Annotated in this window: 104 protein-coding genes (2 of these 104 only partly in view); 58 read left to right on the forward strand and 46 right to left on the reverse strand. The window is 68.5% G+C overall.

Annotated features, from left to right (window positions below; all coding sequences use genetic code 11):
• Together HW466_RS02740 and HW466_RS02745 are read left to right on the forward strand one after the other, a co-directional pair.
• On the forward strand, positions 1-31 hold the end of the coding sequence (locus HW466_RS02740; protein ID WP_174905387.1) for a PAS domain S-box protein. 2,081 nt of this gene lie to the left of the window's left edge; only the last 31 of its 2,112 coding nucleotides appear in the window; the start codon falls outside the window, past its left edge; its stop codon occupies positions 29-31.
• Positions 28-675, forward strand: coding sequence for a response regulator (locus tag HW466_RS02745; RefSeq protein WP_059450268.1), 648 nt, complete (start codon positions 28-30; stop codon positions 673-675). Before HW466_RS02740 ends, HW466_RS02745 begins: the two co-directional genes overlap by 4 nt.
• 50 nt (positions 676-725) lie before the next feature.
• Here the strand turns inward: HW466_RS02745 and HW466_RS02750 are convergent, their stop codons facing one another.
• The 7 genes from HW466_RS02750 to HW466_RS02780 form a co-directional block, all read right to left on the reverse strand.
• Positions 726-1,130, reverse strand: a complete 405-nt coding sequence (locus tag HW466_RS02750) for a lysozyme inhibitor LprI family protein (protein ID WP_059450267.1) — start codon at positions 1,128-1,130, stop codon at positions 726-728.
• A 265-nt stretch (positions 1,131-1,395) separates the two neighbouring features.
• Complete coding sequence (locus HW466_RS02755; protein ID WP_151007196.1) at positions 1,396-1,725, reverse strand: DUF4148 domain-containing protein; 330 nt, start codon at positions 1,723-1,725, stop codon at positions 1,396-1,398.
• 273 nt (positions 1,726-1,998) lie between these two features.
• Positions 1,999-2,874, reverse strand: coding sequence for a PilZ domain-containing protein (locus tag HW466_RS02760; RefSeq protein WP_174905388.1), 876 nt, complete (start codon positions 2,872-2,874; stop codon positions 1,999-2,001).
• A 78-nt stretch (positions 2,875-2,952) separates the two neighbouring features.
• The gene (locus HW466_RS02765) at positions 2,953-5,514 is read right to left on the reverse strand and encodes a penicillin-binding protein 1A (RefSeq protein WP_174905389.1); all 2,562 of its coding nucleotides are present in this window, start codon (positions 5,512-5,514) and stop codon (positions 2,953-2,955) included.
• Between the two features lie 186 nt (positions 5,515-5,700).
• Positions 5,701-6,708 (reverse strand): trans-3-hydroxy-L-proline dehydratase, encoded by a 1,008-nt coding sequence (lhpH, locus tag HW466_RS02770; protein ID WP_059507386.1) that lies wholly within the window; start codon positions 6,706-6,708, stop codon positions 5,701-5,703.
• A gap of 55 nt (positions 6,709-6,763) precedes the next feature.
• Positions 6,764-7,885: a branched-chain amino acid ABC transporter substrate-binding protein gene (locus HW466_RS02775; protein ID WP_069228698.1), complete on the reverse strand. Its 1,122-nt coding sequence runs from the start codon at positions 7,883-7,885 to the stop codon at positions 6,764-6,766.
• Between the two features lie 121 nt (positions 7,886-8,006).
• Positions 8,007-8,744: a FadR/GntR family transcriptional regulator gene (locus HW466_RS02780; RefSeq protein ID WP_059507385.1), complete on the reverse strand. Its 738-nt coding sequence runs from the start codon at positions 8,742-8,744 to the stop codon at positions 8,007-8,009.
• Between the two features lie 248 nt (positions 8,745-8,992).
• Here HW466_RS02780 and lhpI point away from each other — a divergent pair, with 248 nt between their 5' ends.
• From lhpI to HW466_RS02795, 3 genes are all read left to right on the forward strand, one after another.
• Positions 8,993-9,928: a bifunctional Delta(1)-pyrroline-2-carboxylate/Delta(1)-piperideine-2-carboxylate reductase gene (gene lhpI / locus HW466_RS02785; protein WP_059541149.1), complete on the forward strand. Its 936-nt coding sequence runs from the start codon at positions 8,993-8,995 to the stop codon at positions 9,926-9,928.
• A 179-nt stretch (positions 9,929-10,107) separates the two neighbouring features.
• Complete coding sequence (locus HW466_RS02790) at positions 10,108-10,515, forward strand: response regulator transcription factor (RefSeq protein WP_059450260.1); 408 nt, start codon at positions 10,108-10,110, stop codon at positions 10,513-10,515.
• Between the two features lie 17 nt (positions 10,516-10,532).
• Positions 10,533-11,312 (forward strand): helix-turn-helix domain-containing protein, encoded by a 780-nt coding sequence (locus HW466_RS02795; RefSeq protein WP_059869653.1) that lies wholly within the window; start codon positions 10,533-10,535, stop codon positions 11,310-11,312.
• Positions 11,313-11,330: 18 nt separating this feature from the next.
• On the opposite strand, the gene HW466_RS02800 is transcribed toward HW466_RS02795, so the two are convergent.
• From HW466_RS02800 to HW466_RS02825, 6 genes are all read right to left on the reverse strand, one after another.
• Entirely contained in the window at positions 11,331-11,684 is a 354-nt protein-coding gene (locus tag HW466_RS02800) for a metal ABC transporter ATPase (protein WP_151005910.1), read from the reverse strand.
• Between the two features lie 170 nt (positions 11,685-11,854).
• Complete coding sequence (locus HW466_RS02805; RefSeq protein ID WP_059450257.1) at positions 11,855-12,094, reverse strand: hypothetical protein; 240 nt, start codon at positions 12,092-12,094, stop codon at positions 11,855-11,857.
• Between the two features lie 16 nt (positions 12,095-12,110).
• Entirely contained in the window at positions 12,111-12,386 is a 276-nt protein-coding gene (locus HW466_RS02810; protein ID WP_059450256.1) for a DUF1488 family protein, read from the reverse strand.
• A 130-nt stretch (positions 12,387-12,516) separates the two neighbouring features.
• Entirely contained in the window at positions 12,517-12,915 is a 399-nt protein-coding gene (locus HW466_RS02815) for a DUF488 domain-containing protein (RefSeq protein ID WP_059541144.1), read from the reverse strand.
• Positions 12,916-13,045: 130 nt separating this feature from the next.
• The gene (locus tag HW466_RS02820) at positions 13,046-14,248 is read right to left on the reverse strand and encodes an amino acid aminotransferase (protein WP_151005908.1); all 1,203 of its coding nucleotides are present in this window, start codon (positions 14,246-14,248) and stop codon (positions 13,046-13,048) included.
• A gap of 43 nt (positions 14,249-14,291) precedes the next feature.
• Positions 14,292-15,677 carry an amino acid permease gene (locus HW466_RS02825; RefSeq protein ID WP_151005906.1) on the reverse strand — a complete coding sequence of 462 codons (1,386 nt, stop codon included), beginning with the start codon at positions 15,675-15,677 and terminating at the stop codon, positions 14,292-14,294.
• 319 nt (positions 15,678-15,996) lie between these two features.
• Between HW466_RS02825 and HW466_RS02830 the strand changes: the two genes are divergently transcribed.
• Positions 15,997-16,470 (forward strand): Lrp/AsnC family transcriptional regulator, encoded by a 474-nt coding sequence (locus HW466_RS02830; RefSeq protein WP_006479071.1) that lies wholly within the window; start codon positions 15,997-15,999, stop codon positions 16,468-16,470.
• 51 nt (positions 16,471-16,521) lie between these two features.
• On the opposite strand, the gene HW466_RS02835 is transcribed toward HW466_RS02830, so the two are convergent.
• Complete coding sequence (locus HW466_RS02835; RefSeq protein ID WP_151006576.1) at positions 16,522-17,433, reverse strand: EamA family transporter; 912 nt, start codon at positions 17,431-17,433, stop codon at positions 16,522-16,524.
• 346 nt (positions 17,434-17,779) lie between these two features.
• Here HW466_RS02835 and HW466_RS02840 point away from each other — a divergent pair, with 346 nt between their 5' ends.
• Both HW466_RS02840 and HW466_RS02845 read left to right on the forward strand, forming a co-directional pair.
• Positions 17,780-19,453: a phospholipase C gene (locus HW466_RS02840; RefSeq protein WP_151006575.1), complete on the forward strand. Its 1,674-nt coding sequence runs from the start codon at positions 17,780-17,782 to the stop codon at positions 19,451-19,453.
• A gap of 100 nt (positions 19,454-19,553) precedes the next feature.
• Positions 19,554-20,972: a cytochrome-c peroxidase gene (locus HW466_RS02845; protein ID WP_174905390.1), complete on the forward strand. Its 1,419-nt coding sequence runs from the start codon at positions 19,554-19,556 to the stop codon at positions 20,970-20,972.
• A 67-nt stretch (positions 20,973-21,039) separates the two neighbouring features.
• On the opposite strand, the gene HW466_RS02850 is transcribed toward HW466_RS02845, so the two are convergent.
• The 3 genes from HW466_RS02850 to HW466_RS02860 all read right to left on the reverse strand — a co-directional run bounded on the left by HW466_RS02850 (position 21,040) and on the right by HW466_RS02860 (position 24,333).
• A complete protein-coding gene (locus HW466_RS02850) occupies positions 21,040-22,374 on the reverse strand; it encodes a chloride channel protein (protein ID WP_174905391.1) in 1,335 nt (444 codons plus the stop codon).
• Positions 22,375-22,553: 179 nt separating this feature from the next.
• A complete protein-coding gene (gene codA / locus HW466_RS02855; protein ID WP_060117531.1) occupies positions 22,554-23,795 on the reverse strand; it encodes a cytosine deaminase in 1,242 nt (413 codons plus the stop codon).
• Positions 23,796-23,868: 73 nt separating this feature from the next.
• On the reverse strand, positions 23,869-24,333 hold the full coding sequence (locus HW466_RS02860; RefSeq protein WP_059773672.1) for a VOC family protein: 465 nt from the start codon (positions 24,331-24,333) through the stop codon (positions 23,869-23,871).
• 21 nt (positions 24,334-24,354) lie between these two features.
• Between HW466_RS02860 and HW466_RS02865 the strand changes: the two genes are divergently transcribed.
• The 3 genes from HW466_RS02865 (at position 24,355) to HW466_RS02875 (ending at position 26,311) form a co-directional block, all read left to right on the forward strand.
• Positions 24,355-24,525: a hypothetical protein gene (locus tag HW466_RS02865; protein ID WP_155628189.1), complete on the forward strand. Its 171-nt coding sequence runs from the start codon at positions 24,355-24,357 to the stop codon at positions 24,523-24,525.
• A 117-nt stretch (positions 24,526-24,642) separates the two neighbouring features.
• Positions 24,643-25,785: a porin gene (locus HW466_RS02870; RefSeq protein WP_151005320.1), complete on the forward strand. Its 1,143-nt coding sequence runs from the start codon at positions 24,643-24,645 to the stop codon at positions 25,783-25,785.
• A 223-nt stretch (positions 25,786-26,008) separates the two neighbouring features.
• Complete coding sequence (locus HW466_RS02875) at positions 26,009-26,311, forward strand: DUF4148 domain-containing protein (protein ID WP_151005318.1); 303 nt, start codon at positions 26,009-26,011, stop codon at positions 26,309-26,311.
• Positions 26,312-26,474: 163 nt separating this feature from the next.
• Here the strand turns inward: HW466_RS02875 and HW466_RS02880 are convergent, their stop codons facing one another.
• The gene (locus tag HW466_RS02880; protein WP_060346508.1) at positions 26,475-27,422 is read right to left on the reverse strand and encodes a LysR family transcriptional regulator; all 948 of its coding nucleotides are present in this window, start codon (positions 27,420-27,422) and stop codon (positions 26,475-26,477) included.
• 179 nt (positions 27,423-27,601) lie between these two features.
• Here HW466_RS02880 and HW466_RS02885 point away from each other — a divergent pair, with 179 nt between their 5' ends.
• Both HW466_RS02885 and HW466_RS02890 read left to right on the forward strand, forming a co-directional pair.
• On the forward strand, positions 27,602-29,785 hold the full coding sequence (locus HW466_RS02885; RefSeq protein ID WP_059450243.1) for an FUSC family protein: 2,184 nt from the start codon (positions 27,602-27,604) through the stop codon (positions 29,783-29,785).
• Between the two features lie 157 nt (positions 29,786-29,942).
• Positions 29,943-30,155, forward strand: a complete 213-nt coding sequence (locus HW466_RS02890; protein WP_059467910.1) for a hypothetical protein — start codon at positions 29,943-29,945, stop codon at positions 30,153-30,155.
• A gap of 138 nt (positions 30,156-30,293) precedes the next feature.
• On the opposite strand, the gene HW466_RS02895 is transcribed toward HW466_RS02890, so the two are convergent.
• Together HW466_RS02895 and HW466_RS02900 are read right to left on the reverse strand one after the other, a co-directional pair.
• Entirely contained in the window at positions 30,294-31,403 is a 1,110-nt protein-coding gene (locus tag HW466_RS02895) for a DmpA family aminopeptidase (protein ID WP_174905392.1), read from the reverse strand.
• Positions 31,404-31,447: 44 nt separating this feature from the next.
• Complete coding sequence (locus HW466_RS02900) at positions 31,448-32,854, reverse strand: APC family permease (protein ID WP_151006523.1); 1,407 nt, start codon at positions 32,852-32,854, stop codon at positions 31,448-31,450.
• A 132-nt stretch (positions 32,855-32,986) separates the two neighbouring features.
• On the opposite strand from HW466_RS02900, the gene HW466_RS02905 reads away from it, so the two are divergent.
• Positions 32,987-33,787, forward strand: a complete 801-nt coding sequence (locus tag HW466_RS02905) for a helix-turn-helix transcriptional regulator (RefSeq protein WP_059450239.1) — start codon at positions 32,987-32,989, stop codon at positions 33,785-33,787.
• Positions 33,788-33,803: 16 nt separating this feature from the next.
• On the opposite strand, the gene HW466_RS02910 is transcribed toward HW466_RS02905, so the two are convergent.
• Positions 33,804-35,243 (reverse strand): cytochrome P450, encoded by a 1,440-nt coding sequence (locus HW466_RS02910; protein ID WP_174905393.1) that lies wholly within the window; start codon positions 35,241-35,243, stop codon positions 33,804-33,806.
• 87 nt (positions 35,244-35,330) lie between these two features.
• Between HW466_RS02910 and HW466_RS02915 the strand changes: the two genes are divergently transcribed.
• A complete protein-coding gene (locus HW466_RS02915; protein WP_060117540.1) occupies positions 35,331-36,269 on the forward strand; it encodes a helix-turn-helix domain-containing protein in 939 nt (312 codons plus the stop codon).
• 21 nt (positions 36,270-36,290) lie between these two features.
• Here the strand turns inward: HW466_RS02915 and HW466_RS02920 are convergent, their stop codons facing one another.
• Positions 36,291-36,668, reverse strand: coding sequence for a nuclear transport factor 2 family protein (locus tag HW466_RS02920; protein ID WP_059450387.1), 378 nt, complete (start codon positions 36,666-36,668; stop codon positions 36,291-36,293).
• Between the two features lie 385 nt (positions 36,669-37,053).
• Between HW466_RS02920 and HW466_RS02925 the strand changes: the two genes are divergently transcribed.
• The 3 genes from HW466_RS02925 (at position 37,054) to HW466_RS02935 (ending at position 39,745) form a co-directional block, all read left to right on the forward strand.
• A complete protein-coding gene (locus HW466_RS02925; protein WP_059541444.1) occupies positions 37,054-37,938 on the forward strand; it encodes a LysR family transcriptional regulator in 885 nt (294 codons plus the stop codon).
• Positions 37,939-38,093: 155 nt separating this feature from the next.
• Complete coding sequence (locus tag HW466_RS02930; protein ID WP_151005407.1) at positions 38,094-39,026, forward strand: AEC family transporter; 933 nt, start codon at positions 38,094-38,096, stop codon at positions 39,024-39,026.
• A gap of 344 nt (positions 39,027-39,370) precedes the next feature.
• On the forward strand, positions 39,371-39,745 hold the full coding sequence (locus HW466_RS02935) for a COG4315 family predicted lipoprotein (RefSeq protein WP_059944510.1): 375 nt from the start codon (positions 39,371-39,373) through the stop codon (positions 39,743-39,745).
• Between the two features lie 157 nt (positions 39,746-39,902).
• On the opposite strand, the gene HW466_RS02940 is transcribed toward HW466_RS02935, so the two are convergent.
• Together HW466_RS02940 and aptA are read right to left on the reverse strand one after the other, a co-directional pair.
• Positions 39,903-41,420, reverse strand: coding sequence for a CoA-acylating methylmalonate-semialdehyde dehydrogenase (locus HW466_RS02940; protein ID WP_151005405.1), 1,518 nt, complete (start codon positions 41,418-41,420; stop codon positions 39,903-39,905).
• A 49-nt stretch (positions 41,421-41,469) separates the two neighbouring features.
• Positions 41,470-42,828: an omega-aminotransferase AptA gene (aptA, locus tag HW466_RS02945; protein ID WP_151005403.1), complete on the reverse strand. Its 1,359-nt coding sequence runs from the start codon at positions 42,826-42,828 to the stop codon at positions 41,470-41,472.
• 105 nt (positions 42,829-42,933) lie between these two features.
• Between aptA and HW466_RS02950 the strand changes: the two genes are divergently transcribed.
• Complete coding sequence (locus HW466_RS02950; RefSeq protein ID WP_059507367.1) at positions 42,934-43,908, forward strand: LysR family transcriptional regulator; 975 nt, start codon at positions 42,934-42,936, stop codon at positions 43,906-43,908.
• A 116-nt stretch (positions 43,909-44,024) separates the two neighbouring features.
• Positions 44,025-44,516, forward strand: coding sequence for a 2,4'-dihydroxyacetophenone dioxygenase family protein (locus tag HW466_RS02955; RefSeq protein WP_059450233.1), 492 nt, complete (start codon positions 44,025-44,027; stop codon positions 44,514-44,516).
• 122 nt (positions 44,517-44,638) lie between these two features.
• Here the strand turns inward: HW466_RS02955 and HW466_RS02960 are convergent, their stop codons facing one another.
• Together HW466_RS02960 and HW466_RS02965 are read right to left on the reverse strand one after the other, a co-directional pair.
• Entirely contained in the window at positions 44,639-45,787 is a 1,149-nt protein-coding gene (locus tag HW466_RS02960; protein WP_151006968.1) for an epoxide hydrolase family protein, read from the reverse strand.
• Between the two features lie 76 nt (positions 45,788-45,863).
• Positions 45,864-46,835: a GlxA family transcriptional regulator gene (locus HW466_RS02965; RefSeq protein WP_060257612.1), complete on the reverse strand. Its 972-nt coding sequence runs from the start codon at positions 46,833-46,835 to the stop codon at positions 45,864-45,866.
• Positions 46,836-46,975: 140 nt separating this feature from the next.
• Between HW466_RS02965 and HW466_RS02970 the strand changes: the two genes are divergently transcribed.
• The gene (locus HW466_RS02970; RefSeq protein ID WP_059450231.1) at positions 46,976-47,776 is read left to right on the forward strand and encodes an SDR family NAD(P)-dependent oxidoreductase; all 801 of its coding nucleotides are present in this window, start codon (positions 46,976-46,978) and stop codon (positions 47,774-47,776) included.
• A 221-nt stretch (positions 47,777-47,997) separates the two neighbouring features.
• Here the strand turns inward: HW466_RS02970 and HW466_RS02975 are convergent, their stop codons facing one another.
• The gene (locus HW466_RS02975) at positions 47,998-49,377 is read right to left on the reverse strand and encodes an MFS transporter (protein WP_151006551.1); all 1,380 of its coding nucleotides are present in this window, start codon (positions 49,375-49,377) and stop codon (positions 47,998-48,000) included.
• A gap of 182 nt (positions 49,378-49,559) precedes the next feature.
• A complete protein-coding gene (locus HW466_RS02980) occupies positions 49,560-50,519 on the reverse strand; it encodes an MBL fold metallo-hydrolase (RefSeq protein WP_059450229.1) in 960 nt (319 codons plus the stop codon).
• Between the two features lie 177 nt (positions 50,520-50,696).
• On the opposite strand from HW466_RS02980, the gene HW466_RS02985 reads away from it, so the two are divergent.
• On the forward strand, positions 50,697-52,349 hold the full coding sequence (locus HW466_RS02985; protein ID WP_174905394.1) for an IclR family transcriptional regulator: 1,653 nt from the start codon (positions 50,697-50,699) through the stop codon (positions 52,347-52,349).
• Positions 52,350-52,594: 245 nt separating this feature from the next.
• Positions 52,595-52,738, forward strand: a complete 144-nt coding sequence (locus HW466_RS02990; protein WP_230940481.1) for a hypothetical protein — start codon at positions 52,595-52,597, stop codon at positions 52,736-52,738.
• Between the two features lie 270 nt (positions 52,739-53,008).
• Here the strand turns inward: HW466_RS02990 and HW466_RS02995 are convergent, their stop codons facing one another.
• Complete coding sequence (locus tag HW466_RS02995; protein ID WP_006755380.1) at positions 53,009-53,491, reverse strand: Lrp/AsnC family transcriptional regulator; 483 nt, start codon at positions 53,489-53,491, stop codon at positions 53,009-53,011.
• A 283-nt stretch (positions 53,492-53,774) separates the two neighbouring features.
• On the opposite strand from HW466_RS02995, the gene HW466_RS03000 reads away from it, so the two are divergent.
• The 4 genes from HW466_RS03000 to HW466_RS03015 all read left to right on the forward strand — a co-directional run bounded on the left by HW466_RS03000 (position 53,775) and on the right by HW466_RS03015 (position 58,303).
• Positions 53,775-54,422: a LysE family translocator gene (locus HW466_RS03000; RefSeq protein ID WP_059450227.1), complete on the forward strand. Its 648-nt coding sequence runs from the start codon at positions 53,775-53,777 to the stop codon at positions 54,420-54,422.
• Between the two features lie 123 nt (positions 54,423-54,545).
• Complete coding sequence (kch, locus tag HW466_RS03005; protein WP_151006101.1) at positions 54,546-55,721, forward strand: voltage-gated potassium channel protein; 1,176 nt, start codon at positions 54,546-54,548, stop codon at positions 55,719-55,721.
• A 37-nt stretch (positions 55,722-55,758) separates the two neighbouring features.
• Positions 55,759-56,190 carry a YqaA family protein gene (locus tag HW466_RS03010; protein WP_151006100.1) on the forward strand — a complete coding sequence of 144 codons (432 nt, stop codon included), beginning with the start codon at positions 55,759-55,761 and terminating at the stop codon, positions 56,188-56,190.
• A 130-nt stretch (positions 56,191-56,320) separates the two neighbouring features.
• Positions 56,321-58,303, forward strand: a complete 1,983-nt coding sequence (locus HW466_RS03015) for a methyl-accepting chemotaxis protein (RefSeq protein ID WP_060346497.1) — start codon at positions 56,321-56,323, stop codon at positions 58,301-58,303.
• 46 nt (positions 58,304-58,349) lie between these two features.
• Here HW466_RS03015 and HW466_RS03020 read toward each other — a convergent pair whose 3' ends face one another.
• Entirely contained in the window at positions 58,350-60,002 is a 1,653-nt protein-coding gene (locus tag HW466_RS03020) for an acyl-CoA synthetase (RefSeq protein WP_059507357.1), read from the reverse strand.
• A 196-nt stretch (positions 60,003-60,198) separates the two neighbouring features.
• Here HW466_RS03020 and HW466_RS03025 point away from each other — a divergent pair, with 196 nt between their 5' ends.
• The 7 genes from HW466_RS03025 (at position 60,199) to HW466_RS03055 (ending at position 69,992) form a co-directional block, all read left to right on the forward strand.
• The gene (locus HW466_RS03025; protein ID WP_174905395.1) at positions 60,199-60,966 is read left to right on the forward strand and encodes a Crp/Fnr family transcriptional regulator; all 768 of its coding nucleotides are present in this window, start codon (positions 60,199-60,201) and stop codon (positions 60,964-60,966) included.
• 228 nt (positions 60,967-61,194) lie between these two features.
• On the forward strand, positions 61,195-64,362 hold the full coding sequence (locus tag HW466_RS03030) for an efflux RND transporter permease subunit (RefSeq protein WP_059450221.1): 3,168 nt from the start codon (positions 61,195-61,197) through the stop codon (positions 64,360-64,362).
• 22 nt (positions 64,363-64,384) lie between these two features.
• Positions 64,385-65,617 (forward strand): efflux RND transporter periplasmic adaptor subunit, encoded by a 1,233-nt coding sequence (locus HW466_RS03035; RefSeq protein ID WP_151006137.1) that lies wholly within the window; start codon positions 64,385-64,387, stop codon positions 65,615-65,617.
• Positions 65,618-65,622: 5 nt separating this feature from the next.
• Positions 65,623-67,137 (forward strand): efflux transporter outer membrane subunit, encoded by a 1,515-nt coding sequence (locus tag HW466_RS03040; RefSeq protein WP_174905418.1) that lies wholly within the window; start codon positions 65,623-65,625, stop codon positions 67,135-67,137.
• A gap of 20 nt (positions 67,138-67,157) precedes the next feature.
• Positions 67,158-67,853 carry a heavy metal response regulator transcription factor gene (locus HW466_RS03045; protein WP_059450219.1) on the forward strand — a complete coding sequence of 232 codons (696 nt, stop codon included), beginning with the start codon at positions 67,158-67,160 and terminating at the stop codon, positions 67,851-67,853.
• Entirely contained in the window at positions 67,850-69,301 is a 1,452-nt protein-coding gene (locus HW466_RS03050; RefSeq protein WP_059507353.1) for a heavy metal sensor histidine kinase, read from the forward strand. The genes HW466_RS03045 and HW466_RS03050 overlap by 4 nt, the downstream gene beginning before the upstream one ends.
• Positions 69,302-69,395: 94 nt before the next feature.
• Positions 69,396-69,992, forward strand: a complete 597-nt coding sequence (locus tag HW466_RS03055) for a LysE family translocator (RefSeq protein ID WP_059507723.1) — start codon at positions 69,396-69,398, stop codon at positions 69,990-69,992.
• A 113-nt stretch (positions 69,993-70,105) separates the two neighbouring features.
• Here the strand turns inward: HW466_RS03055 and HW466_RS03060 are convergent, their stop codons facing one another.
• Positions 70,106-70,954, reverse strand: a complete 849-nt coding sequence (locus HW466_RS03060) for an AraC family transcriptional regulator (protein WP_151005537.1) — start codon at positions 70,952-70,954, stop codon at positions 70,106-70,108.
• Between the two features lie 160 nt (positions 70,955-71,114).
• On the opposite strand from HW466_RS03060, the gene HW466_RS03065 reads away from it, so the two are divergent.
• Positions 71,115-71,909: an SDR family NAD(P)-dependent oxidoreductase gene (locus HW466_RS03065; RefSeq protein ID WP_059507351.1), complete on the forward strand. Its 795-nt coding sequence runs from the start codon at positions 71,115-71,117 to the stop codon at positions 71,907-71,909.
• A 39-nt stretch (positions 71,910-71,948) separates the two neighbouring features.
• Here the strand turns inward: HW466_RS03065 and HW466_RS03070 are convergent, their stop codons facing one another.
• From HW466_RS03070 to HW466_RS03090, 5 genes are all read right to left on the reverse strand, one after another.
• Positions 71,949-72,323: a hypothetical protein gene (locus tag HW466_RS03070; protein ID WP_059541430.1), complete on the reverse strand. Its 375-nt coding sequence runs from the start codon at positions 72,321-72,323 to the stop codon at positions 71,949-71,951.
• Between the two features lie 224 nt (positions 72,324-72,547).
• Entirely contained in the window at positions 72,548-73,618 is a 1,071-nt protein-coding gene (locus HW466_RS03075) for an AI-2E family transporter (RefSeq protein WP_151005539.1), read from the reverse strand.
• A 158-nt stretch (positions 73,619-73,776) separates the two neighbouring features.
• On the reverse strand, positions 73,777-74,886 hold the full coding sequence (locus HW466_RS03080) for an NADH:flavin oxidoreductase/NADH oxidase (protein WP_059541088.1): 1,110 nt from the start codon (positions 74,884-74,886) through the stop codon (positions 73,777-73,779).
• 144 nt (positions 74,887-75,030) lie between these two features.
• Entirely contained in the window at positions 75,031-75,717 is a 687-nt protein-coding gene (locus HW466_RS03085; RefSeq protein WP_059793608.1) for a type 1 glutamine amidotransferase domain-containing protein, read from the reverse strand.
• 410 nt (positions 75,718-76,127) lie between these two features.
• Positions 76,128-77,162, reverse strand: a complete 1,035-nt coding sequence (locus HW466_RS03090; RefSeq protein WP_151006109.1) for a substrate-binding domain-containing protein — start codon at positions 77,160-77,162, stop codon at positions 76,128-76,130.
• Between the two features lie 168 nt (positions 77,163-77,330).
• Here HW466_RS03090 and HW466_RS03095 point away from each other — a divergent pair, with 168 nt between their 5' ends.
• On the forward strand, positions 77,331-78,917 hold the full coding sequence (locus tag HW466_RS03095; RefSeq protein ID WP_151006110.1) for a glycoside hydrolase family 68 protein: 1,587 nt from the start codon (positions 77,331-77,333) through the stop codon (positions 78,915-78,917).
• 166 nt (positions 78,918-79,083) lie between these two features.
• The gene (locus tag HW466_RS03100; protein ID WP_174905396.1) at positions 79,084-80,739 is read left to right on the forward strand and encodes a glycoside hydrolase family 32 protein; all 1,656 of its coding nucleotides are present in this window, start codon (positions 79,084-79,086) and stop codon (positions 80,737-80,739) included.
• A 77-nt stretch (positions 80,740-80,816) separates the two neighbouring features.
• Here HW466_RS03100 and HW466_RS03105 read toward each other — a convergent pair whose 3' ends face one another.
• Together HW466_RS03105 and HW466_RS03110 are read right to left on the reverse strand one after the other, a co-directional pair.
• Positions 80,817-81,566, reverse strand: a complete 750-nt coding sequence (locus HW466_RS03105) for an SDR family oxidoreductase (RefSeq protein ID WP_059450205.1) — start codon at positions 81,564-81,566, stop codon at positions 80,817-80,819.
• Between the two features lie 145 nt (positions 81,567-81,711).
• Complete coding sequence (locus tag HW466_RS03110; RefSeq protein WP_174905397.1) at positions 81,712-82,629, reverse strand: LysR family transcriptional regulator; 918 nt, start codon at positions 82,627-82,629, stop codon at positions 81,712-81,714.
• Positions 82,630-82,788: 159 nt separating this feature from the next.
• Between HW466_RS03110 and pdxR the strand changes: the two genes are divergently transcribed.
• From pdxR to HW466_RS03125, 3 genes are all read left to right on the forward strand, one after another.
• Positions 82,789-84,270, forward strand: coding sequence for a MocR-like pyridoxine biosynthesis transcription factor PdxR (gene pdxR, locus HW466_RS03115; protein WP_174905398.1), 1,482 nt, complete (start codon positions 82,789-82,791; stop codon positions 84,268-84,270).
• Between the two features lie 95 nt (positions 84,271-84,365).
• Positions 84,366-84,803 carry a carboxymuconolactone decarboxylase family protein gene (locus HW466_RS03120; RefSeq protein WP_059507346.1) on the forward strand — a complete coding sequence of 146 codons (438 nt, stop codon included), beginning with the start codon at positions 84,366-84,368 and terminating at the stop codon, positions 84,801-84,803.
• Between the two features lie 13 nt (positions 84,804-84,816).
• Positions 84,817-85,239 (forward strand): cupin domain-containing protein, encoded by a 423-nt coding sequence (locus HW466_RS03125; protein WP_151006564.1) that lies wholly within the window; start codon positions 84,817-84,819, stop codon positions 85,237-85,239.
• A 143-nt stretch (positions 85,240-85,382) separates the two neighbouring features.
• On the opposite strand, the gene HW466_RS03130 is transcribed toward HW466_RS03125, so the two are convergent.
• Entirely contained in the window at positions 85,383-85,529 is a 147-nt protein-coding gene (locus tag HW466_RS03130; RefSeq protein WP_155627701.1) for a hypothetical protein, read from the reverse strand.
• Here HW466_RS03130 and HW466_RS03135 point away from each other — a divergent pair.
• From HW466_RS03135 to HW466_RS03155, 5 genes are read left to right on the forward strand one after another with little or no spacing between them, the layout of a single operon-like run.
• On the forward strand, positions 85,528-86,226 hold the full coding sequence (locus tag HW466_RS03135; RefSeq protein WP_151006563.1) for a TetR/AcrR family transcriptional regulator: 699 nt from the start codon (positions 85,528-85,530) through the stop codon (positions 86,224-86,226). The genes HW466_RS03130 and HW466_RS03135 overlap by 2 nt on opposite strands.
• Entirely contained in the window at positions 86,223-87,188 is a 966-nt protein-coding gene (locus HW466_RS03140; RefSeq protein ID WP_081071922.1) for an HlyD family secretion protein, read from the forward strand. Before HW466_RS03135 ends, HW466_RS03140 begins: the two co-directional genes overlap by 4 nt.
• Positions 87,185-88,156, forward strand: coding sequence for an ABC transporter ATP-binding protein (locus HW466_RS03145; protein WP_059793619.1), 972 nt, complete (start codon positions 87,185-87,187; stop codon positions 88,154-88,156). The genes HW466_RS03140 and HW466_RS03145 overlap by 4 nt, the downstream gene beginning before the upstream one ends.
• Positions 88,153-89,307: an ABC transporter permease gene (locus HW466_RS03150; RefSeq protein WP_151006740.1), complete on the forward strand. Its 1,155-nt coding sequence runs from the start codon at positions 88,153-88,155 to the stop codon at positions 89,305-89,307. The genes HW466_RS03145 and HW466_RS03150 overlap by 4 nt, the downstream gene beginning before the upstream one ends.
• 10 nt (positions 89,308-89,317) lie before the next feature.
• A complete protein-coding gene (locus HW466_RS03155; RefSeq protein ID WP_174905399.1) occupies positions 89,318-90,808 on the forward strand; it encodes an efflux transporter outer membrane subunit in 1,491 nt (496 codons plus the stop codon).
• Between the two features lie 171 nt (positions 90,809-90,979).
• Here the strand turns inward: HW466_RS03155 and HW466_RS03160 are convergent, their stop codons facing one another.
• Together HW466_RS03160 and HW466_RS03165 are read right to left on the reverse strand one after the other, a co-directional pair.
• A complete protein-coding gene (locus HW466_RS03160) occupies positions 90,980-92,200 on the reverse strand; it encodes a porin (RefSeq protein WP_059507340.1) in 1,221 nt (406 codons plus the stop codon).
• Between the two features lie 497 nt (positions 92,201-92,697).
• Positions 92,698-93,765 (reverse strand): phytoene/squalene synthase family protein, encoded by a 1,068-nt coding sequence (locus HW466_RS03165; RefSeq protein WP_059869594.1) that lies wholly within the window; start codon positions 93,763-93,765, stop codon positions 92,698-92,700.
• A 370-nt stretch (positions 93,766-94,135) separates the two neighbouring features.
• Between HW466_RS03165 and HW466_RS03170 the strand changes: the two genes are divergently transcribed.
• Entirely contained in the window at positions 94,136-95,281 is a 1,146-nt protein-coding gene (locus tag HW466_RS03170; protein WP_151007012.1) for a glycerophosphodiester phosphodiesterase, read from the forward strand.
• Positions 95,282-95,373: 92 nt separating this feature from the next.
• Here HW466_RS03170 and HW466_RS03175 read toward each other — a convergent pair whose 3' ends face one another.
• Positions 95,374-96,999: a rhodanese-related sulfurtransferase gene (locus HW466_RS03175; RefSeq protein ID WP_174905400.1), complete on the reverse strand. Its 1,626-nt coding sequence runs from the start codon at positions 96,997-96,999 to the stop codon at positions 95,374-95,376.
• A 109-nt stretch (positions 97,000-97,108) separates the two neighbouring features.
• On the reverse strand, positions 97,109-97,675 hold the full coding sequence (locus HW466_RS03180) for a cysteine dioxygenase family protein (RefSeq protein ID WP_151006966.1): 567 nt from the start codon (positions 97,673-97,675) through the stop codon (positions 97,109-97,111).
• A gap of 74 nt (positions 97,676-97,749) precedes the next feature.
• On the opposite strand from HW466_RS03180, the gene HW466_RS03185 reads away from it, so the two are divergent.
• Positions 97,750-98,673 carry a LysR family transcriptional regulator gene (locus tag HW466_RS03185; RefSeq protein ID WP_060346477.1) on the forward strand — a complete coding sequence of 308 codons (924 nt, stop codon included), beginning with the start codon at positions 97,750-97,752 and terminating at the stop codon, positions 98,671-98,673.
• A 64-nt stretch (positions 98,674-98,737) separates the two neighbouring features.
• Here the strand turns inward: HW466_RS03185 and HW466_RS03190 are convergent, their stop codons facing one another.
• Positions 98,738-100,066, reverse strand: a complete 1,329-nt coding sequence (locus HW466_RS03190; protein WP_174905401.1) for an acyl-CoA dehydrogenase family protein — start codon at positions 100,064-100,066, stop codon at positions 98,738-98,740.
• Positions 100,067-100,480: 414 nt separating this feature from the next.
• Between HW466_RS03190 and HW466_RS03195 the strand changes: the two genes are divergently transcribed.
• From HW466_RS03195 to HW466_RS03230, 8 genes are all read left to right on the forward strand, one after another.
• The gene (locus HW466_RS03195) at positions 100,481-101,566 is read left to right on the forward strand and encodes an LLM class flavin-dependent oxidoreductase (RefSeq protein WP_059450189.1); all 1,086 of its coding nucleotides are present in this window, start codon (positions 100,481-100,483) and stop codon (positions 101,564-101,566) included.
• A gap of 20 nt (positions 101,567-101,586) precedes the next feature.
• The gene (locus tag HW466_RS03200; protein ID WP_059507332.1) at positions 101,587-102,432 is read left to right on the forward strand and encodes a class II aldolase/adducin family protein; all 846 of its coding nucleotides are present in this window, start codon (positions 101,587-101,589) and stop codon (positions 102,430-102,432) included.
• A gap of 35 nt (positions 102,433-102,467) precedes the next feature.
• Positions 102,468-103,502, forward strand: a complete 1,035-nt coding sequence (locus HW466_RS03205) for an ABC transporter substrate-binding protein (RefSeq protein ID WP_060024578.1) — start codon at positions 102,468-102,470, stop codon at positions 103,500-103,502.
• A 4-nt stretch (positions 103,503-103,506) separates the two neighbouring features.
• On the forward strand, positions 103,507-104,613 hold the full coding sequence (locus HW466_RS03210) for an ABC transporter permease (RefSeq protein WP_060137151.1): 1,107 nt from the start codon (positions 103,507-103,509) through the stop codon (positions 104,611-104,613).
• Complete coding sequence (locus tag HW466_RS03215; protein WP_059541052.1) at positions 104,607-105,431, forward strand: ABC transporter ATP-binding protein; 825 nt, start codon at positions 104,607-104,609, stop codon at positions 105,429-105,431. The genes HW466_RS03210 and HW466_RS03215 overlap by 7 nt, the downstream gene beginning before the upstream one ends.
• Positions 105,432-105,481: 50 nt before the next feature.
• Positions 105,482-106,663 carry a c-type cytochrome gene (locus tag HW466_RS03220; protein ID WP_174905402.1) on the forward strand — a complete coding sequence of 394 codons (1,182 nt, stop codon included), beginning with the start codon at positions 105,482-105,484 and terminating at the stop codon, positions 106,661-106,663.
• 38 nt (positions 106,664-106,701) lie between these two features.
• Positions 106,702-107,661 (forward strand): ABC transporter substrate-binding protein, encoded by a 960-nt coding sequence (locus tag HW466_RS03225; protein WP_151004176.1) that lies wholly within the window; start codon positions 106,702-106,704, stop codon positions 107,659-107,661.
• A 105-nt stretch (positions 107,662-107,766) separates the two neighbouring features.
• Positions 107,767-108,633, forward strand: coding sequence for an MOSC domain-containing protein (locus HW466_RS03230; protein WP_151004178.1), 867 nt, complete (start codon positions 107,767-107,769; stop codon positions 108,631-108,633).
• A gap of 90 nt (positions 108,634-108,723) precedes the next feature.
• Here the strand turns inward: HW466_RS03230 and HW466_RS03235 are convergent, their stop codons facing one another.
• Together HW466_RS03235 and HW466_RS03240 are read right to left on the reverse strand one after the other, a co-directional pair.
• On the reverse strand, positions 108,724-110,118 hold the full coding sequence (locus HW466_RS03235; RefSeq protein WP_151004194.1) for a sensor histidine kinase: 1,395 nt from the start codon (positions 110,116-110,118) through the stop codon (positions 108,724-108,726).
• Positions 110,119-110,248: 130 nt separating this feature from the next.
• Positions 110,249-110,923 carry a response regulator gene (locus HW466_RS03240; RefSeq protein ID WP_151004180.1) on the reverse strand — a complete coding sequence of 225 codons (675 nt, stop codon included), beginning with the start codon at positions 110,921-110,923 and terminating at the stop codon, positions 110,249-110,251.
• Between the two features lie 125 nt (positions 110,924-111,048).
• On the opposite strand from HW466_RS03240, the gene HW466_RS03245 reads away from it, so the two are divergent.
• From HW466_RS03245 to HW466_RS03255, 3 genes are all read left to right on the forward strand, one after another.
• Positions 111,049-112,149, forward strand: a complete 1,101-nt coding sequence (locus HW466_RS03245; RefSeq protein WP_059507327.1) for an ABC transporter substrate-binding protein — start codon at positions 111,049-111,051, stop codon at positions 112,147-112,149.
• A 107-nt stretch (positions 112,150-112,256) separates the two neighbouring features.
• Positions 112,257-114,029 (forward strand): ABC transporter permease, encoded by a 1,773-nt coding sequence (locus HW466_RS03250; RefSeq protein ID WP_059773531.1) that lies wholly within the window; start codon positions 112,257-112,259, stop codon positions 114,027-114,029.
• Positions 114,022-114,283, forward strand: partial view of an ABC transporter ATP-binding protein gene (locus tag HW466_RS03255; protein WP_059450179.1) — the start only. 806 nt of this gene lie beyond the right edge of the window; only the first 262 of its 1,068 coding nucleotides appear in the window; it begins with the start codon at positions 114,022-114,024; its stop codon lies beyond the right edge, outside the window. Before HW466_RS03250 ends, HW466_RS03255 begins: the two co-directional genes overlap by 8 nt.

Raw genomic sequence — 114,283 nt, forward strand, 5'->3', positions numbered from 1 at the left:
CACCGTTCAACAGGAAACCACCCTCACATGATCAAGGTGCTCATCGCCGACGACCATACGCTCGTGCGCGACGGTCTGCGGCACATTCTCCAGAACACCACCGCATTCGAAGTGGCCGGCGAAGCGTGCGACGGGCCGTCGACGATCGCGCTGATTCGCTCGACGCCAGCCCAGGTGCTGGTGCTCGACCTGTCGATGCCGGGCCGCAACGGCGTCGAGCTGATCAAGCAGATCAAGGACGAGAAGCCCGCGCTACGCGTACTCGTGCTGACCATGCATGCGGAACAGCAGTACGCGGTGCGCGCGTTCCGCGCCGGCGCGTCGGGCTACCTGACCAAGGAAAGCGCGAGCGCCGAACTGGTCGGCGCGGTGACCAAGGTTGCATCGGGCGGCGTCTACGTGAGCCTCGCGATGGCCGAGCAATTCGCGCAAAGCCTGAACGAACCGGCCGAGACGCTGCCGCACCAGCGGCTGTCCGATCGCGAGTTCGACGTGTTCCGCCGGATCGCCGCCGGACAGACGCTGACCGAGATCGCGCAGGCGCTGTGCGTGAGCGCGAAGACGGTCAGCACCTACAAGACCCGGATCCTGGAAAAGATGCAGATGCCGCACGAAGCGGCGCTGGTCCGCTACGCGATGCGGCACAAGCTGCTCGACGAGACGGACGACGTCTAGGCGCACCGTGCCGGCCGCGCGACGCGCGGGCCGGCTGAAGGTCGCGCAGCCTACTTGCCCGGCACCGGGCAGGCCAGGTCGCCTTCCTCGCACGACAGATAACCCTTCAGCGTCTCGTTGCGCGTCTTGGTCAGATCGTCGAGGCAGGTCGATACGACCATCGGATACACGCTGCCGCCTTCGGCGTTCGCGCTGGAGAAGTTGCATTCGGCATCGCGGTACGCGATCCACGCGCGTTGCGCGTTCACGAGTTTTTCCGCGAGCGGCTTCGCGTCGCGCAGCCGTGCGGTGACGGCCTGGTAAGTGCGGTTCAGGTCCGCGTCGGATTTCTTGTACGCGCGATCGGCGCACGCCGTCATCGCTGCCTGATCCGTCGCGTCCGCACAATTCGCCTGTGCATGGGCAACGTTCGCCGCCAGCGCGAGCGCGCACAGCAGACCGGTCGAGACACGCATGGATGCTCCTGTTTGTTTTCGTTGAAGTCGTGGAACGTGATGCCGGGCTTGCCGCCGCGCCTCGGCGCGCGACCTCGCCGGCCGACGGTCGCGACCTCGGTCGCGGCCGCCGCAGCGTGGCAATGCCGACCGCGATGCTAGCGCACGCGCGATCGATTGTCAGCCCGCGCCCGCGTGCCGCGCACGCAAAAAAGCCCGCACTCGAGTGCGGGCCTTTCGGTACGGCATTGCGGGCGGCCTGGCGGCCGCGCGGCGAATGGCTTGCTTAGTGGCCGAAGTACACCGACGAACGATCGGCTGCGGCCGGCACGGCCACACGCTGGCCCGACTGCGACGTCGCGACCGGGTTCGAGCCATAGCCCGTTACGTCGGCCTGCGCACCGGTGTTCTGTGCGGCGGCGATCTTTGCCTGTGCGGCCTGGATGTTTTCCGGATAGTTCATCCAGTCGTTCGGGTTGTAGCCGGCCTTTTCGAGCTGAACCAGCTCGGCTCGCACTTGCGCGCGCGTCAGCGGCTGCTGGTTCGATTGGGCGAACGACACGACCGGGGCGGCCACCAGAGCGGCCAGTGCAACTGCCTTGATCAGCGATTTCATGATGCGTTACCTCCAGATTGTTTTGTCAGGCGCTTCCGACTCGGTAGTCGTTGCGCATGAGTGAAAGTCTAGGAGGCCACGCTATCAGGGTAAATACTTAAATCGCAAATTCACTGTTGACGGAATCCGTACAATCGCGATGCATGCGGCCGAATCATCGGAGGATTATGGCCACGCCTGAAACCAATGGGCGGCAGCATGCTTCGTCCGGCGTGGATTGGCCGAGCCGGAGGCCGCTGCGCCGCGGCTGCCACGTGTGCCCGGTTCACCGCATCAGCGGACCAGGTCCGTCTCGGCGGCGCCGACCGACAGGTCGAACAACAACGCCTTGAGGCGGGTCCGGTCGTCGGCGGCAGTCTCGTCGAACGCCGCATGGTGCAGCACCCAGCCCGGGAGCGCCGGATCGGCATGCACCGCGCGCACCGTGCCGTCGAGCGTGAGCAACCCGACACGATCGTCATCCATGTACGGCAACTGCACGCGCAACGGCTCGCCGGCCGCCGCGAGCGCCCGGTCGACCGCGATCGACAGTCCGTTCAGGCTGAGATCGCGCACGATCCCGATACCGTCCGCCTGCACTGTCCCGCCCGTGCAGCGGGCCGCGATCCGCACCTGGACGCGCGGCTCCGCGCGCGTGCGCAGCCGGTCGACGAAGCCCGGCGGCGACAGCACCAGGAACGGCGCCGCACCGGCCGCGTGCACGGCGTCGACCGTCGCACCGAAACGCGACACCGCCGACCGGCCGATCGCGACCGCCTCGACGTCGTCGCCACGGGCAAAATCGAGCACGACCGCCGGCTGCGGTTCGACGAACAGCGCCCCCGATGCGCCGATCCCGATCAACCGGCAGCGCTGCAGCACGCGGGTCGCGCCGACCCGCCGCCGGATGCCGATCGCCGCGCCGGCCGACAGCCCCATGCGCGCGGCCGCCGGCACGGTGTGGGGCGCAGGCGCGGCGGGCTCGGCGTCATCGCGCCGGCGAACCGGCCGGAAGTGATCGAACAGGAAAGCATGCTGCGCGGGATCGTGCAGCGTCGTGCCGGCGGGCAGCAGCGCGGCGCCGCCCGCGTCGAAGAGATCGAAGCCGAGCGGAGTGCCGGTTGAGAGGTCGTCGCGCGCGAGCGCGACGTGATCGGTGATGAGCCGCATCGGAAAGGCGCGGAGCAACCGCGCGTGCTGTCGTGACAACGTTATTACGGCAGCATCGCGCGAAATCTGAACGTCTCGTTACTCCGAACCGCTGGTCGCGCCGGGTGAAACCGGAGCCGGAGCCGGAGCCGGAGCCGCCGGCGGTGCCGGTACGGACGAAGGCACGGCCGGCGCGGAGGCGAGGCCCGGGCCGGAGGCGTTGCCCGCGTTGCCGCCCGCCGCCGGCGGCTGCGCGGCCTGCGATTGCGACGCGCCCGCCGACAGCGCGGCGGCCGATGCCGCCACCTCCGACGCCGGAATCCACTCCTCGACGATCCCGCCGGATGCCGCGTCGGGCGCCGACGCAGCCGATGCACCCGATGCCGCAGCGGCGTCCGCCTCCGGCTGCCGCTCGATACGCTGCGTCCTGACGGGCGCCGGCGCCTGCTTCGGCTCGGGCCCGAACCATCCGTCGAACAAGTCCGTCACGCGTTCGCGCACCGACGCGAACCAGCCGGGCGACGGTTCGGTATCGAATTTCAGCTTCGTGTCGACGATTCGGGCGCGTTGCGCGCGCTGGAAGAAGTCGCCGACGATCGGCAGCGCGCTGTGCGCGCCTTGCCCCCAATAGTCGCTGCGCAGCGTCACGCGGCCGTCGTCGAAACCGACCCATGCGCCGGCCACCAGCCCGGGCTGCATCAGGATGAACCAGCCGTCCGCGTTGTCCTGCGTGGTCCCGGTCTTGCCGGCCACGTCGCCGCGAATGCCGAAGCGCGCGCGGATGCTGCTGCCGGTGCCGCGTGTCACCACGTCGCGCATCACGCCGAGCAGCGTCTTGTCCGTCTCGGCATCGAGCGCGCGCTCGGGCGGCGCCGGCGCGTACTCGGCGAGCACGTCGCCCTGGCGGTTCTCGATGCGCGTCACCATCTGCGGCTCGACGTACAGCCCGCCGTTCGCGATCGTCGCGTACGACGCAACCATCTCCTTCAGCGTCACCGGGCTCGTGCCGAGCGCGAGCGACGGCACGCGCTCGAGCGGGCTTTCGCGCACGCCCATGTCGCGCGCGAGCCGCGCCACCGCCGCCGGCCCGACCTTCTCCATCACCTGCGCGGTGATCCGGTTGCGCGACAGCGCGACCGCGTCGCGCAGCGTCATCGGCTTGCCCGACGGCGGCACGTCGTCGTTCGGCCGCCAGATCTCCCCGCCCTTCAGCGGAATCTCGACCGCCTGGTCGATGAAGGTATCGTCCGGCTTCATCCCGTTTGCGAACGCGACGCCGTAGACGAACGGCTTGAAGGTCGAACCCGGCTGACGCCGCGCCTGCGCGACGTGATCGAACGGCTCGCTCGTGAAGTCGCGGCTGCCGACCCACGCGCGGATCTGCCCGTCGCGCGGGTCGATCGCGACGAAGCCGGCCTGCACGTCGGTCTTCGCCTTGCACAGCGCGCGCATGAAGCCGCGGTCGGCGGCGAGCTGCTTCATCGCGGCGGCATCGTTTTTGCCGGCATCCTGCGCGGCCTTGTACTCGGGCGACTCGCGCATGAACGTGCGGAACACCTCGTTGTCGGTGCCGCAGCCGTCGCGGCCGCTCCATGCGTTGTTCGCGATGCCCTGCAGCTGGTTCGCCTGCAGCGTCAATGCCGCCGTCGCCATCTGCTGCAGCCGCGAATCGATCGTGGTGCGCACGATCAGCCCGTCCGAATAGATGTTGTAGTCGTTGCGGTCGGCCCAGCCGATCAGCCATTTGCGCAGTTGCTGCGCGAAGTGCGGCGCGGGTCCCGGCGGCTCCTTCTGGCGCTCGAAATCGATGCGCAGCGGCCGGCGCTGCAACTGCGCGAACTGCGCCGGCGACAGCTTGCCGTACTTCACCATCTGGCCGAGGACGGTATTGCGCCGCTGCAGCGCGCGCTCGGGGTTCAGCACCGGGTTGTAGTAGCTGTTGCCCTTCAGCATCCCGACGAGCGTCGCGCTGTCCAGCACGTCGAGCTCGTCGGCGGACTTGTCGAAATAGGTGCGCGCGGCCATCTCGACGCCGTACGCGTTGTACAGGAACGGCACCGTGTTCAGGTAGGTCTCGAGGATCTGGTCCTTGCTGTAGACGGCCTCGATCTTCAGCGCGGTGATCGCCTCCTTCACCTTGCGCGTGAGCGTCGGCGCGCGGCCGATCTCGTCCGGATACAGGTTGCGCGCGAGCTGCTGCGTGATCGTCGAGCCGCCCTGGCGGCTGCCCGAGAACGTATGGAGCGCGGCCGACGCCGTGCGCTTCCAGTCGAGGCCGTGATGCTCGTAGAAGCGATGGTCTTCGGTCGCGATCAGCGCGTCGACCATGTGCGGCGAGATCTGCTTGAGCGACACCCATTCGCGGTTCGACGGCTTGAATTCGGCGAGCAGCTTGCCGTCGGCCGACAGCACTTGCGCGGGCTGGTCGACGCGCGCCTTGCGGATGTCGCCGATGCCCGGCGTGAACGGGATCAGCACCAGCACGTACAGCACGAACAGCGCCGGCACGGCGGCGGCCGCGCGCAGCACGCCGCGGCGTGTCGGATGACGGAGGTGGTGCCAGGCGCTGGCCCGGACACGCTTGACGAACACGGCGGCAGCGGCCGCGACGGGTTGGGCACGCGCGACCCATTTGGCACAGAGGTCACGCACTGACGACACGTTTCGGCGATTCACGCGGGTGGGGGATCTGCTGGAAAGGCTGCATCGTACCAAAACTCGCGCGGCCCGCCGGCCGGCGGCCGTCCGGCGCCCGCGCGAATGGCGCCGGTTCGCACATTTTTACAACAAAAAGGCGCGCGCCCCGCAGCGGGAACGCGCGCCCGACCGAGGGCGGTACGCCGACGCTCAGCGGACGAGAAAACCGTAGGTAAGCGGATCGCGCTCGTCGACGATCCAGTTCGCGAACCCGCAGATGTGCGCGCTGCCCTCCACTTCCGGAATCACGGCCGGGATATCGCCGACCGTCGTCTCGCGCAGCACGCGGCCCTTGAACACCGTGCCGACGATCGACTCGTTGACCAGCGTGTCGCCCGCCGCGAGCAGCCCGCGCTGGTACAGTTGCGCGACACGGCCGCCCGTGCCCGAGCCGGTCGGCGAGCGGTCGACCTCGCGATCCGCGAACACGCAACAGTTCGCCTGCGTCGAGCCCGGATGGCGCGGCGCGTTCGCGATGATCGTGCCGTAGATATGGTTGATTTCGGGGATCTCCGGATGCACGACCGGATATTTCGCGTTCGCGGCGGCCTTCACTTCGGCGCCGAAGCGAATCAGCTTTTCCACCGCCGCTTCGCGCACCGGCAGGTCGAACGGCGCGCCGTCCACGTAGAAATAGAACGCGCCGCCGTATGCGATGTCGCCGGTCACGGTGCCGAACGACGGCGTGTCGACCGACACGTCGCGCTGCCAGATGAACGACGGCACGTTGACGAAGCGCACCGGCCCGGCATGTTCGCCGTCCCATTTCACGAACGCCTCGATGAAGCCGCACGGCGCATCGATGCCCACGCGCGTCTCCGGCACCGTGCGCTGCACCCAGCCGAGCTCGACCGCGGCGGTCGACAGCGCGATGACGCCGTGCCCGCAATGGTCGCTGTAGCCTTCGTTGTGCACGAATATCACGCCGAAATCCGCGTTCGCCGACACCGGCTCGGTCAGGTAGCCGCCGTACATGTCGGCGTGGCCGCGCGGTTCGAACATCAGCGCGCGGCGAATTTCGTCGGCGTTCTCCTTGAGCCACGCGCGGCGCTGGACGATCGTGTCGCCGGGCAGGCGCGGCAGGCCGCTCGTGACGATGCGGAACGCTTCGCCGCCGGTATGGACTTCGACGGTGGAAAGGGATCGGGAAATTTTCATGGAGGATCGAAGGCGTGAAGACGAAGGACGGCGCCGCGGCGCCGTCCGGTCCGGGTTACTTGGCGTAAGGCTCGGGCAGCCCGTTGCGGATGACGTAGACGGTGGTCGGCGCGCCCTTCAGGTCGCCGCGCTCGTCAAACGAATAGGTGCCCGCGACGCCCGCATAGTTCGACTTCGCCAGCTGCGCGATCAGCTTCGCCTTGTCCGTGGTCGTGCCGGCCTTGACCATCGCGTCGGCCAACAGCTTCATGCCGTCGTAGTAATTGACGCCGTAAACCTGTGTGTCCGTGTGATAGGTATCGTGATACTTCTTCAGGAATTCGCGGCCGGCCGGCGTCTTCTCGAGCGCGACGCCGCCCTGCGCGCAGTAGACGATCGACGCGGCCTCGCCGGCGACCTTGCCCATGTCGGCCGAGCAGATGCCGTCGCCGCCGAGCAGCTTCGCGCGCAACCCGCGCTGCTTCATCTGCTTCGCCATCGGCGCGCCTTGCGCCGCATAGCCGCCGAGGAAGATCACGTCGGGATTGCTGGCCTTGATCTTGGTGAGAATGCCGAGGAAATCGGTCGCCGACGAATTCGTGTACTCCTGGTCGACGATCTTGATTCCGTTCGCTTTCGCGACGTTCATGAACTGCTCCGCGACGCCCTGCCCGTACGCGGTGCGATCGTCGATGACCGCGGCGGTTTTCGCGTTCAGCGTCTTCGCGGCGAAGGTCGCCATCGTGCCGCCGAGCTGTTCGTCGCTCGCGCCGATCCGGAAGATGTTCTTGAAGCCCTGCCGCGTGAGCGCCGGGTTCGACGCGACCGGCAGGATCGGCACGCCCGCGTTGCTGTACACGCGCGACGCCGGAATCGCGACACCCGAGTTGTACGGCCCGAGCACCGCGACGACGCCCTTGTCGACCAGGTTCTGCGCGACCTGCACGCCCGCCTTCGGGTCGGCCTGGTCGTCCTCGGACACCAGCTTGAACGTGACCGTCTTGCCCGCCACCTTCACGCCGGCCTTGTTGAGCTCTTCGACGGCGAGGCGCGCGCCGTTTTCATTGTCCTTGCCGTTCGCGGCCTGCGGGCCGGTCAGCGGTGCCGAATGGCCGATCATCACGACTTCCTGCGCGTGCGCGGAAGTCAGCGCGCCGGCGGCAACGGCCACCGAGAGCGCGATAACGAAGTGTCGCATGGTGTCTCCTGATTGGTTTTGTGTGAAACCAATGTAGGACACACGTGGTCACGACGCAAGCAATTTCAAAATGAATTTCGCGCTTCTGGTCGATTTTCAGACCAGAATGGCGTGGCGCATTTCATTTCGGCGCGATGTCCCGCCGCACGCGAAGGATGTGCTGTTCGACGTAGAAGGCGGCCGCATCGGCGTCGCCCGACACGATCGCCTCGTAGATCAGCCGGTGCTCGGACACGTAAAGGCGGATGCGGCCCGCATCGTAGATGCCGTCGTCCTTCAGCCGTTTCCACAGCGGCTGATCCATCGTCTTCGCGACTTCGTCCGCGATCTTCACGATCAGCGCGTCGCCGGTCATCAATGCAAGCTGCCGGTGGAACAGCCGGTCGCTCTCGTTCCACAACGCCCGCTGCTGCGGATCGTCGATGTCGGCGATGGTTTCCATCTGCGCAAGATAGCCCTCGGCGACGGGATCGGCGCGCCCGTGCGCGGCGGCGAGGCGCGCGATCGCCGGCTCGAGGATGAGTCGCACGCCCAGCGTCGACGTCGGACTGAAGTCGGCGTCGGGCACGCCGCGCGTGTCGCCGCGCTGCGCGAGCACGTCGAGCGGCGCCGCCACGACGTAGGTGCCCGAATTGCGCTTCGTGAACACCAGCCCCTCGTTCTGCAACGCGCCGAGCGCCTCGCGCACGGCCGGCCGGCCGACCTGGAACAGCGCCGCGAGTTCGCGCTCCGACGGCAACCGCGAATCGGCCGCATAGCGCCCCGCGCGGATCTCGTCGCGGATCTTCTCGGCGACCTGTTCGTAGATCTGCAGCGGCCGGAAACCGGCTTCGAGCGATTCAGGACGTGCGGACATCATCAGGGGCTCCTGCCCGGTCGGGTGGTGAATGGGGAAACAAGCGGGTTCGCACCATACCGGAGCGACGCCCATCTGGACGGATATTAGAACCAAAATCGGCAGCCTGCTGGCTTTTCCGGCTTGCCTGCCGCCAAGTGACTGGTATAGATTTGATCCAGAACGGCTGCCGTGTCGATCATCGACAGCCGCCATGGCGAGCGCGTGCTGCGCGGTCGTCCACGCCCACCGATGCAAAACCGACCGATACGATGACCGCTCTCTCCCGGATCCCCGCTTTCGATGCCGCCGAAACGGCAGCGCTGCTCGACTATCCCGCACTGCTCGCCACGCTCGCCCGCACCGTCGCCGAATACGCGGCAGGCGAGATCGTCAGCCCCGAACGGCTGGTCGTGCCGCTGCAGGCGGGCGGCGTGATGCTGTCGATGCCGTCGAGCGCACGCGACCTCGCGAGCCACAAGCTCGTGAACGTGTGCCCCGGCAACGGCGCGCGCGGACTGCCGACGATCCTCGGCCAGGTGAGCGCGTACGACGCGACGACGGGCGCGCTGCGCTTCGTGCTCGACGGCCCGACGGTCACCGGGCGCCGCACGGCGGCCGTTACCGCGCTCGGCATCCAGGCGCTGCACGGCGCCGCGCCGCGCGACATCCTGCTGATCGGCACCGGCAAGCAGGCGGCCAATCACGCGGAGGCGCTCGCGGCGATCTTTCCGGATGCACGGCTGCACGTGCGCGGCTCGCGCGCAGACAGCGCGGCCGCGTTCTGTGCCGCGCACCGCGCACAGGCGCCGCGGCTCGTGCCGCTCGACGGCGACGCGATTCCCGATGCGATCGACGTCGTCGTCACGCTGACGACGAGCCGCACGCCCGTCTATCGCGAAGCCGCGCGCGAAGGCCGCCTCGTGGTCGGCGTCGGCGCGTTCACCGCGGATGCCGCCGAAATCGACGCCGACACCGTGCGGCACAGCCGGCTCGTCGTCGACGATCCGGCCGGTGCGCGCCATGAGGCCGGCGACCTGATCGTCGCGCAGGTCGACTGGCAGCGGGTCGCGTCGCTCGCCGACGTGCTGCGCGGCACGTTCGAGCGCAGCGGGCCGCTGCTGTTCAAGACGGTCGGTTGCGCGGCCTGGGATCTGGCCGCATGCCGCACGGCCCGCGACGCGCTGGACGCGCGCGCGGCCGGCTGATTGCGCGGCGGCAACGGTCCGCCGCCATCTGAGCGGGGCTGCCCGGTATCGTCGGGCGCGCCACCTCGCCTCTTTCCCGTACGCGTTGTAGGAAACGCCCTACAACGCGTCGCCACGGCCTACACAAACTTCCAGTTCGGCCGATTTCATTTTCGGCGGCGCAACACGATACTGCCGGCATGAATGCCAGCCTGTCGCCCGCCGTCGCACTTCGGGTTTTTCTCGTCGATCACGCCATTGCCGTCCGGCAACGGATCGCGCTGCTCGTCGGCGCGATTCGCGGCGTCGTGGTCGTCGGCGAAGCGGAAGACGGCGAGGACGCATTGACGCATATCCGCGGCAGCCACGCGGACGTCGTGATCGTCGACCTGCGGCTCGCCGACGGCAGCGGCCTCGACCTGATCGGGATGCTGTCGAAGGCCGTGCCGCGGATCGTCACGATCGTGCTGACCAACCATTCGGCGCCGGCATTCAGGGAGGCATGCGCGACGGCAGGAGCGGACTACTTCTTCGACAAGACCGCCGAATTCGACGCCGCATGCCACGTCATCGAATCCCTGGTGCGCGCTCATGCGCATCACCCCTGACCGAGACGGAGTGACTCATGTCCACAGCCACCGCCTGCGCCGCCGCCCCATCCGTCGCGCCTCGGCCATCGATTCCGCTTCATTCGATCGCGCGTAACGACGGCGCGAAGCATCCCGCCGCGCGCTGCTCGGCTTGCCTGATGCGCTCGCTGTGCCTGCCGCCGGACCTGACCGCCGCCGAATACGGCCGACTCGACGCGATCATCTGTTCGACGCGCCAGGTTCGCCAGGGCGATGCGCTGTTCCGCAACGACGATCCGTTTCACAGCATCTACGCCGTGCGCGCCGGCTCGTTCAAGACGGTCATGATGCATCGCGACGGCCGCGAGCACGTGACCGGCTTCCAGATCGCCGGCGAAACGCTCGGCATGGACGGCATCGGCGGCGGCCAGCACTGCTGCGACGCGATCGCGCTCGAGGACAGCGTCGTATGCGTGATCCCGTTCGGCGCACTGGAGGCCGCGTGCCGCGAAATGAAGCCGATGCAGCATTTCATCTACCAGATGCTGAGCAGCGAGATCGTCCGCGAGTCGAGCCAGATGCTGCTGCTCGGCACGATGTCGGCCGAGCAGCGCGTCGCGCATTTCCTGCTGAACCTGTCGTCGCGCTTCGAGGCGCGCGGCTATTCGCCGTCGGAATTCAACCTGCGGATGACGCGTGAGGAAATCGGCTGCTATCTCGGCATGAAGCTCGAGACCGTCAGCCGGATGTTCTCGCGGTTCCATCGGGATGCGCTCGTCGAAACGCGCGGCAAGCGCGTGCGGATCATCGATGCCGAGGCGCTCGCGCAGGTGTGACGCACGGCGCGTCGCGCGTCATTGCAAGGTGGCGCCCGGCGGGACCGCATGCAGCGCGATCGCTTCGGATTCGCCGGCCTGCCCGGCGGACAATGCCTGCTCGGCCTGCGCGAACACGCGGCCGAGCACCTCGATCACGTCGTCGCCGGTGCCGCGCGGCGGCGCTATCGGCGAGCGGCCGCGCACGGCCAGCTCGAGCCGCACGTCGTAGATCGGGCGGCCATCCGCGCGCGGGCGCGATTCGATCACCAGGCGGCAATCTTCCAGCCGTGCGCGGAACCGTTCCAGCCGCACCAGCTGCACCGCCGCTTCCGCTTCCAGCGCGGCGGAACCCGCGAATCCGACGCAGACGATCTGCATGCCCACGCCCATGGCGCTCCTCCCGTCGGCGTCGCCGTTCGCCGACGGCGTTGCCTGTTCCTGTGTCGTCGTGCCACGGTGTCCCGCGCGCGGCACGATCCCGCGTCATGCAGCGCGATGACGGCCGCGGCGATTACTGCCCTGGCAGCCTTGCATCCACGCTTCGATCGGCACGATGCGGTTCATACGCTGAATGTCTGCGACGCCTTCATTTCGATCCACGTCATGCCGGCCCGCAACCCTTCGATCGCAGCCTCGTGCTCGGTCGGGTATGCATGGCTGTGCTCGAACGTGTGGTGAAAGCGCGCTGCGCCCGTGCCGTGCTCGACGGTCACGCGGCAGCGAAACTCGCCGGATTCGCACGGCCGCGTCTCGATCTCGACCGACCAGTCGCGCTCATGAATCGTGCCTTGCAGTGTCATGCGTCCTCCTGCGGTATCAGTCATCCATCCTGAAGTGACCGCTGTGCAGCAACACCGGCCGGCCGCCGATTTCGTCGAGCATCCGTCGCGCCATCGCCTCGATCGCCGGCCGGTGTGCGTCGAACGCATCCAGCAAATCCCGTTCGAGCAACGACGGCGCGCCGAAATGGTCTTCCAGCGCTTCGGCCGTAATCGCGCACTGCACGCAGCGTCCGTCGACCAGCGCCGAAAACGCGACGACCAGATCGCGTGCGCAATATTCGGGCGGTTCCGGTGGAAAGGCTATCTGCATCTATCCGCCTGTCATCGTCGGGACGATTCATGACGTGAGCATAACGGGCCGTGCCGCCGCACGCTTGACCCACGTCAACCGGTTCGCTGCACCGCGCGACGCGTGCACCGTCGTGCCGCCCGGCAGGCGTTCAGCGCGCGTCGGCGTCGAGCGCCGCACCGCGCTCGGCGAGCAGTTCGCGCAGCACGCTGCGATGGCAGCGGCGTTCGTCCTCGCAATAGCAGCCGATCGAAAACGCGCTCGTGGCCGACAGCGCGGCGAGCAGGTCCAGCACCTTCGGTGCGTCGCCATGCGCCATCTCGGCACGGAAGTGGCGCGTGAACGCGCGCCATTCGGCGTCGGTTTCGGCGGCCTGCGCCTGCGCGACCAGTTCGGGGCTCGGCGACAGCGTCGGCAGCCATACATCATAGTAGTCGCGCGATGCGAATTCCGCCTTGGGTACGCCGCGCGGCGGCCGCCGCACCGTGCCGATCCTCACGCCCTCGCCGGCCGCGCGCGGCGAGCCGAGCCGTACGATCCGAATAGCCATGCCGCTCCTTCATCATGCGTTCGATCCGACATCGTACCGCCGCGCCGCCGCCGCGCAACAAAAAACCGGCTGCCTCCGCGAAGGAGACAGCCGGTTTCGGCGATGCGCTCGTGCGCCCGAGGGCGCGCCGTCAGACGCCGCTCTTCAGCACCTTGCCGATCGCATCCGCGACGATGCCGACGTTCGAATCGTTCAGCCCCGCGACGCACATGCGCCCCGAACGCAGGATGTACACGCCGTGCACTTCGCGCAGCGCCTCGACCTGCGATTCGGTCAGGCCCGTGTACGTGAACATCCCGCGCTGCTTCACGTAGCGCGTCAGCGCTTCACCGCTGACGTGGTCGCGCAGGCCGTCGTGGATCGACTGGCGCATCCGCGCGATGCGGCGGCACATCGCGGCCAGCTCTTCCTCCCACTGCTTGCGCAGCGCGGGCGTGTTCAGCACGGTCGCCACGACCTTCGCGCCGTAGGTCTGCGGGTTGCTGTAGTTCGAGCGCACCGCGCCGGCCAACTGGCCCAGCACGCGCTCGGCCGCGGCCGCATCCTCGCAGACGACGCTCAGGCCGCCGACACGCTCGCCGTACAGCGAGAAATTCTTCGAGAACGAGTTCGCGACGAGCGCCGGCACGCCGCGGCGGGCCAGTTCGCGCACCGCGAACGCGTCCGCGTCGAGGCCCGCGCCGAAGCCCTGGTACGCCATGTCGACGAACGGCAGCAGCCCGCGCGCCTCGATCACGTCGATCAGCTTCTCCCACTGGCCTTCGTCGAGATCGACACCGGTCGGGTTATGGCAGCACGCGTGCAGCAGCACGACGCTGCGCGCCGGCAGCGCGTCGATCGCCGCGAGCATCGCGTCGAACTTCAAGCCGCCGGTCGCTTCGTCGTAGTACGGGTACGTGTTCACCGTGAAGCCCGCGCGCTCGAAGATGAAGCGGTGGTTTTCCCAGCTCGGGTCGCTCAGCCACACCTGCGCATCGGGGAAGTAGCGCTTCAGGAAATCGGCGCCCACCTTCAGCGCGCCCGAGCCGCCGAGCGTCTGCACGGTCGCGATGCGGCCGGCCGCGCGCGCCGGATGATCGGCGCCGAACACGAGCGCCTGCACGGCATCGCGATACGCGGCGAGGCCGACCATCGGCAGGTAGGGTTTCGGCCCGTGGTCGCGCTGCAGCGCGGTTTCGGCTTCGCGCACGGCACCCATCACGGGAATCCGGCCTTCGGCATCGAAATAGATGCCGATGCTCAGGTTGACCTTCTGCTCGCGCGGATCTTTCTGGAAGTTCTCGTTGAGCGTCAGGATCGGATCGCCCGGGTACGCGTCGATGTGTTCGAACATGGCTATGTCGGTCTCGTTTGGAAGAAGGGTCGTGTTGTCCGTGTCAGCCGGCGGACGCGCCGTCGCGGATCGCGTAGCCCGCATTCTTCTGACGGAAGCGATACCCGACCGCGAGCACCGCGAGCCATACGGGAATCAGGTACACCGACAGGCGGAGATCCGGCGTCAGGTACATCACGACGAGAATGCCGGCCATGAACGCCAGGCACAGGTAATTCGTGAAAGGATAGCCCAGACTGCGGAAGAAAGTCTGCTCTCCGGCGATGCGCTTGGCCTGGCGGAACTTCAGGTGGATCAGCGTGATCATCGCCCAGTTGATGATCAGCGCCGACACGACGAGGCCCATCAGCACCTCGAACGCCTTGCCCGGCATGAAGTAGTTGACCAGCACGCACACGCCGGTCGCGAGCGCCGACGCGCCGAGCGCGGCAAGCGGAATGCCGCGCTTGTTCACCGAGCACAGCACCCTCGGCGCATTGCCCTGCTTCGCGAGGCCGAACAGCATCCGGCTGTTGCTGTACACGCCGCTGTTGTAGACCGACAGCGCGGCCGTCAGCACGACGACGTTCAGCACGTTGGCGACCACGTTGCTGCTCAGCGCGTGAAAGATCAGCACGAACGGGCTGCCGCCGGTGACGACCTTCTCCCACGGATACAGCGACAGCAGCACGGCGAGCGCGCCGATGTAGAAAATCAGGATCCGGTAAATGACCTGGTTGGTCGCGCGCGGAATGCTGTGCTTCGGATCGTCGGCCTCGGCCGCGGTGATGCCGATCAGCTCCAGCCCGCCGAACGAGAACATGATCGCCGCCATCGACATCACGAGGCCCGACACGCCGTTCGGGAAGAAACCGCCGTGCTGCCACAGGTTCGCGATGCTCGCTTCCGGCCCTGCATGACCGCTCGCGAGCAGCCAGCCGCCGAAGCCGATCATCCCGATGATCGCGGCGACCTTGATGATCGAGAACCAGAATTCCGTTTCGCCGTACGATTTCACGCTCGCCAGGTTCAGCAGGTTGATCGCGACGAAGAACACGAGCGCCGACACCCAGGTCGGCACGCCGGGCCACCAGTACTGCACGTAGATCCCGACGGCCGACAGCTCGGCCATGCTGACGAGGATGTACAGCACCCAGTAGTTCCAGCCGGACAGGAAACCGGTGAAGTGGCCGACGTACTTGTCGGCGAAGTAGCTGAACGAGCCGGCGACGGGCTCGTCGACGACCATCTCGCCGAGCTGGCGCATGATGAAGAACGCGACGATGCCGGCCACCGCGTAGCCGAGCAGCACGGACGGGCCGGCCATCTTGATCGTCTGCGCGATGCCGAGGAACAGCCCCGTGCCGAGCGCGCCGCCGAGCGCGATCAGCTGGATGTGCCGGTTCTTCAGCCCCCGCTTGAGGCCGTCCTTCTCGTTTCCAGAAACCATGTCTTCTCCATTCTGCCCGCCTCCGCCGGAAGCGGTGCGGCGCGCCTCGGTGTGCCGGGCGCTGTTTTGCTGTGCCGGCGGCCGTTCGTGGAGCCGCCGGGTTGGGGACTGCAATCTTCGTGCGGCAACACCCGATTCCTGTCGGCAGGCCCGCCAGACCGGCCGCCGACCGTCGCCCTCGCCCGCATTGCTGCGGACGCACACGAAAATCCGGCGTCAGTTTAGCGTCGCGACAGCGAAATCGGGTTGCGTAACCCGCTCATGCAAACCCTACATTATGAGATAAGATTGCATCCGGGAGACAGATGAGGAAACAAAAATGCCTGAACCGGTTCTCGATCGCATCGATCGCCACTTGTTGTCGGTGCTGCAGGAGAACGGCCGCGCGTCGAACCTCGACTTGGCGAAGGCCGTCGGCCTGTCGCCCGCGCAGACGCTGCGGCGCCATCGGCGCCTGGAGGAAATCGGCGCGATCCGCCGTTACGAAACCCGTCTGTGTCCCGACACGCTCGGGTTCGGCGTCACCGCGTTCGTGCACGTGACGATGGAGCGCGGGCACATCCGAGACCTGTCGAAGTTCCAGAAACTCGTGTCGGATCTCGCGCAGATCCAGGAATGTTTCTCGGTGACGGGCGATATCGACTATGTGCTGAAGGTGGTCGCGCACGACCTGAAGGGGCTGTCCACGTTCCTGCTCGAAACGCTGATGCGGATTCCGGGCGTGAGCGGCGTGCATTCCAGCGTGTGCCTCGACGAAATCAAGTGCACAAGCGCGATGCCGGTGGAAAGCTGACGCCGCGCCGTGCGCGCGCCCGCGCGGCGCGCTACGTGCGTGCCGCCGCGCTCAGCGCACCGCCTCGAATGCGCTGATGAGCAGCGCGCCCCCGGCGATCACCGCGCATCCCGCCGCGCGGCGCGGCGTCAGCCGCTCGCCGAGATACACGCGGGCGATCAACGCCGCGAATACCACGCTCGTTTCGCGCAGCGCCGACACCGGGCCCATCGGCGCGCGATCCATCGCCCAGATCACGATCGCATACGCAAGCGCCGCGAACACGCCGCCGCATGCGGCCTTCGCCGTTTCGCCGACATCCTGCGCAAGCCGCAACCGCCCCGCGCGCAGCCGGTAGTACGCGGCCATCAGCAAGCCTGTCAGCACGAACATCCACGCCGTATAACCGACCGTGCTGCCGCTCTCCCGCACGCCGATTCCGTCGACCACGCTGTACGCGGCGATCGATACGCCGGTGGCGAACGCGGTGGGCAACACCTGCGTCATCCGGTGCCGTGCGCCACCGCCACGCTCCAGGCCGATCGCCATGATCCCCGCGCAGATCAGCACGAGCCCGCATTGGGCGCCCGCGTTCAGGCGCTCGCCCGCGAACGCCGCCGCGCCCAGCGTGACGAGCAGCGGCGCGGTACCGCGCGCGACCGGATATGCGACGCTCAGGTCGCCGTGCTCGTAAGCGCGCACCAGCAGCAGCGTATAGACGACGTGGAGCACCGCCGACGCGACGACGCAGGCCCAGCTCGCGGGCGTGATCGGCGCGGCAGCCGGCAGGAACAGCAGCGCGAACAGCCCGATCGCGATCTGCAGCACCGTGGCCGAGCGCAGGCGGTCGCCGCTGCTGCGCACGAGCGCATTCCACGACGCATGCAGGAAGGCTGCGCACAGCACGGCGAACAGAACGGGAATCGGCACGTTGAACACTCGCTGACGGCCGGCAACGCGAAATCGTCGCCGCAAGCCAACCATCGTATGAATGCGTCATCCGGTTGTCAAAAAAGCGTGCGGCCCGGCGTCCCGGACGAACGGGCCCGACGCGCGCGATCGCCCGTCCGGCGTGGCATTCGCGGCCGCGACCGCGCCGATCGCCGGATGTGTCGCGTGCATGGCATCCGCTCCGTCCCTTTCCGCCTTCTTTCGTGCGGCTTCGCGCCGTAATGAAATCGATACCGACGCGCAACCGCCGCGAAACCGCTCCGCCCCCATATCTTCATACCGAACTGTTTCAATGCCGGTGCCTATCGTGAGCGCCGCGCCGAACCGACACGGCAGCGGAGCCGCCGTCCACCATCGAAAACCTACCTGGAGCTTCCCGATGTTCCGTCAAGCCTTGCTCGTCACCGCGTGCGCCGGCGCGGCGCTTGCGCTGTTCGCCTGCGGCGGCAGCGACGACCCCACGTCGACGCCCGCCGTGTCGTCGCAGGATGCGCTGCAGACCGCCACGCCGATCAAGCACGTCGTCGTGATCTACGGCGAGAACGTGTCGTTCGACCACTACTTCGGCACCTACCCGAACGCGTCGAACCCGGCCGGCGAACCGGCGTTCACCGCGAAGCCCGGCACGCCGACGGTCAACGGGCTGACGGGCACGCTGCTCACCGCGAACCCGAACTTCACGAACACGGCCAACGGCACCGATGCCGCGAACCCGTTCCGCCTCGACCGCACGCAAGCCGCGACCGCCGACCAGAACCACGCGTACACGGCCGAGCAGCAGGCCGAGGACAACGGCCTCGCCGACCTGTTCCCGAAGTACACGGGCAAGGGCTCGTCCGGCGGCGCCGGCGCGTTCGGCACCAAGGGCCAGGTGATGGGCTACTTCGACGGCAATACCGTGACCGCGCTGTGGAACTACGCACAGCGCTTCGCGATGAGCGACAACGCGTACACGACGGTCTATGGCCCGTCGACGCCGGGCGCGCTGAACGTCGTGTCGGGCCAGACCAACGGCATGCAGATCGTCAAGACGTCGAAACAGCCGTCGACGCTCGCCGCCACGTCGTACTACATCAACGACGGCCAGGGCGGCTTCACGATGATCAACGACGTCGACCCGGGCTACGACGTGTGCTCGAGCACGACCGACCAGGCGATGATGGCCGGCAAGAACATCGGCGACCTGCTGAACGCCGCGAAGATCACGTGGGGCGGCTTCATGGGCGGCTTCAACCTGTCGACGACCAACAGCAACGGCACGACGGGTTGTGCGCGCAGCACGGTCGCCACCGCCGTGAACGCCGCGACGGCCGACTACATCCCGCACCACAACTGGTTCCAGTACTACGCGTCGACCGCGAACCCGCAGCACACGCGCCCGAGCTCGGTCGCGGCGATCGGCTCGAGCTTCGAAGCCGACGGCAAGACGGCTGAGCCGGCGAACCATCAGTACGACACCGACGACTTCTTCGCGGCCGTGAAGGCCGGCAACTTCCCGTCGGTCAGCTTCCTGAAGGCACCGGCCGCGCAGGACGCGCACGCTGGCTATTCGGATCCGCTCGACGAGCAGGCGTTCGTCACGAAGGTGGTCAACTTCCTGCAACAGCAGCCCGACTGGCAGAACACAGCCGTGATCGTCACCTATGACGACTCGGACGGCTGGTACGACCACGCGTACACGGCGCCGACCCGTGCATCGTCCGACGCGGTCGACCAGGTGAACGGCAACGGCCAGTGCGGCTCGGGCGGCACCACCGGCGTGAACGGCGGCACCGTGAACGGCCGCTGCGGCCCCGGTGTGCGCATTCCGCTGGTCGTGATCTCGCCGTATGCGAAGCAGAACTACGTCGACCACACGCTGATCGACCAGGCGTCCGTCGTGCGCTTCATCGAGGACAACTGGCTCGGCGGCCAGCGTATCGGCGGCGGTTCGTTCGATGCGACGGCAGGCGACCTGCGCGGGCTGTTCGATTTCGCGTCGAAGCCGAATACGGCGCCGCTGTATCTCGATCCGACGCAGGGCACCGTGCTGAGCGCGGCGCCGTCGATCTGACGGCAGCGCGTCACCGGCAGCAGCAGGCCGGCGCATCGTGCGCCGGCCGTTTCCATTCGATGCGCCGCCTTCACACGGCGACCGACTTTTCACCGACAGCATGACCGCTCGTCCCGCATTCCCGTCTCCCGACGCATCCGGCGCCGCCGCGCCGCGTTCTCCTGCCCGCGTGGTGCGCCGCGCGGCGTTCGTGCTCGGCGCGGCCGTGCTCGGCTATGGCGCGTTCGCCATCGCGTTTCCGGCCCGCACGCCGGCGGCGATCGCCGACGTCGTCTCCGACTGGACGGGCGCGAATCCGCATCCGGTCGTGCTGCAGCGCCCGGCCGTGCAGCCGCTGTCGGCGGTCGCGCAGCTCGGGCGCGCACTGTTCGCCGATCCGTCGCTGTCGGCATCCGGCAAGCAGTCGTGCGCGTCGTGCCACAGCCCCGATCATGCGTACGGGCCGCCGAACGGGCTCGACGTGCAGCCGGGCGGCCTGGCGATGACGCAGCAGGGCTACCGCCCGCCGCCGTCGCTGATGTACCTGTATCGTCAGCCCGCCTTCAGCATCGGCCCCGATGCCGGCGAGAACGACGCCGCGCCGAGCGTCGCGCAGCAGGCTGCTTCGGCGGCCGGCGTCGTCAAGGCGCAGAAGGTGGCCGGCACGTCGGCCGCGCCGCAGCTCGTGCCGCAGGGCGGGATGTTCTGGGACGGCCGCGCCGATACGCTGCAGCAGCAGGCGTTCGGGCCGCTGCTGAATCCGGTCGAGATGGCGAATGCGAGCATCGACGACGTCGCGCGCAAGCTCGCAGGCTCGCCGCATCGCGCGCAGTTCGAGCAGCTGTTCGGCGCGCGTGTGTTTTCCAGCCCGCAGTTGCTCGTGTCGGAGGCGATGTTCGCGATCGCGCGCTATCAGGTCGAGGATCCGTCGTTCCATCCGTACAACAGCAAGTACGACCGCTGGCTCGAAGGCCGTGCGCGCCTCACGCAGGCCGAATTGCGCGGGCTGCGGCTCTTCAACGATCCGGCCAGGGCCAATTGCGCGGGCTGCCACTTGTCGAAGCCCGGCAAGGACGGCTTGCCGCCGATGTTTACCGACTACCAGTACGAGGCGCTCGGCGCACCGCGCAACATGGCGCTCGCGCAGAACCGCAACCCGGCGTTTCACGATCTCGGCGTGTGCGGGCCGTTCCGCGAGGATCTGAAGGACCAGACGCAGTACTGCGCGATGTTCCTCACGCCGACGCTGCGCAACGCGGCCACGCGCCACGTGTTCTTTCACAACGGCGTGTTCCACACGCTCGACCAGGTGATGGCGTTCTACAACGAGCGCAGCATCTCGCCCGGGAAGTTCTATCCGCGCGGCGCGGACGGCAGGGTCGACGAATATGACGACATTCCGCCGAAGTACCGTGCAAACGTCGACGTGACCGATGCGCCGTTCGATCGCAAACCGGGCGACAAGCCCGCGATGACCGCGCAGGACATCAAGGATATTGAAGCGTTTCTCGGCACGCTGACCGACGAGCCGGCACGCTGAGCATCGGCGATCCGACGCGCTTCGTCAGTGTCGCGCGCGGACGCGGCGGCTCGCGGTGACAGGCTCGCTACCGCGCCGCCGTTGCCGGCGTGTCGACGGTTGCGGCTGCATCGATCCGCCGCGCCGCCAGTTGCTGCGCGAACCGGTACGCCACCAGCGAGCCGGCCACGGCCAGCAGCATCGGCACCAGGCTGTCGTGATCCACACGCGTGAACTCGAGCAGCAGCACGACGGCCGTGATCGGCATCTGCATCGACGCGGCAAGGAACGCGGTCGCGCCGATCAGCGCGCATCCGCCGATCGACGTGCCCGGCCACACGAGGTGCCACAGCCCGCCGAGCACGACGCCCAGCAACGCGCCGTTCGCGAGACCCGGCGTCAGGAGCCCGCCCTCCGCGCCCGCGCGCAGGCTTCCCGCCTCGATCAGCACCTTCAGCACGAGCAGCGTCGCCGCGAGACCGATCGTCAGCGTGCCGTCGAAACCCAATGCAGCCGGCCCCTTGCCGTTGCCGAGCAGTTGCGGAAACCACATCGCGAGCACGCCGATCACCGCGAAGTTGACCAGCGCGAGCACCGGGAGCAGGCGGCCCTTCGGCGCCTGCTCCCGCGCGCGCGTCGTGAGCCGCACGAACGCGTAGGCGGCAAAACCGAACAGCGGCCCGCAGACGGTCGACCACGCCACCAACGGCGCACTCAGCGCGAACGAAGGCACCGCGTACTGATGTTCGTTGCCGAGCCCGGTCCACGCGACGGCCGCCGCGATCGCCGACGTGACGACGGCCACCACCAGCGCGCGCAGTTCGAACGTGCCGAGCAGCACTTCGAGCACGAACACGGCGCCGCCGAGCGGCACGTTGTAGACCGCCGCGAGGCCGGCGCCCGCGCCGCACGCGACCATCAACCTGCAATCGGCGGGCGTGAGCCCCGCGCGATGCGCGAGCCGGCCGGCCAGCAGCGCGCCGATCTCGCGCGGCGCGACTTCGCGGCCGAGCGGCGAACCGAGCGCGACGGTGACGATCTGGAGCAACGCGTGCACCGTCGTGCTGACGACCGGCATTCGCGGATCGGCTGCGCGAACGGCCCGGCGGATGCTGACGAGCGGTCGGCCGAACCGGTAAAGCGCCCACCAGCCGCCGCCCGCGACCAGCCCGCAGACGACCAGCACGACGACCCGGCGCAGCGGCTCGGCGCCGGTCACGCCCGCGAGAAAGCTCTCGCTCCCGACCACGTGCGCGAGGCTGTAACCGTAGGCCACATGCTGAACCGCGTGAAGCAGCAGCGCGAGCAACATCCCGCCGACGCCCGCGCCGACGCCAGTCAGGACCGTGACGGCCGCCATCCGCGCGAACGGGCTGGCCAATGGCGAAGAAGAAGCGGGAGCGGACGGGAGATCGGGGCGCATGAGGTCGGCGAACGTGGATCGATACGACGGCGCGCACCATGCACGCCGCCGTCAGGACCGCATCGTAGGCTTCAGCCTTCCATGAGACAAACGTATTTTTCTGATCAACTCATGCATTTTGTGACTACATGCGTCGCGGCAGCCCATGGCGATGTGCGCCGCCGCCCCGCACGATCGCACTACGCCGGATACGTGACGCGCTCCGGCTCCCGCCGCATGATGACCTTCCCGTGCCGCACCGACAGCGTGGCTTTCGCCTGCCGGCGCACGGCTTCGTAGTCGCTGTCCGCGTCGAGCACGACCAGGTTCGCCGGCCGTCCGACCACGATCCCGTAGCGGTCGCCGAGGTGCATCGTCGTCGCCGCGTGGTCGGTCACGAAGTCGAGGCAGCGCTGCAGGTCCTGGTAGCCCATCATGTGGCAGATGTGCAGGCCGGCATCGAGCACGCGCAGGATGTTGCCGTTGCCGAGCGGATACCACGGATCCTTGATCGAATCCTGGCCGAAACACACGTTCAGCCCCGCGCGATCGAGTTCCGCGACGCGCGTGACGCCGCGCCGCTTCGGAAACGTATCGAAGCGCCCCTGCAAATGGATGCTCTCGGTCGGGCACGAGACGAAGTTCAGGCCCGCGCGCTTGAGCAGCCGAAACAGCTTCGAGCAGTACGCGTTGTCGTACGAACCCATCGCGGTCGTATGGCTCGCCGTCACGCGCGCGCCCATGCCGCGCACGCGCGCTTCTTCCGCGAGCACTTCCAGGAAACGCGAATGCGGATCGTCGGTCTCGTCGCAGTGCACATCGACGAGACAGCCGGTGCGCTCGGCCAGCTCCATCAGGAAGCGGATCGAGCTGACGCCCTGCTCGCGCGTGTTCTCGAAGTGCGGAATTCCGCCGACGACGTCCGCGCCGAGTTCGATCGCCTGCTCCATCAGCGCGCGGCCGCCGTCGAACGACTCGATGCCTTCCTGCGGAAACGCGACGATCTGCAGGTCGATCAGCCCGCGTGCTTCGTCCTTGACTTCGAGCATCGCCTTCAGCGCGGCCAGCGTCGGATCGGTGACGTCGACATGGGTGCGCACGTGCTGGATGCCGTGATCGCGCAGCATGCCGATTGCCGCATGCGCGCGCGTCTTGGTATCGGCATGCGTGATCGTCGCCTTGCGCTCGGACCAGCGTTCGATTCCCTCGAACAGCGTGCCGCTCATGTTCCAGGACGGCTCGCCGGCCGTGAGCACCGCATCGAGATGGATGTGCGGTTCCACCAGCGGCGCAATCGCGAGACGCCCGCCGGCATCGATATCGCTGCCGCCGACCGAGGCGACGGGCGCGGCTTGCGCGTCGATCCGCGCGATCGTGCCGCCGTCGATGCCGATCGTAAACAGCCCGTCGCGACCGCGCAGGCGTGCATTGAAAAGGTTCATGTGGATTCGGGCGTCATGCGGCGCCAGCGCGCCGCGTGGTGGGGAAAACCGGCTCCGGCGATGCGTGCCACGCTTAGTTGAAATCCTCGATCGTCAGGCCGGTGGCCGCGCTCATCTCGTCGTTCGTCACGTCGCGCACGTGCTTGCTGAAGGTCCACACGTGCCGGCCGGGATCGCGCGCGCGATACACGCGATCGCCGTAGAACTGGTCGGCCGGCGCCTGCAGGATCTCCGCGCCGGCCGCACGCGCGCGCTCGCAGTGCGCGTCGATGTCCGCATCGTCGGGAAGGTGCACGTGGACGTGCTGCGTGTTGCGATCGCCGGTGTCTTCCGGCGACGCGATGAACTCGGCCCACCCGCTGCCGATCATCACGAGGCCGTCGCCGAATTTCATTTCGGCATGCGCGATGTCGCCTTCCGGCGTGGTGACGACGATCGCGCGCTTGAAGCCGAATGCGCGCTCGAGCCATTCCAGCGCGGCTTTCGGGTTGCGGTAGCACAGCGCGGCACTGAACGACGGACGGCGACGCGTGGTCATCGGAGGTCTCCCGATCTCGGCATGGGTCTGCTCATTCTCCACGCGCGCGGCGCGGCAATCAACTCCCGCGCCGTCGGCACGCGTGTTGTCAATACGCGACACGATGTGCGCGGCCAGCCGGCATCTCGCGTCGCGCCGTCCGCGAAAACGCACGCCATCCGGGCTGCGCATCGCTTTGTGAAAACGATGTGACGCACTCTTGCGCAACTTGCAACGGTGCGCTCGCTCGCCCGCAGCCGGGATCGCGCGACCCTGCCCCTACACTTGCGCCGAACTTCAGTCATTCGTCCCACACGCAGGAGCAGTTACATGAACAAAACCCTGATTGCCGCCGCCACCGCCACCGCACTGTTCGCCCCGCTCGCGCAAGCGCAGAGCTCGGTGACGCTGTATGGCCTGATCGACGCCGGCATCGCGTACACCAACAACGCGGGCGGCGCATCGCTGTGGCGCATGACGAGCGGCACCGTCAACGGCAGCCGCTTCGGCCTGCGCGGCACGGAAGATCTCGGCGGCGGCGTGAAGGCGCTGTTCGTCCTCGAGAACGGCTTCAACGTGAACAACGGCGCGCTCGGCCAGGACGGCAAGCTGTTCGGCCGCCACGCATACGTCGGCCTGACCAGCAGCGGCTACGGCACGCTGACGCTCGGCCGCCAGTACGACACGATGGTCGACTTCGTCGCGCCGCTGTCCGCGACCGCCGGCGATTTCGGCGATGCGGGCTTCGCTCACCCGTTCGACAACGACAACCTGAACCACTCGGTGCGCATCAACAACGCGGTGAAGTACACGAGCGACACGATCGCCGGTTTCAAGGTCGGTGCGTTGTACGGCTTCTCGAACTCGACGAACTTCGCCGGCAACCGCGCGTACAGCGTCGCGGCGAGCTACTCGAACGGCCCGCTGAAGCTGGCCGGTGCTTACCTGCAGATGAACGGCACGAAGGGCTCGACGAGCGCGAGTCCCGGTGCGACCGACGTGGCCGAAGCGAAGAGCGTGAGCCAGGGCGGCTGGTCGGTGGGCGCGGACCGCATGCGCAGCTACGGCGGCGGCGTCAGCTACGTGTTCGGCCCGGCGACCGTCGGCTTCGTGTACACGCGTTCGCAATACGACAACACGGGCTCGTTCGGCTCGACCGGCCAGGTCGCGTTCAACAACTACGACGTGAACGTGCGCTATGCGGTGACGCCGGCCGTCAGCCTCGGCGCGGCTTATGTCTACACCGACGCCAGCGTGTCGAACCCGGACAGCAAGCACGGCACCGATCCGAAGTGGCACCAGGTCGACCTGCAGGCGGTGTACAAGCTGTCGCGCCGCACCGACCTGTACGCGGAAGCGATGTATCAGCACGCGTCGGGCCGCGGCTACCAGGCGTTCATCAACACGTCGGGCGGTGCATCGAGCACCGCGAACCAGATCGTCGGCACGATCGGCATGCGCACGCGCTTCTGAGTTCGGCGTCGCAGGACCGCACGTCGCCCGCGAACCGTGAACCTGCCCCGACGGACGGGTTCACGCAACGCGGGCGACGTGCGTCAGTGTTGTTCCATCTGGAAAGCTGCCTGCCTGGAATCGGGGTTTTTGTGCCCGCGTGCACTGCATAGACTGGCATCGATGGTTCGGATCGCATATCGATCGCCGAACCGGCCTCACACCCCGCCTACAGGAGAACATCGTGAAATCGCTCGTCGTTACCGCCACCGCTGCCGTCCTGCTTGCCGCACCGGCCCTGTCGTTCGCTCAGTCCGCCAAGTCGCCCGTCACGCGCGCGCAGGTGCTGCAGGAGCTCTACGATCTGGAATCGGTCGGCTACAACCCGTCGCTCGGCGATGCCGGCAACTATCCGGACGACATCATGGCCGCGCAGGAGCGCCTCGCGGCAAAACGGCTCGCCGAACACAAGGCCGCGCATGCCGCCTATGGCCCGACCGGTGCGGGCGCAACCGAATCGGGCGTGGCCGTCAAGCCCGCGCTGTGAATGCGGGGCGCCATGCCGCGCCCGCACGGCACGTTCGGTGCGGGCGCGGCGAACCTCGCGCGCATCGGTCCGTGACGATCGATGCGGCCGGGCCGCGTGCCATCCGGCACGCGGCCATCCTTTTCGCTGTTTGCGGTATTTGCGGTATTCGACGTATTCGCCGTCAGGCGGCCTGCGGTTCCCGCTCGATCGCGTTCAGCATCTCGACGTCGTGCGCGATCATTCCCGGCACCTGCGCACGCAGCATCTCGACCCAGGTACGCACCTTCGCATCGACGTAGCGGCGCGACGGATACAGCGCATACACGTTCATCTTCTGCAGGATGTGATCGGGCAGCACACGCACGAGCGTGCCGTCCTGAAGCGCATCGATCGCCGCGTACAGCGGCAGCATGCCGATCCCGATGCCGTCGCGAATCGCGAGCGCGAGCGACTCGGCCGTGTTGGTCTGCACGGGCCCCGCGACATGGATCTGCTCGACGCCGTCGGCGCCTTCGAGCACCCATTCGTGCGTGGGAAATGCCGGCGTGCAAAGCGTCAGGCACGCATGCGCGCCGAGATCCTGCGGGCGCGCCGGCGCGCCGTGACGCTTCACATACCCGGGCGACGCACAAAGAATGCTGAACGTCGAGCCGAGCAGATGCGACACGAGTTCCGAATCGGGCAGCGACGACGCGGTCACGACCGCCATGTCGCTCGTGCCGTCGAACAGGTCGGGCATGCGCTGCGACAGCGACAGTTCGATCGATACGTCCGGATATTGCGTGTGGTAGCGCGTAAGCGCGGGCATCACGTAGTGATGGCCGACGCTCGCGAAGCTGTGCATGCGCAGGACGCCGGCAGGCCGCTCGTGCGCGCAGCTCGCCTCTTCCTCGGCGCGATCGACGTCGGCGAGGATCTGGCGACAGCGCCGCAGATAATTTTCACCGGCCGACGTCAGCGCGAGGCGGCGCGTCGAGCGATTCATCAGACGGGTGCGCAGGCGCGCCTCGAGTTCCGACACCGCGCGCGACATCGCGCCCGTCGTCGAGTTCAGCGATTGCGCGGCGGCGGTGAAACTGCCCGTCTCGACGACGCGCGTAAACACCCGCATGTTTTGTAGGGTATCCATTCCTGTGAGCCACCTGTAGCGGAGCCGCTATTTTCCTCCAGCGCATGCGACAAATTGTTACGCGCGCTGCAACTATCGTTTCCCCGCAGCTGCGTTAATGCTGGCGCGCCGCGCTCCTACAATCGGCGCCTCATCAGTCGAACGGACGCGCCGCGTCACCGCGCGCCCCCTCTTTCTTCATGAAGCCACAACCCGCGATCGAGCAACCGTCCATCGAACCGGCACGGTGGAGAAGCTGGCTCGATCCGCTCGGCGGCGCCGCGCGCGACTGGGCCGCGAGCGACGGGCTGATCTGGCTCCATCTCGCCAAGACCGTGCTCGCCGCGCTGCTCGCGATGGGCATCGCGATGCGGCTGGAGATGTCGCAGCCGCGCACGGCGATGACGACCGTGTTCGTGCTGATGCAGCCGCTGTCGGGGATGGTGTTCGCGAAGAGCTTCTACCGGGTGCTCGGCACCGCGGCCGGCCTCGTCGCCGCGCTCGCGCTCGGCGGGCTGTTCGCGCAGCAGCCGGAGCTGTACATGGCCGGCATGACGCTGTGGGTCGGCGGCTGCATCGCGCTTGCGGTCCGCAACCGCCATTTCCGCTGGTACGGGTTCGTGCTCGCCGGCTACACGGCCGCGCTGATCGGCCTGCCCGCGGTGATGACGCCGCAGACGCTGTTCCAGTCCGCACTCACGCGCGCCGCGGAAGTCGCGCTCGGTATCGCATGCTCCGGCGCGGTCAGCGCGCTGATTCTTCCGCTCAGTTCCGCGAAGGCGCTGATGCGCTCGCTGGCCGCCCGTCACGTGAAGTTCGCGGCATTCGCGGCCGGCGCGCTGTCGGGCGAGCTCGCACGCGGCGATTTCGAGCGGCGCTTCGCCGATTTCGTCGACGAGATCGTCGGCTTCGAGGCCAACCGTGCGTTCGCGTCGTTCGAGGATCCGCACATTCGCGCGCGCAGCCGCCGGCTCGCGCGCCTGAACAGCGAATTCATGAACGCATGCACGCGCCTGCATGCGCTGCACCAGCTCGTCAAGCGTCTGCGCGCGAACCGGTCCGACGCGGTGCTCGCCGCGCTCGCGCCGCACATCGACGCGCTCGCGCAGCGGGTGAGCGCGTTGCGCGACGAGCGCCAGCGCGGGATCACGTCGACCACCGGCGCGCTGCTCGAACTGCGCCGCTTTCACGGCACGCTGCCGAAGGCCGCGCGCGCATCGCGTCGCGAGATCGAGGATCACGCAGCCGGCGGCCTGCTCGACTTCGATACCGCGATCGAGCTGATGTATCGCTTCATCGGCGAGTATCTCGGCTATGCCGACACCAACGCGTCGCTCGACCGCGACGATCACGCGTTCGAACGCTCGGTCACGCACTATGCGGTGAAGACCAATGCATTCTTCGTCGGATTCACGTTCCTGCGCACGCTCGTCGCCGTCGGCGCGATGAGCGCGTTCTGGATCGCATCCGAATGGCCGAGCGGCTCGCTCGCCGTCATCGCGACCGCGATCGCGTGCGCGCTGAGCTCGACGTCGCCTCGCGCACCGAAGTTCGTCGCGCAGATGGGCGTCGGCGCGGCGTTTGCAACGGCCGTCGGGTACGTGTTCCTGTGCTACGTCTATCCGAACATCGACGGTTTTCCGCTGCTGTGCGCGGCACTCGCGCCGGTGCTCGGCCTCGGCGCCTTTCTCGCAATGCGTCCGGGCCTGTCGGGCTACGGGATCGGCTTCGCGGTGTTCTTCTGCCTGCTCGCGGGCCCCGACAACGCGATCGCGTATACGCCCGAGGTGCTGATCAACAACGGCTTCGCCATCGTCGTCGCGATGCTTGCCTGCTCGATCGTGTTCGCCGTGGTGTTTCCGACCCACATGCCGTGGCTCACGTCGCGCATCGCGCACGACCTGCGCCGCCAGGTCACGCTCGCGTGCGAGGGCACGCGCGACGGGCTCGCCGCACGCTTCCAGTCGAGCACGCACGACCTGATGGCGCAGTTGCGCACGCTGCTCGTCAAGCGCACGCGGCAGCATCGCGACGCGCTGCGCTGGATGCTGTCGACGCTCGAAGTCGGCCATGCGGTGATCGACCTGCGCGACGAGCTGCACGGGTTCTGCGAATCGAAACCGCCGCAGACGCAGCGCTGGACCGCATCGATCGACGCGGTGCTGCACGCGCTGCCGCGCTTCTTCGACGATCCGACGCCGGCCCACCATGCGCGCACGCTGAAATCGGTGAATCTGGCGATCCGCGCCGCCCAGCACACGCTGCACGCGTGGTACGCGGTGCCGGACGAACGCCGCCGCATGCAGCGCATCGTCGGCTGCCTGCACTTCATCCGCAGCGCGCTGCTGGACAAGGATGCACCGTTCAATCGCCATCGTCATTGACCGTCGATGGCGGTCGGCGGCGATCGATGCGCGCGCAACGTCATCCTTGTTCCGTTTGGAAATAAGCTCTGCACCCGCGGTGATTAATTTATAAGCAGTGCGAGCCTATAGTTTCCTCACTGCCAGCGAGACTGGCACTGACCCAGGAGAAACTCAAATGAAGCCGCTGCACCTCGCCCTCGTTGCCCTGTCGTTCACCGCCGCTGTCGCGCATGCCCAGACCGCGCCGGCCGACGTCGCGCAGCAACCGGCGAACCGCGCCGAAGCCGTCCAGGCCGCCGGCCGCGTCGATCGTGCGCAATCGAAGCAGGAAGACCCGAACGCATGCGTCGGCCCGGTCAGCTTCTGCAACGTCTACTTCGGCAGCTGAGCATGACGCCGCGTCGCAACGGCCACGCGCGTCGCGCACGCATCGCTCGCATCACGTGCGTGCGCGCACGACGCGCCGGCCGATCGCCGCACCGGCACTGTCCGCCACGCCGCGTCGATTGAAGCGGCGCATGCGGTGTCAGGCGCCGCGCCCCGGCCGCCAGCCCACTTCGCGCAACGCATCCAGCAAACGCGCGTGCCCCAGCCCTTCGACCCGCGCGCCGCGCGATTCGACGTCGGTCCCCGCGACCAGCGCATTCACGATCGCCTCCTCCACCGCCTCCGCCGCCGCGACGAACAGCGCGGAGATGTGGTCGTTGTTCACCATCTTCACGGCCGTCGTCGGCGCGCCCTTGCTGCCGTAGTTCGCGGCCGGCAGCCCGTCGTTGCCCGTCGCGAACGCGAGGAAGATGTCGCCGCTCGAATCCTCGGTCCCGCCGCCGACGCGAGCCAGCCCGACGCTCGCCCGCTGCGCCAGGCGCGTGCACTGATGCGGCAGCAGCGGCGCGTCGGTCGCGATCGTGACGACGATCGAACCCATCCCGGCCTCGCCCTGTGCGTCGGGTGCGCGAAACGGCGAATGCACGTGCCGCAGCACCTCGCCGACCGGATAGCCGGCCACGCGCAGCATCTCGCGCACGCCGTAGTTCGCCTGCACGAGCGCGCCGACGGTCCAGCCGCCCGCGTCGGCCGCGACCACGCGCGACGCGGTGCCGATGCCGCCCTTGAACTCGTGGCAGATCATCCCGGTGCCGCCGCCCACGCCGCCCTCGGCGACGGGCCCCGACTGCGCGGCGGCCAGCGCGCGCAGCACGTGCGCGGCGCTCACGTGCTGCCCCCAGATGTCGTTTAGCAGGCCGTCGTAGGTTTCCATCACGACCGGCATGCACCAGTACACGCGGCCGGCCGCCGCTTCGCGTTCGTTCGCGACCAGCGCGTCGCGCACCGCGCCGACACTGTGCGTGTTCGTGTAGGCGACGGGCGTCGTCAACAGGCCGGCTTCGCGGATCCATTCGAGCCCGGTCGCGTCGCCGTTGCCGTTCAGCACGTGAACGCCCGCGAAGCACGGCGAATCGTGCGCGGCGCCCGCGCGCGGCTCGATGACGGTGACGCCGGTGCGGATCGACGCGTCGCCGTTCTCCACGTTCAGCGTGCAATGTCCGACCCGCACGCCCGGCACGTCCGTGATCGCGTTGAAGCGGCCCGGCGTGCCGAGTCCGATGCGGATGCCGAGATCCCTCGTGCGCATGATGCAATTCCTCCCGTCTTTCAGTGGTTCGGTGTGTCGATGGATCAAAGCGAGCGGAACGCCTCGCTGTGGCGCGCCCAGACCGCATACATCGCGAGCGCGGCCACCAGCAGCCCGCCGATGATGATCAGGTCGGTCGGCTTGGTCGCGGTCGCCAGTGTCGTGTAAAGCGTGTAAGTGGCGCCCGCGACCGCGACGAGCGGCGTCACGGGCCACAGGGGCATCCGGTAATGATGCTCGACGTCGCGACGCACGAGGCGGCTCGCCAGCGCGGCCAGCCCGACGACGAGGTAGATCAGCAGCAGCAGGTCGACCGTGAACGCGGTCAGCTCGTCGAGGCTCGACACGAACACGAGCCCCGACGACGGCACCGCGAGCGCGAGCGTCGCGAGCCACGGCGACTGGAAGCGCGGATGGATCGTGGAGAACGCGCGGTTGCAGCCGCGCGACCACAGCGCATGCCGGCCGCTGCTGTACAGCAGGCGTCCCATCGTGATCACGATCGCGATGATCGCGTTGAACACCGACAGGAAGATCCCGCCGCTGACCACGCGCGACACCGTCGGGCTGCTCAGCGAACGCACGACATAGCCGATCGGGTCCGCGCTCTTCGTCAGCTCCGTCAGCGACGGCGCACCGAGCACGATCGCGGTGAGCGGAATCAGTTCGACGACGAGAATCACCAGCAGCGAACAGATCACCGCCTTCGCGACGTTGCGGTTGCCGCCGCGCAGGTCTTCCGCGAGATAGGCGGCGGAGCCGAAGCCGTTGTAGCAGAAGATCGCCGTGCCGATCGCGGGCACGATCGCCGCGAGCGTGGCCGGCACCAGCGCATTGCCGCTCGCGACGACCGGTGCGATCAGCGCATCGGCGCCGCGATGCGGCGAGCCGAAGCCGAGCCCCGCGATCAGCATCAGCACGCCGATCTCGACGACGAGAAACGCGCCCGTGATCCACGCGTTGGTCTTGATGTTCAGCATCCCGAGCAGATAGCTGAGCAGCACGATCGTGAGCGCGACCGACTGGTTGCCGAAGTGCGTGCCGAGCGCGTTGTTCAGATACGGCGCGGCGCCGCTCGCGAGCACGGCCGGGATGAATACGCTGACGGACAGCACCGTGATGAACGTCAGGTAGCCGGGCAGCGTGCCGAACACGCGCTTGGCCATCACGTATTCGCCGCCCGCGCTGCGATGCGCGGCACTGAGCTCCGCGTAGCAAAGCGCGAACGCGAGTGCGAGCACGCCGCCGAGCACGAACGACAGCACCGCGCCGCTGCCTGCCTGCTGGATCGCGAAGGGCGCGATCACGAAGATCGAGCTTGCGGGCGTCACGCCCGACACGGTGATCATCACCGCGTCGCGCACGCTGAGCGTCTGCGACAGCGCGCGCGGCGCGTCTTCCGTGGCGGGCGTCGCTTGCAGCGTGCCCGTCGATTCCGACATCATCGCCATTTCGTTCTCCTGTTGCTCCTACCCTGCTCTTTTTTGAACACCCATACTCGGGCCCGATTGATTGCGTGGCAGTCTAGGAAGCCAAATTCAGGACCGCTATTCCCCCTTCGTGTTACACCCTTCGGTGGTGGTATGGATCGACTCTTCTCCGAAATCGCGATGCACCAGGCGCTCGGCCGCGCGATCGATCATCTGGGCCAGCCGCGCTTCTGGCGCTTCCTGGTGCTGCTGCTCAACGAAATGGTGCCGTTCGACAACGCGCTCGCGACCGCGATCGGCTCCGACGGCGTGCCGCTCGTGCTCGACGAATACGACACGGGCGGCTCCGACAGCGCGTCGCCGGTGCCGCTTTACCTCAATGGGTTATATCTGCTCGACCCGTTCCTGCAGGCCGCGCACGACGGGCTCGCCGACGGCTGCTATCGGCTCGAGGAAGTCGCGCCCGACCTGTTCCGGCAGAGCGAGTATTTTCTGAGCTACTTCCGGGACGCGGTCGGCGACGATGAAATCCAGATCCTGCTGCGCCCGAACCCCGACCTGCTGCTGTCGTTGTCGCTCGGCGCGTCCGCGCGCTTCGAGGTCGAACCGCTCGGCAAGCTGACGGCCGCGATGCCGTGGGTGCTCGCGACGATCCGGCAGCACTGGCGGCTGGTGGGCGATGCCGCGCGCGCAACGCCGGACGACGATCTCGGCGCGCGCGTCGAGCAGGCGCTCGCGCGCTTCGGCGCGGGCGTGCTGACCGATCGCGAGATGTCGATCGCAAGAATGGTGCTGCGCGGCAATTCGTCGAAGGCGATCGCGGAACGGCTGGCGATTTCACCGGAGACGGTGAAGGTGCATCGGCGGCATCTTTACGCGAAGCTCGGGATCTCGTCGCAGCCGGAGCTGTTCTCGCGGTTCATTCAGGCGTTGGGGGAGGATGCGGCAGGCTGAGCGCGGCTTCGCCGCGTCATGACGCTGCGGCGTTCGCCGCCGGCGACGTCGGCGCGATCGCCAGGTGCAGCGCACGCTCGGGCCGCAGCGTCACGTTCAGCGACGCGCGCGGCGGCGCCATGCCGGGCGGCACCGACAATGCATGGCGCTGCAGGATCATTGCCGCCGCCACCGTCATCTCCGTCATCGCCAGATGCTGGCCGAGGCACACGCGCGGCCCCGTGCCGAACGGCAGGTAAGCGCCGCGCGGAATCGCCGGCGCATCGTCGCCGAAGCGCTCGGGCCGGAAGGTCGCCGGCTCCGGAAACCAGCGCGCGTCGTGATGCATCAGCTGAATCGGCAGCATGAACAACGTTCGCGCCGGAAATTGCCATGCGCCCAGCGCGACCGGCCGCGATGCGCGACGGCTGATCAGGATCGGCGCGGCCGGATACATGCGCATCGTTTCCTCGAGCGTCTGCGTCAGATAGCGCAAAGCGGCGCGCGTGTCGGCAGTCGGCGCACGGCCGCCCAGCACGCGCACGACTTCGTCGCGCGCGGCGGCCTGCGCGGCCGGGTGCGCGGCCATGTTCCACGCCCACCAGGTCAGCGTGGCCGCGACCGTCTCGTGACCGGCCAGGAATGCCGTCATGCACTCGTCGTGCACGGCCTGCAGCGGCCATGTGCGCGGGTCGGCGCGGTGCAGCCGCAACAGGCGCGACAGCAGGTCGTCCGGCCAGCCGTGCTCCGGCACATCCAGACGCGCATGCAGTTGCCGGTCGATCAATCCGTTCAGCACCGCCAGTGCCCTCGCCTTGCCGCGCTTCCACGGCATCCAGTCCGGCGCGTTCGCGGGCTGGTAGAACTCGGCGTTCGCCGCCGCGCTGATCGTGCGCACGGCCGCCTCGGCCACGCGCGCATTCGCGCCGATCGCGTCCGAGAACATCGTTCGCATGATCACGTCCATCGCGAGCGACGTCAGCGCGCTTTCGATCGGCCAGTGCGCGTCGTGCGCGGGCCACTGCGCGAGCGCGTGGCCGGCCGTCGCGGCGATCGACGGCACGAATGCCTGCACCGGTTTCGGCATGAAATTCGGCTGCATCGCATGGCGCTTGTCGCGCCATGCGTGACCTTCGGCAATCAGCACGCTATGCCCGTGAACCTGCGAAAACACGCGGATGCCGCGCTCCCAGCGCACCAGCGCATCGTGCTGCGCGACCAGCAGCTCGCGCACGAGCGCCGGGTCGGTCACGACCACCGCGTGTTCGGGCCACATGCGCAGGTGCACGACGTCGCCATGCGCGCGCTGCCAGCCCGCGAGCGTGCCGAGCAGGTCGCGCGACATCGCGCGCAGCAGCGGCCACCCCGTCAGGCCGGCGCGCGGCCCCGGCGGCCATGCGCCGGGCGGGTGAAGCGCGGGCGCCGCACCGGCGGCGTCCGCATGGAACGGGCATCGGGAAGAGGATCGTGTGTTCATGCGCCGGATTGTCCGGATCGACACGCGGCCGGTCTTGAACGCAAACGACATCGACACGCGTGGCGCCGGTCCCTATACTCCGGCGTCATGCCCTTCGGTCCGTCTCCCGCTTTGCCGCCGTGTCCCGATCCGCTCGCGCGTGCGCCGCGCGTGCAGTGCGACGGCCGCTCGCCGCCCACCCGGCTGTATCCGTCGCCAGCCGCGCTGCAAGGCGCGGTCGTCGCGATCGTCACCCGCGACACGCGCGGCTTCGCGTTGAGCGACGCGCAGCGGCTCACGCATTTCCCGGCGTCGCCGATCGTCTGCCTGTCGTGGTATCGCGGCCTCGACGTCGGGCTCGTGCAACGCACCGGCGACGGGCCCGCATGGCGGCCGTTCGGCGCATCCGCGACGCTGTCGGGCAGCCAGTCGATGCCGGTCGCGAGCTGGGCGCCAACGACCGGGCAAGGCGGCATCGTCTGCCTGCATGCCGACGCCGCACGCGCGCTGTTCGGCGTCGCGCTGCCGGCGATCCACGACACCTTCGTCGACGCGCATGCATGCCTCGACGACAGCTGGCAGCCGCTGCTCGATGCGCTCGTTAATGCCGAACACGACGACGATGCACTGGCCGCGCTCGACCGTTACGTCGCGCCGCGCTGGCACGCGCTGCGCGGCAACGTGTCGCCGCTGACGTCACTGCGCGATGCCGGACGCGGCTGGGTCGGGCGTCTCGCGTCGAAAGCGCGCGAATGGCGGTACACCCACAGCCCGCGCCAGGTCGAACGGCGCATCAAGTCGTACAGCGGCCGCTCGTTGCGCGACTGGCAAACGCTGGTGCGCACCGAAGGCGTGTTCTTCGCCGCGCGCGACCGGCAGGAGGCCGGGCAGCCGGTCGACTGGGCCGCGCTCGCGCTGGACGAGGGATTCGCCGACCAGGCACACCTGAGCCGCGCGACGCGGCGCATCACCGGCTTCTCGCCGACCGAGTTCGTACGGCGCTTCGCCGAGGACGAATCGTTCTGGATGTACCGACTCTGGGTGTGACAAGCCGCTGGCCGTCGCGCATCAACCGGCCGATTCGATGAACCCGCCCTCGGGCGCCTGATGCGGCACATACCAGCCGAAATACACTTCGGCCTCGACGATCCGGCCATCGCGCACGCGCAACCGCTCTGCATTGCGAAACCGCCTGCCGGCGCTCGTGTCGGCTTCGTACACGACGAACACGTATTCGCCGTGCACGGCGACGTCGACGAACGCGAAACGGGCGAGCAACGCACTGTTCGGCCAGCAGCGCGCCAGATAGGCGTCGCGGTCGAGCCGGTTGTCGAGCGGGCTCGTGAAATGAAAGTCCGGCGCGATCAGTGCTTCGATCGCGTCGCGGTCCTTGTCGACGTACGCGCGATAGCTGGCGCGCGCAACGTCGCCGGGGTCGTCTGTCATCGTTGTTTCCTCCACGAAGGGCGGGGCCGGCGCGACAGCGCGCGCCGCCCTGACGCATCGATCGAATGCATGCGGGCAGCCCGACCGGCGACGACCGCCCACCGCGGGCAGCGATGCGTGCATGCGCGCCTCGATGCCATTCACGAAAACCCGCACCTGGCGATCGCTGCGACCATCTGCACACGGCGCGCCGCGTTTTCCGCCACGCGCGCCGATGGCGCGGTTGCCCGTTTTCGCACGCGCGGGCATGATGTCCGCCAGCGTGCCGGCCGAGCAGCCGGCTTGGGCGAGCATCGGCGCCGCGATCGACATGCCGTCGATGCGCCGTCTCCGGCATCATCGAGCAATCCGCGTGCCGGCACCGGCCGCCCACCTCACCGACTCCATGTCACTACGCGCATTCAGAACGCTGGTCGCGATCGCCCGATACCGGACCTTCGCACGCGCCGGCGAAGCGATCGGGCTCACGCAATCGGCCGTGAGCCTGCAGATCAAGACGCTCGAAAGCGAATACAACGTGCAGCTGTTCGACCGTTCGCGCCGCCATCCGGTACTGACCGAAGCCGGCAACATCCTCGTCGCGCAAGCCGAGCAGGTGCTGGCGATGGTCGACCGGATTCCCGATGCGCTCAGCGACGAGAAGAAGCTGGTCGGCCGCCTGCGAATCGGCGCGATCCAGACCGCGCTGTCCGGACCGCTGCCCGATGCGCTGCTCGCGCTGCGTGCCGCGCATCCGTCGTTGCGCGTGCACGTATCGGCCGGCATGTCGGCCGAACTGGCGAACCGCGTCGCGGCCGGCGAGCTCGATGCCGCGATCACGACGCGCCCGGTGCGCCCGCACCCGGCGCAACTGACGTGGACCACGCTGTACGAAGACCGCTTCTGGCTGCTCGCGCCACCGCAGTATGCGGAGCGCGACGCGCGCACGCTGCTCGAGGCGTTGCCGTTCATCCGCTTCGACGCGCAGGCATGGGCCGGCCGGATGATCGCCGCCGAGTTGCGCCGCATCGGCGTGCGCGTACGCGAGGAGATGGTGCTCGACAGCGCGGAGACGATCGCGCGGATGGTCGCGCGCGGGCTCGGCGCGGCGATCGTCGCACTCCCCGACTCGACGCTCGCGCGGCTGCCGCCCGTCACGCGCTTGCCGTTCGGCGAGCCGCAGATGGGCCGTGCGGTCGTGCTGCTCGAACACCAGTCGCGGCCGGCGGAACGTTTCGCGCGTGCGCTGGCCGCCGAAGTCACCGCATCATCGATGAGAATTTCTCATTGAATACCCGATAATTAACCATTATTCCTGCTGCATCCGCGTGTTAACTTGGCGGCATCGTCACTCTTTCGATTGCGTGCCGCCATGTTGCCCGCCGGATGGATTCCCGCTTCGTTCCGCTGCCGCGCCTGCCTGCCGTCTCGCCCGAAGGCGCGTCGATGATCGGCCCGATCCTGCTCGCGCTCGCGCCGGTCGCGCTGTTGGTGGCGCTCGGCCACGGCCTGCGCCGCACGGGCTTCATCGCCGATGCGTTCTGGCCGCATGCCGAGCGGCTCTGCTATTACGTGCTGCTGCCCGCGCTGTTCGCGAACGGCCTCGCGAACGCGCGGCTGCAGGCGTTGCCCGTCGTGCCGCTGGCGGCGGCGCTGGTCGGTTCGACCGTGCTCGTCGCGGCGCTTCTGCTGCTGGTCCGCCGTTTCGTTTCGGTCGACGGCGCCGGATTCACGTCGGTATTCCAGGGCGCGGTGCGCTTCAACAACTATGTCGGCACCGCGCTCGCCGCCGGACTCTTCGGCGCGCACGGAATCGCGCTCGCGGCAGTGTGCGTTGCGGTGATCGTGCCGACGGTGAACCTGATGTGCGTGCTGGTGTTCGCGCGCTACGGCATCACGCGGTTCGGCGCGTGGGCGCTCGTGCGCCAGATCCTGTCGAATCCGCTCGTCGTCGGCTGCGCGCTGGGGATCGCGATGCAGGCCGCGGGCGTCGCGTTTCCGGCTGCCGTCGAGCCGGCCGTCCGTGCGCTCGGCGCCGCGTCGATGCCGCTCGGCCTGCTGTGCGTGGGCGCGGCGCTGAAGTTCGACACGGCGCGCCAATGGCTGCAGCCGATGTGCATCGCGTCGGCGTTCAAGTTCATGGCGATGCCGCTCGCCACGCTCGCGGCAGGCCGCCTGTTCGGGCTCGGCGATGCCGCGCTGACCATCGCGCTGCTGTTCCAGGCGCTGCCGACCTCGTCCTCGTCGTACATCATGGCGCGCCAGCTCGGCGGCGATGCACCGCTGATGGCCGGCATCACCGCGTTCCAGACAGTCGCCGCCGCACTCGCGATGCCGGCCGTGCTGACTGCGCTCGCATCGGCGCCGGTATTTCGCTGACGGCCCGGCACCGCGCCGTGCCCGCGTCCGTCGCGCAAGCACAACCGCACGAGCCAGCCTGACTCGCGACGCTTCGGGGACGGATACCGAATCCCGCTGCACGCGCGCAACCGCCCCGCCCGTTGCGCGGCACGCACGCATCGCCGATATGCCCCCGGTTGTTCTCGCAGCCCCGCCAAAAAGCGCCTATGGTGAATGAAGCGGGTCCGTTGCCTCCGCCATTCGACTACACGTCGCTCGCACCGGCGGCCACGGCGCCGCGTTCCGGCACCATTCCCCGCAGCCGCGCGCATGCCCGGCCATGCGCGCGGCTGCGCCGCCCACCGGACTACCAGGAGGTAATCATGAAAGCCGCGCTGCTCGTCAGCTCCGCCGTGCTCGCCATGGCGTCCGTCTCGGCCTCGGCTCAAGGCTCGATCACCAAGGTCGAAAACGGCGCGCTCGTCGCTGCGAACGGCATGACCGTCTACGCATTCGACAAGGACAAGCCCAACGCAGGCACCAGCGCATGCACGGGCCAATGCGAAGCGATCTGGCCGCCGTACAAGGCCAGCGCGACCGATGTCCCGGTCGGCCCCTACACGATCGTCAAGCGCGACGACGGCAGCCCGCAATGGGCCTACAAGGGCAAGCCACTGTACTTCTTCGCGAAGGACATGAAACAGGGCGACCGAAACGGCGACAACTTCAAGAACATGTGGCACGTGGTCGCGCCGTAAGCGTGCCGTCCCGGTCTTCCGTGCCGGCACGGCCGCCGCGCAGATGAAAAGACTCGCCCCGGTCGGCGACCGGGGCGGGTCCTTGCGTCCTTCCTTCGCGCGCCGCCTCGCGTCACGCCACCGACGGGCGCGCGTCGCGTGACGGCCGGATCGCGCGTCAGCGGTTCGACGGGAAGCTGAACACCGTGCCTTCGCGCACGCCGGCCGACGGCCAGCGCTGCGTGATCGTCTTGCGCTTCGTGTAGAAGCGCACCGCATCCGGACCGTACGCGTGCAGGTCGCCGAACAGCGAGCGCTTCCAGCCGCCGAACGAGTGATAGGCGACGGGCACCGGCAGCGGCACGTTGATGCCGACCATGCCGATCTGGATGTTGTCGCTGAAATAGCGCGCCGCTTCGCCATCGCGCGTGAACAGGCACGTGCCGTTGCCGTATTCGTGCGCGTCGATCAGCGCCATCGCCTCGTCGAGCGACTTCAGGCGAATCACGCCGAGCACCGGCCCGAAGATCTCGTGCTGATAGATCGGCATGCCGGGCTTCACGTTGTCGAACAGGCACGGGCCGAGGTAGTAGCCGCCATCGTGGCCGTCGACCTTCACGCCGCGCCCGTCGACGACGAGCGTCGCGCCCGCTTCCACGCCCGCGTCGACGAAGCCCGTCACCTTCTCGAAATGCTGCTTCGTGACGAGCGGGCCCATGTCGACGCCGGCGCCGTTGCCCGGGCCGACCTTCATCTTCGCGATCTCGGCCTTCAGGCCCTCGACCACCTTGTCGCCCGTTTCATCGCCGATCGCGACAACCAGCGGAATCGCCATGCAGCGCTCGCCGCACGAGCCGTACGCGGCGCCCATCAGCGCGTTCACCGCGTTGCCGATGTCGGCGTCGGGCATCACGACCGCGAAGTTCTTCGCGCCGCCAAGCGCCTGCACGCGCTTGCCGTGCGCGCAGCCGGTCGAATAGATGTATTCGGCGATCGGTGTCGAGCCGACGAAGCTCACCGCCTTCACGCGCGGGTCGGTCAACAGCGTGTCGACTGCTTCCTTGTCGCCGTTCACGACGTTCAGCACGCCCGGAGGCAGGCCGGCCTCGAGCGCCAGTTCCGCCATGCGCAGCGTCGACGACGGCGTGCGCTCGGACGGCTTCAGCACGAACGTGTTGCCGCATGCGACGGCCATCGGCCACATCCACAGCGGCACCATCACCGGGAAGTTGAACGGCGTGATGCCGGCCGCGACGCCGAGCGCCTGGAATTCGCTCCACGAGTCGATCGCGGGGCCGACGTTCTTGGTGTGCTCGCCCTTCAGCAACTCGGGCACGTAGGTCGCGTATTCGACGTTCTCGATTCCGCGCTGCAGCTCGCCCATCGCGTCGGCGAGCACCTTGCCGTGTTCGGCGGTGATCAGCGCGCACAGCTCGTCCGCGTGCTCCTCGAGCAGCGTCTTGAAGCGGCTCATCACGCGCGCGCGCTTCAGCGGCGGCGTATTGCGCCACGCGGGGAACGCGGCCTGCGCGGACGCGATCGCGGCTTCGACGGTCAGCTTGTCGGCAAGCGCGACGCTCTTGCGCGATTCGCCGGTGGCCGGGTCGAACACCGGCTGCACGCGGCTGCCGCCGTCGACGCACTTGCCGTCGATCAGGTGGCCGACGGTGGAGGTCACATTGCTGTCGTGTTTCATGATTCTGGCTCGGTCGTGAATTCGGTTGTCGCAGGGAACGGATTGCGGATCAATCCACTTCGTTCAGCGCGTCGGACAGCGCGTTCACGAGGTTGTCGATCTCGCGCTTTTCCGAAATGAACGGCGGCGCGAGCTGGATCGTGTCGCCGCCGTAGCGCACGTAGAAGCCCTTCGCCCAGCAGCGCATCGCGATCTCGTACGGCCGCCGTGCCGGCTCGCCCGGCAGCGCCGCGATCGTCAGGCCGGCCGCCAGCCCGTAGTTACGGATGTCGGTGATATGGCGCTGCCCCTTCAGCCCGTGCACGGCCGCCTCGAAATGCGGCGCGAGATCGCGCACACGCGCCACCGCGTCTTCCTTCACCAGCAGGTCGAGCGCCGCGACGCCGGCCGCGCACGCGACCGGGTGCGCCGAGTACGTGTAGCCGTGCGGAAACTCGAGCATGTACTCGGGGCCGCCCGCGGCCATGAACGTGTCGTAGATTTCCTTCGTCGCGATCACGCCGCCGAGCGGCTGCACGCCGTTCGTCACCTGTTTCGCGAAGTTCATGATGTCCGGCACCACGCCGAACGCGTCGGCGCCCGTCATCGCGCCGGCACGGCCGAAGCCCGTGATGACTTCGTCGAAGATCAGCAGGATGTCGTGCGCGGTACAGATGTCGCGCAGGCGCTTCAGATAGCCCTTCGGCGGCACGACCACGCCCGCCGAACCCGAGAACGGCTCGACGATCACGGCCGCGATGTTCGATGCATCGTGCAGCGCGATCAGGTCGAGCAGACGGTCGGCCAGATCGGCGCCGTGCTCCGGCATTCCGCGCGAGAAGCGGTTTTCGGCGAGTTGCGTGTGCGGCAGGAAGTCGGCGTCGATCCCCTGGCCGAACAGCTTGCGGTTCGGCCCGATCCCGCCGACCGAGATGCCGCCGAAGTTCACGCCGTGATAACCCTTCTCGCGGCCGATCAGGCGCGTCTTCGTGCCCTTGCCCTTGGCGCGCCAGTAAGCACGGGCCATCTTCAGCGACGTGTCGGCCGCTTCCGAACCCGAGCCCGTGAAGAATACGTAGTCGAGGCCGGCCGGCGTCAGCTCCTTGATCTTGTTCGCCAGCTCGAACGACCTCGGATGGCCGAACTGGAACGCCGGCGCGTAGTCGAGCTGCGCGACCTGGCGGCTCACGGCTTCCGTGATTTCCGCGCGGCCGTGACCGAGGCCCGTGCACCACAGGCCCGACAGGCCGTCGAAGATCTTGCGGCCTTCCGCATCGGTGAAATACGCGTCCTTGGCCGACACGATCATGCGCGGATCGGACTTGAACTGACGGTTCGCCGTAAACGGCATCCAGTGGGCGTCGAGCCACGCGGCGTCGGTGCGGGTGCCGGTTTCGTCGTGCTGGCTGGCGGTGATCGTGTCGGTCATGTCGGTCGGCGCGGCGCGCCCCTCCTTCTTGTGATGATGTTGCGCATTGTCGGGAGGCCAATTAGTCTCTTCAATATCGCAATATCAATGTTCACTTGCGCAACTATGCAAGCAAAGAAACCGAAGAGCCGCGCGCTGCTCGGGCAGCTCAGCGACATGGATCTGCGGCTGCTGCGGGTCTTCAAGGGCGTCGTGCAGTGCGGCGGGATGGCGGCGGCCGAACTCGAGCTGAACATCGGCATCTCGACGATCAGCCGGCACGTGAAGGACCTGGAAACGCGCCTGGGCCTCGTGCTGTGCCGGCGCGGCCGCGCGGGCTTCACGCTGACCGCCGAGGGGCAGACGGTGTACGAGGAGACGCTGCGACTGCTTGCATCGATGGAAGCGTTTCGCAGCAGAATCGACGGCATTCACGACAAGATGGGCGGAGAACTGCATGTCGCCGTATTCGACAAGACGGCGACCAATCCGAACGCGCGGCTCGGCGACGCGATCCGCCAGTTCGCCGACGAAGCGCCCGACGTCGCACTGAACCTGCATGTCGCGTCGATCAACGAGGTCGAGCGCGGGATCATCGACGGCAGCTATCAGGTCGGGATCATCCCGGCGCACCGCAGCTCGGGCAGCCTCGTGTATTCGGAACTGTTCGACGAGCGGATGCTGCTGTACTGCGGCCGCCAGCACCCGCTGTTCGATGCGCCGCACGGCAAGCTCACATGGACGACGATTCGCGACCACGCGTTCGCCGGGCTCGGCTTCCACTCGCCGAACATGGAATTGAGCCATCGCGCGAAGCTCACGCGCAGCGCGACGGCATCGGACCAGGAATCGATCGCGACGCTGATCCTGTCGGGCCGCTACCTCGGGTTTCTGCCCGATCATTACGCGGAAAGCTTCGAAAACAAGGCGCTGATGCAGCCGATCGCGCCGCATCGCTTCAACTATCGGTGCCGGTTCGTGAGCCTGCTGCGGCGCTCGCCGCGGCCGACGCGCGCGGCGCTGCTGTTCCAGTCGTGCCTCGAGGCAGCGCATGCGGTGGCGCGGGAAGGCGAAGATGAGGCAGATGGCGGCGACGCCTAGCCGGGCCAGAGCTTCGCTCGCGCCGCCGTCCGACGCGGCGCTGCGGCGCTGCGGCGCTGCGGCGCGAGCGCGCTCTGCGATAATGCGCACTTCCCGTTTTCCGCTCCCCGCCCGCCATGACGCAGCCGTCCGCTCCGCTCCCCACCGACCTGCCGCCGATCTCGTGCCTGCCCGGCGATGCGCTGCCGTGGCTGCCGATGAGCGCGGACCTGCCGGGGCTCGCGATCAAGTATCTGCACATCAACGCGGCCGAGGACACACTCACCGCGCTGCTGAAGATGCCGGCCGGCGGCACGCTGCCGCGCCATCGCCACGACGGCGAGGTGTTCGTGCATACGCTGCAGGGCGCGTGGCGCTACCGCGAGTACGAGTGGATCGCGCAGGCCGGCTCGACGGTGCTCGAACCGGCCGGGTCGGTGCATACGCCGGAAACGCTCGGCGCGCCCGGCGACGACGTGATCACCCTCAACGTGATGCGCGGCGATCTGGTGCTGCTCGACGACGATGGCCGCGAAACCGCGCGCGAGAATTGCCGCGTCGCGCTGCTGCGCCAGCGCAAGCACGCGCGCACCGCGCCGCACGATGCGGCGCCGTTCGTCACCCGATGATCACCCGGTAATCGCGCGGCAAGACAGACGCGCTCGTCGTGTCGCGATCCGTGCGGCGCCGGCGCTCGCCAACACGCGCATGTCGGCCCGCCCACGTCGCCCGCCACGCCGCCCAAAGTGCATCACCGGAAACGCCGGAAAAACCGGCGAATATCGTCGGCCAGCAGGTCCGGTTCTTCCATCGCGGCAAAATGGCCGCCGCTCGGCATGTCGGTCCACTGCGCGACGTCGAACACCCGTTCGAGCCAGCTGCGCGGCGGGCGGCTGATTTCCTTCGGAAAGCGCGCGAACGCAAGCGGCACCGCCACGCGTTGCCCGGCCGCGAAGCGCATCGGCTGCAGCCGGTTTTCCCAATACATCTGCATTGAAGAACCGATGCAGCCGGTAAACCAGTAGAGCGAGATGCCCGTCAGCAGCGTGTCGTGCGAAAACCGCCGTGCGACGTCGCCATCGCAATCGCTCCACGCGCGAAACTTCTCGGCGATCCACGCGGCCAGCCCGGCCGGCGAATCGTTGAGCGCGACGGCCAGCGTCTGCGGCTTCGTCATGTGCACATGCGCGTATCCACCCTCCAGCGCAACCCACTCCGCGCGCTGCGTCGCGAAGGCCCGTTCGTTGTCGGTCAGCGGCGAAGCCGTGTCGGTCGGCGGCTCGTAGTTGCCCGGCAGGTAGTTCAGATGGATGCCGTCCACCACGTCGGCGTGCCGCGCGCCGAGCGCAATCGACACGCCTGCGCCCAGATCGCCACCTTGCGCGCCGAAGCGGCGATATCCGAGGCCGGACATCAACGCCGCCCAGCAGTCGGCGACCTGGAATGCCGACATGCCGGCTGCCGCGGGCGCGGGCGAGAACGCGAAGCCGGGCAGCGACGGCGCGACGACGTCGAACGCGTCACGCGGATCGCCGCCGAACGCCGCCGGATCGCACAGGCGATCGATCAACGCATCGAATTCGAATACGGACCCCGGCCAGCCGTGCGTGATGACCAGCGGATACGGCGTCGGCCCCGCCCCACGACGATGGATGAAATGCACGCGTTGCCCGCCCGCGTCCGCGACGAACTGCGGCTGCCGGTTCAGCGCACGCTCCGCCGCCCGCCAGTCGTAGCGCCCGGCCCAGTAGGCAACGAGTTCGCGCAGCCACGCGCCATCCACGCCCTGCTGCCACGGCGCGGCAGGCGTCAGCGCCGGCTCGCGCGTGTCGCGCAGGCGTCGCTGCAGGTCGTCCAGCGCATGATCGGGAATCGCAATGTTGAACGGGGCGGCGTGCATGGTGTCTCCTCGCGACGAATGCCGGAGATTCTGCGCGATTTTTCACGCCCGTGCTGGCGGCGCGCGGCCGCGAGCGTCAGCCCGTTTTGCGCTCGTCCGCGCGCTCGTCCGCCCGCGCGTCGCGCCGCACGGCCTGCGGCGGCACGCCGAAGCCGCGCACGAACGCGTCGCGCAGATGCCGCCGGTCGCGAAAGCCGTTCTCTCTCGCGATCACGTCGAGCGAATGCCGGCTCTGCTCGATCATCAGCCGCGCGGCCTCGAGCCGCAGCCGCTCGATCGCCTTCGCCGGCGACTGCCCGGTTTCGAGCGTGAACACCCGGCTGAACTGGCGCGGACTCAGGTGGACGGCCTCGGCCAGCGCCTCGACGGTCAGCGCGCGGGAGAGATTTTGCCGCGCATAGTTCAGCGCGTTCTGAATCCGGTCCGATTTCGGCGCGAGGTCCAGCATTTCCGAATGCTGCGACTGCCCGCCCGAGCGGCGCTGGTGCATCACGAGCTTGTGCGCGACCGAACGTGCGATGTCCGCGCCGAGATCCTTCTCCACCATCGCGAGGGCGAGATCGAGGCCGGCCGTCATCCCGGCGGACGTCCAGATCGGACCATCGACGATGTAGATCCGGTCGTCCTCGACACGAATGTCGGGAAAGTGCTTCTGCATGTCGCGGCCGTACGCCCAGTGCGTCGTCGCGCGGCGCTGCGCGAGCAGGCCGGCCTCGGCGAGCACGAACGCGCCGGTGCAGATGCCGGCGATCCGCCGCGCGCGCGCATTGACGCGCCTGAGGAACGCGACGACGCCGGCCGGCGCCGGCGACGCGAGCGGATCGTTGACACCCGCGACGATCCACGTATCGACGTCGATCCGCCCACGCAGCGCGCGCGTCGCGACCGGCAACCCGAGCGACGAGCGCACGTCGCCGCCGTCGACGGAGTAGTTGTCCATCGCGTAGAACGGCTCGCCCGCCGCCATGTTCGCGTACTCGAACACCGATTGCGCGGCCAGCGCCATGATCTGGAAGCCGTCGCTGATCAGAAAGCCGATTCGGTGCATGCGCATCTCCCGTCACGGGGCATGATCGTCGCGACCCGCCCGATGTCCGAAATCATACCCATCTACGTCATTTGTGTCGCGGCGATTCGCGGCCAGAATGGCTTCACGCACTCACCTTTTCCTCGAACTGGAGCGACATCATGACTGAAGCACATCGCGGTACCGCCGTCATCACCGGCGCATCGTCCGGCATCGGCGCGATCTATGCGGACCGGCTCGCGCGCCGCGGCTACGACCTGATCCTCGTCGCACGCAACCGCGACCGGCTGGCCACGCTCGCCGAACGCATCACCAACGACACGCAGCGCAGCGTCGAGATCCTCGGCGCGGACCTCAACGACCGCGCGGCGCTCGCCGCCGTCGAGGCGAAGCTGAAGCAGGACGCCAGCATCACGCTGCTCGTCAACAACGCGGGCATCGGCACGCACGCGCCGCTGCTCGACAGCGACGTCGACGCGATGACGCGGATGATCGAGCTGAACGTGACCGCGCTCACGCGCCTGACCTATGCGGCCGTGCCCGGCTTCGTCGCGCGCGGGCGCGGCGCCGTGATCAACATTTCGTCGATCGTGGCGCTGTCGCCGGAAACGCTCAATGGTGTATATGGCGGCAGCAAGGCGTTCGTGCTCGCGTTCAGCCAGTCGCTGCACCACGAACTCGCGGAGCACGGCGTGCAGGTGCAGGCCGTGCTGCCCGGCGCGACGGCCACCGACTTCTGGCAGACCGGCGGCCTGCCGCTCGAGCACCTGCCGAAGGAGATCGTGATGTCGGCCACCGACCTGGTCGACGCGGCGCTGGTCGGCTTCGATCGCGGCGAACTCGTGACGATTCCGTCGCTGCATGCGGCCGAAGAATGGGAAGCGTACGACACCGCGCGCCGCACGATGGCGCCGCACCTGTCGACGGATTCGCCCGCGCCGCGCTACGCGGCTGCCCGCTGACCGGCGTCGACCGGCGGCACATCCGGGATCGGCCGCGCGCTGGCGGATCGCACTGGACGCGCCGGATCGCCGGCTGATCAGCGCGACGCACACGCGCCCGGCCGCGCGGCGTCAGAATGAAGACGGGCTGACATCGATCGTCTCCTCGATGGAGGCGAATACGGGCCGACAGGACACGCAACGCCGATCGCCGCCGCCCGCGCGCGGCGACCGGCCGGGGCTCAGGCCCGCCGAGCGGGCTCGTCCTTCACGCCGAGCATCAGCGCGGCGCCGCTCAACGCCAGCAGCGCGGCCAGCAGGTAGACGGCAAGATCCATGCTGCCGGTGCGCGTGCGGATCAGCCCGATCACCCACGGGCTGACGATGCCGCTCGTGATCCCGATGCTGCTGATCAGCGCGATACCGGCCGCGGCCGCGTTGCCCGACAGATAGCGGGTCGGCACGGCCCAGAAGATCGGCAGCGCGGCGAAGATCAGCGTCGCCGCGATCGACAGGCACGCGAGCATCGCCGCGAAGCTGTGCAGGTGCAGCGTCAGCGCCGCAAGCGCGAGGCCGCCGCCGATCGTGCAGCACGCGAAGTGCCTGCGGCGCTCGCCGGTGCGGTCCGAGCGGCGCGCGATGAGGATCAGCCCGAGCGCGCCCACCGCGTTCGGCACCACCGTGTAGAGGCTCACGGCCACGACGTCGGTCACGCCGAAATCGCGGATCATCAGCGGCATCCAGAAATTGAGCGTCAGCGACGCGCAGGTCAGCGAGAAGTAGATGAACGCGAACAGGTAGACGCGCGGATTGGCGAGCGCGGCCGCGAGGCTGCGGGTATCGTGCGCGCCATGCGCGGCGCCGTGCGCACGGCCGTCGCCGCACAGCGCGGCCACGCGCGCCTTTTCGTCGGACGTGAGCCACGCGGCGTCGTGCGGCCGGTCGACCAGATACGTGAACGCGAAGCACGCGAGCACGATCGCCGGCGCGCCTTCGATCGCGAACATCCATTGCCAGCCGTGCAGCCCGAGCACGCCGCTCATGTCGCGCATGATCCAGCCCGACATCAGCCCGCCGAGCACGCCGGCCACCGCGACGCCCGCGAAGAACACCGAAATCGCCGCCGCGCGGCGGTTCGCGGGGAACCAGTAGGTCAGGTACAGCACGATGCCGGGAAAGAAGCCGGCCTCGAACACGCCGAGCAGAAAGCGCAGCACGTAGAAATGCGACGGCTGCGACACGAACATCATCGCGGTCGACGCGACGCCCCACAGCAGCATGATCCGCGTGAACGTGCGGCGCGCGCCGAAGCGCGCGAGCAGCATGTTGCTCGGCACCTCGCAGAATACGTAGCCCACGTAGAACACCGCGGCGCCGAGGCCGTACATCGCATCGCTGAAACCGAGGTCGTGCTTCATCTGCAACTGCGCGAAGCCGATGTTGATGCGATCGAGGAACGACACGACGTAGCAGAGGAACAGAAACGGCACGATCCGCCAGGCAATCTTGCGGAACAGCACGGCGTCGCCGGCGTCGGACGCCGGCGTGGATGCATGGGCGGAAGCAGACGCCGCGACACTCGCGTGCGCGATCGTCGCTTCGGCGGGAAGCGATTGGGGCATGTCTCTCTCCAAACGGGCCGCGCGATTCGAGCGCGCAGCAGTCTCCGAGGGCGTACGTGCGCCCTGCTTTCTTGCAAGACCGGAAGGCGGCGTCCCGAACCGCGGCTCGATGCCGCCGTCGTTCAGGCGCCGTCAGGAAAGCGGCGGAACGCGCGCGGGGACGCCGCGCCGCCGCGGGCCGTTCAATCCTGCAGCGCGGCCCACATTTCCTTGTCGCGCTGCGCGGTCCAGATGCGCGGATGCGTGATGCCGCTCGCTTCGTCGAACGCGCGCGACACGTCGAACGGCAGACAGTGCTCGTAGATGAACACGTGGCCGAACTTCGGATCCATCGCTTCGCGCGTGAGCGCCATCGCCGCCTTCAGGTCGAGCTTGCGCTCGACGGCCTTGCGGCCCTGCGCGAGCAGCGTCGTCACGAAATCCTTCGTGTAGTCGAGGCCCTTGTCGACTTCGGCCGGATTCAGCAGCGCGGGGCCGCGGCCGGGCACGAGCTTCTCCGCACCGAGCGCGCGCAGCGCCTCGAGCGTGGCCGGCCATTGTTCGAGCTGCGCGTCGCCGCAATAGCAGGCCGCGTCGTATTCCACCAGGTCGCCGGAGAACAGCACCTTCTGCGACGGCAGCCAGACGATCGTGTCGCCCTTCGTGTGGCCCGAGCCGACGTGCATGATCTTCACTTCGAGCTTGCCGAGGAACAGCGTGATCTCGCGCTCGAACACGAGCGTCGGCCAGGTCAGGCCCGGCACCGTCTCGACGCCCGCGAACAGGCGCGGAAAGCGCTCGATCTCCGACTTCATGTCGGCCTCGCCGCGCTCGACGATCATCTCGTACGTGCCGCGGCTCGCGATCACGTGCTGCGCGCCTTCGTCGAAATACGCGGATGCGCCGAGCACGCGCACCGCGTGGTAATGCGACAGCACGACGTGCTTGATCGGCTTGTCGGTCACGCTGCGGATCTTCGCGATCAGGTCCTGCGCCATCGCGGGCGTCGCGGTCGTGTCGACGATCAGCACGCTGTCGTCGCCGATGATCACGCCCGAGTTCGGGTCGCCTTCGGCGGTGTACGCGTACGCGTTCTCGGACAGCTGCGTCCAGGTGACTTTCTTTTCTTCCAGGTCGGCTTGGGAGGCGAATGCTTTGGCCATGTTGCGTTCCGTGGCTGCGAGCCATGTGTTGAGGGGAGTGAGCGGATCATCTGCCCGCGACGAATATTTGTCAATGACAAATCGACTTGCTATTGTCTAATACGGGTAAACCTGCGGGCTGGCGCGTCAAATGGCGTCGGATACCATGCGGGGTTTCGTCAACGGAAGAATCATCGCGTGCAGAACCACGAAGTCAGCGCGGACGACGTACCGCCCAAGGCGCAGCGCGGGATCCAGAGCGTCGAGGTCGGCGGCCGGCTGCTCGACGCGCTCGCGCGCCGGCGCAAGCCGCTCGGGCTGTCCGAGCTGGCGGCCGCGGCCGATCTGTCGACCGCGCAGGCACACACCTATCTCGTCAGCCTGACGCGGCTCGCGCTCGTGAAGCGCGATGCGCTCACCGGCAACTACGAGCCGGGGCCGCTGTCGCTGCGGCTCGGGTTGATGTCGATCGAACGCCAGCCCGCCTATCGCGCGGCGCTGCCGCACGCGGCGCGGCTCGCGGAAGCCGTCGGCCTGAGCGTCGCGCTGTCGGTGCCGGGCGTGCTCGGACCCACGATCGTGCGCATCGAGCACGGCGGCTATCCGCTGCACGTGAACCTGCACGTCGGATCGGTAATGTCGCTCGACACGACGGCGACCGGCCGCGTGTTCCGCGCGTTCGGCGACCCCGCGCAACTCGACGCGATGGCGGCCAGTCAGGCCGGCGCCGGCAGCACGCTCGCCGGCGCGGAAGGCGACCAGCCCACGTCCGACGCCGGCGCGTGGCAGGCCGAACTCGACGCGATCCGCGCACGCGGGATCGAGCGCGGCGTGGATCGGCCGAGCCCCGGCGTCAGCGCGATGTGCGTGCCGGTGCTCGACGCCGACGGATGCCTGCAACTGGCGTTGACGGTGATCGGTTCGAGCGGATCGATCGATGTCGGCTGGGACGGCCCGATCGCGACGGCGCTGCGCGATGCGGCACGGCAAGCGACCGCATCGCTCGGCGCGGGACGCGATGCGCCGCCGGTCGCAGCTGGCACGCAACCGGCCACGCAGCGCATGCCGCCCGCGCTCGCCGACGATACGAAAGCGCAACGCGGCATCAACGCGCTCGACAGCACGGGCGAGCTGCTGCTGGCACTCGTGTCGGCGGGCCGCGCGCTGCCGCTGCGCGACCTTGCGGCGGCGGCCGGCATGCCGCCCGCGAAGGCATTTCCGCATCTGGTGAGCCTGCAGAAGATCGGCCTGCTGAGCCGCGACGACGCCGGCTGCTTCGGCGGCGGGCCGCTCGCCCAGGCGCTCGGGCTGATCGCGATGCAGCGCGTGTCGCCGACGCGCGATGCCGAAGCCGAGATCGTCGCGCTGGCGGGCGCGACCGACATGAGCGTGGCTGCCGCGACGCTCGGTCCGCTCGGGCCGACGGTGATCCGCCTGGAGGAATCCGCGCGGCCGCAGCACGTGAGCCTGCAGGTCGGCACGGTGATGTCGCTCGTGAATACCGCGATCGGGCGGATCTTCGCGGCCGGCATGTCCGACGACGTGCTGGCCGGCCTGCTCGCCGATGAGCCGGTGCGCCTCGCCGGCCGCGCGACCCAGGTCGACGACGCATTCCGCGCGCGGCTCGCGACGATCCGTGCGGACGGGCTCGATTTCGCGTTCGATGCGCCGGTGCCTGGCATCGGGACGATCGCCGCGCCGGTGTTCGATCACACCGGCAGCATCCGGCTCGTGATCGCGATCATCGGTTCGTCGCGCGGCTTCCCGCGCGGGCCGGACAGCGCGCTCGCGCATGCGCTGCGCGCCGCGACGCGCCGCCTGTCGTGGCGCTTCGGATGGATCGACGGGTAATACCGCGCCGCGCTGCCGCGCCTGCTCTGCGCGTCCAACTTCTGCCTTCTGCCGTCAATGCGAGGCCGTGCTCGCCACGGCCTCGTCGCGCCTGTTCGGCGCACGCACGGCGTCCCCGTTCATGTTGCGTAGCAGCAACAGAAATTGTCAGCAATTCTCATATAACGAAATCGCATTTCACAAGACGGTGACGTTCCTCTATGATTAGGGTTATCCCTAACTCGCCACCTCCATGGGGCTTCGTCATGCAAACGTCTAATGTCTCCGATCGTTCCGCCCAATCCACCGGCTGGCTCGCACGTGTTGGCGAGCTGCTTGCGGAAGCATGGGCACTGCACCTCGAGAACTGCGAAATCATCGCTGAAGCGCACGCACGTCTGCCGCGCTGAGCGCCGCGTGAAGCCGCCGGCTGGCGGCACGCCCTTCATCCGCCCCTGCCGGGACGCGCGCCGCAAGGCCGCAGCGCCCGGCATCGGCGTGGCGGATGAACGTCGCCACAGGCGACGGAAGATTCATCCGTTTTCCTGCGCCGCAGGCACTGCATGCCTGTCTCCCGCTCCGGGCCGCGCCCACTGGCCGCGACAGCCTGATAACCGCTTTTGCGCGGTGCGACCGCGAATCTCGTCGTCACGACGATCCGCGGCACGTCTCTCCCTTCTTCACACCTGAATCGACGGCACGTCTTTCATGCACCGCAGCGCGAACATCGAGCGGCTGTGGCGGATGCTCGAAATCCTGTACAGCTTCTCGCGCAGGAAGCGCTCGTAGCCGGCCGTGCCGTCCACCGCGACCTTGATCCAATAGTCGTATTCGCCCGACACGAGGTAGGCCTCGAGCACTTCGGGCAGCGCCGCGAGCTCGGCGCCGAAACGCGCGAGCGCGTCGTCCTCGTGGCGATCGAGCGTGACTTCGAGGATCACGATGTCCGCGTAGCCGAGCATGCGCTGGTTGACCAGCGCAACGTAGCCGTCGATGTAGCCGTCGAGCTCGAGCTGTCGCGTGCGGTTCCAGCACGCAGTGGTCGACATGCCGATCTGTTCGGCGAGTTCGGCGTTCGACAGACGCGCATTTTTTTGCAGTGCACCGAGGATCTTGCGGTCCTGGTTGTCGAGGGTTTTCGGTGTGCGTTCGCGGGTGGCCATGGAGGAAGGAATCTTCTACTGAAAATCGGCATTCTATCTGAACGACATTCCGGTTTCGGGCGCGTTTTGCTGGAAAACAGGAAGCCTTTTAACCGGCGCGCTTGATACATTTTCTCCATGCCTGTCGTCCGGCACGCTCCCCGCGACAACCCTCTCGCAGCGGGACGCCCGGCCGCAATCACGAGTTGCGGCGCCGGACACGCAGGCATGCAATGTCCCGCCTCCCGCGCGCCTACCCGGCTGCACGGGCCGGCGCCTGTTCTCCGTTTCCGTACCTCCCGTCATGTCGTTCAGGCTTTATCTGTCGTTCCTCGCTGCGTCCGCCGTCCTCATCTACGCCCCCGGCCCCGTCAACCTCCTCACGATGAATCAGGCATTGCGCACCGGCTGGCGCCGCGCGCTGCCGTGCGTATGGGGCGGCACGCTCGCCGTGCTGCTGCAACTCGCGCTCACCGCGCTGTGCCTGAATTCGCTGGTCCATCTCGACGAGCATGCGCTGACCGTGCTGCGCTGGGCCGGCGCCGCCTATCTCGTGTGGCTCGGGTGCAAGCAATGGCTCGGCCGCGCGCCCGTCGCCGCGCCCGCCGCTTCTGCTCTACCCGGCAGCGCCGCACCCGACGACAGCGACAGCGGACGCGCGCTGTTCTGGCGCGGCGTCGCCACCTCCGGCCTGAATCCGAAGACGCTGCTGTTCTTTCCGTCGTTCTTTCCGCAGTTCATCGTTCCGAGCGCCGACTGGAGCCTGAACGCGCAATTCCTGCTGCTCGCGACGTCCTTCGCGCTGCTGTTCGCGGGCGGCGTCGCGTCGATGGCGCTCTTCTCGCACCGGCTGAGCCGTGCACTGCAACGTCCGGCGCGAATGCGCGCGATGAACCGCGTCACGGGCGGCCTGCTGGTCGGGATGGGCGCGATCATGGTCGGCTGGAACTGAGCGCGAGCAGTCGCGCGCACGGGTTTGCGGGCCGCCCGCGCCCCCTCGAAAAAGCAGCCGATCGCCGAATGCTTTAGGGTAGCGGCGGGTTCGTCGGACATGCCCGGCTCACCGGGCAATTGCATGAAGCACGTCACTACCCGCCTGCGGCGCCTGTTCGCGCCGATCGGCCTGCACTGGTATCTCGCTCTCCTCCTCGCACTCGATGCATTGATGGTGCTGCGTCCCGTCGTCGCGCACGCGAAGCTCGGCATGCATCACGCGTGGCTCACCGATGCGCTGAACCTCGTCGATAACGCCGGCCTCGTCGTGCTGCCGCAGGTGGTCGTCGCGACCGGCCTCGCGACGATGGCCATCGGCATCGTGCTGCGTGCCCGCGTCGCGTGGGTGCTGTCGATCCTGCTGCTGGTCGCCGCCGCCGCGATCAGCATCCTGGGCGGCTACCGCAGCAACGCCGTGTTCGTGTACACGGCCGTCCTCGCCGTCACGCTGATCTACTACTGGCGCCATTTCGACCGCGCGAGCGTTGCCGCGAGCAGCCTGTTCGCGCTGCTCAGCATCGTGTCGCTGCTGATCTACGCGACCTTCGGCGTGCTGTATCTCGGCGACGAATTCACGCCGCCGGTCCACGACCTCGCCACGGCCGTCTACTTCTCGATCGTGTCGATGTCGACGGTCGGCTACGGCGACATCGTTCCGCACGCGCCCACCGCGCGCCTGTTCACCGCGTCGGTGATCGTGCTCGGCATCACGGTGTTCGCGACGTCGATCAGCGCGGTCGTCGGGCCCGTGATCGGCGGCAACCTGAAACGGATCGTCAAGGGAGGCATTTCGAACGTGATCCGCAAGCATCATTTCCTGATCGTCGGCGCGACGCCGGTCGCGCATGCCGTGCACGACGGGCTGCGCAAGCGCGGCTACGCCGTGACCGTGATCGTACCGGCCGGCGTCGAGCACAACTATCCGGGCGCGACCGACCTGATCGTCGGCGACGCCACCGACCACGCGGTGCTGGAAAGCGCCGGCGCGGCCACGGCCCGCGCGGTGCTCGCGCTGCGCTCCGACGATGCCGAGAATGCGTTCATCATCCTCGCGATCCGCGAGATCGCGTCAACGGTGCGAACCGTCGCGCTCGTGAATCAGCAACGCAACCTCGAGCGGCTGCGGCTGCTGAAGCCGGACATGGTGTTCTCGCCGCAGCAGCTCGCGGGCGAACTGCTCGCCAGCACGCTCAACGACGAGCCCGTCGACAAGTCGGTGATCTCGCATCTGCTGTTCGGCACCGACGCCCCCGCGTGACCCGTGCCGGCCGGCGTGCGGCCGGTACAATCGCGCGATGTCCGAATTGCTTGCTTACGGCGGCCTGTTCGCCGTGTCGATGGTCGCCGCGACGCTGCTGCCGCTCCAGTCCGAAGCCGTGCTCGCCGGCCTGCTGCTCGCGGGACGCGAGCCCGTGTGGGTGCTGGTGCTGGTCGCGAGCGTCGGCAACGTGGCGGGCTCGATAATCAACTGGGCGCTCGGCCGCGGCATCGAGCACTTCCGCGAGCGCCGCTGGTTCCCCGTCAAGCCGGCCGCGCTCGCGCGCGCCGAACGCTGGTATGCACGCTACGGCCGCTGGTCGCTGCTGTTGAGCTGGGCACCGGTGATCGGCGATCCGCTGACGATGATCGCCGGCGTGCTGCGCGAGCCGCTGCCGACCTTCGTCGCGATCGTGACGATCGCGAAGGTCGGGCGGTATCTGGCCGTCGCGTGGCTCGTGTTGCACTGACACTGCCCCTGCGCGGGCAAATTTGCGCGCCGGGGCTTTTCCCCTAAAGAATTCGCCGAAGCTGCCGTATTCCTTACAGTATGCGGTGGCGCGTGCGTTCCGCCTCTCTCCCTCCCCACTCAGGATTGCCATGAGATTGACCCAATTGGGCCGGGCGAGCGTCGGCGCGCGCCTGGCCGCGCTGGCGTGTGTGCTGGTCGCGCTGCTGTTTACCGTCTTCGCGTGGGCGCTTGCCCATTTCGCCGGCCGGCAACTCGCCGACGAAGCGCATGCGCGCATCGCCGACAAGGAACAGTCGATCCGCGCGATGGTCGAGATGTTCGACAAGGCGCTGTCCGCCGAAGCCACCCGCTCGATGGCGCTGTTCGCGAGTTTCCTGCCCGCCGATTTCGCGCTCGATCCTGCCCGCACCGTCGACATCGGCGGTGTCGCCGCGCCGACACTGTCGGCGGGCGGCCAGGCGCTCGACCTCGATTACGCGATTCCCGACCAGTTCCTGAAGAAAAGCGGCGCAATCGCGACGATCTTCGCGCGCGACGGCGACGATTTCGTGCGCATCACCACGTCGCTGAAGAAGCAGGACGGCACGCGCGCGGTCGGCACGCGCCTCGATCGTGCGGGGCCCGCCTATGCGCCGCTCGTGGCCGGACGCAGCTATACGGGCCTCGCGAAACTGTTCGGCCGGCCGTACATCACGCAGTACAAGCCGGTCACCGACGCGACGGGCCGCGTGATCGGCGCGCTGTTCGTCGGCCTGGACGTCGGAGCCGAGCTGCAAGTCGTGCAGGACGGCATCCGCGCGCTGAAGATCGGCGAAAACGGCTATTACTTCGTGCTCGATGCGTCGTCGGGCACATCGCGCGGCACCTTCGTCGTCCATCCCGACGCGTCGGGCCAGCGCGCGGACGACGCGCGCGCGCCGTACACGCAGATGCTCGCCGCCGGCGAGGGCAGGCTCGCGTACACGTCGGCCGATCCGGCCGCACACGACACCGGGCCGACCGCGAAGTTCGTATCGTTCACGACGATTCCGCAATGGCAGTGGCTGGTCGGCGGCATCGCGCTCGACGACGAACTGCTCGCGGGCATGCGTACCGTCCGCAACCGTTTCCTGATGATCGCGGCCGCGCTCGTCGCGGCGTTCGCGGCGTTGTTCATCGTCGTCGTGCGACGCGTGGTGAGCCGGCCGCTCGATGCGGCGGCGCGTGCATCGGAACGCTTCGCGGCCGGCGATCTCAGCGTGCGCATCCGCGACGGCGCCGCCGCGCGCGATGCGACGGGCAACGATGAAATCGGCCGGCTCGTGCAGGCGGTCGACGGAATCGGCGACGGCCTCGCGCGGATCGTCGCGCAGGTGCGCAGCAGCGCGTCCGACATCGCGCGCGGCACGGTCGGCATCGCGGCCGGCAGCGGCGACATCGCCGCGCGGATCGCGACGCAGGCGAGCAGCGTCGAACAGACGGCAGCGAGCATGGAGCAGATCACGGCCGCCGTGCAGCAGAACGCCGAACACGCGGCGCAGGCCAACGCGCTGGTCGCCGACGCGTCGGCCGCCGCGACCGACGGCGACACGGCCGTGCAACGCGTGGTCGCGACGATGGACGACATCGGCCGCGCGACGCGCCGGATCGCCGAAATCACCGGCACGATCGAAGGCATCGCGTTCCAGACCAATATCCTGGCGCTGAACGCAGCCGTCGAGGCCGCGCGCGCGGGCGAGCACGGCAAGGGCTTCGCGGTGGTCGCGGCCGAAGTGCGCGCGCTCGCGCAACGCAGCGCGGCGGCGGTCAAGGAAATCGACGCACTGAGCGCCGAATCGTCGACGACCGTCGAACAGGGCTACCGGATCGCGGATGCCGCGCGCGGCACGATGCGCGACATCGTCCAGCGCGTCGACCAGGTCAGCACGCTGATCGGCGAGATCAGCGCCGCGTCGCGCGAGCAGTCGACCGGCATCGAACAGGTGAACCAGGCCATCACGCAGATCGGCGAGGCGACGCAGCAGAACGCGACGCTGATCTCGGATGCCGAACGCGCGGCCGTCGCGTTGCGCGATCAGGCCGCGCAATTGTCGGAAGCGGTCAGCGTGTTCCGGCTGGCCCGCGACGCGTGACGCATGACGCCTGACGAACGACCGGGCAACCGCCCGGTCGCGTCGCTTACTTCTTGTCTCCCGCCAGGTCGATCGCCTTGTCCGAGCCGACCGCATTGCGCAACTGGAATTTCTGGATCTTGCCGGTCGACGTCTTCGGCAGCTCGCCGAAGCGCACGACCTTCGGCACCTTGAAACCCGCGAGCAACTGCCGGCAGTGCGCGACGATCTCCTCCTCGGTCGCGCTCATTCCGTTGCGCAACTCGACGAACGCACACGGCACCTCGCCCCATTTCGGGTCGGGCATCGCGACCACCGCGGCAACCTCGACGGCCGGATGCCGGTACAGCGCATCCTCGACCTCGATGCTCGAGATGTTCTCGCCGCCGGAAATGATGATGTCCTTGCGTCGATCCTTGATGCGGATATAGCCGTCCGGCGTCAGCACGCCGAGATCGCCCGTGTGGAACCAGCCGCCGTGGAATGCCTCGTCCGTCGCGTGCGGGTTCTTCAGGTAGCCCTTCATGCAGATGTTGCCGCGGAACATGATCTCGCCGAGCGTCTCGCCGTCGGCCGGCACCGGTGCCATCGTGTCCGGGTCGAGCACCGTCGCGCCCGCTTCGAGGTGATAGCGCACGCCCTGGCGCGCATTGAGCCGCGCGCGCTCGTCGTCGGGCAGCGCGTCCCAGTGCGCCTGCTTCGCGCAGACGGTCGCCGGGCCGTAGACCTCGGTCAATCCGTACACGTGCAGCAGGTCGAAGCCGATCTCCTTCATCTTCGCGATCACGGCCGGCGCGGGCGCGGCACCGGCAACCATCGCGTGCACCGTGTGATCGATGCCCGCGCGGAGCTCGGCCGGCGCATTCGCGATCGCGCTCTGCACGATCGGCGCGCCGCAGTAATGGGTGACGCGTTCGCGGCGGATCAGGTCGAACACCGTCTTCGCGTCGAACTTGCGCAGGCACACGTTCACGCCCGCGCGCGCCGCGACGGCCCACGGGAAGCACCAGCCGTTGCAGTGGAACATCGGCAGCGTCCACAGATACACCGCATGCTTCGGCATGTCCCATTCGAGGATGTTGCTGATCGCCGCGAGATACGCGCCGCGATGGTGATAGACGACGCCCTTCGGGTCGCCGGTCGTGCCGGACGTGTAGTTCAGCGCGATCGCCTCCCACTCGTCGGCGGGCAGCGTCCATGCGTAGTCCGGGTCGCCGCCCGCGACGAACGCCTCGTAGTCGATCGCGCCGGCAAAGCGCGCGGGGTCGGCCGGCATCGCGTCGGCGACGCTGACGATCTTCAGGCCCGGCACTTCGAGCGCCGCGCGATGCGCGAGCTCCGCATATTCGGTATCGACGATCAGCACCTTCGCTTCGCCGTGACGCAGCATGAACAGCACCGACGCAATGTCGAGCCGCGTGTTGATCGTGTTGAGCACGGCGCCGGCCATCGGCACGCCGAAGTGCGCCTCGACCATCGCCGGGATGTTCGGCAGCAGCGCCGCGACCGTCTCGCCGCGGCCGACGCCGGCTCGCGCGAGCGCGCTGGCGAGCTGCTTCGCGCGCGTGTAGGTCTCACCCCACGTGCGCCGCACGTCGCCGTGCACGATCGCGAGACGCGCGCCGTAGACTTCGGCCGCGCGGACCAGAAAGTCGATCGGCGTGAGCGGCACGTAGTTGGCGTCGCGGCGGCCGAGTCCGGCCTCGAACATCTGCGTCATGATCCTGTCTCCCGTTTTCTGTCGACCGGCGCGCGCGTCGGTCTCGTATCCGGCCGGCGTGCATGCACCTCGACCGGTTTTGATGTGGTTCAATTGCCGATAGCCTAACGGGCGCTATTGTGAGCCGTCTGTCATCGAAACGACAGAGTGCCCGATGAACGCTGCGCGTTATCCCTATCCTCGCAAACCCGCATCCATGCACGACCACTCCGTTGCGCCGCCCGACGCGGCCGCCATGCCGGACCACACGCCGCCCGCCCCGCCGCTCGAGCCGGGCCCGTTGCCCGCGCTGTCCGTGCTGTTCGGCCAGTGCGCGTGGTTCCGCGCGCTGGCGCCGGAACACCAGGCGCTCGTGCTCGCGCAGTCCCGCGCCGAAACGCACGAAGCCGGCGACGTGATCGCGCGGCGGCTCGCGCCGTCCGAATACTGGATCGGCGTGCATCGCGGCTTGCTGAAGCTGGCGATCTTCAACGCGTCGGGGCGCGGCTGCACGTTTTCCGGCGTGCCGTCGGGCGGCTGGTTCGGCGAAGGCAGCGTGATCAAGCGCGAGTTGCGCAAGTACGAGGTCGTCGCCGTCCAGCGCTCGATCGTGCTGTTCGTCCCGGTCGACACGTTCCATGCGCTGCTCGACACGAGCCTGCCGTTCACGCGCTTCGTGATCCATCAATTGAACAACCGGATGGGCGAGTTCATCGCGTCGATCCAGAACAGCCGGCTGCTGGATGTCGACGCGCGCGTCGCGCAGGCGCTCGCGCAGTTGTTCAACCCCGCGCTGTACCCGGACACCTGCCCGTCGCTCGCGATTTCGCAGGAGGAACTGGGGATGCTCGTCGGCGTGTCGCGGCAGCGGATCAACCAGGCGTTGCAGCAGCTCGAGAAGCTCGGCGTGCTGCGGCTCGCGTACAACCAGATCGAGGTCGTCGATCTCGCGGCGCTCGCGCGGGTCGGGATCGAGCAGATCTGAACGGCGTACGATGAGCGGAACCCGTCGCCGATACGGCATGCGCCGCGCGGTGCTTCAACGGTTTCCGGGTGCCGGCGCCCGCGCCTTTCATCCGACGAAACGCCCTTTCGCTGCCGCACCCCAAACTGACAATTCCGCCAGTTTCGCGTCAGTGACCCGTTCCGCCGCGACGCCTATCATTCGGGTTCCCTTTACCGCCGCCTGAGCACCGCCCGTCCCGCTGCCTCCATGTGGATCGTCAATCTCGCGCTCAGGCGCCCCTACACGTTCATCGTGATGGCCATCATGATCGTGCTGGCCACCCCGCTTGCGCTGATGCGCACGCCAGTCGACGTCCTGCCGGCGGTCAACATTCCCGTCATCAGCGTGATCTGGAATTACACCGGCTTCTCCGCGAAGGAGATGACCAACCGGATCACGGCCGTCCATGAGCGGATCCTGACGACGACCGTCAACAACATCCAGCACATCGAGTCGACGTCGCTGCCCGGCATCGCGGTCGTGAAGGTGTTCCTGCAGCCCGGCGCGAACGTGCAGACCGCGATCGCGCAGACGGTTTCGTCCGCGCAGGCGATCGTGCGGCAGATGCCGCAGGGCGCGACGCCGCCGCTCGTGATCACCTATTCCGCGTCGAGCATCCCGGTGATCCAGCTCGGACTGTCCAGCAAGACGCTCAGCGAACAGTCGCTCGCCGACATCGCGCTGAACTTCCTGCGCCCGCAACTGATCACGATCCCGGGCGCGCAGATCCCGTTCCCGTATGGCGGCCGCACGCGCGTGGTCGCGATCGACCTCGATCCGCAGGCGCTGCTCGCGAAAGGCCTCACGCCCGCCGACATCGTGAACGCGGTCAACGCGCAGAATCTCGTGCTGCCGACCGGCACCGCGAAGATGGGCCAGACCGAATACCGGATCGACACGAACGCGTCGGCCGACACGGTCGCCGACATCAGCGGGCTGCCGGTCCAGACGGTCAATGGCGCGACGACCTACCTGCGCGAAGTCGCGTCGGTGCGCGACGGCTTCGCGCCGCAGACCAACGTGGTGCGCCAGAACGGCCAACGCGGCGTGCTGATGTCGATCCTGAAGACCGGCGACGCGTCGACGCTGAAGGTCGTGTCGGACCTGAAAGCGCTGCTGCCGAAGGTGATCCCGACGCTGCCCGAAGGCCTCACGATCACGCCGCTGTTCGACCAGTCGGTGTTCGTCAACGCCGCCGTGCAGGGTGTGATCCACGAGGCGCTGATCGCGGCCGTGCTGACGGCGATGATGATCCTGCTGTTCCTCGGCAACTGGCGCAGCACGCTGATCATCGCGATCTCGATTCCGTTGTCGATCTTCACGTCGCTGATCGCGCTCGCCGCGCTCGGCGAGACCATCAACATCATGACGCTCGGCGGCCTCGCGCTCGCGGTGGGGATCCTGGTCGACGACGCGACCGTCACGATCGAGAACATCGAGCGGCACCTGCATCTCGGTACCAATCTGCACGATGCGATTCTCGAAGGCGCGGGCGAGATCGCGGTGCCCGCGTTCGTGTCGACGCTGTGCATCTGCATCGTGTTCGTGCCGATGTTCTTCCTGACGGGCGTCGCGCGGTTCCTGTTCGTGCCGCTCGCCGAAGCCGTCGTGTTCGCGATGCTCGCGTCCTACGTGCTGTCGCGCACGCTCGTGCCGACGCTCGCGATGCTGCTGTTCCGCCCGCAGCAAGCGAGCACCGGCCCCGACCCGTCGACGTCGCGTTTCGCGCGCCTGCATCACGCGTTCAACGCCGCATTCGAGCGGCTGCGCGCGTGGTACATCGTGCTGCTCAGCATCCTGCTGGTGCGCCGCCGCTTCTACGCGACGTGCTTCCTCGGCTTCTGCGTGCTGTCGACCGGGCTCGTGTTCGTGCTCGGCCGCGACTTCTTCCCGAATGCCGACTCCGGCAACATCCGGCTGCACATGCGCGCGCCGACCGGCTACCGGATCGAGGAGACCGCCCGCCTCGCCGACCAGGTCGAGCGCGTGATCCGCGAAGCCGTTCCGCCCGACGAGCTCGGCGCGATCGTCGACAACCTCGGGCTGCCGGTGAGCGGCATCAACCTGTCGTACAGCAACAGCGGCACGATCGGCACGCTCGACGGCGAACTGATGATCGCGCTGAAGCCGGGCCACCGCTCGACCCAGCACTACGTGCAGACGCTGCGCACGCTGCTGCCGCAGCGCTTCCCCGGCGTCGAGTTCTTCTTCCAGCCGTCGGACATCATCACGCAGATCCTCAACTTCGGCCAGCCCGCCGCGATCGACGTGCAGGTGCTCGGCAACGATCTCGCGAGTAACATGGCTATCGCGAGCAGCCTGATGAAGAAGATCAGGCAAATCCCCGGCACCGTCGACGTGCACGTACTGCAGCGCAACGACGAACCGACCCTGGTGGCCGACATGGACCGTACGCGCATGCAGCAGCTCAGCCTTTCCGCGCAGAACGTCGCGCAGAACATGCTGATCTCGCTGTCCGGCAGTTCCCAGACGACCCCGTCGTTCTGGATCAATCCGCGCACCGGTGTCCAGTACCCGCTGCAGATCCAGACCCCGCAATACAACATCGCGTCGATCGACGACCTGCTCGGCACGCCGATTTCCGCGAGCGGGCGCACGGGCATGCCGCTGCAGCTGCTCGGCAACCTCGTGCGGATCCGTCCGGTCTCGAACCCGGCCGTGATCACGCATTACAACATCCGCCCGGCGATCGACCTGTACGTGAGCGTCGAGGGCCGCGACCTCGGCTCGGTCGCGGGCGCGATCGACCGGGTCGTGTCCGACGCGCGCGCGACGCTGCCGCGCGGCACCGACCTCACGGTGCGCGGCCAGGTCGAGACGATGCGCACGTCGTACATCGGTCTCGGCGCGGGCGTCGCGATGGCGATCGTGCTCGTCTACCTGCTGATCGTCGTGAACTTCCAGTCGTGGCTCGATCCGCTGATCATCATCAGCGCGATGCCGGCCGCGCTCGCCGGCATCGCGTGGATGCTGTTCATCACCGGCACGCACCTGAGCGTGCCCGCGCTGACGGGCGCGATCATGACGGTCGGCGTCGCGACCGCGAACAGCATCCTGGTCGTCTCGTTCGCGCGCCAACGCCTCGCCGCGGGTGCGCCGCCGCTCACCGCCGCGCTGGAGGCCGGCGCGACGCGCATCCGCCCGGTGCTGATGACGGCGCTCGCGATGATCATCGGGATGGTGCCGATGGCGCTCGGTCTCGGCGAAGGCGCCGAGCAGAACGCGCCGCTCGGCCGCGCGGTGATCGGCGGCCTGCTGTTCGCCACCGTTTCGACACTGCTGTTCGTGCCGCTGGTATTCGGCGGCGTGCATTCGCGGCTGGCCCGCCGGCGCGCGCGCCAGGCCGGACACTGACTTTCGCCCCCCAGGTCAATTCATGGAAGAGAAACATCACAGCGCCGTCGGCATCCAGGTGGACGAACACGGCATGCACCTGCCGACGCGCACGTCGGTGTCGCGGCGCGGGCGGCTCGTGCTGATCGTGATCGGCGTGCTGCTGGCCGCGGGCGCCGCGCGCACGATCGTCGTCGACGTGCTGAACCACCAGCGCCTCGATGCGGTCGCCGAACAGAACACGCGCCAGTACGTGAATGTCGTGCATCCGGTCGATGCGGAAACCGGCGGCAAGCTGACGCTGCCCGGCACGCTGCGCGGCTTCGTCGAGGCGCCGATCTATGCGCGCGCAAGCGGCTACGTGCTGCGCTGGCAGGCCGACATCGGCGCGCGCGTGAAGCAGGGGCAACTGCTCGCCGAGCTCGACACGCCCGAGCTGAACCAGGAGCTCGCGCAGGCCACCGCGCAGCGCCAGCAGGCGCAGGCGGCGCTCGCGCTCGCGAAGACGTCGTTCGACCGCGCGCAGCAACTGCGCCAGCGCGATGCGGTATCGCAGCAGGAACTCGACGACCGGCAAGGTGCGTTCAACCAGGGCAGCGCGAATCTCGCGGCGGCCGATGCGAACATGCGCCGGCTTACCGAACTGAAGGGCTTCCAGCGGATCGTCGCGCCGATCGACGGGATCGTCACGCAGCGCAACGTCGACGTCGGCGACCTCGTCAGTTCCGGCAACGGGGGCCGCGCGCTGTTCACGGTCGTGCAGGCCGACCGGCTGCGGCTATACGTGCAGGTGCCGCAAGCGTACGCGCAGCAGGTGAAAGTCGGCCAGCACGTGAGCGTCGCACAGGCCGAACTGCCCGGCCAGACCTTCGACGGCACGATCACGCGCACGTCGCAGGCGATCGACGTCGCGACGCGCTCGCTGCAGATCGAGATCACGCTGCCGAACCCGGACGGACGACTGCTGCCCGGCGCGTACGTGCAGGCGACGCTGCCGATGACGCCGGTCGGGCGCTTGCAGATTCCGGCCAATACGCTGTTGTTCCGCGCCGAAGGGCCGACCGTCGCGGCGGTCGATGCGAACGGCCACGTGCATCTGAAGGCCGTGACGATCGCGCGCACGATCGGACAAACGCTCGAGGTCGACGGCCCGCTCACGCCGAACGACCGCCTCGTCGCGAACCCGAGCGACGCGCTCGCGAACGGCGACACGGTCATCGTGCAGGCGCCGCCCGTCGCGAAGCCCGCGCCCTCCGCCAACGGAGCGAAGTCGTGAGCGCGCTGCGCGCCCGCCTGCGCCCTTCCGCAGTCCCGGCGGTGCTGGCCATCGTCGCGGTCGCGGCCCTTGCCGGCTGCACGGTCGGCCCCGACTACCGGCGCCCCGCCGTCGACACGCCGGCCGCGTGGCGGCTCGACCCGGCCGACGCATACTGGCACCCGGCCGCGCCCGCCCGCGCGCCGCTCGATCCGGCCTGGTGGACTGCCTTCGGCGACGCGCAGCTCGACGCGCTCGAAGCCGACGCCTTGCGCAACAACCAGAACCTGAAGGCCGTCGCCGCGCGCTACGACCAGGCAAAGGCGACGCTCGCATCGGTCTCGTCCGCGCAGTATCCGGCCGTCGGCCTGAACGTGAGCGGCCAGCGCTTCAAGATCTCCGGAGAGCGGCCGCAGACCAACTATGCGACGCGAAGCATGTCGACCGTGCAGAACGAAATACAGGTCGGCGCAAGCGTGAGCTACGAGCTCGACCTGTTCGGCCGCGTGCGGCGCAACGTCGAATCCGCGCAGGCGAGCTCCGAACAGGCGCGCGACGATTTCGCGAACGCGCGCCTCGTGCTGAGCGCCGATCTCGCGTCGAGCTACTTCGCGCTGCGCGAGCTCGACAGCGAGATCGACGTCGTCAAGCGTTCGATCGATCTGCAGCAGAAAGCGCTCGATTACGTGAGCGCGCGCCATGATCTCGGCGCGGTGTCCGGCCTCGACCTGCTGCAGCAACGCGCGCAGCTCGACGCGACGCGCACGCAGTCACAATTGCTGATCCAGCAGCGCGCGCAAGTCGAAACCGCGATCGCGACGCTGGTCGGCACGCCGGCTCCCGAATTCACGCTGCCGCCGCGCGTGGTGCCGATCACCGCGCCCGCGTTGCCGACCGGCATGCCGAGCGACCTGCTGCAGCGCCGGCCCGACGTCGCGTCGGCCGAGCGCGCGATGGCCGCCGCGAATGCGCAGATCGGCGTCGCGCGTGCCGCGTACTTCCCGCGCATCGCGCTGTCGCCCGACATCGGCTGGGACGCGACGCGCTTCTCCGGGCTCTTTACCGTGCCGGCGCTGCTGTGGTCGGTCGGCGCGTCCGTCAGCCAGCCGCTGTTCGAAGGTGGCAAGCTGAAGGCCGGCGTCGATTTCGCGCAGGCCGGCTACGTCGCCGCGCAGGCCAGTTACCGGCAGACCGTGCTCACCGCGTTCCAGGAGGTGCAGAATGCGGTGACGGGCCTGGCGGTGCTGGCCGAAGCCGCGCAGCAGGCAGCGGCGGCCGTCGACGACGCGCGCAAGCTCGTGTCGCTCGCGCAGGACCGCTACGCGGGCGGCCTCACGCCGTTCATCGACGTGCTCACCGCGCAGCAGCAGTTGCTGACGAGCGAACGCCAGGCCGTGCAGATCCAGGGCCAGCGCGCGGCGCTCGTCGTGTATCTCGCGAAGGCGCTCGGCGGCGGCTGGGACGGCGGTGCGACGAGCGGCGCCGCGCCAACCGGCGTCGCCACGGCAAACCTCGGGCCCGCCGCGAGCGTCGGCCCCTAACCGGTTACAAGGACACACCCATGAAAGTCCTGATCGTCGAAGACGAACCGAAAGTCGTCGAATACCTGAAGAGCGGCCTGACCGAGGAAGGCTGGGTCGTCGATACCGCGCTGGACGGCGAGGACGGCGCGTGGAAGGCCGTCGAATTCGAATACGACGTGGTCGTGCTCGACGTGATGCTGCCGAAACTCGACGGCTTCGGCGTGCTGCGCGCATTGCGCGCGCAGAAGCAGACGCCCGTGATCATGCTGACCGCGCGCGATCGCGTCGACGATCGCGTGCGCGGGCTGCGCGGCGGCGCCGACGATTACCTGACCAAGCCGTTCTCGTTCCTCGAATTGATCGAGCGGCTGCGCGCGCTCACGCGCCGTGCGCGCGTGCAGGAATCGACGCTGATTTCGATCGGCGACCTGCGCGTCGACCTGATCGGCCGGCGCGCGTCCCGCGACGGCACGCGGCTCGACCTGACCGCGCAGGAATTCCAGCTGCTCGGCGTGCTCGCGCGACGCAGCGGCGAGGTGCTGTCGAAAACGACGATCGCCGAACTCGTATGGGACGTGAACTTCGACAGCAACGCGAACGTCGTCGAGACGGCGATCAAGCGCCTGCGCGCGAAGCTCGACGGTCCGTTCGCGGAGAAGCTGCTGCACACGATCCGCGGCATGGGCTACGTACTCGAGGCGCGCGAGGACGCCGACAGCGAGAGGCACGCATGAAACGCTCGATCACCCTGCGTCTGTCGGCGATGTTCGGCATCGTGTCGCTGCTCGTGTTCACGCTGGTCGGCTGCGGGCTGTTCGTGATGATGGAGCGCCAGCTGTTCGCCGAGCTGCGCGCGACCATCGACACGCGCGCGAAGGTCGCGCAGATGATCGTGTCGCACGCGACCACGGCCGCGCGCGGCCGCGTGATGCAGGAAAAGCTCGCCGACCTCGAACCGCCCGACGGGTCGACGCGTTACCAGGTCGACAGCCCCGACGCCGACTTCCGCTTCGGCCATCCCGTCGACGGCGTGCCCGTCGGCAAACCGTTCGGTGCATTCCAGCAATACGCGCTCAATCACAGCAGCTACGACGTGATGACCAAGACCGTCCCGATCGCCGGCAGCGGCGAGCGCCCCGACGTGAAGCTGATCGTCGCGTCGTCGTGCGAGCGCACGCAGCGGATGTTGCGGCGGTTCGTGTGGACGCTCGCCGCGCTGATCGCGATCGCCACCGTCGTCACGCTGCTGCTGAGCCGTGCGGTCGCGCGCTTCGGGCTCGCGCCGCTCGAACGGTTGTCGCAGGACGCGGCGGCGATCAACGCCACCAACCGCCGCCAGCGGCTGCACACCGACGCGCTGCCGACCGAGCTGCGCGATCTGGCCGCGTCGTTCAACGGCGCGCTCGAACGCATCCAGCAGACCTACGCGCGGCTCGAGGCGTTCAACGCGGACGTCGCGCACGAGTTGCGCACGCCGATCAGCATCCTGATCGGCCAGACCCAGGTCGCGCTGACGAGCCGCGATCGTTCGGTCGACCGGATGCGCCAGACCTTGCAGTCGAACCTCGAGGAATTCGAGCGGCTGCGCGTGATCATCAACGACATGTTGTTCCTGTCGCGCAGCGATCGCGGCGAGCGCGCGACCGACCTGAAACACGTGTCGCTCGCGGACGAGGTGCGGCGCATGCTCGACTTCCTCGAGATTCCGCTCGACGAAGCGCAGTTGCGCGCCGAATTGCACGGCGATGCGCGCGCGGCCGTCGATCCTTCCCTGTTCCGCCGCGCGATGACCAACCTGCTGATCAACGCGATCCAGCATTCGGCGCCGGGCGCGACGCTGAACGTGACGATCACGCCGCGCGACACGCTCGTCGACGTGTCGGTCGCCAATCCCGGCGAGCCGATCGACCCCGTGCAGCGCTCGCACGTGTTCGAGCGCTTCTACCGGCTCGAGGAAGCGCGCGCGAACAGCAAGGAGAACCACGGGCTCGGGCTGTCGATCGTCAAGGCTGTCGCGGAGATGCACGGCGGCAGCGTGTTCGTCGCTTGCTCGGGCGGTGTCAATACGTTCGGCTTCTCAGTGTCGACGCAGCCGTGCAGCAGCGTCGGCCCGCTGCGCCCGACCGAGGCGGGCGGCCCGCACGCGCTGCGCACGACGCATGCGTCGCGCGCGATGCACTGACGACATCGCGCCGCCGAGGGCAGTTTTCTTCAATACGGACACGCGCGGCTTCCTTAGTCTCGATGCGACTTTCACCTTCGCATGGAGACACATGATGAGCATGCTGGTTTCGATGGCCGCGTTCGCGCTGGCGTCGTCGATCACGCCCGGTCCCGTCAACATCGTCGCGCTCGGCGCGGGCGCGCGCCACGGCCTCGGCGCGAGCCTGCGCTATGCGGCCGGCGCGACGCTCGGCTTCGTCGCGCTGTTCCTGCTGATCGGCCTCGGGCTGCACGCGGCGCTCGCGCGCTGGCCGATGCTGACCACGGCCACTCGATGGTCCGGGATCGCGTTCCTGCTTTACCTCGCGCTGCGGCTGGCGCTCGATGACGGGCGGCTGTCGGACGATCCGGACGCGTCGAACCTCGCAGGCCCGTCGGCGGCTGCGGGCGCGGCGATGCAATGGCTGAATCCGAAGGCATGGCTCGCATGCGTGGCCGCGATGGGTGCGTTTGCGGCCGATGGCGGCCGCGCGCAGGTGTGGCAATTCGCGGCGCTGTATCTGGTGATCTGCTTCGCGTCGATCTCGTGCTGGGGGTATGCGGGTGCGTCGCTGCGGCACTGGCTCGCGAATGCGCGGCGGATGCGGCTGTTCAACCGCGCGATGGCGGTGTTGCTCGCGGGCAGCGCGCTTTATCTGCTCGATGTCTAGCGGTGTCGCTTCGAACGGTGTTTTTGCGGTGGGTGGCGGGTAGCGGCAGCGCCGGCAGTCGTGGGCAGTCGTCGGCCGCTGCGGCACCGCCCCGGCGCCGGCCGGTCCCCCGCTCAGTTCGCGGCGCTTCGATATTGGCCCGGCGTGGCGGCCGCGATGCGCCGGAACGCGCGCTGGAAATGCGCCTGGTCCGCAAAACCCGCGTCGAGCGCGACCTCGGCAATCGGCCGGCCGCGGCGCAATTCCGCGCGGCCGTACTGCACGCGACGGTCGATCAGGAACGCATGCGGTGTCATCCCGTAGCGGGCGTTGAACGCGCGGATCAGGTACGACGGCGACAGGTCGGCGGCCGCGCAGATCGCATCGAGCGTGACGGCCTGACGGCAATGCGCGGCGATGTAGTCTGCCGCGCGCGCGAGCTTCGTGTTGTCGGCCCCGCGCCGCGGGTCGTCGGGCGACACGCGATCGAGCGCGCCGTGCAGCCGCGTGAAGAATTCGACCGCCGCGCTTTCCTTGCCGAGCGGATCGACGCCGGGTGCCACGAGCGTGCGGTAAAAGCCGCCGAATTGCGCGAACAGGTCACGCCGATCCGTCAACTTCTGCGAAAAGCCGCGAAAATCGCTGTTCGGATCGCGCCCGAGCGCATGCTGCAACCGTGCGAGCCACGGCACGTCGACATAGACCATCCGGTACGCCCACGCGGCGGGGCCATACGGATTGCATGCATGCACCTGCTCCGGATCGATGATCACGAGCACGCCGCGCCCGACGTGCTCCTTCGTCGCGCCGTTCAGGTACGTGCTCTTGCCGCCGACGATCGCGCCGACCGAAAACGTGTCGTGCGTGTGCTTCGCGTAACAGATCGTCCGACCGTCGTCGACGGTGCGCGCCTCGATGAACGGCAGCGCGGTATCGCGCCAGAACGGCGACGGCACGGCGAGGGAATTGGCGGAACGGCTCACGCGGCAGGCTCCCGGAACGGATGGCGAACGCACACCGTACAAGACTGCGCGGCGCGATGCAACCGCGACCCGACGCTTCGCGGCCGGATCGCCTAAGCTTTTAGTTCGGCCGCCGCGGTAGACGCGGCGGGTTCCGTTCCCTCTTTCAACCGGTACATTCATGCACATCGATCTGACAGGCAAGACCGCGGTCGTGACCGCTTCCACCGCCGGCATCGGGCTGGCGATTGCCGAAGGGCTCGCGCAGGCCGGCGCACGCGTCGTCGTCAACGGCCGCAGCGACAAGTCGGTTGATGCCGCGCTCGCGCTGCTGCGCAGCGCGGTGCCCGGCGCGGACATTGACGGCATCGCCGCCGACCTCTCCGACGCCGCGGGCGCCGCGCGCATCACGCAGCACACGCCGGACGCCGACATCCTCGTGAACAACGCGGGCATCTACGGGCTGAAGGCGTTCTTCGACATCGACGACGACGAATGGGCGCATTACTTCCAGATGAACGTGATGTCCGGCGTGCGTCTCGCGCGGCACTACCTGAAGGGAATGCTCGCGCGCAACACGGGCCGCATCGTGTTCATTTCGTCGGAATCGGGCTTGAACATCCCGGTCGACATGATTCACTACGGGTTCACGAAGACCGCACAGCTCGCGATCGCGCGCGGCCTGGCGAAACTCGCGGCCGGCACCAACGTGACCGTCAATTCCGTGCTGCCGGGGCCGACGATGTCGGAAGGCGTGCGCGCGCTGCTGAAGGAGACGGCCGACGCCACGGGCCGCAGCATCGACGACGTCGCGGTGGACTTCGTGCGCAGCCAGCGCGCGAGCTCGATCATCCAGCGGCCGGCAACGACGGAGGAAGTCGCGAATCTGGTGGTGTATGTGTGTTCGCCGCAGGCCTCGGCGACGACGGGTGCGGCGTTGCGCGTCGACGGCGGTGTGGTCGACACGATCGCGTGACGACTGCGTGACACGCTCGCGCGGCGCGTGGCGGCGGCGCTATCGCGAAGCCGCCTTGTCCGCCTGCAGCGCACCCTTGCGATCCGCATCCATGCAGGTATCGAAGCCATGTTGCGTGACAACACCTGCCTTGTCGAACACGACGAAGTACGCCCGGTGATCGTTGCCGTGCTCGATGAAGTAGTTGTAGCAGACGCCGCTGCCGTTACGGACCATCCACACGCTGCGCGGGTTGCCGGCCGCACGAACGACATCGGCGCGCGTCGCGCCATGCCGCGACGCTGCCCGCGCCAGCGGGGTGCGCGAATACGAGAACGGCAACCACGAGTCGAACCACGCGCAGCCGTGCAGCATCAGGCACGTGGCGGCTACGGAAAGCGTCTTTGCCGGACGGGACATCGGAATCAATCGCATGCTTGGGGAAAATCTGCTGCGCCATGCCGGCGTGATCGAAAGCCCCATGCTACTAGACCTTTGGGTCCGGATCGAAAAGAAATGTAGAGACTTGTGTCCGAAGCTGCATTCGACGCGCCCCGGCACACGCCCGATCGGCGCGAACCATGAACGCCTCGCGCGGGCGCGCACGCGCGTCCGTACCGTCGCGCCGATGGCCCGGATCGGCGCAACGAACCTCGTCTTCAAGCGACCCATTCGGCCCACAGCATCGTCAGCACCGTCATCAGCGCCGGGCCGACGAACAGCCCGATCAGCCCGAACGTCTCGGCACCGCCGAGGATACCGAACAGCACGAGCAGGAACGGCAGGCGGGTCGAGTTGCCGATCAGCACCGGCCGCACGAAATGCTCGGCGACGAACACGACCACGAAGCCGAGCACCAGCACCACGACGGCCCACACGGTCGCACCCTGCACGAACAGCCAGAGCGCCGCGCCGCAGAACACGATCGGCGCGCAGAACGGCAACATCGCCGCGACGGCCGTGACGAGGCCGAGCAGCGCCGCATGCGGAACACCCGCGAGTGCATACGCGACGCCGAGTATGGCACCCTCGCCCAGCCCGACGACGACCAGCCCCGTCACCGTGCCGTACACGGCCGCCACCATCCGTTCGATCAGGGCCGCGCCGCCGCGCCCGAACGCACGCTCCGCGCCCTGCAGCAACGCGCCCGACAACTTGTGGCCGGCCCTCATGATCACGAACAGCGTGACGAGCATGAAGCCGAACTCGAACAGCGCATGCACGAGCTTCGTGCCGAACTGCCGCCCGAACGCGATGAATTTCTCGCCGCTCGCGCCATGCATCGCGGTGGCCGCGTGCAGCGGATGGCCGAGATTGGCCTGCCACCACTCGGTGATCTGGGCGGCGCCGTACGGCAGCCGGCCGACGACGTCCGGCAGCGGAATGCCGTTGTCCTGGATCGAGTGCAGCCAGACGCGCAGGTCATGCGCCTGCGAGATCGCCTGGCCCAGTGCGATGACGACCGGCAGCACGACCAGCAGCGATACGCCCGCGGTGATCGCGGTCGCGATCAGCGTCGGCCGATCGCGAAACCAGCGGTCCGATTCGAAGCGTTTCAGCAACGGCCACAACGCGATCGCGATCACGCAGGCCCACGCGATGGCGGGAAGGAAATCGCGGATCACCCACAGCGCAAGCGCGAGCAGCGCCGCATACAGCACGGCGCGGGCGACCTGCTGCGCACGCGGCCGCGCGGCGGAATCCTGGGAAGGCGAGACATGTGCGCGCATGGCACCTCTGTCGAAATGAAAAATGGCGGTTCGTGCCGGCCGAGGGCCGGTGCGAACCGCCATTCTATCCATCGATACAGCTGCGGCATGCGTACGCGATGCCAAGCATTGTCAAATGCGCGCCGCACGTCGCGCGCGCGGCACGGTGCGTCGTGCGCTCAGGCCACCTTGTCGGCGACGCGATAGCGTTCGAGCCAGTGTGCGTACGGCGCAGGCAGTGTCCACGACGGACGCTCGACGCCGAGCTGCCTGGCTGCGTAGTACGGCCAGTGCGGATCGGCCAGATGCGCGCGGCCGACCATCACGAGGTCGAGCTGCCGTTCGGCGACGACACGCTCGGCCAGTTGCGGCGTGTCGATCCCCCACGCGGACGACACCGGCAGGCCGGCCTCGCGGCGCACGCGCTCCGCGATCGGCGCGAGGAATGCAGGCCCCCACGGAATGCGCGCGTCGGGCGTCGAGAAGCCGACCGACACGCTCAGCATGTCGAGGCCTTCCTGCTTCATCCGCTGCGTGAGCGCGATCGATTCGGCGAGCGTCTCTTCGTCGCGGCCGTCGTATTCGATCACGCCGAGACGCGCGGTCAGCGGCAGGTGCTCCGGCCAGACCTGGCGGACGGCCTTCAGCGTGTCGACGAGGAAACGGCCGCGGTTTTCGGCCGAGCCGCCGTACTCGTCGTCGCGCCGGTTCGAATGCACGGAGAAGAAGCTCTGGCCGAGATAGCCGTGCGCGAAGTGCAGCTCGAGCCATTCGAAGCCGAGGTCGCGGGCGCGCTTCGCGGATGCGACGAAGTCGGCCTGCACGCGTGCGATGTCGTCGTGCGTCATCGCGCGCGGCGTCTTCGGCAAATGCGCGCCGAACGGCACGGCCGACGGTGCGATGGTCTGCCAGCCACGCGGATCGCCGTCGGCGATGTGGTCGTCGCCTTCCCACGGACGGTTCGCGCTCGCCTTGCGGCCCGCATGCGCGATCTGGATGCCCGGCACCGCGCCGGCCGCCTTGATCGCCGCGACCGACGGCGCGAACGCCTCGGCCTGCGCATCGGTCCACAACCCGGCGCAGCCCGGCGTGATGCGGCCTTCCGGCGACACGGCGGTCGCCTCCGCGATCACGAGGCCCGCGCCGCCGCGCGCGATGCCGGCCAGATGCACGTGATGCCAGTCGTTGACGACGCCGTCTTCGGCGACGTACTGGCACATCGGCGGCACCGCGATACGGTTGCGCAGCGTGACATCCTTGAGTTTGAACGGTTCGAACAGGGCAGACATCCACCACTCCTTTGCTTGGTTCTACGAAACGACTGGATGAGCCGTCGTGCGGTGCGCACGGCGGAACGAGTCAGGCCGCCGCCGGGCCGGTCGCGCCCGACGACGGAAACGGCGCGGTGCCGGTCACGCCGGCAGCGCGCCGGCTTACTGGCGGCCGAGCTTCGCGAGCAGCGCCTCGGCAGCGGGCGCCGACGACGCGGGGTTCTGCCCGGTGATCAGCAGCCCGTCGGTGACGACATGCGGCGCCCAGTCGGCGCTGCGCTCGAACTGCGCACCGTTGGTCTTCAGCATGTCCTCGACGAGGAACGGCACCACTTCCGTCAGCTCGACGGCCGCTTCCTCGCTGTTGGTGAAGCCCGTCGCACGTTTGCCGCGCACGACCGATTCGCCGGTCTTCGGATCCTTCACGTGGCGCAGCACGCCCGGCGCGTGGCACACGGCGGCAACCGGCTTGCCCGCCGCCAGCGCGCGCTCGATGAGGCCGATCGAGTGCAGGTCTTCGGCAAGGTCCCACAACGGGCCGTGCCCGCCCGGATAGAACAGTGCGTCGTAATCGTCGGCGGACACGTCGGCCAGCTTGTGCGTGGCCGCGAGCACGGCCTTGGCGGCCGGATCAGCGTCGAAGCGGCGCGTCGCGTCGGTCTGCGCCGACGGATCGCTGCTCTTCGGGTCGAGCGGCGGCTGGCCGCCCTTCGGCGACGCGAGCGTCAGCTCGACGCCCGCATCCTTGAACGCGTAGTACGGCGCGGCCAGTTCCTCGAGCCAGAAGCCGGTCTTCTTGCCGGTGTCGCCGAGCGTATCGTGCGAGGTCAGGACAACCAGAATCTTCATGATCGGACACTCCTTCGAAATGGGGGAACGGGGCCGCGTCGCGACGGCAGCCAACGCGACGCACGCCGCGTGCCGGGCGCCGACGGCGCGCCTGCCGGTTAGGCCGCTAGCGCGCGTCAACGTGCCGGCTCCGTACCGAAAAAATCTTGCGCGAGCCTATTAGACCAGTCGTCTAGAGCAAGCGCGAAAAAAACGACGGCATCTCCTGCACCAGCATCGCAGCGCGATATGGCATTTTCGCGTCCGCTGGCAGGAGCGACGTCGCATTCATGAGGCCGGATGATAGCGCCGGATTAGACCGGTCGTCTAGAACACATGCATTCAGCCCTGTCACCGTCATGGCTTTTGCGCTGGAGCGCGTCCCGCGACGCTCATCGCCGATCGCGCTACAGTGCGTGCGGCCGCAGCGGTTAGCCGTTCAACGGCCCGTCGGTGTCGCCTGCGTCGATCGTCGGCATCTCGAGCCGATGCCCGCGAACGCCGTCGGCAAGCAGGCCCAGCATCAGGTCCGCCAGCGCACGCCCGGTCGCATGTCCGGTCGGCTGCACCACCGCCGTGACCCGATGCGGATGCGCGATATCCGGCGGCACGCCGTCATAGACGATCAGCGACATGTCGCGGCCCAGCCGCAAGCCGCTGTCGGCCAGCGCGCGGAACGCCCCGCCACCCGCGATATTGTTGTCCACGAGCAGCGCCGTCGGCCGTTCGGCCAGCGCAAGCAGGGTCTGCGCGGCCTCGTGCCCGCCGTCTCGCGTAAAAGCACACTCGACGAGCAATGCCGGATCGGCGTCGATGCCGGCCTCGCGCAGCGCCGCGAGATAGCCGGCGCGACGCTGCATCGCGAAATTCAGCGACAGCGGTGCACTGATCATCGCGATCCGTCGATGACCGAAGCCGATCAGGCGGCGCACCGCATCGCGCGCGCCCGCTTCGTTGTCGAAATCGAACCATGCGTAAGGGTCGGCAGCTTGCGTCCGACCGTACGCGACGTACGGAAACGCATTCGAGCGCAGGTACGCGATGCGCGGATCGTCGACCAGCGTGCGCGCGACGATCAGCCCGTCGACGAGCCTGCCGTCGACCAGCCGGCGATACGTGTCGAACTCCGCATTCGGGCGCGCGGCCGCGATGATGAAGTCGAGGTTGCGCTCGCCGAGCCGCTCGGTAATGCCCGCAACGACTTCGCCGAAGCGCGGATCGCCAAGATCGCCGGCGCCGAACGGATACACGATGCCGATCGCATCGGCGCGCCCCGTCGCCAGCCGCCGCGCGGTCGGATCCGCGACATAGCCGAGTTCGCGCGCCGCCTTCATCACGCGCTCGCGGGTCGCCTCGCTCACGTCGTCGTAGCCGTTCAGCGCCCGACTGACCGTCGTGCGCGACAGCCCGAGCGCATCCGACAGCGCCTTCAGATTCACCTTCACGTCGCTCCTCGCGTTGTGCATGCCATTCATCTATCCCGTCTCGGCCGGCAATTATTTCCGAATGGCAGTTATTACCGTCAAATATTTATCTTTTGACGTCCAAACCGGTTTGAAATAGCATCCAAACCGGTTTGGATTCGAATGCCATCTCAACAGTTCCCTTTCACCGTCAACGGAAACAACGCCGACATGACTTACTTTCCTTTTTGCCGCGCGACCGCAGCCAAACGTTTGCTCTTCGCTGGCGCGGCACTGGCCGCCTTCGCGTCCGCGTCATCCGTCGCGCATGCGCAAAGCACCGGCGCGCCCGCGCCCACGCCGCATACGCAGCAGGCCTACGATCCCGAAGGCACTTTCACGATGCGCTGGACCCGCGCGGACATCCGCCAGATCGTCGCGCAGTCGCACACGGCCGGCGCCGACAGGAACTCGCTGCCGCAGTCGCTGACGATGCCGGACATCCCGCAGGATTTCCCGCTGATCAACTCGAACGTATGGGTCTGGGATACCTGGCCGCTGGCCGACCTGCGCGCGAACCAGCTCAGCTACAAGGGCTGGGAAGTGATCTTCTCGCTCACGGCCGATCCGCACGCCGGCTACACGTTCGACGATCGTCACGTCCATGCGCGCATCGGCTTCTTCTATCGCCGTGCCGGCATCCCCGCGTCGCAGCGTCCCGCGAACGGCGGCTGGACCTGGGGCGGCCACCTGTTCCCGGACGGCGCGAGCGTCAAGGTGTTCGGCACGTCGCCGATGACCAATAACGCCGAATGGTCGGGCTCGGCGCGGCTCACGCACGGCGACAACGTCAGCCTCTACTACACCGCGACCTCGTTCAACCGCTCGGCGCCCGGCGGCGCCGACATCACGCCGCCGCAGGCGATCATCACGCGCGCCGACGGCCACATCCATGCCGACGACAAGCACGTGTGGTTCAGCGGCTTCGACGATCACAAGGCGCTGCTGCAACCGGACGGCAACTACTACCAGACCGGCCAGCAAAACACCTACTTCTCGTTCCGCGATCCGTTCGTGTTCACCGACCCCGCGCATCCGGGCAAGACCTACATGGTGTTCGAAGGCAACACCGGCGGCCCGCGCGGCGCCCGCACCTGCACCGAGGCCGACCTCGGCTACGCGCCGAACGATCCGCACCGGGAAGACCTCAACGCCGTGATGAACTCGGGCGCAGTGTATCAAAAGGCCAACGTCGGCCTCGCTGTCGCGACGAACCCGCAACTGACCGAATGGAAGTTCCTGCCGCCGATCCTGTCGGCGAACTGCGTCGACGACCAGACCGAGCGCCCGCAGATCTATCTAAAGGACGGCAAGTACTACCTGTTCACGATCAGCCACCGCACGACGATGGCCGCGGGCGTCGACGGGCCGGATGGTGTCTACGGCTTCGTCGGCAACGGCATCCGGAGCGACTTCCTGCCGCTGAACGGCGGCAGCGGCCTCGTGCTCGGCAACCCGACCGACTTCTCCGCGCCGGCCGGCGCGCCGTATTCGCAGGACCCGAACCAGAACCCGCGCGAGTTCCAGTCGTATTCGCACTACGTGATGCCGGGCGGTCTCGTCGAGTCGTTCATCGATGCGATCGGCCCGCGTCGCGGCGGCACCCTTGCGCCGACCGTGAAGGTCAACATCAGCGGCACGTCGACGGCGGTCGACCGTGCATACGGACGCGGCGGCCTCGGCGGTTACGGCGACATCCCGGCGAATCTGCCGGCGACCGGCGCCGACCACAACGGCGGCCCCGGCACCCGTCCGTAACGGGCGCGCACGAACGCTGCGGGCACCGCCCGCCAGCGTCGAGGCGGCGCATGTCGCGCGTGTCGCGTGTGCACCGCCTCCCTCCTTCGCAGAATCGCGCATGCCGCCGCTGCAAGCGGCATGCGCGCTCCTTCCCCGCTTCGCGCGCCGAAGCACGGAACCCCGCATGAGATCGACGTTTTTTCGCTTTTACTTCCGGATGACCGGGCTGCTGCTCGCGTGTGCGGCAAGCGCGACCTGCTCGCACGCCGCAGCCGCGCGCTGCGGCACACCGCCCGCCGACGGCACGCCGCAATGGCGACCGGCCGTGCATTACACGCCGCAACGCAACTGGATGAACGATCCGAACGGCCTCGTCTACGAGAACGGCCGCTATCACCTGTTCTACCAGTACAACCCGCTCGGCCATGACTGGGGCAACATGTCGTGGGGCCATGCGACCAGCACCGACCTCGTCCACTGGCGCGAGCAGCCGGTCGCGATGCGCGCGAACGCGACGGAGGAAATCTTCTCCGGCTCGATCGTCGCCGACACGCGCAACACTTCCGGCCTCGGCGCGCCGGGCGAGACGCCGCTGGTCGCGCTTTACACGAGCGTCTACAAGGACGGCTCGGGTCACGCGCCCGGCACGCAGGCGCAGTCGCTCGCTTACAGCGTCGACCACGGCGCGACGTGGCGGCCCTACGCGCACAACCCCGTGCTCACGCTCGATCCCGAGGCGAAGCAGTTCCGCGATCCGAAGGTGTCGTGGTATGCGCCGGGACGCTACTGGCTGATGACGACCGTGGTCGCGGACGCGCAGGTCGTGAAGCTCTATCGATCCGACGACCTGATTCACTGGTCGTTCCTGAGCGACTTCACGCTGCCGGACGTGCCGCATGCGGGCGCGCTGTGGGAAATGCCCGACCTGGTGCCGCTGCCCGTCGACGACGATCCGCGGCACATCAAGTGGGTGATGATCGTCAACGTCAACCCGTGGTCGATCGCCGGCGGCTCGGGCGCGATGTATTTCGTCGGCGACTTCGACGGTCGCACGTTTACGCCTGACCGCGTCGCGCCGGCCGGTTCCGATCCCGCGCGATTCCGCTGGGTCGATCACGGCGCCGATTTCTACGCCGCCGGCACGTTCTCCGGCGCGCCGGGCACACGGCCCGTCGCGATCGCGTGGATGAGCAACTGGGATTACGCGGCCAAAGTGCCGACGGCGCCGTGGCGCGGCGCGGCGACGTTGCCGCGCGAATTCGCGCTGAAGACGATCGGCGGCGAACCGACGCTCGTCGTGACGCCGGCCGCCGCGTTCGATGCGTGGGCCGACGGGCGGCCCGCCGTGCATGAAGGCGACCTGAACGTCGAGTCCGCGACGCGCGCGCTGTCGGACGCCACGCGCGGCGTCGCCCAGCGCATCACTGTGACGATCGCGCCGCGGCACGCGGCCCGCGCGGGCCTGATCGTTCGACGATCGGCGGATGGGTCGATCGGCACCCGGATCGTGTACGACACGGCGAAGCGCACGCTGACGCTCGACCGCTCGCGCGCCGGCGCAACGGCTTTCGCCGGCACGTTCAGCCGCGAGCACATCGTCGATCTGCCACTCGAGCATGGGCAGCTGCGGCTCGAAATCGTCGTCGATCGCGGATCGGTCGAGGTGTTCGCGAACGGCGGCCGCGTCGCGCTGACGGACCTGATCTTTCCGCCGCTCGATGCGGACCGCGTCGCCGTGTTCGCCGAACACGGCAGCGCGACGTTCTCGGGGCTGACGGTGACGCAGCTTCACGGCCCCGATCGCGCCGACGAGGTTCATGACGTCTGTGCATCGCGCTAGCGATGCGATCGCACGGCAAGGCTCGGCGGCCCGACATCGCGTCGGGCCGTGGCCGTGCAGCCCCGCCGGTCATGCGCTCAGAGCAGACCCATCCCGCCCGACGCGATGATTTCCGCGCCGACGATGAACGCGGACTCCGGCGCGCTCAGGTGCAGCACGGTCGACGCGATTTCGTCCGGCGTGCCGAACCGGCCGATCGGGACGAGGCCCTTGATCTTGTCCGCCGTCTCGTCGAGCGTCGCCGCGTCGAGCCCGAGCTTGCCGTACAGCGGCGTCTGGACCGGGCCGGGGCTGACCACGTTCACCCGCACGCCGTGCGGCAGCAGCTCCGTCGACAACGTCTTTGCGAACGAATTCACCGCCGCCTTGCTCGCCGCATACACCGACGAACCCGGCATCCCGATATGCGCGTTGATCGAGCCATTGATCACGATCGACGCACCGCGGTTCAGCAGCGGCACGAGCGCCTGGATCTGGAAATAGGCGCCCTTCACGTTCGTGTCGAATACGAGGTCCCACAACGCCTCGTCGATATCCGCGAACGGCGCGAGCTTCGCGACGCCCGCGTTGATGAACACGGCGTCGAGCCGCGCGCCGGAGGCCGCGATCGCGTCGGCCAGCGCCCGCGCCGACGCGACGCTGCCGGCCTCGTTGCGGATCGCGAGCGCACCGTCGCCGAGCGACTCGCGTGCGGCGGCGAGCGTCTGCTCGTCGCGACCGGTGATGATGACCCGCGCGCCTTCGGCCGCGAATGCGCGTGCGGCCGCCAGGCCGATGCCGCTGTTGCCGCCCGTGACGAGGACCGTTTTTCCTTCGAAGCGTTGCATGATGTTCTCCTGTGAACCGGTGAGTTGACCGTGAACACAGGATGCGCGCGGCGCGCGGCCTTGCCGTACGACCGCCGCGGCGGACATGTTCGAAATCTTCGAACGTGTTTGCGGCGCCGGTCCGTCGGCTGCGCGGCCGACGCACTCAGCCCGACACGTCGATCCCGTCGAGCAGGCGCTGCGCGAGCCGAGGTTCGCGCAGTTGCTCCAGCCACCATTGCAGCGCGCGACCGTCGCGCTCGCCGCGCCACGCGACGTACAGCACGTTCGGCTCGCGCGGATCGGCGGTTTCCTTCTCGACGAGCTCGCCGCGCGCAAGCAGCGACGCCACGCGCCGGCGCGGCACCCAGCCGACGCCCAGCCCGTCGCGCTGCGCAAGGATCTTCGCGCGCATCGACGGCACCGCGAGCACCGCCTGCCCGCCGAGCAGCCCGTATGCGCGGCCGACGGCCCGCCGCGACGAATCGGCGACGACGACCGCGCGATGCGCGCAAATGGCGTCGCGGGTCAACCGCTCGCTCGACGACGCCAATGGATGGCGCGGCGATACGGCGAACACCCATTCCATCGCGCCGAGCTCGAACCATTTGAAACCGGGAATCGCCGGCGGCTCGTTCGTCGCGCCGACGACCAGATCCGCGCGGCCGTCGCGCAGCGCTTCCCAGGTGCCGCCGAGCACTTCGTGCGTGAAGCGCAGCGACACGCCCGAATCGAGCGCATTGAACGCGCGCACGACCGGCAGCAGCGTGTCGAACTCCAGCACCTCGTCGCTGACGATCCACAGCCGGTCCTCCCAGCCGCTCGCCACCTGCCGCACGCGCTGCGTGAGCCGCGCGACGTCCAGCGCGAGGCGCGACGCCTCGTCGGTCAGCAACTGGCCGGCCGGCGTGAGCTGCAGCCGGTAGCCGCGCCGGTCGAACAGCAGCGCGTCGAAACGCGTTTCGAGCTGCCGTGCGGCGTGCGATACGGTCGACGGCGCCTTGCCGAGCCGCGCGGCCGCCCGCGACAGGCTGCCGGTGGCGCGGATCGCATCGAGCAGCGCGAGTTCGTCTTCGGACAGCATGGGTCACTCCGGTCGGGGGTTGGGATGGATCGTAAGGCACCGGCGGGCGGCGGTCCAATCGAATGGCATCGTGCCGCGTGCTCGGCGGATGCCGCGCCGGCCACGCACTTCCGGTATGCTCATCGGCATCAATTGGCCATATTCGAGGTAACCACTGCGATGGACATCGCGATCCGCATCGAAGGCCGCCACGACCTGACCGGGCAAATCTTCCGGCAGCTGCGCACCGCGATCGTCGACGGGCGGCTCGAAGGCGGCGCCCGGCTGCCGTCGACACGCGATCTCGCGAAGCAGCTCGGCGTGTCGCGCAAGACGACGCTCGACGCGTTCGAGCGTCTCGTCGCCGAGGGCTTCCTGAACACGCGCGCGGGCGACGGCACGTTCGTCGCCGACGGTCTCGCGCGGGTTCCGCATGCGGCGGCATCGGCGCCGTCGCTCGTCGAGGACACGCCGCCCGTCCATGCCGTCGACGTGCGCGCACCGTGGGACGACGTGCCCGACACCGTTGCGATGCCCGCGCCGCAGCGCACGCCCGCGTTCGACTTCCGCGGCGGCGTGACCGACAAGACGCTGTTCCCGTTCGACGCGTGGCGCCGCTGCCTGCATCACGCGCTGCGCCAGCAGGCGCGCGGGCCCGGCCAGTACCACGATCCGGCCGGCGATCCGCAGTTGCGCGGCGCGATCGCGCGCTACGTCGCGTTCAGCCGCGCGGTCGCGTGCGGCTGGGACGACGTGCTCGTCACGCAAGGCGCGCAACAGGCGCTCGATCTGATCGCGCGCGTGGTCGTGCGGCCGGGCGACGTCGTCGCGGTCGAGAATCCCGGCTATCCGCCCGCGCGCGCGGCCTTCGCGTCGCTCGGCGCGACGGTGATCGGCGTGCCGGTCGACGCGCACGGCCTCGTCGTCGAGCGGCTGCCCGACGACGCACGCCTCGTCTACGTGACACCGTCGCATCAGTTCCCGCTCGGGATGCCGATGACGCTGGACCGGCGCGTCGCGCTGCTCGAATGGGCGCAGCGTCGCCGCGCGGTGATCATCGAGGACGACTACGACGGCGAATTCCGCTTCGAGGGCCGGCCGGTGGAATCGCTGAAGAGCCTTGATCGAACGGGCCTCGTCGCGTACGTCGGCACGTTCTCGAAGACGATCTTTCCCGAACTGCGGATCGGCTACGCGATTCCGCCGCGCGCGCTGCGCGGCGCGCTCGCCAGGGCGAAGCAGATCGTCGACTGGCATACCTGCACGCTCACGCAGGCGGCGCTCGCGCGCTTCATGCACGAAGGCGACTTCGCGCGGCACCTGCGGCGCGTGCAGAAGCACTACGACGCGCGCCGCAAGATGCTGCTCGCGCACTTGCGCGGCAGCCTCGCGCGCTGGTTCGACCCGATCGTGCCGACCGCCGGCATCCATCTCGCCGCGCATCTGAAACCCGGGCTCGATGAAGCGGCGCTGATCCGTGCCGCCCGCAAGCACGACATCGGCCTGTACGGAATCTCCGCGTTCCACGTCGGCTCGGCGGCGCGCGCGGGGCTGCTGTTCGGCTATGGCGGAATCGACGCACTGCGCATCGACGCCGCGCTCGCGAAACTGGCCGCGCTGCTCGATTCGGCAAGTGCGGACGGTGCGGCACTGGTCACCTGATTTTTCCTGAAATTGGCCATTCAAGCAGGCCAGTCCCGCGCTTAAAGTGGGTCCTGTCGCGCCACCGTGCGCATTCAACCGAAGAGGGATCCGCCATGCAACCGCGCCTGAACTTCTATGCCGCCAGCCCGAACGCCATCAAGGTGATGCGCAATGCCGAGGAATTCATCGCGAAAAGCTCGATCGAGAAGCCGCTCGCCGAACTCGTCCGATTGCGCGCATCGCAGATCAACGGCTGTGCGTTCTGCGTCGACATGCACACCACCGATGCGCGCAAAGGCGGCGAGACCGACCGCCGCCTGGCCACGGTCGTCGCCTGGCGCGAAACGCCGTTCTTCACCGAGCGCGAACGCGCGGCGCTGGAGTGGACGGAAGCACTGACGCTGATCGCCGACAACCACGTGCCGGATGCCGTGTGGGAAGCCGTGAAGCCGCATTTCAGCGATACGGAGCTGTTCGAGCTGTCGATCCTGATCGGGACGATCAACACGTGGAACCGCCTCGCAATCGCGTTCCGCAAGATGCCCGAGTAAGGAGGCGACGATCATGCGCTCCCGCCTCATGCTCCGCCGCGCGATGCGCTCCATGTCGCTCGCGCTCGTCGTCGCGCTGCCGGCCGCGGCCGGCGCGCACGATGCCGGCGACAACGTGCACGCGATCATGCGACAGCCTGTGCCCGAAGCGCCCGGCAAGCTCGCCGTCGTCGCGACCGTCGACTACGCGCCGGGTCAGGCATCCGAAGCACACCGGCACCTCGGCTCGGTGTTCGCCGTCGTAGCGAAGGGCGAGGTGCTGTCGCAGGTAAACGACGGCCCGGTGCGCCGCTATCGCGCCGGCGAAGGCTGGTACGAGCCGCCCGGTTCGCGCCACCAGCTGTCGCGCAACGCGAGCGCGACCGAGCCCGCGCAACTCGTCGTTTTCGGCTTGACGGGCGAGGGCCAGCCGTTGAAGTCGCCGATCGATCAGTAACGACGTTTCCGGCGAGCGTGCCGTACCGGCACGCTCGCGTGTCGCGCGCGCCAGCCTGTGACGCACGGCTTCCTCGCCACCCTCGCGCGCCGCCGCTCCACCGTACGTGCGCCGTTCCACGTCGTTTCCCCATTAACTGCTTCCTACACTCCAACGCCGGCACACGCACCTTGCGCCGCGCCGCCGCCCCGCTCGCCCGCACCGCCGTTCGACACACGGCTGATCCCGATCAACGCGGGCGAAAACACTTTCTTGAAATTAACTAACGCGTCAATTAACGTCGTCTGCATGAACGCGAAATCCACCGTCGCCAAACCGCGCGGGCGCCGCCCGTCGGTGGACGACTTCGACTTGCGCGACCACATGCTCGATGTCGCGATGCAGCTGTTCGCCGAGCGCGGCATCGCGGCGACGACCGTCGCGCAGATCGCCGAGGCCGCCGGCGTCACGTCGGCGATGGTGCATTACTACTTCACGAATCGCGAGCAGTTGCTCGATGCGATCGTCGAGGAGCGGCTCGCGCAGGTCATCGCGTTCGTGTGGCGGCCGACTGCCCCGCAGATCGAAAACGATCCGTTCGCGCTCGTCACCGAACTCGTCGACCGCTTCTTCGACGTCACGCATCGCATGCCCTGGCTGCCGTCGATCTGGCTGCGCGAGATCATCCATGAAGGCGGCCTGCTGCGCGAGCGGATGATTCGCCGCATTCCGCTCGAGCATGTCGGGCGCTTTGCCGAGCGCATCCGCGCCGCGCAGCAGGCCGGCACGCTGAACCCCGCGCTCGAGCCCGCATTCCTGTTCCATTCGATCATCGCGCTCGTGATGCTGCCGCTCGCCACCGCGAAGCTGTGGCAGAGCGCGCGCGGCCTGCCGCCGATCGATCGCGACGTGCTGCATCGCCACGTGCGTGCGCTGCTCGGCTCCGGCTTGCAGCCGCCCGCCGCCACGCTCGATGGCGATGCACATTCGCGCCGGAGGCCGTCGTGAACGTGTGCCGCGCGCTGCCGTTCGCCCTCGCCGCCGCCGTCGCGCTGCTCGCCGGTTGCGGAAAGCCGGCGAACGACGTCGAAACCTACCAGGGCTATGTCGAAGGCGAATTCGTGTACCTGTCGTCGTCGCAAGCGGGCACGCTGACGCAGTTGTCGGTCGAACGCGGCCAGACCGTCGCGGCCGGCATGCCGGTGTTCTCGCTCGAAGCCGTCAACGAAACCGCTGCATTGCGGCAGGCCGAGCATCAGCTCGCGGCCGCACGCGCACAACTTGCCGACCTGCAGACCGGCAAGCGTCCGCCGGAAGTCGCGGTCACGCGCGCCCAGCTCGCGCAGGCCACCGCCCAGGCCGCACGGGCCGCCGCGCAACGCGCGCGCGACGAACGCCAGTACGCGGCAGGCGGGCTGTCGAAGCAGCAGCTCGACGATTCGCGCACGGCCGCGCAGACCACCGCCGCGCAGGTGCGCGAGTTGCAGAACCAGGTCGACGTCGCGCGCCTGCCCGGACGCACGCAGCAGGTGGCCGCGCAGGCCGCGCAAGTCGATGCCGCGCAGGCGGCGGTCGCCGAAGCGCAATGGAAGCTCGACCAGAAGCGCGTTGCCGCACCCGCCGCCGGGCGCGTGTACGACACGCTGTACCGCGTCGGCGAATGGGTGCAGGCCGGCAATCCGGTCGTGCAGATGCTGCCGCCGCAGAACCTGAAGGTGCGGTTCTTCGTGCCGGAGTCCGACGTTGCCTCGATCGCCACGGGGCGCACCGTCGCGATCCGCTGCGACGGCTGCCCGGCCGACGTGCCCGCGCGCGTCACCTACGTGTCGCGCGAGGCCGAATATACGCCGCCCGTGATCTACAGCAACGAGAGCCGCACCAAGCTCGTGTTCATGGTCGAAGCGCGCCCCGCCGTCGCCGACGCGCCGAAGCTGCACCCGGGCCAGCCGGTCGCCGTGAGGATGCGATGAACGCGCCACCCGCTCCTTATGCGATCGACGTCGACCGCCTGAACAAGCGCTTCGGCGACAAGCACGTCGTGAAGGACGTATCGCTGCGCGTCGCGCGCGGCGAGATCTTCGGTTTCCTCGGGCCGAACGGCAGCGGCAAGACGACATCGATCCGCATGATGTGCGGGCTGCTCACGCCCGATTCGGGCAGCGGCACCTGCCTCGGCTACGACATCGTGCGCGACAGCGCGCAGATCAAGCGGCGGGTCGGCTACATGACGCAGCGTTTCTCGTACTGGGAAGACCTGTCGATCCGCGAGAACCTCGATTTCGTCGCGCGCGTGTACGGGATGCCCGACCGCCGCGCGGCCGTGTCGCGCGCGCTCGACGGGCTCGGCCTCGCGAGCCGCGCGGACCAGCTCACGGGCGCGCTGTCCGGCGGCTGGAAGCAGCGTCTCGCACTCGCCGCGTGCATGCTGCACGAGCCGGACCTGCTGCTGCTCGACGAACCGACCGCCGGCGTCGATCCGGCCGCGCGCCGCGATTTCTGGGAAGAGCTGCACCGGCTGGCCGCGCAGGGCATCTCGGTACTCGTCAGCACGCACTACATGGACGAAGCCGAACGCTGCCACAAGCTCGCGTACATCGCGTCCGGCGAGTTGCTCGCGCAGGGCACGTCCGGCGAAATCGTCGCGTCGCAGCAGTTGTCGACGCGCTCGGTCACCGGCGGGCACCTGGCCGAATTGTCCGCGCGGCTGCGCACGATGCCGGGCGTCGACCAGACGGTCGTGTTCGGTTCGACGCTGCACGTGAGCGGCCGCGATCGCGCGCTGCTCGATGCGACGCTCGCGCAGGTCGCGTCGGAGGCGAACGCGCAGGCAAACGGCCACGCCCCGCTGCAGGTCGCGCCGATCGACACCGGGCTCGAGGACGTGTTCATCTACATGATGGGCCGCGCGTCCGCGCCGCCCGGCGGAGCGGCGACATGAACGCGTGGGCGCGCCTGCGCGAATCGTTCTCGGTCGCGCGCTGGTGGAGCATCGTGCTGAAGGAGTTCCTGCAACTGCGCCGCGACCGCGTGACGTTCGCGATGATCGTCGGCGTGCCGATCATCCAGCTCGCGCTGTTCGGCTTCGCGATCAACACCGACCCGAAGCATCTGCCGACCGCCGTGATCGTCGCCGACTCGAGCCCGTTCGCGCGCAGCTTCGTCGCCGCGATGCGCAATTCCGCGTACTTCGACATCGTCGCGACGCTGCCCGACGAAACGGCCGGACGGCACGCGCTCGCGCGGGGCGACGTGCAGTTCGTGCTGAGCGTGCCGGCCGATTTCTCGAAGCGGCTGCTGCGCGGCGAGCGCCCGTCGCTGCTGGTCGAGGCGGATGCGACCGATCCGGTCGCGACCGCGTCGGCAATCGGCGCGCTGCCCGGCCTCGTGCAACCCGTCGCCGACAAGGACCTGACCGGACCGCTCGCGCACCTGAACGGCCGCCCGGCCGCGTTCGACGTCGTGCTGCACCGCCTGTACAACCCCGAAGGCATCACGCAGTACAACGTCGTGCCGGGCCTGATGGGCGTGATCCTGACGATGACGATGGTGATGATGACGGGCCTCGCGATCACGCGCGAACGCGAGCGCGGCACGATGGAGAACCTGCTGGCGACGCCCGTGCGGCCGCTGGAGGTGATGACCGGCAAGATCGTCCCGTACGTGTTCATCGGGCTGATCCAGGTGTCGATCATCCTCGCCGCCGCGCGTTACGTGTTCGACGTGCCGTTCGTCGGCGGCGTGTTCGCGATCTATCTGTCGGCGCTGTTGTTCATCGCCGCGAACCTCACGGTCGGCATCACGCTGTCGTCGCTCGCGCAGAACCAGTTGCAGGCGATGCAGCTCGCGGTGTTCTACTTCCTGCCGAACATCCTGCTGTCGGGCTTCATGTTCCCGTTCGCCGGGATGCCGAAGTGGGCGCAGTTCGTCGGCAACCTGCTGCCGCTCACCTACTTCAACCGACTCGTGCGCGGCGTCCTGCTCAAAGGCAACGGCTGGGCCGACCTGTGGCCGTCCGTGTGGCCGGTCGCGGTCTTCACGCTCGTCGTGATGGGCATCGCACTGCGCTTCTACCGGCGCACGCTGGATTAGGGGCCGCGCGATGAAACCGGCTTCGCGTCGAGTCTTCCGCACCGTGCGCCGCAGCGCATTGGCAGTCGTTGCGCTGCTCGTCGCCGGATGCGCGGCCGGGCCGGATTTTCGCACGCCCGACGCGCCGTCGACGCAGCGTTACACCCGCGACGAAGCGCCATTGGCGACGGCCGCGGCCGACGGCCCGGCCCGCAACGCGCAGACGTTTACCCCGGCCGCGCACACGCTGCAACGCTGGTGGACCCGCTTCGATTCGGCGCCGCTGAACCGGCTCGTCGATACCGCGTGGCAAAACAGCCCGACGCTCGCCGAGGCCCGTGCACGGCTCGACGAAGCGCGGCAGAACCATGCGGCGCAAGCCGGTGCGACGATGCTGCCGCGTGTCGACGCGAACCTGTCCGCCACGCGCGAGAAAGTCGACATCGCCGCGTTCGGGCTGCCCGCCAACGTGCCGAATCCGGGGCCGTTCACGCTGTACGACGCGTCGGTGAGCGTGTCGTACGTGCTCGACGTGTTCGGCGGCAACCGGCGCGCGCTGGAAGCGCTGCGCGCCCAGGTCGACTATCAAGCGTACACGCTCGACGCCGCCCGCCTGACGCTTGCGGGCAACGTCGTCGCGACCGCGATCCTGCGCGCGTCGCTCGCGCAGCAGATTGCGCTCACGCGCCAGCTCGTCGACGCGCAGGCGCAGCAGTTGCGCATCGTCGAAGCGCGTTTCGCGGCGGGCGGCGTATCGCAGGCCGACGTGCATGCGCAGCGCACGCTGCTCGCGCAGACGCAGGCGTCGCTGCCGCCGCTTGCCACTCGCCATGCGCAGGCCGGCCACCAGCTCGCGATCCTGCTGGGCGCGCCGCCTTCCGACGCCGCGCTGCCCGATCTCGCGCTCGATTCTCTCGCGCTGCCGCACACGCTGCCGGTCGCGCTGCCGTCCACGCTCGCGCGCGAACGGCCCGACATCCGCGCGGCGGAGGCCGTGCTGCACCAGGCGAGCGCGAACGTCGGCGTGGCGAGCGCGAACCTGTATCCGCGTTTTTCGATTTCAGCGGGGATCGGTTCGGAACGCACGCGCATCGCGGATATCGTGAGCGGCCTCAATGTCTGGAATATCGGTCTCGGCCTGACGCAGCCGATCTTTCACGGCGGCGAACTGCGCGCGAATAAGCGCGCGGCCGAAGCCGCATACGACGCAGCGTTCGCAAGTTATCGGGAAACCGTGCTGCTGGCGCTCCAGCAGGTCGCCGATGCGATGCGCGCGGTCGAACACGACGCGGCGGAACTGGACGCACGAGACACGGCCGCGCGGGAAGCCACGGCAGAAAACGCGATTGCCGGCGAGCGTTACGCGGCAGGCGGGATCAGCACGTTCGCGCTGCTCGACGCGCAACGGCAGGCACTGCAGGCCGCGCTCGATCGCACGCGCGCGCAGGCCGACCGGCTTGCCGATACGGCGGCGCTATTTCAGTCGCTGGCGGGGAACTGGTCGGATGATTCGGCCCGGTGACGGCCGGGGCTGCCGGCGCTGCCGGCGCTGCCGGGGCATACATCGTCGGACGCTGCTCGGCCGACGACGGCGCCCGTGCCATGTGCGCGGCGCGCATCCACAAAAAAACCGGCCCGAAGGCCGGTTTTTTCATACCGCATGCCGTGAGCGGCGCTCGCGCGCCGCGCGACATCAGAAGCGGTGGATCAGGCCGACGCCTGCGGCGATCTGGTTCTGCTTCGAACCTGCGCCCACGCCGTCGCCGATCGACGTCGTTGCATTCACGATGCCGCCGGTCAGGCCGCTGATCGTGTTGCCGGTGGCGTGCTGGTACGCTTCAACCGCGTACAGGCCCGTGCGCTTCGACAGGCTGTAGTACTGCGACAGCGTGACCTGATGGTACTTGGCCGAGCTCGAGATGCCGTTCGATTCGGTCGCACGCGTGTACGAGTAGCCTGCGGCGAAGTCCCACTGCGGCGCTGCCTTCCAGTGCAGCACGGCGCCCGCCGTGTTGAAGATTGCCGTATTGTGGAATGCCGACAGCGTGCCCGGGATGTACTGGACATTCGAGTACGACACCGAGATGTCCCACGCCGGCGTGAACTGGTAACCGGCCGTCACGGCGACGCGTTGCTGCGACTGTGCCGTCTTGTAGCCGCCGTTGATCGACGACACGGCCTGCTCCGCACCGTTGCCGTTCGAATCCAGACCGTTTTGCGCGGTCGAGTTCGCGCCCCACACGCCGCCGCCAAGCGTCGCGTTGTTGATGCGCTGATAGCCGACCGCGATGCCTGCCGGGCCGTTCAGGTACTGGATCGCCGCGCTCCACGTCGAGCCGCGGTTGAAGCTGCCTGCGACGCCGCCGAGCGAGTACGAACCGCCGACCGTGAAGCCGTAGAACTTCGGCGACATGTAGACGAGCGAATTGTTCGCGCGGTAGCTGGTGTCGAGCGAATCGATATCACCCGGGTGCGCGCCGTAGTAACCGGTCAGCCAGGTCGTCGGGCTGTACGGCGACAGCAGCGTGTAGTACGCGGTGTACTGGCGGCCTGCCGTCAGCGTACCGTACGTCGGGTTGGTCAGACCGACCCACGCCTGACGCGTGAAGATGCCGTTCGTCCATTGCGACGAGCCGTTGTTCGCATTGAAGCCGGCTTCCAACTGGAAAATCGCCTTCGTGCCGCCGCCGAGATCTTCGCTGCCCTTCAGGCCGAAGCGGCTGCCTGCCCAGATACCGGTGGCCATCTGCACCTTCGAGTGACCGCCCGAAACCGCGCTGGTTGCCGACGAGTTGTTCTGCCAGGCGATAGCGTTATCGACGATACCGTACAGGGTCACGCTGCTCTGGGCGTGGGCGGCGGTAGCGGCTGCGAGACCCGCTGCCGTCATGGCGAAAGCGACGCGCTTTTTCATTGATTCTCCGTCCTCAAAGAATGATTTCTTTTCTGGTGTGGTTTTATGACTGACACATGTGCGAGTACATGCCGGAGCGATTCTGACGGATTACCAATCGTTTCCCAACATGTGCAGTCGGTCATCGTATGATCGACGCAACGCGGGGGTTCACCAAACGGTTACATAACACCTGAAAACGCTTGCACGGCGGGCCTCTCCGGCATTTCCCGGTGAAAACCCTAGCTTTACATTTTTACTGGTGCATCGCGACCGTTCAATGTCGTCAGACGCCTTCGGCGACAACCTTCTTACAAATACGCGAGCGCGGAACGTACCGCGCTTCACGTCGCCGCGCAGGATCGCTGACGTTCATGACACCCACGTTTCGGGAAACGAAATCATGAAAACGTTTCAGTGCGTGTGGCGAGAATCAGACGGGAAGACGGGAGCGGCCCGGCGAACGCGGGCCGAGGAGCGATGCCCGCGCATGGCGCGCCGGCATCGTTCAGCGCGATTCAGCGCGCGGACGGCTGCGGCTCGATCCGCGCGTTCACCGCGTCGACGAGCGCGTTCATGCGCGCACGGATCGCCGCGTTCGAGCCGACGAGCGCGAGCGACGACGCCATGATCCGATAGATCCGCTTGCGCGGCACCTTCGCCGGCCTCGCCGGATCGAGCCACGCATCATGGCCGGCCAGCAGTTCGAGCGTTTCGAGGCCGATCATGATCGGCCACAGGCACGCCAGCCGCAGGCGCACGAAGCGGCGCGGAATCGCCAGCGTGTACCGGCATGCGTCGCGATACTGATCGAGCGTCACGCGCAGCAGGTCGACCAGCACGCCGCGCGCACGCATCGATGCGTCGGGCGACATCAGATCGGCAACGCCCACGCCGTGTGCGGCCAGCACGTCGTCGGGCAGGTAGCAGCGGCCGATCCGCAAGTCCTTCGCGCAGTCGCGCAGGATGTTGGTCATCTGCAGCGCCTTGCCGAAACGAATGCCCTTCTCGCGCATGTCGGCCAGGTCCCAGCCGCGCGCGGCGCGCGTGTGCGCGCCGGTCATGTCGGTCCAGAATTCGCCGACGCAGCCGGCGACCAGATACGTGTAGCGATCGAGCACGTCGCGGGCCGGCAGCGATGCGACCTCGCCCGACTGCTCGTCGGGGAACGTGCGCAGATCGAATTCCATTCCCGACGTCAGCGTCGCGACGACCTTGCGGATCGACGCGCGATCGGCCTCCGGCTGCGCGCGCAGCAGCGCGAGCATCGGCCGCATCGAGCCGAGCAGCACGTGCTCGTGCGAATCCGTCTGCATCCGCGTCACATCCTCCAGCGCACGCGACAGGGCCGCGCCGTCGCCGAGCCGCTCGACGTCGTTGCGCAGGTCGGTCAGCAGCGCCGCGCGGCGATCGGGCGCGACGAGCGCCGTATCGGCGATCGTGTCGGCCGCGCGCGCGAGCAGATAGGCCAGGCCGACCGGCGCGCGCATGCCGTCGGGCAGCACGCGCAACGTCAGGTAGAAGGAGCGGGAAACGTTCTTCAGCAGGTCGCCGAGCAGGTAGGCGGGATCGGTATGAGTCGTCATGGGTCGGTAAAAATCGGCCGGCGCGGGGCCGGACGCACACGGGCGCCGGGCGCCCGCGCCGGCCCGCGAGTCGCCGCATCGGCGCGCGCGGACGGGCGGCGGCCCGACGCGGCGATGCAAAAGTCCCGCAAGTTTAGTGCATCCGGCGCGCCGGCTCCCGGCGACGGCCGGATCGCGCCCCGCACGCGATCGCACCTTCGGGCCGTCCCGTGCGCCTTGCGCGGCAACAAAAAAGAAAGGCGCGAGTAATACATATGTAATTATCCGATGCGACGATCGCGTCCCGTTCGACTCCGCGCGGCTCGCCGACGCAGGCCGCATCGCCGGAACGACCGCCCTTTCACCGACTTCCGTTTCGAAGGTTTCCGACATGCTCTTCACGCGCCCGACCGCCCTGCGCTGCATCCCGTTCGCCTGTGCCGCCGCCCTCCTGCTCGCCGCCTGTGGCGGCGACGACGTGTCGGCATCCGATCCGACGCAGCCGATTTCCGCGAAGGTCCAGGTGGTCGGCCATCGCGGCGCGAGCGCGCTGCGCCCCGAGCACACGCTCGCGTCGTACCGCAAGGCGATCGAGGACGGCGCGGACGTGATCGAGCCCGACCTCGTCTCGACCCGCGACGGCGTGCTCGTCGCGCGCCACGAGAATGAAATCTCCGGCACGACGAACGTGTCGACGCTGCCGCAATTCGCGAGCCGCAAGGCGACCAAGACGATCGACGGCGCGCAGCTGACCGGCTGGTTCGCCGAGGACTTCACGCTCGCCGAGTTGAAAACGCTGCGTGCGCGCGAGCGCATTCCGCAAGTGCGCCCGGCGAACACCGCATACGACGATCAGTTCGAGATCCCGACCTTCGACGAGATCGTCGCGCTCGCGAAACAGATGTCCGCGCAGACCGGCCGCACGATCCACCTGTATCCGGAAACGAAGCACCCGACCTACTTCCAGTCGATCGGCCTGCCGCTCGAGGACCGGCTCGTCGATGCACTGCTGAAGGATCCGTACACGGCGCGCACGGCGACCGTCTACATCCAGTCGTTCGAGGTCGCGAACCTGAAGGCGATCCGCAACCGGATCAAGTCGAGCCAGCCGAACTGGAAGCTCGTGCAGTTGATGGACGAAGCCGGCCAGCGCCCGTACGACTTCGTGAAGGCGAACGACAAGCGCACCTACGGCGACCTGTCGACGCGCGACGGAATGCGCGAGATCGCGACCTATGCGAACGGTGTCGGCCCGTACAAGACGTCGATCATCGCCGTGGCGGCGGACGGCACGCTGCAGCAGCCGACGCCGTACGTGCGCTACGCGCACGAGGCCGGCCTCGTCGTGCATCCGTACACGTTCCGCCCGGAGAACAACTTCCTGCCCGCGTCGCTGAAGGACGGCGGCACGCCGGCCACGCGCAACACCGCGGGCTCGGTGCGCGAGATCCACGCATACCTGCGCGCGGGCATCGACGGCTTCTTCACCGACGATCCGGCCGTCGGCCGCGCAGCCGTCGATACGTTCAAGCGCTGAGCGTGCCGGGCGCGATGCATGCGATGCGCCGCTGAACGTGCGGCAACCGGGCGCGATGCATGTCGTGCCGCACACCGGTTGCCGCGTCGCGGTCAGATCACGCGGAAGTGGTGCGTGCCGTCGCGCTTCAACTGGTCGACCAATCCGTATTCCCAGTCGAGATACGCCTGCATCGCAGCGGCGGCGTTGTCGGTGCCTTCATACGGGCGCCGGTAGCGGTCGATGCGCGGCGACGCCAGATGCGTGTCGCCGTGCTCGAGCGGCAGCCCCGCGTCGATCCACGCGGCCGTGCCGCCGGTCAGCACCGAGATCGCCGCGCCGGCCGGCAGCAGCGCGCGCGCGTCATCCGCCGCGAAGCGCGCGAGCAGGCTCGATCCACACGTGAACACATAGCGCGTCGCGGGCGGAATCGCGGCGAGCGCGTCGCGCAACTGCGCGCGCACGACGAACCACGCGCCGGGAATATGCCGCTTCACGTAGTTCGCGCTGGTCGTCACGTCGACGATCGCGACCTCGCCCTCGGCCGCCTCCTTCAGCCAGCCCGCGAGCGTCGCGGGCGACACCTCGTCCACCTGCGGCGGCGCCGGCACGTCGCGGGGCGGTTGACCGCGCTCGGTGAAGGCCGCCGTGCCGGCCGGCTCGATCACACGCACGTCCCAGCCCATCTGCGCGAGCCACGACGCGGTCATGTCCGCGCGCACGCCGTCGTCGTCGGCGAGCACGATGCGCGCGCCGCGCACGGGCGCGTGATGGTCGGTCTCCTGCACGAGCTGGCCACCGGGCGTGCCCAGGAAACCCGGCAGATGGCCGGCCCCGTATTCCTCCGGCGTGCGCACGTCGAAGCGGTACAGCGTGCGGCCCGGCTCGTCGAGCGCCGCGACGTCCGCGAGCGCGATGCGCGGCACGCCGGCGCGCTCGGCCACCGCGCGCGCGGCGCGGCGGGCTTCCTCGCGCTGCGCGGGTTCGATGTCGTCCGGGAAGCGTCGCGCGGCGCCGTGTTCGAGCGCCTGGCCGGCGAGCGTCCAGCCGATCGTGCCGTTGCGCAGGGCCGCGACCGGGTTCGGCAGCCCCGCATTCACGAGCGACTGCGTGCCGATGATGCTGCGCGTGCGGCCCGCGCAGTTCACGACGACCCGGGTTGCCGGGTTCGGTGCGAGCGCGCGCACGCGCAGCACGAGTTCCGCGCCCGGCACGCTGGTCGACGTCGGGATGTTCATCGTCTGGTACTCGTCGAAGCGGCGCGCGTCGACGATCACGACGTCGGCCTTCTCGTCGATCAGCGCCTGCACTTCCTGCGCGGACAGCGACGGCGTATGACGCTCGGCCTCGACCCATTCGCCGAACGACTTGCTCGGCACGTTCACGTCGATGAACAGCTCGCCGCCCGCGGCGAGCCAGCCCGCGAGACCGCCGTCGAGCAGCCGCACGTCGGTGTAGCCGAGCTGCGCGAGTTTCGCGGCCGCGCGCGGCGCGAGATCCTCGCCGCCCGCTTCGCCGTACACGACGATCGGCGTGTCGCGGCGCGGAATGCGCGTCCACGCGTCGAGTTCGAGCTTCGACAACGGGAAATTGGCGGCCCACAGCGGATGGCCCTGCGCGTAGGGATCTTCCTCGCGCACGTCGATCAGCGCGAGCTCGTCGCGGGCCAGCAGGCGTGCGCGTACGTCCTGATACGACGCGACGGGGAAACGGGAAGTGGAATCGACGGATTGCGTCACGATGTCGGTAGTGGATTCTGTTGCAGTCGGTGAAGAAAACGAACGAAAAACGGATGAATCTCGCGCCTGCGGGCGCACGCCCGAAACGGGCCGCCCGCGACTTGCAGCGTCACGCGTTCGAATAGCCGGACACGAACGGCTTCACAGTGCCGTCGTCGAGGAACACCGCTCGCTCGACCTTGCCGATGTCCGCGCCGTACACATGGATGCTGATCGATACCCGATCGGCGAACGCGTTGGTCACGCGATGGACGTCCCCGATGCGCGGCGACACGGCCTCGACGTCTCCCGGCTGAAGCCCCACCGCATCGCCCGACGGCACCGGCCGGCCCGCCGCGTCGAACCGGTACGGCTGCGAGAACTCGCCGCCGCGCAGCATCCCGATCAGCCCCCACACCGTGTGGTTATGGATCGGCGTCGTCTGGCCGGGCCCCCACACGAAGCTGACGACGGAGAACCGCTCGTCGGGATCGAGATACAGCAGGTACTGGCGGTAGCGCGCCGGATCGGGCTGCGCGAACGCGTCGGGCAGCCAGTCGTCGTGCGCGACCAGCTCGGCCAGCAGCGCGCCGCCCTCGTCCAGGATGCGCGCCTCGTCCGCGCCGGATGCGAGCAGCGCGCCCAGCCTGTCGACGAACGGACGCAGCGGTGTCTGATGCAACGAAAGCGTACTCACCGGCTGTCTCCTCGAATATGATGCCGAATATGATGAATCGTCATGATGCACCCGAAATACCATGCAGAACAAACATGAAAATTAGCGATATCGACGCTTTTGCGGCGGTCGTCCGCTGCCAGACGCTGAGCCAGGCCGCGGCCGAGCTCGGGATGACGCAGCCGGCGATCACGCGGCGCGTGCAGAATCTCGAGGAAGCGCTCGGCGTGACGCTGCTCGACCGCAACACGAAGCCGCCGCGGCCGACCGACATCGGCCTGCGGGTGTTCGAGCAATGCCGCGCAATCCTGCGCGAGGTCGATGTGCTGCGCGAACTCACGGCCGGCCAGCGGCCGCCCGCGGGCGAATTCCGCATCGGCCTCACGCAAGGGCTCGGCGAACTGATGCTTCCCGGGCTGATCGCGCGGATCGGCGCGCAATGGCCGGCGCTCGCCACGCAGGTCACGACGGCCTGGGGCGGCATGCTCGTCGAGCGCATCGCGCGCCGCGAACTCGACGCGGCGCTGGTGTTTCTGGCCCGCGAGATGCGCTTGCCGCCGCAGGTCGACGGCGAGCGGCTGCTGGCCACGCGGCTCGTCGCGGTCGGCCGCAAGGGCGACTGGCCGCGCCGCAGCTACCGGCTCGCCGACTGTCACGCGCGCGGCTGGGTGCTCAATCCCGACGGCTGCGGCTTTCGCGCGGGCCTGCGCCGCGCGCTCGACGCGCAACGGCTGCCGATGCCGGTCGCGCTCGATACCTATGGCCGCGACCTGCAATTGCAGAGCGTCGCGAACGGGTTCGGCATCGGGCTGATGCCGCTGCCGCTCGTCGAAGGCAGCCCGCTGCGCGACGCGGTGGACATCGTGCCGCTCGCCGATTTCAAGCCTCGGATCGATCTGTGGCTGCTGCGCCGGCAGGACGCCGCGCGCTTCGCGGCGCCGCTCGCCGCCGTGGCCGCGCATGCGCGCGCGGCGTTCTCGCTGCCCGACGACGCGACGGAACACGACGAAGCCGCTTGACCGCGCGCGGCGACGACGCCCGCACGGCGTCGTCCCGCTTGCATCGACTGCCACACGGCCGCGCTCACGCATCGTCTTCGTTTCGGCCGGATGCCGGTGAGTTGCGGTAGGTTCCACCGGCCTGCGCATTGGTCGTCGCGCTGCGTGCCGCCGCGTCGAGCGCCGCGCGCCCGGCGGCAACCGCGATCGCGTCGTCCTGCGGCGTATGCACGCGACTGCACAGCACGTCGCGATAGTAACGTTCGAGCGGGTTGTGGCGGCTCAGCCCGTGATTGCCCGACAGCTTCAATGCGTGTTCGACCGTGCGGATCGCCTGTTCCGTCACGGTCCGCTTGACGAGGCCGCTCGTCGTCACCGTCGGCGCGTCGCCCGCATCGGTGCGCGCGATGTGCTCGTCGAGCAGCACGCGATTCGTATGCAACCACCCTTCGATCTCGCCGACGGCCTCCTGGATGCGCGGCAGCGTCGCGAGCGATGCACCGAGCCCGCTCGGCACGCGCGTCGTCGCGAACTCGAGCAGCCAGTCGCGCGACGCGCGCGCCACCGCATCGTAGAGACTGCCGAGCAACGCGACCATCCACGCCTGCTTGTCGGCTTGCGCGTCGACATCCGCATGGCTCGCGGCCGATACGGCCCACGCATCCGGGGCGCGCACGTCCACCGCATGATCGGCGGGCAGCCGCACGTCGTCGAACACGACCTCGTGGCTGCCCGATGCACGCAGGCCCAGGTGATTCCAGCTTTCGATCACGCGGATGCCCGCGTCGTCATCCGCATCGCGCTCGCGCGGCACGAGGAATACACCGACACGCGGTTCGGGTTCGTCGGTGCGCGCCCACACGGCGAGCCAGCGCAGCGCCGGAATGCCGGTGCTGTACAGCTTGTGGCCGGACAGTCGCCAGCCGTCGCCGTCGCGACGCGCGATCGTTTCGGGCAGACCGCCGCGCGACGGCGAGCCGAGTGCCGGTTCGACGCGCAACGCATTGATCAGCGCGCCCTCGGCGACCGCACTGTCGAACACCGCACGCCGCACGCGCGCGGGCCAGCGGTTGTCCGGGCGGCCGAGCGCGCGATGCTGCAGATACGTCATCGTCAGCACCAGCGCGGTCGCGGGATCGGCGCGCGCAACGGCGGCGACGATCCGGCTCGCCTGGGCGAGCGTCGCGCCCGCGCCGCCATGCTCGCGCGGCACGACCTGCGCGATCAGCCCGGCGCGATGCAGCCGCGCGAAGTTCTCGTGCGGAAAGCGGCCGTCGACATCGTTGCGGGCGGCGTCGGCCGCGAGTTCGGGCGCGAGACGCTCGAGCAGCGCGGCGACGCGCGCATCGTCGGCAGGCAGGTGGCGCAGCGACTGCGGCGGTCGCGGCGAGGAAGCGGCAAGGCTGGCGGACATCGGTACGGGTTCCCTCGGTGACTGGGTAGCTGGGTAACGTAACCGCGGTAATAGCGGAGATCGATTGGCGAATGGCGCGGCAGCGCATGAAGCCGACGGCGATCGGTTGCGCGCTCGCGTGCGAGTGCGCGGCCGTTTGCACGCGACTCCGTGCGCCTCCATCGGCGTTCGACGCAAGCCGATCCGGCACGTGCCGCGCGCGCAAGCGCCGCCCGGCACCTGTCCGGCGCCCCTTCCATTCCATCGCGAGCCCATAGCGTATGCGCAACGCCCGCGCGCCCAAACCATGCAAATCTGATATTCAATTCGGGATTGATTATTTCCATTCCGCATGATCCTGGCGGTAATCTGCGCTCCATTCCTGCCCCTGGCCGTTGCCGGCCGTGCGGGGCCGTCCTTGCATCGGAGACCCAGATGAGCGTCGAATTCATCGGCATGATCCAGAGCCAGAAGCAGTCGGAAATCCATCCGCCCACCGGCCCCGTCGTCGATCCCGACTACGTGCGCGACTTTGCCCGCGCACATGAAACGGCCGGCTTCGACCGGATCCTCGTGCCGCACCATTCGACCGGCCCGTCCGCGACGCTGACGATCGCGTTCGCCGCCGCCGCGACCGAGCGCATCCACTTCATGCTCGCGCATCGGCCGGGCTTCACCGCGCCGACGCTCGCCGCACGGCAGATCGCGACGCTCGATCAGTTCAGCCGCGGCCGGCTCGCCGTGCACTTCATCTCGGGCGGCTCGGACAGCGAGCAGCAGCGCGACGGCGACTTCCTCGACCACGATGCACGCTACGCGCGCACCGACGAATATCTCGGCATCCTGCGCCGCATCTGGACCGAAACGCAGCCGTTCGATCACGACGGCGCGCACTACCGCTTCACGCAGGGCTTTTCCGAAGTGAAGCCGCTCCAGCAGCCGCACGTGCCGATCTACTTCGGCGGCGCGTCGGAAGCGGCGCTGCAAGTCGCCGGCAAGCACGCGGACGTCTACGCGCTGTGGGGCGAATCGCTCGACCAGGTGCGCGACCTGACGACCCGCGTGCGCGCCGAAGCCGCGAAGCACGGCCGGCAGGTGCGCTTCTCCGTGTCGTTCCGGCCGATCCTCGCGGCGACCGAGGACGAAGCATGGGCGCGCGCGCACCGCATCCTCGACGAAACGCGCCGGCTGCGCGAAGCGGCCGGCCTCGGCACTGGCGGCCCGCAGCAGAGCGAAGGCGCGCGGCGCCTGCTCGCCGCGGCCGAACGCGGCTCGCGCGTCGACAAGCGGCTGTGGACCGAGATCGCGAAGCTCACCGGCGCGCGCTCGAATTCGACCGCGCTGGTCGGCACGCCCGAACAGGTCGCCGACGCGCTGCTCGATTACTACGACCTCGGCGTGACGACCTTCCTGATTCGCGGCTTCGATCCGCTCGAAGACGCGATCGACTACGGACGCGAACTGATCCCGCGCGTGCGCAGCGCCGTCGCGGCACGCGACGCCGCGCGCCGCGCGGCCTGACGCAAAGGGAGACGCCGACCATGTCCGCTGTCCTGTCTTCGTCGTCGCCCGCGCGTACCGCGTCGGGCCTCGTGCTCGCCGACACGCCGCGCCAGCACTTCTGGTTCGATCCGCCCGCGCCGCGCGTCGACGTCGCCGCCGAGCGTCGCCACCGGCAGGAGCGGCTCGCGGCCGCGTTCCGCCTGTTCGCCCGCTTCGGCTTCGCGTCGGGTCTGGCCGGCCACATCACCGCGCGCGACCCGGAACTGCCGGACCACTTCTGGGTGAATCCGCTCGGCGTGCATTTCTCGCGGATCAGGGTGTCCGACCTGCTGCTCGTCAACGCGCGCGGCGAAACCGCGATCGGCAACCGGCCGCTGAACAAGGCCGCGTTCGCGATCCACGCGGCGATTCACGACGCGCATCCGCACATCGTCGCGGCCGCGCATACGCATTCGACCTACGGCAAGGCGTGGTCGACGCTCGGCCGCCCGCTCGACCCGCTGACGCAGGACGCGTGCGTGTTCTACGAGGATCACGCGCTGTTCGACGACTTCACCGGCATGGTCGTCGACACGAGCGAAGGCGCGCGGATCGCGGGCGCGCTCGCGAAACCCGACGGCACCACGCACAAGGGCGTGATCCTGAAGAACCACGGCATCCTGACGGCCGGCCCGACGGTCGAAGCCGCCGCGTGGTGGTACATCGCGCTCGACAACGCCGCGCACACGCAGTTGCTGGCCGAAGCGGCCGGCACGCCGCAACCGATCGATCACGCGACCGCCCGACACACGCACGGCCAGATCGGCGGCCCGGACGGTGCATTGCACGCGTTCGACAGCCTGTTCGCAAGCGTCGTCGCCGACGAGCCCGACCTGCTCGACTGAGCGCCCGCCACACGACCGGAACCGGAGACCACACGATGACCGACACCACCGCATCCGCGCCGACCGGCGCCCCTGACGACAAGCGCCGCCGGCTGCTGCGCGCGGCCGGCGCCGCCGCGCTGACCGCGCCGGCGATCACGCTCGGCCGCAAAGCGTGGTCCGCGCCGCCGCTGAAGAAGCTCACGTTCGCGTGGAACCAGAATGCGTTCTGCCTGACGCCGATCGTCGTCGCGCAGGAGAACGGCTTCTTCGAGAAGAACGGGCTGAAGGTCGAGCTGATCAACTACAGCGGCTCGACCGACCAGTTGCTCGAATCGATCGCGACCGGCAAGGCCGATGCGGCGGTCGGGATGATCCACCGCTGGCTGAAGCCGCTCGAGGCCGGCTTCGACGTGAAGATCATCGGCAGCTCGCATGGCGGCTGCGTGCGGCTGCTCGGCGCGAAGTCCGCCGGCGTGACGACGTTGCAGGCGCTCAAGGGCAAGACGGTCGGCGTCAGCGATCTCGCGGCACCGGGCAAGCACTTCTTCTCGATCCTGCTCGCGAAGAACGGCATCGATCCCGAGCGCGACATCACCTGGCGGCAGTATCCGGCCGACCTGCTCGGCGTCGCGGTCGACAAGGGCGAGATCCAGGCGATCGCCGACGGCGACCCGAACCTCTATCTGCTCGAGAAGCGCAGCAACGGCGCGTATACGGAACTCGCGACGAACCTGTCCGGCGAATACGCGCGCAAGGTGTGCTGCGTGATCGGTGCGCGCGGCGACCTCGTGCGCAACGACCGGCCGGCGGCAGCCGCACTCGCGCGCTCGATCGTGCAGGCCACCGAGTTCACGCACGACAATCCGAACGAAGCCGCGAAGGCGTTCGCGAAGTATTCGCCGAAGATCAATCCTGACGACCTGCGCAAGCTCTACGCGACGCTGACCTATACGCACCACCCGACCAACGTCGACCTGCAGCAGGAAATCGCGTTCTACGCGGACGATTTCCGCCGGATCAGCGTGCTGAAGAAGAGCACCGACCCGCAGCGCTTCGCGCAGCAGGTCTATGCGAACGTGCTGGGGTGACGCGATGTCGACGATCGAGCACGCACGCGCTTCGCACCCCGCACCGGCACGGACCGAATCCGCCGCCGCGACTTCCGCCGTCGCCGCCCCTCCCCGTCCCGCATGCGCGGGGTGCGACGCAACCGCAGCAGCCGAAGCACGCCGCGCCCGTACCTGGCCGACCGGCATCGTCGCGGCGCTCGCGTGGGCCGCGCTCGGCGCGGTGACTCGCGTGTGGCCGAACCGCGTCGTCGGTTTCACCGACTGGGCGTACACCGACACGTTCGGCATCGCCGCGTGGGCGATCGCCGTGCTGCTGCTGGCCGCCGCGACGCTCGGCCACCGCGTGCCGGCCTCGCGCGCGCGGCTGGCCCGCGTGCGCCCGGCCGGCCCGTGGCTCGTCGCACTGCCGCTCGTGCTTGCCGCATGGGAAATCGTCACGGCGAAAACCGGCTGGCTGCCGACGCCGTTCTTCGCGCCGCCGCAGGCATTGATCGAGGTGTACGTCGACGACTGGCCGCGCCTCGCCGGCAGCGCCGGCAATACGCTGAAGCTGCTTTCGCTCGGGTTCGCGTGCGGCGTCGCGGCCGGGTTCGCGGTGGGCGTATCGATCGGCTGGTCGCGCCGCATCGGCTACTGGGTGCATCCGGTGCTGCGCGTGCTCGGCCCGGTGCCGGCCACCGCGCTGCTGCCGCTCACGTTCTACTTCTTCCCGACGAGCTATTCGGCCGCCGCGTTCCTGATCGCGCTGTCGACCGGCTTCCCGGTCGCGGTGCTGACGTGGTCGGGCGTCGCGAGCGTGAACCGGCAGTACTACGACGTCGCGCGCACGCTCGGCGCGAACGCGCGCTTCCTGGTGTTGCGCGTCGCGATTCCGGCCGCGCTGCCGCACGTGTTCGTCGGCATCTTCATGGGATTGAGCGCGTCGTTCACGGTGCTGGTCGTCGCCGAGATGATGGGCGTCAAGTCGGGCCTCGGCTGGTACCTGAGCTGGGCGCAGGGGTGGGCATCGTACGTGAACATGTATGCGGCGCTGATCGTGATGGCGCTGCTGTTTTCCGGGCTGATCGCGCTGCTGTTCGCGGTGCGCGACCGTGCGCTCGCGTGGCAGAAAGGAACCGTCAAATGGTAAGCGCCGCCGTTCTCGAATCGCCCGTCTCCGCGGCACCCGCCATACCCGATCTCGCGAAGGCGCGCGGCGCGCGCATCGACATTCGTCGCGTGAGCCATGCGTTCGACGGCCCCGGCGGCCCGCTGCCGGTGCTCGACGACGTCACGCTGTCGGTCGCGGCCGGCGAATTCGTCGCGCTGCTCGGCCCGAGCGGCTGCGGGAAATCGACACTGCTGCGGCTCGTCGCGGGCCTCGACGCCGCGCGACAAGGCGCGATCGCGCAGGATGGCGTGCCGATCGAACGGCCCGACCCGTCGCGCATCGTCGTGTTCCAGGATCCGACGCTCTACCCGTGGCGCCGCGTGCGCGCGAACGTCGCGCTCGGTCTCGAGGCGCGCGGCGTGGCGCGCACCGCGCAGCATCGCGTCGACGATGCGCTCGCGCGCGTCGGCTTGCAGGAATTCGCGAACGTGTTTCCGCATCAGCTGTCTGGCGGGATGGCGCAGCGCGTCGCGCTCGCCCGCGCGCTCGTCAACGATCCGCGCCTGCTGATTCTCGACGAGCCGCTCGGCAAGCTCGATTCGCTCACGCGCTTGACGATGCAGGCCGAGTTGACCGCGCTGTGGCAACGCGACGGATTCTCCGCGCTGCTCGTCACGCACGACGTCGAGGAAGCGCTGTTTCTCGCGCAGCGCGTGATCGTGTTCGGGCCGCGGCCCGCACGGATCGTCGCGGAACTGCATGTCGACCTGCCGTATCCGCGCCATCGCGGCGATCCGCGTCTCGCCGAGCTGCGTCACGAAGCGCTGCGGCATCTTGGACTCGACGCGAGCTGGTAAATGCCGAGTGCTGCCCGCACCACGGCCCGCGCACGGCGAAGGCCGCGCAGATGAACGCACCGCCGTTCGCCGACTGGGCACTCCTGTTCCTGCAACTGCTGTATCGCGCGCAGATCGCGCTCGCCCGGGCGCTGCATGCGGTCGGGCTGACCGGCGATGCCGACGGACAACCCGCGTGGCCCTGGCCGCACCGGATCGCGCTCGAAACGCTGCGCATCGATGCGGCGCTCACGCGACAGCTTGCGTTCGCGTGCGCGGCGAGCGCGCTGGCCGTGGCGCTCGGCTCCGTCGCGCTCGTGTCGCGCAGGTGGCGGGCGGCATCGGCGATCGCCGCGCTGGCCGTCGCGTGGTTCGCACCGTGGCCACCGGCGTCGTTGTGGCTCGCACGGGCTGTGCCCACCAGCTTCCAGCGCGATCCCGCGCCGCTTTCCGTCGCGAACGTCATGCACGGCGCGCACCTGTATGCGCGGCATTGTGCGGCATGTCACGGCGCGGACGGGCGTGGCGAAGGGCCGCTCGCCGCGACCATCGCGCATTGGCCGCCGACCTTCGCGGGCACGCTGCTCGCCCGCCGGCTCGACGGCGAACTGTACTGGCGTGTGCGTCACGGCACCCGCGACGCGCGCGGCGCATCGTCGATGCCGGGCTTCGGCGCGACGCTCGGCCCCGCCGACACGTGGGCGGTGCTCGCTTACCTGAAGGCGCTGTCGGCCGGCAGCGGTGCGCAAGCGCAAGGTGCGTGGCCCGTGCCCGTTCCGCTGCCAGTGCTCGACGTGCGTTGCGGCAGCGCCGCGCCGCAGCCGCTCGAGCGCTGGCGCGAAGGCCAGCGCGTGCGCATCGTCGCGCTCGCACCGGGCAGCGCGCCGCCGATCGAGGATCCGCGCTGGCAGACGCTGCTGGTCACCGCCGACGATACGCACGCGCCCCTGGCATCCGGCGCGCGCGCGAATTGCATCGCGTCGACGCCCGGTGCATGGCACGCGTTCGCGACCATCGCCGGCGTGCCGCCCGAGACGTTCGGCGGCACGCAGCTGCTTGCCGACCGGCGCGGCTGGCTGCGGGCGCGCGCATTGCCGGGCAGCGCGGGCTGGTCGGCCGACGATCTGTTGTGCCGCTCGGATGCGACCACGCCGCGATCCGCCACGCCCGCGAGCGTCGATCCGCTGACCGCGCTGCTGCTGCGCGTGGACGCCGAACCCGTGCGCGACGTACAGGCCGGCCTCCCGCATTGAATCCCTGAACCGCTTTCCCCGATCGACCGAACTTCACGATGAATCCGACCCGACGCCACTTCCTCGCGCAAGCGAGCGCCCTCGCCGCCACCACCCTCGCCGTCGCGCCGATCGCCTTGCACGTGCAATCGGCTGCGCGCCCGCTGCTGCGTGCCGGCGACCAGAAAGGCGGGCTGCGCGCGCTGCTCGAAGCGGCCGGCGAACTGAACGGTCTCACGTACGACATCACGTGGACCGAATTCCCGGCCGCCGCGCCGCTGGCCGAAGCACTGAACGCGGCGGCCGTCGACTGCGGCCCGATCGGCGACGCGCCGGTGATCTTCGCGCTCGCATCGGGCGCGCGCATCAAGGTGATCGGCGCGAACCGGTCCGACCCGTACGGCACCGCCGTGCTCGTGCGGCCCGACGCGACGCTGAAGGATGCGGCCGACCTGAAAGGCAAGCGCATCGGCACCACGCGCGGCTCGATCGGTCATTTCGTCACGCTGAAGGCGCTCGACGCCGCGGGCCTGCCGCCCGACGCCGTATCGTTCCGCTTCCTGCCGCCGGCCGACACGATGCTTGCGCTCGCAACCGGTTCGATCGATGCATGGGCGACCTGGGAACCCTATACCGCGCTCGCCGAAACGAGCGGCCGCGCACGCGTGCTCGTCAACGGCCGCGGCCTGTGGTCGGGCCTCAGCTACGTCGCGGCAACCGACGCGGCGATCGCATCGAAGCGGGACGTGCTGCGCGACTTCCTGCAACGCGTCGTGCGCGCGCAGGCCTGGTCGTACCGCCACGTCGACGCATATTCCGCGGCGCTCGCGCGCATCATCGGCATCCCGCCGGCGGCCGCCAGGCTGCAATTCGAGCGCCGCAACACGCGCTGGCAGCCGATCGACGCGACGGTGATCGCCGCGCAACAACGCACGGCCGACTTCTACCTGAAGGCCGGGTTGCTGCGCCAGCCGCTCGACGTGCGCACGACCTTCGACTTCGGCTTCCCGCTGGCGTGACCGGCCGCACGGCGCGGTGCGGCGCGATGGCTTGCAACCGCCCAAACGGCTGGCGCACGATCTGGCACAATCGCGGTTCGACCATCCCGCCTGTCAGCCAGCGTCATGCCAGCCATCTCCGAACTCTTCGTCTATCCGATCAAATCCTGCGCCGGCATCGCGCTGTCGCGCGCGCAACTGCTCGAAACGGGCCTCGCATACGACCGCCACTGGCTGATCACCACCCCGGACGGGATGATGATCACGCAGCGCACGCACCCGCGCCTCGCGCTGATCCGCACGGCGCTCGAGCACGATGCGCTCGTGCTGAACGCGCCGGGCATGCGCGAGACCCGCACGCCGCTCGACGGCGATGCGACACCGGCCACGCCGAAGATGGCCGCCACCGTCTGGCGCGACACCGTCGACGCGATCGACACGGGCGCCGAGACGGCCGCATGGCTGACCGAGTTCCTCGGCACGCCGTTGAAGCTCGCGCGCTTCGGCGCCGAGTCGCGTCGCGGCTGCAACCGCAAATGGACCGGCGACATCGACACGCACACGCAGTTCGCGGACGGCTATCCGCTGCTCGTGATCGGCCAGTCGTCGCTCGACGACCTGAATGCGAAGCTCGTTGCGAAAGGCGCGCCGGCGATTTCGATGAACCGCTTCCGCCCGAACATCGTCGTGTCGGATCTCGGTGCATACGAAGAGGATTTCGTCGAGCATCTCGACGTTGAAGGCGATACGCCCGTGCGGTTGCGCCTCGTGAAGCTGTGCACGCGCTGCCCGATGCCGACCATCGACCAGGTCACCGGCGCGCCGAACCCCGAATGGCCGCACGAGCCGACCGACACGATGCAGACCTATCGCGCACATCCGAACTACGACGGCGCGCTGACGTTCGGCATCAACGCGATCGTCGTCGAAGGCGCGGGCGCGTGGCTCGAGGTCGGGCAAGCGCTCGAAGCGGAGATCGGCTTCGGCGACTGAGCGGATGGGCGGGCGCGACGCAACGCGTATCGTTTCCGTCGCCGCCCTCCGCCGCCGTTCACTTCAATCGCATCGATCGCCGCGCCGCTGCTATCGGGCCGACCGAACCGCCGGCAGCATGACCGTCACGACCAGCCCGCCGCCCGCCGCATCGGCCAGCGTCACGCTGCCGTGGTGCACGCGCGCGATCTCCCGCACGATCGACAGCCCGAGCCCCGTGCCTTCGACCGTCTGCGTCTTGCTGCCGCGATGGAAGCGCTCGAACACCGCATCGCGCTCGGCTTCCGGGATGCCGGGGCCGTTGTCGATCACGTCGAGCCGCGCATGCTCGCCGTCGCGCGACACGCGCACCGTGATCACCGCACGGTCGCCCGAATAACGGATCGCGTTGTCGATCAGGTTGCCGATCATCTCGCCGAGCAGGTCCGGCTGACCGAGTACGTCGACGTCGGCCTCGTGCTCGAAGCCGAGATCGATGTCGCGCGCCCGCGCCACCGGCGACCAGTCGAGCGTCACGCTGCGCGCCAACCGATGCAACGCGACAGTCTGGTGCGCGACCGCATGGCCGCTGTCCGAATCGAGCCGCGACAGCGACAACAGCTGCTGGACGATCTTCGCGGCCTGCCGCACCGCGCCGTTCACGCGCCGCAGATGCACGTTCACGCGCGGCTGCTCGTCCGGCCGCAACGCCAGTTCGACGCCGGCCTGCACGGCCGCGAGCGGTGTCTTCAACTGATGGGCCGCGTCCGCGAAGAAGCGCCGGCGCGCGAGCTGCATCTGCTGCGTGCGGCCGATGTACTGGTTGATCGACTCGACGAGCGGCGCAAGCTCGCTCGGCATGCCGCCGGTGTCGAGCGGCGTCGGATCGGCTTCGGTGCGCGCGGCGACCTTCGCGGACAGCCGGTTCAACGGCCGCAGCCCGCGCCCGACGCCGAGCCACACGATCCCGAGCGCGAGCACGACGAGCAGGCCTTCCTGCAACAGCGAGCCCACCAGGATTTCGCGCGCGAGCGCCTGGCGCCCCTCGATCGTCTCGCCGACCATCACCCATACGATGCGCGTCTGCGCGGACGGCACGTCGTGCACCGGCACGCGTAACGCGGCCATGCGCAACTGCTCGCCGCGATAGACGACGTTGTAGTAGCGCGTGACGAACAGCGCGCCGTCGCCCGGCGGCAGCGGCAGGTCCGGATAGCCGGTGATCGTGCGGCCGTTGTCCTCGCGGATCAGGTAGTAGATCTTGCCGCCGTCGCCCGATTCGAACATCTCGAGCGCGAGATACGGCAGGTCGACCTCGATTTCACCGTCGTTGAGCCGCACGCCTTCGCGGATCGACTTCAGCGACGACGAAAGCGTGCGGTCGAACGCGACGTGCGCGGCGCTCATCGCGCGCTGGTACGTGAGCCACGAGTCGAGCGCGAGCAGGCCGAGCAGCGGCAGCAACAGCCACAATGCAACTTGCGTGCGCAGGTTCGGACGGCGAATCATCGCGTGCCCCGCCGCGTCGCCGCACGCGCGGCACGCGCGCCCTCGGCGGGCACCGGGCATGCCGGCCCGGGATGGCGCTTTGGCGAATGCTCCGGCCTCGTGCGGGGACAGTGAGCGCGAGGCCGGTTCATCCGGCCGCCTTCGCTTCGAGCAGATAGCCGAGCCCGCGCAGCGTGACGATCGCGACGCCGGTGTTCTCCAGTTTCTTGCGCAGCCGATACACGTAGATCTCGATCGCGTCCGCGTTGACCGACTCGTCGAGCCCGAAGATCTTCTCCGACAGCGTCTCCTTGTTGATCGCGCGGCCGTTGCGCAGGATCAGCACCTCCAGAACCGAGCGCTCGCGCGGCGTGAGCGGCAGCGCTTCGCCGGCGAGGTGGAAGCTGCGGTCGATACTGTCATACGAAAGCGGCCCGCATTCGACCCGCGAATGCTCGTGGCCGAGGCTGCGCCGGATCAGCGCGCGGGCGCGCGCCTCCAGCTCGGTCAGCTCGAACGGCTTCGCGAGATAGTCGTCGGCGCCGAGATCGAGGCCTTTCACGCGGTCCTCGACCGACCCGTGCGCGGTGAGGATCAGCACCGGCACCGGATTGCGGCGCGCGCGCAACCGGCGCAGCACCTCGAGCCCGTCGAGCTTCGGCAGCCCGAGATCGAGGATCACCAGCGCGTAGTCCTGCGTGCGCAGCACGTGATCCGCCGCCTCCCCGTCCACCATGTGATCGACCGCGAAACGCGCGGCGCTCAGCGCGTCGTTCAGCGACTGCGCCAGGTTCGGGTTGTCTTCGACGAGCAGCACACGCATGGGGACCTCGGGAAATCCATGACACAAAGGACGCTATTGTGAACCGAAATGAAAGCAGGCTGAAAGTGCCCCGCAATTAACATCCGCGTCACTCGAACAACACACACGCATCACTGGAGGAAGACATGCCGTTTGCACCGAAGCAGCTCGCCGCCGCGCTGGCGATCGTCCTGGGCACCGCCGCCGGCGGCGCCGTCGCGCAGGTTCCGGCCGGATATCCGGGTAACTACCAAGGTGTCGTCGACGCCGCGAAGAAGGAAGGCAAGCTGATCGTCTACTCGACGACCGACACGGGCCTCGTGCGCCCGCTGATCAAGGACTTCGAAAGCCTGTACGGCGTGAAGGTCGAGTACAACGACATGAACAGCACCGAGCTGTACAACCGCTACATCAGCGAGAACGCGGCGAGCAGCACGAGTGCCGACGTGCTGTGGAGCTCGGCGATGGACCTGCAGGTCAAGCTCGTCAACGACGGCCTGATGGCATCGTACGATTCGCCCGAAAGCGCGCACGTGCCGCAGTGGGCGCAATACCAGAAGCAGGCATACGGCACGACGTTCGAGCCGCTCGCGATCGTCTACAACAAGCGCCTGATTCCCGAGAACGAGGTGCCGAAGACGCGCGCCGACCTGATCAAGCTGCTCACCACGCAAGCCGACAAGTTCAAGGGCAAGGTCACGACCTACGACATCGAGAAGTCGGGCGTCGGCTTCAACTACCTGACGCAGGACGCGCACGTGAACGAGAAGGTCACGTGGGAGCTGGTGAAAGCGATCGGCGCGACCGGTCCGAAGCTGCAGTCGAGCACCGGCGCGATGATGGAGCGCATTTCGTCCGGCGAGAACCTGATCGGCTACAACATCATCGGCTCGTATGCGTACGCGAAGGCGAAGAAGGACAAGTCGATCGGCTACGTGTTTCCGAAGGACTACACACAAGTCGTGAGCCGCCTGGCCACGATCTCGAAGAAGGCGAAGAATCCGAACGCCGCGAAGCTTTGGGTCGACTACCTGCTGTCGCAGCGCGGCCAGACGCTGATCGCGAACCAGGCGAACCTGTACGCAATTCGCGCGGACGTGACCGGCGAAACGTCGGCCGCGAGCCTCTCGAAGGAGCTCGGCGATTCGCTGAAGCCGATCCAGATCGGCACCGGGCTGCTCGTCTACCTCGACCAGTCGAAGCGGCTTGCGTTCCTGAAGCAGTGGCAGCAGGCAATCAAGCGCTGAGCCGCTGAGCCGCTGACCACGGGCCGCCCGCCGCGCATCGCGCGGGCGGCCCTTCCCCTTACCGACTTCCTAGAGGCGGCCATCCGGATGGCCGCAGGGGTGAACTCATGCTTTCAACCAGCACACGCGGAACGGCGCCGGCCGTTCCGCCCACCACCGGCCCGGGTGGCGCGATTCCCGCGCTGCCGGCCAACGGCCTGCAGCCGCTCGCCGGCATGCTGCGCTGGATCGTCGTCGCGGTGCTCACCGTCGCGGTCGCGCTGCCGCTCGGCTTCATCCTGTTCCAGAGCCTGCTGTCCGCGCCGTTCTTCGACGCGAACAAGACGCTCGGCATCGAAGGCTTCCGCTTCATCTTCACCGACCCGGACTTCTGGTCGGCCGTGAAGAACTCGTTCATCATCGCCGGCGGGATGCTGTTCATCTCGATCCCGCTCGGCGGCATTCTCGCGTTCCTGATGGTCCGCACCGACCTGCCCGGCCGCCGCTGGCTCGAACCGTTGCTGCTCACGCCCGTGTTCGTGTCGCCGATGGTGCTTGCATTCGGCTACGTGGTCGCGGCCGGCCCGGTCGGCTTCTACTCGGTGTGGTTCAAGGAACTGTTCGGGGTGCAGAACGTGCCCTGGAACGTGTATTCGATCTTCGCGATCACGGTGATCGTCGGCCTCACGCACGTGCCGCACGTGTACCTGTACTCGTCGGCCGCGCTGCGCAACCTCGGCTCGGACGTCGAGGAAGCCGCGCGCGTGACCGGTGCCCGCCCGTTCCGCGTCGCGCTCGACGTGAGCCTGCCGATGACCATGCCCGCGCTGCTGTTCGCCGGCGTGCTCGTGTTCTTCCTCGGGTTCGAGGTGTTCGGGCTGCCGCTCGTGCTCGGCGATCCGGAAGGCCATCTCGTGCTCGCGACCTACCTGTACAAGCTGACCAACAAGCTCGGCGTGCCGTCGTATCACCTGATGGCCGCGGTTGCGGTGTGCATCGTCGCGATCACCTTCCCGCTCGTGCTGCTGCAGCGCCGCCTGCTGAAGACCGCGAACCGTTTCGTCACGGTGAAGGGCAAGGCCGGCCGCGCGACGGTGCTGCCGCTCGGCGCCTGGCGCTGGGTCGCGCTCGCGATCGTCGCGCTGTGGCTGACGCTGACGGTGATCGTGCCGATTTCCGGCATCGTGCTGCGCGCATTCGTGACGAACTGGGGCGAAGGCGTCGCGCTCGCCGAAGTGCTGACGCTGTCGAACTTCATCGAGCTGTTCGAGCAGGACAACCTCGTGCGCGCGATCGTCAACACGCTCGGCATCGGCGTGATCGGCGGCGCGCTCGCGATCGGCTTCTACTCGCTCGTCGCATTCGCCGGCCACCGCCGCCACGACTGGGCGACGAAACTGCTCGACTACCTCGTGCTGCTGCCGCGCGCGGTGCCCGGCCTGCTCGCCGGTCTCGCCTTCCTGTGGATCTTCCTGTTCGTCCCCGGCCTGCGCGAGCTGAAGAACTCGATGTGGAGCATCTGGATCGCGTACACGGTCGTGTGGCTCGCATACGGGATGCGGCTCATTCAGAGCGCACTGCTGCAGGTCGGCCCCGAACTCGAGGAAGCCGGCCGCAGCGTCGGCGCGACGCGCAGCCGCGTGTCGCTCGACGTGACGCTGCCGCTCGTGCGCTTCGGCCTGCTTGCCGCGTGGCTGCTGATCTTCATGATCTTCGAGCGCGAATACTCGACCGCCGTCTACCTGCTGTCGCCCGGCACCGAAGTGATCGGCGCGCTGCTCGTGTCGCTGTGGGCGACCGGCGCCGTCGACCAGGTGGCCGCGCTCTCTGTCATCAACATCGCGATGGTCGGCGCCGGTCTCGGCGTGGCCCTGCGCTTCGGAGTGAAACTTCATGGATAAGCTCATCGTCGACGACCTGCATCTCAGCTACGGCGCGAACCCGATCCTCAAGGGCGTGTCGTTCGAACTGAAGGCCGGCGAAGTCGTGTGCCTGCTCGGCGCATCGGGCAGCGGCAAGACCACGCTGCTGCGCGCGGTGGCCGGCCTCGAACAGCCGTCCGACGGGCGCATCCAGCTCGACGACCGCGTGTTCTTCGACGGCGCCCGGCACGTCGACCTGCCGGTCGAACAGCGTTCGCTCGGCCTCGTGTTCC

This window comes from Burkholderia territorii, assembly GCF_902833055.1.
GTDB classification, from domain to species: Bacteria; Pseudomonadota; Gammaproteobacteria; order Burkholderiales; family Burkholderiaceae; genus Burkholderia; species Burkholderia territorii.

Bases quoted from the DNA above. Each gene is read 5' to 3' on its own strand.
- HW466_RS02880 (WP_060346508.1), bottom strand. From the start codon at position 27,422: ATGGATACCCTACAAAACATGCGGGTGTTTACGCGCGTCGTCGAGACG.
- HW466_RS02805 (WP_059450257.1), bottom strand. From the start codon at position 12,094: ATGACACTGCAAGGCACGATTCATGAGCGCGACTGGTCGGTCGAGATC.
- HW466_RS03110 (WP_174905397.1), bottom strand. From the start codon at position 82,629: ATGCTGTCCGAAGACGAACTCGCGCTGCTCGATGCGATCCGCGCCACC.
- HW466_RS02850 (WP_174905391.1), bottom strand. From the start codon at position 22,374: ATGCGCCCCGATCTCCCGTCCGCTCCCGCTTCTTCTTCGCCATTGGCC.
- HW466_RS02970 (WP_059450231.1), top strand. From the start codon at position 46,976: ATGACTGAAGCACATCGCGGTACCGCCGTCATCACCGGCGCATCGTCC.
- HW466_RS03210 (WP_060137151.1), top strand. From the start codon at position 103,507: ATGTCGACGATCGAGCACGCACGCGCTTCGCACCCCGCACCGGCACGG.
- HW466_RS03075 (WP_151005539.1), bottom strand. From the start codon at position 73,618: ATGCGCGCACATGTCTCGCCTTCCCAGGATTCCGCCGCGCGGCCGCGT.
- HW466_RS02955 (WP_059450233.1), top strand. From the start codon at position 44,025: ATGACGCAGCCGTCCGCTCCGCTCCCCACCGACCTGCCGCCGATCTCG.
- HW466_RS02745 (WP_059450268.1), top strand. From the start codon at position 28: ATGATCAAGGTGCTCATCGCCGACGACCATACGCTCGTGCGCGACGGT.
- HW466_RS03135 (WP_151006563.1), top strand. From the start codon at position 85,528: ATGAACGCGAAATCCACCGTCGCCAAACCGCGCGGGCGCCGCCCGTCG.
- HW466_RS03120 (WP_059507346.1), top strand. From the start codon at position 84,366: ATGCAACCGCGCCTGAACTTCTATGCCGCCAGCCCGAACGCCATCAAG.
- HW466_RS02910 (WP_174905393.1), bottom strand. From the start codon at position 35,243: ATGAACACACGATCCTCTTCCCGATGCCCGTTCCATGCGGACGCCGCC.
- HW466_RS03145 (WP_059793619.1), top strand. From the start codon at position 87,185: ATGAACGCGCCACCCGCTCCTTATGCGATCGACGTCGACCGCCTGAAC.
- HW466_RS02890 (WP_059467910.1), top strand. From the start codon at position 29,943: ATGAAGCCGCTGCACCTCGCCCTCGTTGCCCTGTCGTTCACCGCCGCT.
- lhpH (WP_059507386.1), bottom strand. From the start codon at position 6,708: ATGAAAATTTCCCGATCCCTTTCCACCGTCGAAGTCCATACCGGCGGC.
- HW466_RS03220 (WP_174905402.1), top strand. From the start codon at position 105,482: ATGAACGCACCGCCGTTCGCCGACTGGGCACTCCTGTTCCTGCAACTG.
- HW466_RS02925 (WP_059541444.1), top strand. From the start codon at position 37,054: ATGTCACTACGCGCATTCAGAACGCTGGTCGCGATCGCCCGATACCGG.
- HW466_RS02950 (WP_059507367.1), top strand. From the start codon at position 42,934: ATGCAAGCAAAGAAACCGAAGAGCCGCGCGCTGCTCGGGCAGCTCAGC.
- HW466_RS03090 (WP_151006109.1), bottom strand. From the start codon at position 77,162: ATGCACAACGCGAGGAGCGACGTGAAGGTGAATCTGAAGGCGCTGTCG.
- HW466_RS03250 (WP_059773531.1), top strand. From the start codon at position 112,257: ATGCTTTCAACCAGCACACGCGGAACGGCGCCGGCCGTTCCGCCCACC.
- HW466_RS03245 (WP_059507327.1), top strand. From the start codon at position 111,049: ATGCCGTTTGCACCGAAGCAGCTCGCCGCCGCGCTGGCGATCGTCCTG.
- HW466_RS03150 (WP_151006740.1), top strand. From the start codon at position 88,153: ATGAACGCGTGGGCGCGCCTGCGCGAATCGTTCTCGGTCGCGCGCTGG.
- HW466_RS03055 (WP_059507723.1), top strand. From the start codon at position 69,396: ATGAGCATGCTGGTTTCGATGGCCGCGTTCGCGCTGGCGTCGTCGATC.
- HW466_RS02795 (WP_059869653.1), top strand. From the start codon at position 10,533: ATGTCCACAGCCACCGCCTGCGCCGCCGCCCCATCCGTCGCGCCTCGG.
- HW466_RS02790 (WP_059450260.1), top strand. From the start codon at position 10,108: ATGAATGCCAGCCTGTCGCCCGCCGTCGCACTTCGGGTTTTTCTCGTC.
- HW466_RS02965 (WP_060257612.1), bottom strand. From the start codon at position 46,835: ATGCACCGAATCGGCTTTCTGATCAGCGACGGCTTCCAGATCATGGCG.
- HW466_RS03185 (WP_060346477.1), top strand. From the start codon at position 97,750: ATGAAAATTAGCGATATCGACGCTTTTGCGGCGGTCGTCCGCTGCCAG.
- HW466_RS03085 (WP_059793608.1), bottom strand. From the start codon at position 75,717: ATGAAGATTCTGGTTGTCCTGACCTCGCACGATACGCTCGGCGACACC.
- HW466_RS03000 (WP_059450227.1), top strand. From the start codon at position 53,775: ATGTCGTTCAGGCTTTATCTGTCGTTCCTCGCTGCGTCCGCCGTCCTC.
- HW466_RS02860 (WP_059773672.1), bottom strand. From the start codon at position 24,333: ATGACCACGCGTCGCCGTCCGTCGTTCAGTGCCGCGCTGTGCTACCGC.
- HW466_RS02895 (WP_174905392.1), bottom strand. From the start codon at position 31,403: ATGCGCACGAGGGATCTCGGCATCCGCATCGGACTCGGCACGCCGGGC.
- HW466_RS03045 (WP_059450219.1), top strand. From the start codon at position 67,158: ATGAAAGTCCTGATCGTCGAAGACGAACCGAAAGTCGTCGAATACCTG.
- HW466_RS02755 (WP_151007196.1), bottom strand. From the start codon at position 1,725: ATGAAATCGCTGATCAAGGCAGTTGCACTGGCCGCTCTGGTGGCCGCC.
- HW466_RS02980 (WP_059450229.1), bottom strand. From the start codon at position 50,519: ATGGCCAAAGCATTCGCCTCCCAAGCCGACCTGGAAGAAAAGAAAGTC.
- HW466_RS02760 (WP_174905388.1), bottom strand. From the start codon at position 2,874: ATGCGGCTCATCACCGATCACGTCGCGCTCGCGCGCGACGACCTCTCA.
- HW466_RS03130 (WP_155627701.1), bottom strand. From the start codon at position 85,529: ATGCAGACGACGTTAATTGACGCGTTAGTTAATTTCAAGAAAGTGTTT.
- pdxR (WP_174905398.1), top strand. From the start codon at position 82,789: ATGGACATCGCGATCCGCATCGAAGGCCGCCACGACCTGACCGGGCAA.
- HW466_RS03100 (WP_174905396.1), top strand. From the start codon at position 79,084: ATGAGATCGACGTTTTTTCGCTTTTACTTCCGGATGACCGGGCTGCTG.
- HW466_RS03105 (WP_059450205.1), bottom strand. From the start codon at position 81,566: ATGCAACGCTTCGAAGGAAAAACGGTCCTCGTCACGGGCGGCAACAGC.
- HW466_RS02995 (WP_006755380.1), bottom strand. From the start codon at position 53,491: ATGGCCACCCGCGAACGCACACCGAAAACCCTCGACAACCAGGACCGC.
- HW466_RS03190 (WP_174905401.1), bottom strand. From the start codon at position 100,066: ATGTCCGCCAGCCTTGCCGCTTCCTCGCCGCGACCGCCGCAGTCGCTG.
- HW466_RS02870 (WP_151005320.1), top strand. From the start codon at position 24,643: ATGAACAAAACCCTGATTGCCGCCGCCACCGCCACCGCACTGTTCGCC.
- HW466_RS03160 (WP_059507340.1), bottom strand. From the start codon at position 92,200: ATGAAAAAGCGCGTCGCTTTCGCCATGACGGCAGCGGGTCTCGCAGCC.
- HW466_RS02775 (WP_069228698.1), bottom strand. From the start codon at position 7,885: ATGCGACACTTCGTTATCGCGCTCTCGGTGGCCGTTGCCGCCGGCGCG.
- HW466_RS03095 (WP_151006110.1), top strand. From the start codon at position 77,331: ATGACTTACTTTCCTTTTTGCCGCGCGACCGCAGCCAAACGTTTGCTC.
- kch (WP_151006101.1), top strand. From the start codon at position 54,546: ATGAAGCACGTCACTACCCGCCTGCGGCGCCTGTTCGCGCCGATCGGC.
- HW466_RS02865 (WP_155628189.1), top strand. From the start codon at position 24,355: ATGGGTCTGCTCATTCTCCACGCGCGCGGCGCGGCAATCAACTCCCGC.
- HW466_RS02835 (WP_151006576.1), bottom strand. From the start codon at position 17,433: ATGGTTGGCTTGCGGCGACGATTTCGCGTTGCCGGCCGTCAGCGAGTG.
- HW466_RS03035 (WP_151006137.1), top strand. From the start codon at position 64,385: ATGGAAGAGAAACATCACAGCGCCGTCGGCATCCAGGTGGACGAACAC.
- HW466_RS02885 (WP_059450243.1), top strand. From the start codon at position 27,602: ATGAAGCCACAACCCGCGATCGAGCAACCGTCCATCGAACCGGCACGG.
- HW466_RS02820 (WP_151005908.1), bottom strand. From the start codon at position 14,248: ATGTTCGAACACATCGACGCGTACCCGGGCGATCCGATCCTGACGCTC.
- HW466_RS03070 (WP_059541430.1), bottom strand. From the start codon at position 72,323: ATGCGATTGATTCCGATGTCCCGTCCGGCAAAGACGCTTTCCGTAGCC.
- HW466_RS03230 (WP_151004178.1), top strand. From the start codon at position 107,767: ATGCCAGCCATCTCCGAACTCTTCGTCTATCCGATCAAATCCTGCGCC.
- HW466_RS03020 (WP_059507357.1), bottom strand. From the start codon at position 60,002: ATGACGCAGATGTTCGAGGCCGGACTCGGCCGCCGCGACGCCAACTAC.
- HW466_RS03170 (WP_151007012.1), top strand. From the start codon at position 94,136: ATGCTCTTCACGCGCCCGACCGCCCTGCGCTGCATCCCGTTCGCCTGT.
- aptA (WP_151005403.1), bottom strand. From the start codon at position 42,828: ATGACCGACACGATCACCGCCAGCCAGCACGACGAAACCGGCACCCGC.
- HW466_RS02920 (WP_059450387.1), bottom strand. From the start codon at position 36,668: ATGACAGACGACCCCGGCGACGTTGCGCGCGCCAGCTATCGCGCGTAC.
- HW466_RS03065 (WP_059507351.1), top strand. From the start codon at position 71,115: ATGCACATCGATCTGACAGGCAAGACCGCGGTCGTGACCGCTTCCACC.
- HW466_RS03215 (WP_059541052.1), top strand. From the start codon at position 104,607: ATGGTAAGCGCCGCCGTTCTCGAATCGCCCGTCTCCGCGGCACCCGCC.
- HW466_RS03195 (WP_059450189.1), top strand. From the start codon at position 100,481: ATGAGCGTCGAATTCATCGGCATGATCCAGAGCCAGAAGCAGTCGGAA.
- HW466_RS02815 (WP_059541144.1), bottom strand. From the start codon at position 12,915: ATGGCTATTCGGATCGTACGGCTCGGCTCGCCGCGCGCGGCCGGCGAG.
- HW466_RS03010 (WP_151006100.1), top strand. From the start codon at position 55,759: ATGTCCGAATTGCTTGCTTACGGCGGCCTGTTCGCCGTGTCGATGGTC.
- HW466_RS02940 (WP_151005405.1), bottom strand. From the start codon at position 41,420: ATGAAACACGACAGCAATGTGACCTCCACCGTCGGCCACCTGATCGAC.
- HW466_RS03240 (WP_151004180.1), bottom strand. From the start codon at position 110,923: ATGCGTGTGCTGCTCGTCGAAGACAACCCGAACCTGGCGCAGTCGCTG.
- HW466_RS02975 (WP_151006551.1), bottom strand. From the start codon at position 49,377: ATGCCCCAATCGCTTCCCGCCGAAGCGACGATCGCGCACGCGAGTGTC.
- HW466_RS02840 (WP_151006575.1), top strand. From the start codon at position 17,780: ATGTTCCGTCAAGCCTTGCTCGTCACCGCGTGCGCCGGCGCGGCGCTT.
- HW466_RS02905 (WP_059450239.1), top strand. From the start codon at position 32,987: ATGGATCGACTCTTCTCCGAAATCGCGATGCACCAGGCGCTCGGCCGC.
- HW466_RS02900 (WP_151006523.1), bottom strand. From the start codon at position 32,854: ATGGCGATGATGTCGGAATCGACGGGCACGCTGCAAGCGACGCCCGCC.
- HW466_RS03025 (WP_174905395.1), top strand. From the start codon at position 60,199: ATGCACGACCACTCCGTTGCGCCGCCCGACGCGGCCGCCATGCCGGAC.
- HW466_RS02845 (WP_174905390.1), top strand. From the start codon at position 19,554: ATGACCGCTCGTCCCGCATTCCCGTCTCCCGACGCATCCGGCGCCGCC.
- HW466_RS02830 (WP_006479071.1), top strand. From the start codon at position 15,997: ATGCCTGAACCGGTTCTCGATCGCATCGATCGCCACTTGTTGTCGGTG.
- HW466_RS02800 (WP_151005910.1), bottom strand. From the start codon at position 11,684: ATGGGCGTGGGCATGCAGATCGTCTGCGTCGGATTCGCGGGTTCCGCC.
- lhpI (WP_059541149.1), top strand. From the start codon at position 8,993: ATGACCGCTCTCTCCCGGATCCCCGCTTTCGATGCCGCCGAAACGGCA.
- codA (WP_060117531.1), bottom strand. From the start codon at position 23,795: ATGAACCTTTTCAATGCACGCCTGCGCGGTCGCGACGGGCTGTTTACG.
- HW466_RS02825 (WP_151005906.1), bottom strand. From the start codon at position 15,677: ATGGTTTCTGGAAACGAGAAGGACGGCCTCAAGCGGGGGCTGAAGAAC.
- HW466_RS03015 (WP_060346497.1), top strand. From the start codon at position 56,321: ATGAGATTGACCCAATTGGGCCGGGCGAGCGTCGGCGCGCGCCTGGCC.
- HW466_RS02750 (WP_059450267.1), bottom strand. From the start codon at position 1,130: ATGCGTGTCTCGACCGGTCTGCTGTGCGCGCTCGCGCTGGCGGCGAAC.
- HW466_RS02810 (WP_059450256.1), bottom strand. From the start codon at position 12,386: ATGCAGATAGCCTTTCCACCGGAACCGCCCGAATATTGCGCACGCGAT.
- HW466_RS02935 (WP_059944510.1), top strand. From the start codon at position 39,371: ATGAAAGCCGCGCTGCTCGTCAGCTCCGCCGTGCTCGCCATGGCGTCC.
- HW466_RS03200 (WP_059507332.1), top strand. From the start codon at position 101,587: ATGTCCGCTGTCCTGTCTTCGTCGTCGCCCGCGCGTACCGCGTCGGGC.
- HW466_RS03125 (WP_151006564.1), top strand. From the start codon at position 84,817: ATGCGCTCCCGCCTCATGCTCCGCCGCGCGATGCGCTCCATGTCGCTC.
- HW466_RS02780 (WP_059507385.1), bottom strand. From the start codon at position 8,744: ATGATGTCCGCACGTCCTGAATCGCTCGAAGCCGGTTTCCGGCCGCTG.
- HW466_RS02930 (WP_151005407.1), top strand. From the start codon at position 38,094: ATGATCGGCCCGATCCTGCTCGCGCTCGCGCCGGTCGCGCTGTTGGTG.
- HW466_RS03080 (WP_059541088.1), bottom strand. From the start codon at position 74,886: ATGTCTGCCCTGTTCGAACCGTTCAAACTCAAGGATGTCACGCTGCGC.
- HW466_RS03205 (WP_060024578.1), top strand. From the start codon at position 102,468: ATGACCGACACCACCGCATCCGCGCCGACCGGCGCCCCTGACGACAAG.
- HW466_RS03165 (WP_059869594.1), bottom strand. From the start codon at position 93,765: ATGACGACTCATACCGATCCCGCCTACCTGCTCGGCGACCTGCTGAAG.
- HW466_RS02960 (WP_151006968.1), bottom strand. From the start codon at position 45,787: ATGCACGCCGCCCCGTTCAACATTGCGATTCCCGATCATGCGCTGGAC.
- HW466_RS03030 (WP_059450221.1), top strand. From the start codon at position 61,195: ATGTGGATCGTCAATCTCGCGCTCAGGCGCCCCTACACGTTCATCGTG.
- HW466_RS03225 (WP_151004176.1), top strand. From the start codon at position 106,702: ATGAATCCGACCCGACGCCACTTCCTCGCGCAAGCGAGCGCCCTCGCC.
- HW466_RS03155 (WP_174905399.1), top strand. From the start codon at position 89,318: ATGAAACCGGCTTCGCGTCGAGTCTTCCGCACCGTGCGCCGCAGCGCA.
- HW466_RS02990 (WP_230940481.1), top strand. From the start codon at position 52,595: ATGCAAACGTCTAATGTCTCCGATCGTTCCGCCCAATCCACCGGCTGG.
- HW466_RS02915 (WP_060117540.1), top strand. From the start codon at position 35,331: ATGCCCTTCGGTCCGTCTCCCGCTTTGCCGCCGTGTCCCGATCCGCTC.
- HW466_RS03050 (WP_059507353.1), top strand. From the start codon at position 67,850: ATGAAACGCTCGATCACCCTGCGTCTGTCGGCGATGTTCGGCATCGTG.